A 115,343-nucleotide genomic window follows, 5' to 3' on the forward strand; every position below is an offset into this window, starting at 1 on the left:
TTGGTGGCGTAGCCGAACATGATGCCCTGGTCGCCTGCGCCCTCTTCCTTGACCTCGCCCGGCTGAAGCGCATCGACGCCCTGCGCGATGTCGGCCGACTGCGGATGCAGGAGGATCTCGATATCCGCCGTCTTCCAGTGAAAACCTTCCTGCTCGTAGCCGATGTCCTTGATCGCGCCGCGCACGACGCTCTCGATCTGCTCGTTGGTGACCGATGCGGGACCACGGGTCTCGCCCGCGATCACGACCTTGTTTGTGGTCGCGAGCGTTTCGCAGGCCGCGCGGATCTGCCACGGGTCAATGCCCGCTTTCGGTCCTTCGCGGTAGAACAGATCGACGATCTCATCGGAGATCCGGTCGCAGACCTTGTCCGGATGGCCTTCAGACACGGACTCGCTGGTGAAGAGATAGGACGCTCGCATCAGTAACCCCTTGTCCCGCCCCATTGGGCAGTCGTTTGCGATGTTTACTTTTGGTTGATGTCAATCACGCCGGCGCGAGATGACGTAGGATTCGTCGTAAAACCAGAGCCCGTTGTACTTTCGCAGCACGTCCCTGGCGGCATCCAGAGTGCGGCCGTTTTGAGTCATTTCTCCCGAAAAACGACCTGGTGGCGATCACACAGGCGCGAGCCGCATCCCGCCGCAAGCACAAGAGTGCGGCTCTGAATTTTTGATCGAAGGAAGCTCTATTCATATCGGCGCTCGTGAAACCAAAATTCGGCTCCACTCGTTCATAGTTGCGGTCAGGCGCCGCAAGCCCCTGCCAAGCATTTCAAGATCAATGCGGTAGGAAAGCCGGAAACCTGTTGGGTCGCCGAGGGCCGTGCCCGAGACTGCTGCGACACCAGCGTTCATCAACAACGCCTTGACGACGTCGTCGCCGTTGAATTCTCCGCTATCGCCGGTGGCGCGCCGCTGAAGCCCGCAGAGATCGAGGTAGAAGAACAATCCGCCTTGGGCAGCGGGCAGCGGTATCAATCTCAGCTTTGAAAAGATCGAGAGTCCGAGTGTTCGCGCGTCCGCAATGTGGCGCCGCAATTCCAATTCGAAGGCTGAATCGCCGGACTTGAGATGATACAGCAGCGCATGCTGCGCAATGACATCGGGATTCGATGTTGTATGGGTTTGTAGCGCCTTAACCGCACTGATAAAAGCGTTGGGCGGGGCGCCACCGGTAGGATCGGGTGATGGGCATGTGGGGGATGAGCGAAAGCCCCGTAGCATTCGCCGAAGATTATCCAGAGGTTCCGTTCCCTCGCGAGTTGGGCAATACCAGCAAAGATGTCGCGGTCGTAGACCGTGCCCGTCGGATTGTTTGGTGTGTTGACCACGATCGCCTTGGTCCTTGACGTGATGGCCGCGGCGAGATCTGTCGGCATCGGCACATAACTGTTGTGCCGAGTCTCGACAAAAATCGGTGCGCCGCCAGCAATAATGATCTGTTTGGGGAAATTCGTCCGATAGGGGACTGGGATCAGTACTTCGTCGCCGGGATTTAGAAGAGCCATGGCGGCATTGGAGAGCGCTTGCTTAGCGCCGCTCGTCACAGCGATTTCGTCTGCTGACCATGGCTGAGTCGTCTCGGCGGAAACCTTGCAAGCGCACGCATGGCGCAGCTCCAGCAACCCGATCGCGTCGGTATGGCGGTTGAGGTTGCCATCAATCGGTGCGATCGCGCCCTCGCGCACCGATGGAGCGAGTTCGCTCCAGATCTTTCCTGCGGTCAAATCGATAATCTCATCGCCGCGTGCAATACCCTCTGTCGCAGCAGTCCTCGTCGCAGTGCGACCCCACAACTTTATCAAGGCTGCCCGGTGCGCCAACACGAGCGCTCTCCCTCAAAATAAATGTAAGCGTTGCTGCACTGATCGGAGGTTTGCCGGATATCTTGGAAAGAGATTCCCGTACTAAGCGGACGCAACTCAGAGTCAATGTCGGATCGTTTTCTGACGGCGAAATATACTTGTATCGCTGCTTCTGTACCTATCCGTCGTGCAAAGTGAACTACTCGAGATGGCACAAAATTCGGCAAGCCGATCACAGAGCTTGAGTTGTCTTGCCATTCAGTGAGATCTCCACGAGGACGAGCAGGTGCTATGTTGGAAATTTCAGTGTCGGGCAACGCTAGAAAGGACGGGTGCATGGCGGCAGTCTGTTACGAACGGGTCATTTTGTGCATATGAACTATTACCGTTGGTCGTCCAGTTGGAGATACGGCGCTTGTGCTCGGATGAGTTCGTCGTACCCCAATAGGTAGAAGACTCGTCGAGCGTCGCAAAATTGGACTCAATACTCGCAATGCCTTCCCTAGCCATGATGCGACCGCACACCCGGCGAATGGCCACTACTGCAGCTCGCATAGAGTGATTTGCCCAGATCACCCTAGAGATGCGTGCGCGTCGCAATATGCAGAGACCGGCGTTCCGTGGTAGTTTGTTGGGATGATCACGATGGGCACTCAATTCTGGCATGCACCCGCAAATGCAAGGATCTCGTCCGCGATGCGTTTTCGCGAGTGAATGAGGATCGCGTCGGCCCCTGCGTCGGCGTAAGCGTGAGCGCGCGAAACTGCTTCGTCCTTTTCACGACCAAAGTCCGTCATGGCAGTCATCGTTCGAGCAAATCGTAGGTCGGAGCATATCGGCAGGTGGCGAGTTCACACCTCGATCGGGTTCGGTTGCGCGAACAGATCCATCTTGCAGGCCGAGTATCCTAGGAGGCCTGACCTGCGCTGCTTTGACCAGGCACTGATTGGCACGCCTCCGTGATCTCGATCAATGGCTAGCGTTGGTAGTTGACTGGAGCATAAAGCGTTGGATGTCGACAACAACGAGCAAGCAATTCCGAGCCTTCTGCTGGTCGGGGGCGATTGATCGCGACATCCATCGTCCGACGCAAATCGGTGAAGAAGTTCGACCGCTCGCGATCGTGCAGCCCCAGCTTTGCGTGGTCAGCCTTTGGAACAGCGAGGACCAATTCGTATGCCACGTTTCCTTCACGGATGTCTCGGCTGACCCAAACGGCGCTGTCGCAGTTCCGACGTAAGTGGCTTGCTTCAAAGTCAGTCAAAACCTGGCGATCCCTTCAAGTGCTTGTCTCGACTACGAATTGTCGCGTCGGCCGCGAGTGGTACGACACTTGCTGCTCTCATCTCAGAGCCTTGCAAAGTTCTTGGAGAAGCGCATGCACAGCGTCATCTATATCAAACAGGTTCCCGAGTCCGCTCGAATTCGCGTGCGGCCTCTCACCAATATCAGCGAGCGCCCCAACGGTGACCGTCATCGAGTCCCTCGAATGGCTCTTGTTGGAAGGGGTGCTGGACCTGCGCGAGGAGTTCGACTGCGAAATCACCGTCCTTCCAGTAGATACCGCAAATGGAGCGGATTCCATTCCCAGGGTATTGTCCTTATACGAGCCCGCCGTGCTCTTCGCCGATCCCGTATACGCCGACGCCGGCTCACCGCCGATGAGCTATGCGGCCGGCGGCCGCGATCCTCAAGAATTTGCAGGAGATATAGTCCGGCCGAGCTTATCTTCGTTCGCAAGCAGATCATTAAGGGTGAGTTCAAACAGCCGGAGCCCGGCACCAGACGGACCTGCGCACTGCAGCTCACGCAGCTGCTCAAAATTGGGGCGAAGAGTCTCGCCGCGCGAGCGATCGAGTGACCGGCTGATGCTCGACTGGCGGATCGGGGCACCGTCGAGGCGGGGGAATATCGGCCCAGGCGTGTCACGCGCTCTACTATCAGTCGGACGTCGAGGGAACACGTGGACACGGCGATCTAAACCGGCGGAAACGCGGGAACGTTCCGACTTCGCCTGTATCGGCATCGTGTGCAGATCTTACCCGCGCTGCGAGCCGCTTGCGATCCGCGGCTATCATGGCATTTGCGGGACCGCATTACGAGCGGGAAGAGGTTGCGAGCTAATCTGCGTCTGAAACGAGTTCAGTTGAACGGCGCAATAGCGGCCTTCTGGCGATCACGTGAGGCGCTACATGAATCTCTTTAGCTTCGTCGAATGCGCGATCCAAACGCAATCTCTAAAATCTCTGTTTGATCTGCTTGTGAACTGTGCAAGCGAACAGGGCTACACTGAGGTCGCTTACGGAGCGCTCACGTTCGCGGAGCCGCTTCGTCTACCGGGGTGCCCTCCGCCTCTGGTGGCTATGAAGGCTCCGCCCGACTGGTGTCAACGCTATTTGGAACGCAAGTACTATAACGTCGATCCAGTAGTACGGCGGACACCGATGTTTGCGGGACCATTTCTATGGGACGAACTCGCCAAAGAATATCAGCTGCAGGCATGTGAGCAACGCGTACTAGAGGAGGCCAGAGAGGCAGGCCTGAAGCGCGGCATCAGCGTGCCACTATTTGGGCCATCAGGCCGAATATCTGTGGTGTCATTCGCGTCCCGTTTTGATGATGCCGATCCTCAGGGCAATGTGAGGCATCTCAACGCGCTGGCTTGGCACTTCCATGTTGCATTTGCGGAGATCGCAAGGCCCAGCGACAGTGCCTGCGATAGGAAAGTGACCCTATCGGAGCGCGAAAAGGATTGCCTACGATGGGTGGCGGAGGGAAAATCGTCCTGGGAAATCGGTAAGATACTAAATGTTAGTGAGAATACAGTGAATTTTCATCTTAAGAACGCAATACGAAAGCTCGGCACCGCGAACCGGACTCAAGGCCTTGTAAAGGCGCTTCGTCTTGGTCTTATTGAATTTTCGGCGCCTGCGTTGGCAGCGCCGATGGTCGCCTAGCGGGTGTCGCGTCCACTCTCAGGACTCCCTAGAATGCGGTTAAATGAAATCTGAGAAAGAGCGCGCCTCGCGGCAGTATGTCTCGGTAGGAGGAGGTGGTGGGGTCTGCGTGCCGAGTCCGACTTGCTGCAACTCATCGAGCGCAAGAAGCATCGGCCGGGCCGACTGCTCGTCTGGCTATTTTGATCTTTAGGTGTGCAAAATGCGCCTACGCAACGTGAGAGTTACTGAAATAGCGCCGTTCGATGATGCGTCAAAAATCTTGGCGGCGAGATCGACTTGATTTTCGCGACCGATTATGCGTTGCTAAGATGCTCCTCGCACTGTTCGAAAGCTACCGGCGTATACTGCAGGTCACACATCATCGCCAGTCTGCCGATTACGTCAAAGAGGTGGTTTAGGTCTGCTTCGCAGGCTGATGAGAATGACGTCCACTTTTGCCCTGATTGCCGAATGCAAACCGCCTGGATTGGTGCTACCAAAGCACGAAAAGTAGCAACAAGTGGCATACAAACCCATTTGAGTCGCTCAATTTCCGATGCGGATACTGAAACTAACGTGTTCGGTTCAAAATTACGCTTGAGACGCCTTGCGCGGTCGGTGTCGTTCAGCACTTCCGCACCGAACTATCCCCGGGCCTCGCGGACGTCAAATACATTAAGCTGGCACTCCCCAAGGCACGCAGGTGCCTGCCCCCCAAATGAATAGCTCAAAGAGCCCCGGCCCAAGGGTCGGAGCTCTCGATCGCGATTCCAGGTGAGAAGATCGTTATTTTAGGACTACGGGCCAGCCAAACCTGTAATTGAGCCGCGCGGTCACGAGATCGAAATCCTGGCGGATGCGATCGTTCCCAAGCGTACCAGCTCCAGCGGCTGCGAAGCTCACGTCGCTGGTCGGCATGAACACGTGATCGTACTCGACACCAGCTGACCAGTTCGGCGTCAGGTTGATCTCGAGCCCAGCACCAACGGCGCCCGCCCAACGTGTGGTGTCCGCGCTGCCAAGCTGCGTGCCTGGGGGAACGGAGTTGATCTGATAGTTGCTGCTCACTACGGCGGCGCCCCCTTTGGCATAGAGCAGCACGTTGCTGATGGCATAACCGATCTGGCCAGTAATCAAGCCAAACCCGTCTACCCTCGTGTGATTGCTATTAGCCGGAAAAGCCGTGCTGACGTTGGAGCCGTTGAAATCAGCCCAGTTGCCCTGGCCTTCGACGCCAAGCACTGTCTGGCCGATCTGCCAACGATAACCGATTTGCCCACCGACTGTACCGCCGCTTGCGTCGTGGGAGCCCTCAGGAGTCGTGCCAGCGAAATCCCAGGAGCTGTGGCTCGAACCCCAGCCGCCGTTGATACCAGCATAGAAACCACTCCAGTCGTAGAGCGCGACCGCGACCGGTGCGGGCGGCGGTGGCGCCTTGGTGTAGACGGGCTGTGCAGCGGGATCCGCAGCGAATGCAGGCGCCGCAGCGCTGAGTACGACGATACTCGCAGTCATAAGCAACAAGTTCTTCATTTCGAGCTTCATTTCCTTCAGTGGCCCCCGGCCGCGCCGCGTCATAACAGCACCAACGCGAATTGCTGTAGCTGCGACGCAACATTCACTCTCAAAGAATCAGCTTGATTCTGACACTGCGTAAGGTTGTACGCTTGAACGCCACTAACAACGGACGCGCCGAGCAGAATCCGATGCGTGCAGTAATTTCGACAATGGAATTGGTGGCTGTGTGTCAAAGCTCGTCAACGATGGACGGCCGCTCGTATGCTTTCTCTGATGGACAATTGGTGTGCTTCGCAATGCAGCTAGATGTCTACGGCAACACGCGTACTTTCCTCGAAACTGTCGAGCCCATCTGTGAGAGAATAAGCGGCGAGGATGCTACACTGTATTGGCAGCTGGTCCAAGGAAAGCTGCGCGCTATGTCCTCACTGCCTCCATCGCACGAGGGACGCGCGCGGAAATGATTCCCTATACTGAACCGGACTAGCAGCTCGATAATGCTTTGCTACGTGCGCAGCAGCGAACGTCAGAGGGCTGATGAACGGTGCGTCTTCGACCACTTTCGGACACCGGCGATGCCTGAGATGGATGCTCCGCCGCTCGCGGGTCTCCCATGCGATCGCGAACGTAACCATGCACTTTTCGGGAGCGACTTCCTCTTTCTATCTGATCCCTATTAACCCAGTTTGCGCCACGGGATGAGCATGCCGACCTGTCTTTGGTATCGGCCGTACTCCTCACCGAACAGTTGGAGAAGATCTCGCTCTTCGAAGAAGATCCCGACAAAGATGTAGGTGGTGGTCACGGCCGCAAACAGTAAATGCCCGATCGTCATGACGGGCGCGGTCCAGAACGCGATGATGAAGCCGAGATAGATGGGATGTCGCACGAATTTGTAGTAGAGCGGCGTCCGGAAGCGGTATGCCGCGACCCGTGAGACTGGCTGTGACATGACGTAGTCCGAACAATTCGAAATGGTCGATCAGGAACGTGCTGGCGAACACCATCGTCCAGCCGATGATTGATAGGGTCCCAATCATTACGAACACGTCGGGGTCCTCGACCTGCCAAATAACTGCCGGAAGCGGTCGCCACTGCCAGAATAACAACATGAGGCAAAGACTCGCGATTAGCACGTAAGTACTTCGTTCGATGCAGTTCGGCACATATCGCGTCCACGAATTCTTGAACCACTTGCGCGCCATGCCGGTGTTCTGAACGGCAAATAGAGCCATCAACGATGTTTTATGGAAAGCGCATCGATAGCCGACGTGTCAGGCCCCGTGTCAATAGTCTTCGGTACGCCTATGCCGCTTATGAAGTCGATAGCGTAGACAATCGTGATGACAAAAGCCGCGTAAGCGAGCAAGCCATAGAGAAGAGCGATTAATCGTAGGCTTATGGACTTCACTTTAAGCATGAAGTGACCCTCGCTTTCAGGAAACGGCTTGCCTAGGGCTGCGTGGCGCTGAAGAATCTGAAATCACGCGATCACAGCCTCCCGGTCCTCCACATAGTCCGTGATGCAGCTTGTGCCCCAAATGCCTCGATGAACATCAAAAAAGAGCCGTCGACCGTGTGCAGAGAGCGGATTTGCAACTAGGGGAAAGCCCGCTGCGATTGTCCTCAGAACGAAATGATAACGAGCAGGTCTCATCGTGAACTCCTGGTGCAGTGCGGTGCGAGCAACATTGGTTGCGGGGCCTTCGTCCTCATCCCAGCAAATGGCGTGTCGATCGTGGAAGAGCGGCGCATCTGGCCCCGACGAGAGAACGCGCGCGCCGGTGGCGGCTCAAAAGAATAGTGTTGAGGCCTGTTGGATTTCTGACATCGCCGTTGCCACCGAATACGGGTTGGCAAATGGGCGCCTATGTGACCCAGCCATCCCTCACGCCTCGCCTGAGTGAGTTCTGACGATGATGCGCCCTATGGCGAATCGGTTTCGTAGTGCTCTAATGCGCTTCATCGCTCGATGCGCCGGTGGCTCGAGTTGGCATGTCCCGACTTCCAACACCTTACCTGGTCATTGGGATTGACTCCGCAGCCGGCGAAGCATGCTGCCGATTGTTTCGAATCGCTCATCGCACTTGATGACGACCGCGGCATGGCGGTGCCGCCCGGCTTTGTTGAGCATTGGGAGCGGATCGATGGTCAGTCGCTGCGGCTTTCCGTTTCCACGATGCGAGCCGGTTGATAGCTTTCAGGCTTTCGGCCCCGACCATTTGTTGAGGTCTCAACGTAACAGAATTACTGAGGTGCGGCAGTCGTTCGATCGGCTCGAGAAGAGGACCACCAACTCGCCACCGTGATTGCAGACGCTAGTAGTGGCGAAACACTCCTCGATTAGCGTCGTGGGCCCTCCGGCTAGGTAATCCGTGTTTGTTGGCCACTGTCGACAAGCGGCTGTTCGCCGCGTTCGAGCGCAAGGTGTGCAAAGCACATCCCGCACCCCTAAGAGCCCCCCGACGGTGACTCATTCACATTAAGCGGCGATCTGAACAACCATCATAGCCAGCTATCCTAATTCGCAGAAGATTCCGCGCCTCAGACCGTGCAAAGCCCTGAGCCGCGGACAATCGCAGTGCTATTGGTGGGAAAGAAGAGCTCGAAGTGACTGGCGCGTCACGTTGTAGGCTGGAGTCCATATTACGCGGGCGATGGCGGCGTCAAAAGCCCAGTTGATGCTAACATTGGAGTGACTTGTGTCTGAAGGAAGCTGGCCAAAAGAGCCGTCAGGGCATGGAAAGCCAACGCTCTGCGCTCCGGATGATGATCTCTATCTCTGGCTGGAAGAGATAGAGGGCGCTCGACTTTGTCGAGCAGCAGAATGGCAAGACTCTGCAGGTGTTTGGCGGAGCGACATTCACACGGATCGCGACACGTTGGCTTCGATCTGCGATCGGGCGGACAATATTCCTTATGCCGCCGGCACGGCGACCAGCTCTACAATCTTTGGAAAGATTCCAACAATCCGCGGGGCCTCTGGCGTCGGACCACTTTAGAAGAGTTCCGCAAATCGAAGCCGTCATGGGACGTTTTACTTGATGTGGATCGGCTGGCGGTCGTTGAAGGTGAGGACTGGTTTGTAACCTCGACCACCATGCTGCCTGATAGCTCGCAAGTCCTACTCGCTCTGTCACGGGGCGGCAGCGATGCTGTGACGTTGCGCCAGTTCGGCTTGGCTACAAAGAGCTTTGTGGCTGACGGGTTTGTCCTTGAGGAAGCCAAGGGTAGTGCCACTTGGGTCGACCAGGACACTCTGCTGTTGTCCAGCGCCTATGGCGAGGGCATGGCGACAGTTTCGGGCTATGCCCGGACCGTCCGATTTGTGGCGCCGCGGCGAAGCCATCGACCGAGCGGCCGTGGTGTTCGAGACCGCGCCCGATCACATCGGCGTCAGCTGCAGGATCGATTGAACAGGCGAAGAGAAACGCGTCTGGTTCACCGATCAGCTGGATTTCTTCAATTCCTACACATGGCTCGGAATCGACTCAGGGGCGAACATCAGGTTCGACCTTCCTACCGATATCTGGCTTCAGGCGCACCAGGATCGGCTCGCGGTGAAGCTCCGCGCGGCTGCGACATTCGCCAGAGTGATTTACCCGACAGATACCCTGGTCGGCATATCGTTGACCGACTTTCTCGATGGGAAGCACAATTTCGTGGTGCTTTTTATGGAGAGCACTGCAGGGATTTTACGGGTCGGCCGGTAGGCTTGTCCTCTCCATCCTGGACGAGCTGCGGCCCGTGTTTGAGATCTGCACGCCATTTGCCGCGACTTCGAGCCGCGAGCAGGTGAGCGTGCTTCCCGATATCGGCGTCGTTGACGTCTGACCGCTTGATCGCGATCCATTAGAGAGCAATGGTAACCTGCTTGCGAAGATCCGGGATTCGCTTACGCTTCCGGTACTGATGCTTTTGGAGCAGGGTGTCGCCAGCCCAGCCGTGCTCAAGGAGGCGCCGAAGACCTTTGTTGCTGATGGTCTGGTGATCACTCAGCATGAGGCGATCTCGGTCGACGGCGAGCATTCCGTATGTGCAGACCGGCCCGAAACAGGAGACGTGAGAGGCGCCCGTCTATATGAGTGGTTATGGCGGGTTCGGCATCTCAGTGAAGTCGTACTACAATTCCGCGCTCGGCACGAGCGTGGGGGCACCCCTGTGGAGGCACATTTGCGCGGCGGCGGCGACTTCGGCACGCAATGACATGATGCCGGGGCGGCTGGCCGGCAAGCAGCTCTCCCATGACGATTTCGCAAGCGTTGCGGCCGACCTTGTCCGCGGCGGCGTCACGCAGGCAAAACGGATCGTGGCCGAGGGCGGATCGAACGGCGGAATTCTCATCGCCAATATGCTGACGCGGTACCCTGAGCGTTTCGGCGCGCTGTTCTGCACCATCCCGCTGATCGACATGCGCCGCTACACCAAGCTGCTCGCGGGCGCGAGTTGGATCGCGGAATTTGGCGATCCTGACAGGCCCGAAGAATGGGAATGGCTCAAAACCTATTCGGCCTACCATATTGCCAAGCCCGGGCAAGATTACCCGCCGATCCTGATCGCGACGAGCGGCGGGACGATCGCGTCCATCATGGACACGCTCGCAAGATGGTCGCCAAGCTTCAGGCGATGGGCTACGAGGCTTATCTCTACGAGCCAGAGGCGGGCGGTCACGGCTATGGCAGGGACAACAAGGAACATGCTGGCTTTCAGGTGCTGAGCTTCCAATTCCTGAAAAGCAAGATCGGCTGGCCGGACGCGTAGGCTTAAGCGAGCTTCGTCCCTATCGATCCCGCAAACCAGCCTGAAATTGCTAGCCGGAGTGCTAGGCGACCCGGACAGCGCGAGGTTCGAATCGAGCGCGGGTTTCTCGTGTCTCTTTCCGCAAACGCTCGTTCGACACTGCCGACAAATCAACGCGTAACGCTTAGTGTCTTCTTACCATTGTCATATTCGCATAGCCAACAGCTAGATTTGCTACGATCTAGATAGACCACTCCTGAGCTTGGAAAAAAATTGAAGGGTATCCGGTGGGTTCCGGAGGCCTTGCGCATGCAACCCACGCATGCTTGGCAGTTCTACTTTATCTCTGCTAGATGCGTGCTCAGAAATGCCAAGGGAGTTCTTATGGCCAAGACGCTGAATAAGATTGTACGTCGTGAATACACGAAGACTGACGTGAAGGAACTGCGCGCACATTCGAGGGCGAAAACTCCCGTTACGAAAATCGCAAAGCTTACAAAGCGAACGACCGGATCGCTGCGCCAGAAGGCGCGAAAGTTGGGCATCCCGCTCGGACACCGACGGTAGTCAGCGCGCCGCAAGGGTAGAAGCACCGCGCACAAGCACCTGAAATCGAGTGCATCGGCAGGAAGAAGCTCAGCGTTATCTAAGTTCGGCGTCATGCACTTACCGCCAATATCGACCCGCCGTGCCCATGAGGCCTGCTCGTGCGGAACGCAAGGCGCTGCCGGGCAACCGTATGAACGGCAACAGCTCGGCGGCATTATCGAATGCCGCCGAGATCTCACCGGCCACATCATCGAGCGCGCTTGCGTCGACCGGGAGCTCTTTTGTCGAACCTGAGCCATGTCTTGATTTTCGGCCAGAAGCGCTGCGCTTTTGGCGCAATCAAATGCGAGTTCAGGCACCACTCTTCCATGGACCCTATAGACTGGTCGCACGACGGCGACGGCTATCTCGGCCGCTCCTGTCTCAATCGCTACGAGACCGGCACGGCCAACGTGATTGGCGCTGCGATTGGCCAACAGTCCCGGCCGAATCTTCGCCTAGCTGCGGTTGCTGTTGTGGCCTAATCCTGAACGCATTGCTCGGCCAGTCGTCACCCCAACCGCGCCAATAACCGAAGACCGTTATCGCCGGACGTTGGAAGTTATATCCCTACCGTTCGGGAGGCGTTTTAGTCATGGCAATGCATATCGATTGAGCCACTCTCGAACTCGCAGGCGTATTGGCCCGGCGCGTCAAAAACACGGGGGTATGTCACTGTTCGAATCGGCCGCTTTCCGCGAGCGTTCGTAACGATCTCGTGTACACCTTAGAACGCAGCTTATCCAACCTCGCTAGTCCCTCCTCAATTAAATTCGTCGGAAGATAGCTAAAGCACAGGCGTACATGCTGGCCACTTCGTGGGCCATAATGACGGCCGTGCACGAGGTGCACGTCGTGCTCGCAGCGCGCAACCTCAATGAAAGCTTCAGCCTCAATTCCAGGGGCGAGCCGTACCCAAAACGAAAAACCACCGCTTGGAAGGAGATAGTCTGGCTCGCAAAACCGACTACCCTGCAGCAACGTGTGCAAGCTGTCGCGCTTGGCACGATAATGCTGGCGTAGTCGCACAATGTGCGTATCAAGTGCGTCCGACTGCAGCAACGATAAAACGATATTACTGACAATAGGGCTGACGCCGCCGTCGCATTTGAGGCGTGCCAACCTGGTGATGATATCCGAATCTGCAACGACCCAACCCACTCGCAATCCCGGTCCAGCCAGCTTGGAGATGCTGTGGATATTTATGACGTTGCCGCCTGGCGGTAGCCAATCAGCTATACCGCTGTACGGCAACTCCGAATAGACGAGATCCTGTACCAACACCACCCCATGTTGGGCCAGCATTGCTGCAACCCGGGCCATATGGGCGCGCGATATCTGGCGCCCAGTCGGATTATGAAATGCCGGCGACGTGTAGAAAAGTTTCACGCGGGCATTACGGCGCAAGGCCGACTCGAGTTCGTTCAGATCGACGCCATCGGCTCTCATCCCAAGCTGAATGATAGTGGCTCCCGTAATCGAAAAGATGCGCAGTGCACCGAGGTAAGACGGGTCCTCGGTCAGAACGACGTCGCCCGGGTCGAGCCAGGCGTCGCCGATCAATTGCAGAGCCTGTGAAGCACCAGCGCTAAGGATAACCTCCTCATGCTGCACATTATAACGCTGTGCGAGCCTGCTCCGGAGCTTAGGCAAACCCACCGCATCCGTATATTGAAGCAGATCGGCGGTGGCGACACCGGTATTTTGGCTTAATGCGTCCGGCCAGGCCAGCTCTGAGAACATCGCAGCATCGGGGAGCCCATACCCGAAATTAATGGCGTGCTTCGCAGCTGAGTAGTTGAAGGGCGCAAAGTTCTGAGCGAGGGAGCTGCGCGTCGAGACAGGCGCTTTCATGGTTTTCTCGTTCATATCTCGCTATTTTGCTTAGCTTGGTGCGCGCGAAATCGCTCATTGTACGCTGCGACAAAACGCGTAGGTATTGCGGAGCTGAGGCGTGGGAAGTCTATCTTTGGTGGCAGGCCAGCTTTTGCTGCGAGTTTACCGAAGGACGGCTGCCATGCTGTACCGAAGAAATGCCGTCCGTATCGAATCGAAAGCTCTGGTACCACAGGGTACAGCAGGCTCAGGAACAGCGAGATCTCCATGGTGTTCCACATGCCGCAATTGTCACGCGCAAAATCGGCGACCTCGAAGTACCTATCGACGATATCAAGCGCCTCCCAAAATCGGAGGTCCTCGATTGTATCGGCATAACGCTGAGCGAGGATGCGTAGACGAGATCTGAGACGTCTAGTGTCCAATATGCGTGCGTTGTTGGCATATTTGCGTAACGCATCCTCCCAGACCCGAAGCTGTGATGCCGCCATGATCAACCCGTCAACATTAAACTCGTTCTCGTTTTTGCCGAAGGGCCGCGCAATTCGAGCGAGCGCGTAACGAAGTACATTGGGATCCACTTCGCGCGCTACTTCGTCAGCCCAAAGCGCATGGTCGCGACTGGTCGAAAACTTTTCGCCCTCGAGCTTGTAGAAATCCTGGATCGAATGGTTTGTGGGAATTGGATAGCCACGCGCGAGCAGGGCGCCGGTCACTCCTATCGTGTAGTAGAAGCGGTTGTCCTGGCCCATGAAAAACACAAGCCGGGTGCTAGGGTCGTGCATGGTCGATTTTACGTCCAGAAAATCATTGGCGCATTGCTCACGAATTGCGGTGTCGTAGCACCACAAGCCTTCGAACCATGTAAGCAGGGTTTGGCCGAACAAAGCTTCAGACGTTAGCAGCTCCACACCATGACTGAAGTGGCGCGACATTGGCAAACCATGCTTATCGTTGGCCAGCCAAGCCCGCGCCTTCTCTCGTATGGGCTCGGCCCAGGCGCTTTGTCCAATAGCTGCGTCCAGGGCCTGGGCGAGGCGGGGCGTATCGAACACGGCCTGCTCGATCGACCTTAGTGCAAGAGTGTGGCCGCAGGTGGTGTGCCTGGCATTGCATAATGTGTCGTGGCGAATTGCCAGGCCACAGTTCTCGCACAAGTTACTGTCGGTGGCCGAATTGCATGCCGGACAATTCCCGGTTGCCAGCGAGTCCGCGACAAATTCATCGCAATGCTCGCAATAGAGCTGGACACCGTTGCGGACCTCGACGTAACCGGCCTTCTGCAGCTCACGGAAAATCGAAAGAGCATTCTCCTTGTGTATTTCGCTGGACGTGCGAACGAATACATCGGGGGTGATATGTACCGCACGCAGGCACTGCAGGATCTCGTCAATATGCGTTTGCGCGACCTCGCTGACGGGTTGCCCGAGCTTTCGCGCTTTTACGAGCGTATATGTGCCATGCTCATCTGCGCCTGTGATATAGTGCGCGCGATAACCGGCCATGCGCTGAAAGCGCACGAAAATGTCGGCGAGCAGGTATACGCCGCCGACGTGACCGAGATGCAATTTGCCATTGGGGCAGGGGGGAGCTGGACATACGAAATAGGTGCGCATGTCAATCCCACCAGATAGAGAGGAATTTCAGCGTGCTGTCCTGGCTGAGATTGCGAATAGCGTGCTTCTGGTGCGGGGGCATGTAGAATAAAGTCAGCTCCTTCACCGACCGTGTTTGCCCGCCGGCCTCGAATTCTCCCTCACCAGAAATCAGCACCCATAATTCGTGCTCGTGGTGCGCGTGCAGATCGACCGCGCCACCGGGTTTGACCTCAACGATCGAGGCGCCGAACTCGGGGCTGAGATCATCCGGCAAATGCTCCAGCAGGCGGCAAACCAGAACGCCATATTCGGTTCGCATCAGGGAGCGATCGATCTGCTTCGTGTACACGTCGTCTTTCCTAAGGAGTTGCGATCACTCGCGATAGAATATGCCGTTAGGCGCTTTCAGGTCCTGGAGGTCAGCTATCTTGGCCTCCGGCGGGTTATAGGCACGCTTCATGCGGTTGTATTCGGCGCGATCAGGACCGCCAGTAGATGCCCGCTGGAATACCAAATAGAGCGTGCGGCGAGAGCGATCGCTCTTGTTCGGGAGCGAGTAGTGCGGCGCGTAGTCGTCGAAAATAAACACGTCACCTGCCTTCCACGGCACCGGTTCCCATTCAAAGCTCTCGGCCACCTCCGGGTTGATGACGCCGCCGGCATCCATGGGAAATACTCCCTCCTTATGCCGCCCCGGAGTGAAGAATAGACCTCCATTGTCAGGAGCCGAATCGTCGATCGCGATGGCTGCTATGGCATGTACCATTCGCTCCGGGAGCTTGTGGGGGATGTGATATATGTCCTGATGTGGGCGGTACCCGCCGCTATCGGGATACTTGAAGATTAGCAGCTCCTTAAGCATCCGGGTGTCTTCATCCAGTAGCTTCTCGATCGCGGTACAAATGCGACCGTCGGCCAGTACCGTCTGGCGTAGAGCATCATGGTAGTCCAAGAAGTTCTCGACCTTTGAGATAATCTTACGATCATCGGCGGTCTTCTCGAACCACATCATCCATTTATCGGTGCTTAGTTCCCAGCGTGAGACGTCCTCCACGAAATCGGAGATCCTGTCGCGCGTTGGTGCATCAAAGAAACCTTCAAGCCGAAGATATCCATCCTGATGCCATTTCGCCGTTTGTGCGTCGGTCAGCATTTCACGAGCTCCTTTCTCATGTTACAGAGATCCAATTCTCGCCTTTGGGCGGAGTGCGGTTGCGAGCACTCCATTAAAGGCGGTCGCACCCAATAGCGTCAGCAACATCGCATCGGGGCCAAATTCGCGGATCAGCTGCCCTCCAAGGAACGGAAAGCCGAACAACCCGAGAAAATAGGCTAAGGTGAAGATCTGTGAGGTAACCGGTACGGAGAGCCCACGCTCGCCAGCGAGATTGACGGCCATTCCATTAAGGGTGGAATAGCTGAGTCCGTAGCCTGTGGCGAAAATTGCGGCGGCCAGGATATAGAGCAGAGGGTCGCCAGAATTGACAAAGAACAATGCCAATGAAGCGCCGGTCGCGATAAAGAGCGTGAGCGCAAGCCGGTGTACGGGCACTCGGTCCAGCAGATGGGCGACAGAAAAGCGGAGCGCCACGCTGGCAATGGTGAATACCAGGAAGAAGAGGTCGGGATTGAGCTGCCGTGACGCGGCATAGGCGCTCTGATATGTCGACAGCCCTGAGAAAACGCAGGCGGCAATGGCGATCATGAGGATCGGTGCAGCCGTTGCGTGTCGAAGCAGGGCGAACGTCGTGGCCAGGGTGACCTCGATGTGGGGCATGGGCACAGAGGGGATGCTCGACATGGCACGTCCTGCCACGCCTATGCAGATGGCCGCGATTGCGCAGGCCATCGCGAACAGTGCGTACATGATCGCCATTGAGCCCGTGTATTCTGTCAGAAAGTGACCGAGCGGAGCCGCAAGGCCAAGCCCGGCCATCTGTGCGCCAGACAAGATCGTCAGATATTGGATACGGGCTGCGGGGCGTAGATGGCGGATAATCTGCAGCGGCGACAGGATGAACAACCCAGACCATCCCACACCGACGAGCATGCCGCCTGCACAGGCTATTCGCGGGTCGAACACTGAGGCGGCAAAGGCTGCCATGGCTAGCGCCATCACGACCGAGGCTGCAGCCATCGTCGGTATAATGCCAATACGTTGAGCCAGGCGGCCTGCCAGGCAGCAACACAGGATTGTTGTACCCATGCCACTGGAGATAATGGCGCCCGCGACGTCACGCTCCATACCGAGAATCTTCATATACTCCGGCAATATGAAGCTCGTGCCATAGGCTGCAGCAATGACACCAGATGCGAGCAAAAATGGTCCGAAGGCGCGGTAGGACAGTCTGCAAGGGAGGCGGTCTGCAGCTCCAGGGGGCACATCGACGATACGCAGGATAGAGGATCGCGCCGCGCTCATGTGATTGAGCTCATGTTGTTCGCCGATTTCATTGCATCCGATACAGCGTTCAGCTCTGCATCGTCTGGACTGTCGTAACCGTCGAGGAGTTGCCGAGATTGATCGAGATAAAACTGCTGCCCAAGGAGGCTGTTGATAATGAGGCTGTTGCGGTACGCCACCAGCGACAGATTTGCGCTCTGCAATCCGTGCTGCAGACGGCTTTGATTTTGCAAATAGACCGGTCCTGGCATTTGCTGCATGAAGCTGACCGCGTAGTCAGGGTCGAGCACGGGCAGGTCGTCCTCCATGTGCGCGCTGCCTAGGAGCGACTGCAGAAAGCGGGGAGTGCGCGGCTGAAAGCCCGTGGCGAGCACTATGCGATCAACGACGATGCTGTGATGGTGCTGCCTGAAGAGACTGGTCAGATCGACTCGCCAGCGCCTGTCGAGAGGCGTGATGTGCTCCACGACGACACTGGATAGTAAATGGAAGTTCTCAAGAAGCGCACCCTCCACGTCTCGTTCATACAAAATGTCGTAGAGTCGATTGCACAATTCGGCAGAGATGCCATCGCTTGTCAGCTTTTCACGCTCGATAATGGTACGGCGGTGCTGAACCGGCAGAGCGTGGAAGCGCCGGCTATGCCCGGGCATATACGCCTCGTTGACGAAACTGGTATCGTCCATCGCAAACAGGTTCGAACGCGAAGTGACCCAGGTAATTCGAGGTGAAGCGGGGCGATTGAGCATGTGCTCGACAATCTCCGCGCCGCTTTGACCTCCTCCTACCACGAGCACATGCTCGTCTGTGCGTGGCGAGTCCCGGTCAAGATAGGCACTCGCAGGGTAAACAGTGTCGCAAATCAGAGACTTAGCGCACCGGGGTATCTTTGGCTCGACCCCAACTGCTATCACCACCGCGCGCGCAAGGTATGTGGTTGTGCTCGTACTGACGCGATAGTCGTCCCTGAAGGGGGCGATGTCGATCACTTCTTCGTTGAAGCGAAGCGTGCCTAGCTGACGTGCGACCCAACGGTAATAGTCGGTGAATTCCTGCCGCGAGGTCGAGGCGTTGCGTTTGTTGATGAAACTGTAGAGCCGCCCGTTTTGTGCGAGGTAGTTCAGGAAAGAATAGGGGCTGGTTGGGTTTACCAAGGTCACGCAATCTTTGAATGGCGACACTTGCAGGCGGCTGTTCGGCAGCGCTAGTCCCGGATGCCAGCAAAATGCCTCGCGCTTCTCCAGGAATAGTGCGCGCAGTCGGGTAGGTTCAATCAGCGCCGCCAGGCTAAGATTGAACGGACCGATCCCGACGCCAATGACATCCAGCGTATCCAAGAAGCTCTCTCTCGCGCTTGTGTAAGGTCGTCGCCGCTTGAGGAAGGCGGTCAGTTGCTGCGTATGGAAGCCTACAATCTGACCCCGCGTGAGATACAAGTTGTTTTATGTCCCACGAACCGGAGGCTTTTGAGTACGGCGCATCTCCTCGCCGAGCGCAAAACGCGCTTATCCGGCGGAGCAGTCTCGGGGACAGCGAAATGATCGAAGGTCGTCTAAAGCGCTGCGGGATATGGATTGCGGTGATGACCGATCGTGTTCTCAGCGCCGCCTCGGTAGCTGAAAGCGCGCTCCATGGCTGCTGGCTAAAGAGATGGCTGAGAATGCGATACGACTTGAAATGTTGCGGATGCCGCCGCCTGATCGCGGCGGGTGCGTACGATATGAAAGCCCACCGTCACGCGTGGAAATTCTCTGCGAGTCGCAAAAAGTTTCTAAGCAGAGCGTCGCCTTGTTGGGTCAGTATCGACTCGGGATGGAACTGCACACCAAAGGTCGGTTGATCGCGATGTGCAAGGGCCATGATCTCGCCCTCTTCCGAACGCGCCGTTACCATCAGATGCGACGCGTGTACCTGATCGACCTCCACAACAAGAGAATGGTAGCGCCCCACGCAAAGAGGCGAAGGGAGTCCTTCGAATAGCCCTCTACCGTCATGCGTAACATACGAGGACCGACCGTGCATGGGGCGACGTGCACGTGCCACCGTTCCGCCGAAAACACTCCCGATGCACTGGTGGCCAAGGCAGATGCCCAAAATAGGGAGACGACCTGAAAGCTCGCGAACGACTGAGGTCGATACTCCAGCCTGCGTTGGGGTGCAGGGGCCGGGGGAGATGACCACGGCGTGCGGCTTGAGACGAACAATATCCTCGAGGCCGACGGCATCATTTCGGACCACTTCCGTTGCTTCACCGAGCCGGCGGAAATAGCGGGCAATGTTGAAGACGAAGGAATCGTAGTTGTCGATGATGATAATCAAAGTTCACCGATAGAATTGGTGCCAAATGCGTCAAAGATTAGCTGTGCCTTGGCGAGAGTCTCACTGTATTCGGCCGCTGGATCCGACATCGCCGTTATCCCGCCCCCTGCGTGAAAGACGGCCAGGCCGTCGTCGATCGTGACGGTGCGGATCGCAATATTAGTATCCATGTGCCCGTTGAAGCCGATGAAACCGATCGCCCCGCAATAGACGTCCCGCGCGACTTGCTCGAGTTCGGCAATGATTTCCATCGCTCGCACCTTCGGCGCCCCGGTGATGGAGCCGCCCGGAAAACAGGCGCGAAGAAGGGCAACGGTGTCTTGGTCCCCTGCAAGCTCACCCGTGACGACCGACACGAGGTGGTGCACCGAGGCATAGGTTTCGAGACTGCACAGCGCTGGAACCTCGACTGAATGCGGAGTGCAAACACGTGACAAATCGCTTCGTAGAAGATCGACGATCATGATGTTCTCGGCACGGTCTTTATCCGACGCGGCCAGGAGGTGCGCGCGACGCTGATCTTCCCCAGAATCCGTTGAGCGCGCGATCGTGCCTTTGATGGGGCGCGTTTCGACCCGTCGTCCGTCGAGCTTCAGGAATCGCTCCGGCGAGCTCGATGCAATGGTGAGATTGTCGTAACGCAGAAGCGCTGCAAACGGTGCGGGGTTCAATGATCGCAGTTGGCAGTAGAAGGCAACAGGATCAAATGCGGTCGGGAGCATGGCGCTAAAACGCTGCGCAATGTTGGCCTGAAAGACATCGCCAGCCAGAATCAGGTCGATGACGCGCTGGACCGCCGCAATGTAGGAGGCGCGGCTGAAGTTCGACTGCCATGGTCCGACGGCGCCATGGGCATCATCCCGCGGCAAGTCTGGGCCGGCAAGGAGAGCTGCAAACTTATCGGCTCTTTGGCGTGCACGCGCGGCCCTGCGTGCGGGAACCTGCTCCGGCCATCCCGTAGACACGATCCAGCATCTGTCGTAGCGATGATCATAGCTGACGACGACGTCATAGAAATGGAGAATGGATTGAGGCAAGCAGTGTCCGGAACCTGCCGGCACGGGCAATCGCTCCAGTGTCCTGTTCAGATCGTAGCATAAGAACCCGGCCGCTCCGCCCTGAAATGGCGGCAGATCCGAACGATGCTCTTGCGGATACTTGGCGAGAAGGGTGCGAAGGACTTCCCAGGGGTCACCGTCAATGCGATGGCCGTTCAAACTCGCCTGCCCGTCCGTGATCATATAGGTGCCGAACGGGTTGCAAGTCAGATATGAGTAGCGCCCAAGGAGCTCGTGGCTTGCTGCGCTATCGAGGAACGTAAGATGAGAGCTGCCGGCGAGGCGCCGCATGGCTGTGACAGGGGCAATCCATCGCAGTTCGCGGACGTACATCGGGCTATCACTCTACCGGTGGTGGCGTCCGCGCGCTTCCGATGATAGCCCGCCAAACGAGCGCAACGTTCGATCGGAACTTGCAAGATCGTGAGACCGACGGTCAGCTTAGCCTCCGCCGGCCGATACCGCGCGTCGAGTGAGGAGCCGCACATCCGACGACATACAATAGTCTGCCGCGAACCGCAGCTCGCGCAGTGGCCGTACCCGCCTGATTGATTCCTGGTAGAGATCGTGCGCCCTGTAGGCGTCGAGTTCCGCCTCGTTCTCGAACTCGCCATAGACAACGACGTCGATGTCGTTGCCGAGCTGGTCGCTCTTACGGTTGCGAGCGACCTCGAGCCGGCGTGCATGCGGGATTTTCGTGAGAACCGACAGGCCTTCGATGATACGATCGATGTTGGCCGCATCTTTTGCGCTGAACAAGACAATGTGACGAATCATGGATGGCCTTAGAGAGTGCTATCAGAGATGGGGCGCATAACTAGCTTGGGATCGAGATCTCTGCAACGCTTCGCTGCTGCATCGCCGATCGATGATCGAGTTTTTTGACACTGTTACGCCTCGCAGTCTGAACTAAGCTCACAAAGGCGTCTTCCTGATCAAGAGGTGGAAAGTGCCAGGCGCTCAATGCTCTGAATGTGACGTGTGAGCAGATTGCAGGCTAGGTCGAGGTTGCGCGATCGCAGGGCCTGCAGAATCAGCCGGTGATCCTGGTTGGACCGTGGACGCCAGCCGGCGTTCCGTGCCATCGCGAATACCAGCCGAGAATTTGCAAGCTGGAGTTCGTCAAGGCTGGCGAGCAGGCGAGGCATCGCGCAGGGCGCAACCAGGGCGTAATGAAAGGCCCGGTTGGCCATCTCAAAATCCTCAATTGTCTGAGCGCTGTCGCCTTCAATCAGCGCAAGTTCAATGCGTGCCAGGTGAACCGATGAGAGCTTTGGAGCTGCATTGCGCAGCGCGACCACTTCGAGCGCTGCACGCATCTCGGCGATCTCCTTCACCGAATTCGTGTCGAGCGGAGCAACCCGCACGCCGCGGCGAGGTGCACTTACGACAAGATGTTGGGCCTCCAATTGTCGAAAAGCCTCCCGCACCGGGACGTGACTGGAATTGAATTCCCGTGCGACATGATCCTGCCGGAGCGGCGAATCCGGCTGCAGTGCGCCATTGATAATGCGCTCACCAATCGACTCCGCGATGCGTACAGCAGTCGTCCTGTTCTCACTCATCATAGATTATCTATCGGAAAAATGGGTGCGCACCGATAGCACATCGACTAGCATCGATCCAATGTCGATGACGATAGATAATTTACGTGATTATCTATGATTATGGGTTCGAGGAATGGATGTTGCTGTTGGACTTGACCGGAACGGAAGCTGTGAGCTCGAGCGGGTCGGCGAAAAATGGAAACGTAGCGAGGCTGAAGCGCTCTATGGTCTGCCGTTCCCTGAGCTGATGTTTCGTGCGCAAAGCATTCACCGCGATAACTTCGATCCAAACCACGTCGAAACAGCAAGTTTGCTCAGTATCAAGACGGGTGGCTGCCCGGAAGACTGCGGCTACTGCGCGCAGAGCGCGCACTACGAGACGGGGGTGAAAGCGGCCCGCCTGATGGATCGTGCCGATGTGGTCGCCACCGCGCAGCGTGCCAAGGAGGCTGGCGCAACCCGCTTCTGCATGGCTGCGGCCTGGCGCACTCCGAAAGACCGTGATCTCGATCGGGTCTGCGAGATGGTCAGCGCCGTCAAAAACCTTGGCATGGAAACCTGCGTCACACTCGGCATGCTAACGCCGAAACAGGCGGCACAGCTTTCCGCGGCGGGGCTCGACTTTTACAATCACAACATCGACACATCGCCTGAGTTCTACGGCAGGATCATCACGACCCGCACGCTGCAGGACCGAATCGACACGCTTGAGCATGTGCGCGAGGCGGGCATCAAGATTTGCTGTGGCGGCATTATCGGCATGGGCGAGCGCGCTGAGGACCGTCTCGACATGCTCGTCCTGCTCGCCAATCTCCGAAAGCCCCCGGAAAGCGTGCCGATCAATCTTTGGAACGAGGTCGAGGGGGTTCCAGTCAATGACATCGCGGATGGTCTCGATCCGATCGCGCTAGTGCGTCTGGTCGCAACTGCCCGAATCATGATGCCGAAGAGCGTCGTGCGGTTGTCCGCCGGACGGCATGACATGACCGACGAGTTGCAAGCGCTGTGCTTTTTGGCCGGTGCAAACTCAATTTTTATCGGGGACGTGCTGTTGACGACGAAAAATCCGAAGGCCGAGCGTGACGCAAACCTACTGAGCAGGCTCGGCATCACGTCCGGGCTTGCCTGAACCAAACGGGGCAGGGAGTTGTGTCGCAGGCTACTTAAGCTTAGGTGAGAAATGCGAATTACCTTGATGAAGGGCAAAATTCACCGTGCCTCGGTTACCGAAGCCGATCTGCACTATGAAGGCTCGATTTCGATTGATCGTACCCTGCTGGACGCGGCAGAATTCCTCGTCAACGAGCGCGTCGAAATCTACAACATCGAAACCGGAGCGCGCTTCGCCACCTATGTGATCGAGGCCCCGCAGGGTTCGGGCATCATAGGCCTGAATGGTGCGGCGGCGCGGCTAGCGATCCCCGGAGACAAAATTATCGTCGTTGCATATGCCTCCTTTGACGAGGCGGAGGCAAAAACATTCAGACCGCGTGTTGTGTTGGTTGATCGAGAAAATCAAATTTTGCCGGTTTGATCACCAAGCGGCCAAGGCGAAGCCGTTTTACTGCGCGCCGGTCAGAATTTTGCGCAATTTCAATGCCCTCAGAGTGCAGAATGAATTCAATCCACGCGGGAAGAGCTACCCGATATACCTCGGCGTTGAACCTCCTGAAAGAAGATCATCGGTTGCGCAGCCTCAATCCGCGTGCAGGAATCGATTTCACGTCGAACGACTATTTGGCGCTCGCGTGCGCGCCGCGCATGAAGAAGGCTGTGTTGGCAGCGATCGAGGCCGGCACACCGATCGGAGCCGGCGGGTCGCGGCTCCTGCGCGGCAATTGCGAGGAGCACGAAAGTCTAGAAGCGGAAGCTGCCAGGTTCTTTGGGGCCGAGACAGCGCTCTTCTTTGGCGGCGGCTATGTCGCAAATTTTGCAGTTCTGACAACGGTGCCGCAGAGAGGCGATCTGCTCGTTTTGGATTCTCTGGTGCACGCGAGCATTCATGAAGGCGCGCGGGCTGGCCGCGCTGAATTTCGGATAAGCGCGCATAACGACCCGGAGTCGGTCGAAAACACGATTCGTGACTGGCGGGCAAATGGCGGAGTGGGTCGAATCTGGATCGTTGCCGAAAGTCTCTACAGCATGGACGGGGATTTTGCGCCGCTCTATGAACTGGTTGCGCTCGCTGACCGGCATGATGCGTTCCTGATGGTGGATGAAGCCCACGCCACAGGTGTTTACGGCGAGAAGGGGCGGGGGCTCACTGCGCCTTACGAGGGGCGAGAGAATCTCCTGGTCGTTCATACTTGCGGCAAGGCGCTGGGCGCTGCGGGGGCGCTCGTCACGGCGTCCGGCGTTCTGCGAGACTTCATGGTCAATCGGTGCCGTCCATTCATCTTCGCCACCGCCCCCTCGCCTTTGACGGCAGTCGCCGTGCGAGAGGCGATTCTGATCCTGCAGCAGGAACCCGAGCGTCAGCAGCGTCTCATCGAGTTGGTCGCGTTCACACACCAGCAGATGAAACACCGCGGGTGGGAAAGTCCTTCGGACTCGCAGATCATACCATACATCGTAGGCGACAACGCGCGTGCGATGCGCCTTGCCTCAGCGCTGCAGGCTCGCGGCTTCGACATACGCGGAATCCGCCCCCCAACCGTGCCCGCGGGCACGGCCCGTTTGCGAATCTCGCTGACACTCAACGTCACCGGAGATGATGTGCGCGCAATGCTCGATGCCTTGGCCGAGGAGAAAGAGGGTGTACTTCGATGAGTCCAAGGATCGTGGTGACCGGCACAGATACCGGAATCGGAAAGACGGTGTTTTCCGCAGGACTCGCGAACCTTCTCGGTGCGAATTATTGGAAGCCGATTCAGGCCGGCCTCGATGGAGAGACCGACACCGAGACTGTCGCACGGCTCGGCGGCTTGTCGGCCGACCGCATCTTGCCAGAGCGCTACCGCCTTCGAACACCGGCCTCGCCCCACTATTCCGCCGAGGTTGATGGAGTTCGCGTCGAGGCGGATTCGCTGGATGTGCCAGACCCCGGTGGGGCGCCATTGGTTATCGAGGGCGCGGGCGGGCTGATGGTGCCGCTGACTGGCGACACACTTTACATTGATGTGTTCGAGCGATGGCGCCTTCCGGTCGTGCTTTGCGCGAGCACAGCGCTGGGCACCATCAATCACTCGCTACTCTCGATAGAGGCTCTCCGAAAGCGTGAGATCCCCATTCTCGGCATGGCCTTCATTGGCGAAAGAAATGCCGAGACTCAGACCGTCATCCGCGAGATGGGCCGGGTGCGTTGGCTGGGACGATTGCCATGGCTCTCGCCCCTTACCGCGGACACGCTGCAGGCCACATTCAAAACCTCATTCCGGGCAGATAGTTTCAAGTTGTATGCCAAAGAATAAATCTCCGATCTGGCATCCGTTCACGCAACACGCTCTTCAAGACGAGATGACGAGGGTTGTTCGGGGGAATGGTGCCTATCTTCACACCGCCGACGGTCGCCGTATCATCGATGCAATCTCATCCTGGTGGGTGGTGACGCATGGTCATTGTCATCCCTATATCGTGCGCGCGATTCAGGAACAGGCAACCAAGCTCAATCAGGTCATCTTTGCCGGGCATACCCACGATCCTGCTGAGGAAGTTGCGGCACAACTCCTCAAATGCGCGCCCCCCGGGCTTGAGCATGTCTTCTTTTCCGACAGCGGCTCAGCCAGCGTGGAAGTGGCCCTCAAAATGGCACTCGGCTATTGGCATAATATCGGAGAGCAGCGAATACGCATTGTCGTGATGCAACATTCCTATCACGGCGACACGGTGGGCGGGATGTCGGTTGGCGCTCGGGGCGTGTTCAACGAGGCGTACGGGCCTTTGTTGTTTGACGTGACCTCAGTCCCGTTTCCCACAACAGGTCGAGAGCAGGATACGCTCGACGCCCTTGAGTCTGCATGTCGAAACGAAATTCCGGCAGCTTTTATTGTGGAGCCTCTGATTTTGGGGGCCGGCGGAATGCTGATGTATCCAGCCTGGGTGCTCAGAGAGATGAAGCGGATCTGCGAGGCATCGGACGTCCTGTTCATCGCCGATGAGGTCATGACGGGCTGGGGCCGTACTGGAACGCTCTTCGCGTGCGAGCAGGCCAATGTCACACCCGATATCGTCTGTTATTCCAAAGGAATTACGGGCGGAGCGCTTCCCCTCGCGGTGACGCTCTGCCGCGCCGATATTTTTGATGCCCACTATTCGAAAGATCGGACGCGCACGTTCTTTCATTCGAGCTCCTATACCGCAAATCCGGTGGCCTGTGCGGCCGCAAGAGCCAATCTGGACCTCTGGCAAGATCCCGAAACTCGCCAACGCGTGGCGGCGATCGCCGCGATGCAAGAACAAGCAATTGAGCCATTCCGCGCCGATGCGCGTTTCGGAAACGTTCGTCAAACCGGTACGATTACAGCGCTCGATCTGAAGACGAGCGATGCGGGCTATCTGGCGGACATGGGTCCGAAGCTTCACGCCTTCTTTAGAAAGCGAAATCTGCTGCTGCGGCCGCTCGGCAATACGATCTACGTGATGCCGCCGTATTGTACGACAGCAGCAGATCTTGATGAAATCTATGCTGGCGTCAAAGATGCCGCCGATGCGCTGGTTCAAAGGGACGCTTTGCGTGCATAGATGCCGGGAGCCGAACCTCAGCCTTAGATTAAGCTTCGGCAAAGACCTGAGGCAGTTCCGCCATCGCCATGCATCCGAACCCCATCCTGTATACCTTCGCTTGCGACAATAAAGCGTGGCGGCGACTGCGAAACTGTTTGACCGCCTTGGGTTCGTGCTTGATAGGACACCTATCTCCATGATGGGCGCTTGTCGCCTGCCCAAGCGAGTCTGGCGAGATGCAACGTCCCTGGGCGACCTGGCGAGATAGTGATGTCGATCGTGCCGGTATGTATCCTGCGTAATTGCGCCAAAGATCGCTCAATTTGTGCGCCCGCGGCCGCCTCTGGCGCGAGTCTGCAGCTAGAAGAGATGATATGCCGACGTCGTAACCGTCATTTGGACTCTCGACAATCGGCCAGCAGGCGGCCCTACCGCACAGAGAGCCGGCGAGGGGCAAAGAACGCAAAGTAAACCGCCCCGCCGCTCCCGCCACGGGACCCCGATTGATCTCGGTCTCTTCGTCAACCTTGTCTAACAAACCCGAATGAGGGCTAGCGAATGATCGGCATCTCCCCGAGCTTGCGTCTTGAGCGTGCCGATCAGCAATGCGCCAAAAATGATCGCGGATTGATTGGCAGTTTGATGCGCGCCTCAATGACTGCAAAATGGCTCGTGTTGCCAATTCTTCGTCGACTTCGGCCAAGCTTGCGAACCAAGATTGCCATGCTTGGAATGGTGGGCGTGCTCGTCACAGGGGCGACTTGCATCGTGGGGCTCAACTATGTTGCGCAGGCGCAGCGCGAGGCAGACCAGAGCATCCATCTTCGCGCTCACCTGGCGGCGCTTTCAGAAGCCTTCCTTGAATCGCAACAGCTTGCGCTTGAGTTTCTGCGTAAGCACGATGAAGCGTTGATCACGCGGCACGCCCAAGGCATTAGGAAGGCGCTTGGCGACCTCGATCAGATCGAGGAGTATGTTGCCTCCTTGCCTGAGGGGGATCCTCTGAAGGACGTATCATTCCTGCGTGCCGGCATTGGCCTTTACGCAACGCGATTCAACAACATCGTTTCAGCGCAGCGCGTGCTCGGGTTCGCCCAGAATGATGGCCTCCAGGGCAAGCTGCGCGATGCCGTGCATCAGGCCGAATCACGAATTGCTCAGCTCAATCAACCGCAGCTAAGCGTGTTGATGCTGATGATGCTGCGGCATGAAAAAGATTTCATGCTGCGGCGTGACGAGAAGTACGGCGTTGAACTGGACACGCGGGTCGCCGACTTCGGAACCGCACTGGCGTCTTCCGAGTTGGCGCAAGCCACCAAAGTGGAACTGAAGACGCTCATTGACTCTTACCGAGCTAGGTTCGTGGCTTTCATGGTTGCCCAACAGGCATTGGATGACCAGGTTGACGATCTCGGGCAGATCTACGGTCGCAATCATCCTCTCCTGTTGAAAGCGATTGCTGCAGCTGATGCCAGCTCTGCCGCGGCGAAAGAGCGTGCCTCGCGAATCCGCCAGGCGTTGGGCTGGGGAATTGGGCTTGCCACACTTGCCATCGGCTTCATTGCGATTTTTGTCGGCCAGGGCATGGCTCGGCTGATCACTCGCATGACAAAGGCGATGCGCCAGCTGGCGGCTGGGCAATTCGAGGTGACTCTGCCCGGACTTGGCCGATCGGACGAGATTGGTGAGATGGCGAGAGCTATGGAATCGTTCAAGCTTAAATTGAGAGAAAAGGCGCAAGACGAGTTTGTAGCGAATCGGGAACAGGATCGCTTGGCGGAAATGCGACGGAAGGCGGAGCTTGAGAAGCTCGCCATGACCTTTGAAAATGCAGTAAGCGGCGTCATCGACACACTGTCGTCCGCCTCGACCGAGCTGGAGGCGTCCGCTAGTAGTCTGACGGACACGGCGCATAATACGCAGGAGGTCTCTGACAAGGTCGCTTCCGCTTCGGAGGAAGCTTCAGGCAATGTTCAGATTGTATCTGCACGTACTGCCGAGATGATCACCTCTGCTACGGAGGTCAGGCGCCAGGTCGAGCAATCTGCAGAAATCGCAAGAAACGCCGTGCGTCAGGCCGAAGAAACCGACCTAAGGATAAAGCACCTGTCGGCGGCTGCGATAAAGGTTGGAGGCGTGGTTAATCTCATCGCCGCAATTGCCAGGCAAACAGACCTTTTGGCTCTTAACGCAACGATCGAGGCTGCACGCACTGGCAGGGCCGGTCGCGGCTTTGCCGTCGTGGCGCACGAGGTAAAATCGCTGGCAACACAGACAGCCAAGGCGACCTCGGAAATTGGAGAGCAAATCGCAGATATCCAGGCAGCCACGGAGGAGTCGGTCCGCGCCATCACGGAGATCGGCAGCAGCATCGGCAGAATCTCGCAAATCGCATCGACGATTGCTGCTGCGATCGAAGCGCAGGGTACCGCAACCAAGGATATTGCGCAGAATATCCAACATGCAGCAGAAATGTCGACGCAGGTTGCCAGCAACATTCGGCGGGTTGCATTGAGCGCTTCGAGCACAGGCGCGTCATCCTCGCAGGTGCTGACCTCTGCAAATTCATTGGCTCAAAGCAGTCATCGTCTCAAACTCGAAGTCGATGGCTTTCTCGCCGGGGTCAGGTCGTGATCATTTGAAATTCCTGTAGAACTGTCTGACGGTACGATTATTTTTCTCACAGGGGATTTCAAGAGAATGCCCGCCTATCTTGCGTCATATGATTTGAAGGAGACCAATCCGGATCCGCATCTCACTTTCTTGAAGCAAGCAGCTGCGCAGGGCTGGAAATTGTGGATCCTAGGCGTGAACAACGTGTGGTATCGACTGCCGAACACAACGTTGGTGGGCACATTTGATGCTTTGGCCGTTGCCGAGGCCAGGCTCGAAGCAGCCCGGTTGGCAACCGAGAACGAAATGGGCGGCACCATCACGACGAGCAAGTGGATCGTTGCGGAATACGGACCCACTCGGCTCTATTCTGACGAACGGCAGAGCGCGTAAACTAGGGCCGCCGGAGCTTTGCTGGCGGCCTAAAGCTCGTCATAAGCCCTGCTCACTTAGTCGGCTTCTTCGGCCTGGAGCTCGCGCGAGGGGCTAATCGAAACCTGCTTTTTGCGCCAATGATCGATCAGGCCGCCAATAGGCTCTTTGGCAGACGGCGAGCTTCGATCGGATGAGAAAAGAGTTCGCGACTCCGGGCCAGCGGTCGACCGAAGCCGCCTCACCAATAGTTCCTCACCCGTGGCCAATGATCTGTTCCTCAATCCCAAGCGTGAGCTCAGAACCATTGTTAGCGGCGTTCTGAGGCGGGACTTCTCTTCCAGATCGTTGCGCGACATAGGAGACAATCGTTTCGCATCCCGACGATCTTGCCCCAATCGTCGAGGGCTCATGCGAGCGCTTTTTGTTTTGTGGCCGTTTAGTCGAAAACCGTCAAAAATGATCGGCTGACGCAGGATTTAAGCGTCAGTTAGCAAGGCATCGCACTAAACAAGATCGCGAGGGCGCTACTGTTTGCAGTTACACCGTCGAAACGGGGTTGACCCAGCAGAAATCCGATCGGCGACAGACGGACCGAACCATGACCGACCACGCGCCCGCTGTCCTCGAAGGGCTTGCTAGATCCAAAGAGGCACAGCGCAAACGATTTCAGATCCAGCATCCGACCTTGGGTGTTAATCTATCCCTCCCTATCAAGAATGCGATTCTGACCAGAATTTCCGTTGAAGATCTCGCGGCAATGCGAACGTGTCTTGAGCCGGTAGCCTTACGGGAACGGATGATTTTGCAAGGGCCGAAGACGAACGTTGATCACGTCTATTTTGTCGAGTCTGGGCTCGTCTCATTGAGGGTTGTCGCCGCGAAAACCGTTTTTGAAACGGCAGTGATAGGACATCGGGGAGCGGTCGGCGCTTCAGTCTTGCTTGGGGCCCATCTTTCGACGCATCAATCCGTTGTGCTCTTTCCCGGCAACGCGTACAGGATCCGAGTTAAAGATCTGCGTCAGCTGATGAAGGAGCATCCCGAGATCGATAACCACCTGTCCTGGTACATTCAAGCGCTAAGTTTGCAATGCGCTCAGGCAGGATTGTGCGGCGTTCGGCATGATCGAAAAAAACGTCTCGCGACTTGGCTTTGTTTGGCGAGTGACGCATTTGACGCCGGTGTACTTCCCGTCACCCACGACTATCTATCGTATGTCTTGGCCTTGCGGCGCGCCGGGGTAACCGAGACTTTAAGCCGATTCGAAGAACAAGGGCTAATTCGCAAGACACGAGGCGTTGTGCAGATCGAGCAACGCAAGAGGCTCGAGGAAAGGGCATGTAGCTGCTATAAGCTCATTTCGAGCGCTTATACCTCAGCTGAGCCCTCGATCGGTGCCTCATCCCCCTAAAAAAGTCGGAGACGGTTACCCCGAAGCGTCTTGGAGGTTTCCGCTGGGGCGCCACAAGCGCAATGTGCTGTTTTGGCTGCGCGAACACGATCTTCTTGGGCGATGAGCTGTTGATCGGAAAGAGTCCTCGGCATGGTCGCAACGCTATTGGACCACCGACGAATGAGATCGGGAGCTTCCTTAGCGGAAAGCAGGCGAGCAAGCTCGGTCTTCCTATAGCCTGCGTGCGCAGATGCAATCGACCATAAGCACTCCGGTTGCCGGCCTAGTGAAGTCGCTCGTACTTACGATCGCGGCTTGGTAGGTAGCTCGACGTACCAAATGTTGTTTGCTCTCGGTGCGAACAGGAGCTTTATGACGCAATTGCAACACTTGCCCAAGCTTCGCGGAGTTTGTCCGTTTCGTACAGAGTTTGCACTACGATAACTAACGCAATCTGTCACCGTAATGATGCGAGAGCGGGATGGTCCGCACCGCGACGTTTGCTGATTTGTCAGTCGGCGTTTGAGGTAGGCCCTTGTAGGTCGAGAATGATTGGGGGCGAACGTGGCTAGTCTCTTTAAGGATTGAGCGGCCACTTTTGGAGGGGACTATTATGAAGGTGGCGAAGAGCCTTTTGGTCAGTTCGGCCGCGGGTCTGATTGCCGTTGGCGGAGCACGGGCTGCTGATCTGCCCGTCAAGGCGAAGGCAATCGAATACGTGAAGGTATGCTCACTATATGGCGCGGGCTTCTACTACGTTCCGGGTACTGATACCTGCATGAAGCTCAGCGGCTATGCGCGTGCCGACACGACCTTCAACACTAACAGTGCTTACAATCCCCCAGACAACGGGGTGGGAGCCGCACGGAACCGTCTCAGCAACTACTATACGAGTCGCGTCCGCACAATCTTGGGCGTCGACACGCGTACCGCGACCGAGTATGGACTGCTTCGCACTTACACCGAGGTGTGGTTCACTTTGACATCTGGCGGTTATAACGGTACCGGTACTGGTACTGGTCTCACTGGTGGCGGTACGACTTATAACTCGAGTGGTGCTTCGCTCGGCCTCTATTTCGCCTTCATCCAGTTCGCGGGTTTCACCTTTGGTCGGACGATATCGCAGTTCTCTACGCCCTGGGGCGAGTATCCCGGAAACTACACCGAACTGCCCGGCAGTAGCGGGTGGGATCCCGTGAACCAAGTGTCCTATACCGCTGACTTCGGTCAAGGCATCACGGCTTCATTTTCTGCGCAAGATCAAACTATACATGACACAACCAACATCTGGAACGTGAGCGCAGCCACGGCTGCAGGTCTCGCCACCGGCGTGTACGGCGCCAACGACATTGGCGGTACGCGAGCTCCAGACCTTATCGCGTCGCTTCGTGTTGACCAGTCTTGGGGCCTCTTCCAGGCGTCGCTCGCGGCCCACGATAACCACCCTGCCTACTATGGTGCCACAGAGGTTACCGGATATCCCAGCGATAAATGGGGCTGGGCGGGTCAGCTGGCATTGTCGATCAAGAACCTGCCAACCGGGCCGGGAGACTCGGTCAACGTGACAGGCGTCTACGCGAACGGTGCAAGCCGTTACGTCTTCAACGACTATATGTCGACGAACTTCGCGAGGTACGGTGGTACGAATTTGACGGGCGCCTACCAGAGCATAGGAATTGCTGGTATCGCTGACTCTGTGTTCGTTGCAGGTGCAGGCCAGGAGTTGTCCACGACATATGGCTTCAACGGTGCCTTCAATCACAATTGGAATCAATACTGGCATACCAGCATCTTCGGTGGTTGGGGCGCGGTGCGCTATAACAGTACAGCCCAACGCTACATTTGCGGCGCGTTCGTCACAGGCCTCGCGCTCTCGAGCGGCCCTGCCGGTTGTAACCCTGACTTCAACTTTGCGGTGGCCGGTACATACATCAGTTGGACCCCGGTCAAGAATCTGACCTTCGGCGCCGAACTCGCGTACAATATCGTGGATCAGAAATACGCGAGCGGAAGCACCGTGACGCTGCCGGCGCAGCCGGGTATTGCAAAGCCCGCGGCTGTGTACGAGCTGAAGGACCGAGGCGCCCTCACGCTGCTGCTCCGCGCTCAGCGCAATTGGTAAACCTTTCTATCAGAACAAGATAGCGAAGAAGCGGCTCTTTACCTGAGTGTGACCTCCAAAGAAGGCTCCCGGCATGCCCGTCGGGAGCCTTTTACAAATGAGAGGTCGCCGAGGATGCTTTGTGATCACTCGTGGGCGTAGTTCTGCCGCTTACTGAGTTGACCTTCAGCCGCGAAGCGCGGGACCTTTCGTCCCAGCGACGTCGAAATAGCTAGCTCGGATTCTGCATCAAGTTCGCGTGGTGGGTAGATTGTTGGTTCCAAATGTAGGGAAGTTGCCACGCTACCGTCAGATAACGCGTAAAAATCGGCATGCAGCTTGCTTTGTTTACAGCGTCATTCCGATCGCTTGTTAAAGCGGGACCGGTCGATCGGCAACGTTGAGCAAAGGCACGGAGATAAGCCATGTCGCAAACTGACACAGCGCTATGATGAAAGCAAACCTCTTCAGGGGTGAGATGATGCCATCAGGCCAAGATGCGGCTTTGCCGCGGTCGTTCTAATTGTTGTTGTTATCTCGGTCGCGGATCGGCGCCGTCGGTCACGCACCCGATTATCGCTTTCGAGCTGAGGAAGGTTGCAGCGTCGGTTGCTGGTTCTGTGGCCTCTCGACGGGGCGCTTCAAAGGCGAAAGCTTTTTAGGACGCCCGACGAGTTTCGGAAGGGACTGCAGAGTGATCGACCAACATATGCTCGATAGAACAGCCCCCGACCTGCCCATCGGCTTCCGCAGGAACCAGCAAAACAAACCAGGCAACCGGCACTTCCATCTTCGCTCACGTAACGAGCACCGGTGCCCGACGACGTTGCTCCGATTTCCATTGGCCAGCTAATCGCGTGCGGCAACTGCACAGCCTCGGAGCTGGTTATGCAGGTCACAACAGACTGAACGAGCGTACTTGCAGTCGCCGACCTGCTCGATCAGTTATATGCGGCCGGGGTCATCGAAGAAGACCTCGATGACGCTTCACCCGACAGGCCAGCGACGGGGTGCAAAGTCAAATGGAAGGGCCATGCATCACTTCGATCTCACTGAGGTGCTTGCACGACCCCTGAACGAACTGCAGCATCTTGCAGTTCTGGCAATGTGGAACGTGGTGATCAACCGCGCAAGTCGGTCAAGCGCAAAGCCAACGTGCTACGCAGCCATGCGCCGACTAAGTAGCCGAGGTACAGTTCGCTTTGGTGGTGGCCGTGCGCTCGGCGTGTGGCCTGGGCTGGTATTCATGTCCAGGCCTTTTACGCACGCTTAGAGAGGCGCCTATTTGGAGGTTTCCGGCTGGAGGCTGTCTCGACGGGGGCTAGGCGCGCTGGACAGGGACATTCTAAGGGAAGCAGCGGCTGAGAATTAGGACGGGTCGACGATTGGTGTCAGTAAGCGCGGCGCGCCGGGTTGTCTGCGAGCGAATTGTTCACGCCGGCACCAGTTGACACGTGAAGGCCACTGAGGGATCCCATGCCGACGCATGTTCCTATGTAAATCCCTCCACGCCGGCCCTGGCAACGTCCCGTACGCAAAAGCCGTCGTCTACGCCTCCTGCGCACGAAGGCCAGAAGCATCGACCTCGAGCCTGGGATTCGTATGATGAGGCGAGATGCCTCGGCTCCGAGCTAACGCCTTGGCGAAATCCCGCCGTAACAATGAGGACGCAACCGGCTTCCTTTCTGTCCGGCGACGCGCACCGCCACAGAACGGGCGCTGTTTCCCTTGCGGTCAGGAATCTTCCTTTGATGGTCGCGCAATCATTGGATGTTTCAGCGCATCTGTTCTTGACTTTTGAGGTGCACGTTTGTTGTTTCAGGCAGACATTGACAGTTTGTGCCTTCCCTACCAAACCACGACTCTGGCTATGTGGGTCGGCTAACGGATCGAACTTAAGATGAGCCACATTTCGGACCCGCCTGTTGAACGCGTCACGATTCCAGTGCTGCAGCGGTGGAAGGGCGAAGGGCGGCGTGTCGCAATGACCACCGCTTACGACGCGGTCGCGGCGCGGATCGCTGACCCTATTGTCGACATTATCCTTGTCGGGGATAGCGTTGGCAATGTCTGCCTCGGATTCGATAATACGCTGCCGGTCAGCGTGGCGATGCTGAACCATCATCTCGAAGCCGTGTCGCGGACAAGACCTCGAGCCTTGCTTGTAGCCGACATGCCCTTCCTTAGCTTTCACCTCAGCCCCGAGGAGACGATCCGGAACGCCGGAGGCTTCCTGCAACGTGGGGCCGACGCAGTGAAACTCGAGGGTGGGGCCAAGCGTACCGAAACGGTACGCGCCTTGGTCGAGTGCGAGATTCCAGTGATGGGCCATCTCGGCCTGACCCCGCAGAGCGTCAATGTTATGGGTGGTTTCAAGGTGCAAGGTCGGAACGCCGATGATGCCTTGCGGTTGCTCGACGGCGCCCACCTTCTGCAGGAGGCCGGATGTTTTGCTATCGTCCTGGAAGGTATCCCAGCAGAACTGGCAGCCCGGGCAACCGAGACCCTGGCCATCCCGACGATTGGAATTGGCGCTGGCCCCAGTTGTTCGGGCCAGGTACTTGTGTTCCACGACGTGCTTGGCCTGACTGAAAGCCATCGGCCAAAATTCGTTCGCACTTATGTCGAGGGTTTTCAGCTATTGCAGGAGGCGCTGTCACGCTGGGCCGCAGATGTCCGCAATGGTGCATTCCCGACTCAACAAGAGTGTTATCGGCTTCCCGAAGGCTTGAGCGACGCTATCGCAAGCTGGGTGCCTTCCAATCCAAACCTGAGATAAAGCTCCAACATGCAAACAGTTACGACGGTCGCCGAGCTACGTGCCGCTCTCGCAAAAGCTCGCAGTTCACACAAGCGTGTCGGCTTCGTTCCGACAATGGGATACCTGCACGACGGTCATCTGGCATTGGTCGAGGCGAGTCGTGCGCAATGCGACGTGACGGTTGTAAGCATCTTCGTCAATCCCACTCAGTTCGGGCCGAAGGAAGATCTCAGCACCTATCCGCGTTCCTTTCTGCGGGATGAGAGCCTGTGTCGCGATGCCGGCGTGACCATTGTTTTTGCTCCGGATGCAGGGGAGATCTATCCGGCTCAGTTCGAGACCTTCATCGAACCCGGCAAACTCGCAAAACCCTTGTGCGGGGCTTTCAGACCTGGACACTTTCGCGGTGTCGCAACCGTCGTCTGTAAGCTGTTCAGCATGGTGCAGCCGAATGTCGCGTTCTTCGGACAAAAGGATTTCCAGCAATGCGCGGTCGTACGCCGCATGGCAATTGATCTTAATCTTCCCATCGAGATCGTCACCGTGCCAACCGTTCGGGAGCCGGACAGGCTCGCCATGAGCAGCCGCAATCGCTATCTCAATAAAGAAGAGCGCCGGCGGGCTCTTGCGATCAGTCGCGGTCTGTTCGCAGCGGAGGCCGAATTTCACGCAGGCGAACGCGAATGCGAGAAGCTTATCGCAATCGCCAGGCAGCATTTGGATGAAGTCGACCGGCTGCAGTATCTTGAGCTCGTCGATGCCGACACGCTTGAGCCTGCCTCGAATCCTTTGAGCAATCCTGCTGCCCTGTGCGCCGCGGCCTATGTCGGCTCGACCCGGCTGATCGATAACGTCATCCTTAAGCCGCAGGCGAGCCCCTAGTACGAGCGAACAGGCTCGACTGGTGTCATCGGAGCCCGACAGCTCGGGATAAAAGTGGGCGATCAAGGTGCTGCGATGCTCACCGGCGAGCTTAAGTTCGAGCGTCACAACATCAAGCATATTATGAAGCAGGCGGCCAATTGAGGGGCGGTCATACTGTTTTCTGCTCGCCAATGTGCAGGCCAACTGTTGCAAGCAATCTATGAACGGCTGAAGGTACTCTGCCTCGCAAGCCCCCAATTCGGCCGGTCTTGTCGCTTTTTATGGCGGTGATTTCTCTCCCGCCCGCAATCTCGCTCTTTCTGCATCATGTTTTACGGAAATGCCGCAAAGGCATCCCGCGGACCAAAGTTGATCCGCCGTATCGTCCACTTTTCTCAGGAAAGCGAAACGCCTCGCCTTAGCCAAGCCTGCTACAAAGGCACTATCTCGTTCGGCCTGCAGTGATCATGCTGATCGAACAGTTCGAGACGAATGGTTTGCCGCCCTTTGGCGGGCGAAGGCAGCGCTAGTTCGAAGTCAATGCTGTGAGATGCATGTTCTCGGTCGATCTCGTTAAAAATCGTCGAGTATCGGCGATTGGACGCAGGATTTAGGCTCCTTCTCGCTATTGATTGCACTAATCAAGATTGAATGACGCTTATATTCAGCGATCGGCGAAGCCCTCCCAATGGAGCGGTTGCTTCGTCAAAATCGGTGCACATCAAGCGATTGCGCACGGTATCCGTACAAGCCGGAAAGCTTGGCGATCGGGCCAAGTCGCGCGTGGCGTACGCAGCATAGTGCTGCGCGCAAAGCGAGGACCATCCAGGCAACGCCGACAGGAGGCGAGAATGCGAAACAGCTCGCATAATTCAGAGCGTGGTTCAGAAAGAAGCTGTGCGATCTGCGGTGGAAGGTTCGGTCTAATCCGCTACTACTGCTGGCGAACGGCTCTTTGTTCCAAGAAATGCGTCGACCGCTTCAAGGTTCGGCGGGAGGCCGATCACAAATGGCTTAGCTGGTTGCGAGCGGCCTAGCACCTGAGAGGGAGTGTCACAGGGAGACCGCGTTCTTCTTTTACAGGTGTCCCAGTAGCGATGGCGGATCATAGACATTCGTTGCTGCAAAACGACCTTAAATATCCATCCAGACCGGCTCTGAATCCAGATCGGCGCTATTTCGAACGCTGGGATCGCTGACAATATCTCTGGCCGGATGGAAGACCGCTAACGGGCGCAGACTATGAAATTCATCCTCGTGAATCACAGGACCCCGCACGGCGATAGAACCTGCAGCGGATGTTCTCGGTCCTTAGGTCCCGGTTACGTGCGAGATGTGCGAACGGAGGGGCGATATTGCGACTACGATTGCTATCGACGCCGTCACCTAACAGGCATCGCGTTCCCTTACCTTGTGCCGCAAGCCGTCTTTAGGCGCGATACGCAAAATCTCGTTCCTGTTGGACTCGAGGCCTTGCTGACTGCCGCTTCATGTTGGCTTGAGGTCGGGGTCGCCACAATGTCATGGATCAATACGGTGGGCGTCCTATCGAACCCTCTAGGTCCAAGAGACCTCCTTTGACTTGAGCTCGGAGGAGTCGCGGGACCGCGCCCGACCGGTGGTGAGTGCAGAGTTAACTGGTTTGGAGCTTGAGTGAGCGCGCGGGAGGCAAGACCTCGACCGCAATTCGGTCCGAGCTTGTTTTGAGCTCGGTCCAAGCGACGTCTTGCGCGGCAAGCACCATCTGCGGGACGGATGGTGCGTCCTTCCATTGAGGCCTATGCCAGCGCCTCTGAAAAAGACGCAAATGGTATAGTGGCGTGTTTCTGTTATATGGCAGCCGCTCTGGCATTGTTCGCTCATGGTGGGTGGGGCCGCCGCTTCTGGAGGCGGCGGCCCCTTGCCACGAAGACGCCGGTTACGCGAGACATCGGCACCTTCGCGACCACCGCCAGGATGGGCGCGGTTAATGTAAGGCTGCAAGGAGCATTGCTCATTAGTCTTACCGATCAAGGTTTTTGCTATTGGGATGCTGCATGCAGCTGGGCGAGCAATTATATTGGCCAATTCAGGTCAATTGTTTATTTGAGAGATAGATGTCGCATTCAGTTGAGTTGATCGTCAACGGCTATGTCAGACTAAATGATCGTGGCGCGCTGGAGGGACTTCTTGCGCATCGGCGGGAGTTGCTGAGGCAACTAACCAGCGTCACAGGCATCGATCCAGCACGAGCCGTCGCGCAAGTAAGCCAAGAAATCGCAGTCATAGAGGCTGGACTTGCGACGATCGCACCGGAGTGACGCGCCGGGCCGTCCGTTCAGTGGAGGCGAGCAACTTGGCGTCGGCTATCTCGGTTCACAGCCTACGCGCCCGTGCGGGCTAAGCCAGCGACGATTAGCGCGAGCGAGGTGATCCAGAGGCGGGCATACAAAGTTGGGACAGCAGCTTACGCTACGATGACGCTTTCCGATCAAACGAAGCGCCGCGCCGAGTATATTGGCGCGACGACTTCGCCTTGGGTGGACCCGGACGGGGCAATGTTCGGTGCGAGGAGCCTAACGCCCTGCAGTACTATCGCAAGCAAACCCTTGCATTAAGCTTGATGTCGCCGCTGGAAGTTAATTCTGGAACTGCTAGTTGCAGTCGATGGCTGAACGCGATGCCAGTGAGAGCGAACAACGTATCGCCCGTTAGCAGAAACGATTCTAACGCTGAGGCACGGCGGACACCATCCAGAGTTAAAGCCTGCCAGAGTTAGAGCTTGCTTGAGAACCAAAACGTTCCCCTTTCAAGGTCGCGCCGGGCGTTGGTCTCGCGTTCTCACTCACTCGGCTGCTTAGGCCGATCGAGAAGATCGAGCGCGGTGTTGATTTGCTCAAGTTGATGCTCGATCTTCTCGCGCTGCTTAGCGCCTATAGTCGAATCGAGTTGCTCAATCAGCTGCTGCTTTCGGGCGAGCAGATTTTTAATGACCGTCGTCATCTGACCTCCGTGACGGCTCACGGTCGATGGCGGGATGCTGCATGTTCTTCACCATGATCCAGTGCGTCCGCCGGCCGGGATAGGGACGGCCCGCGATTCTTAGAGACAGCGACTTTGATGACCTGGACGGCATTCGGACTCGCGGCCGCCGTAAACGCAGCAGCGGCGCCGCAAGTAGACCGTAGAGAGGGATGACCTGAAATCGTAGTCCATTTGCTGTGTGCGCCTCCCCGTTTGGAGAAGAATGATGCTATCTGCCTACGGACGGTGGCGGCGTCTCCTTTGTGCGGGTTGGCAGTATCGGATATTCGATCTTGGGTAGGCGCCCGTTCAGTGAATTAAGAAACGCAACAATATCGTTGTTCTCCTTCTCGCTGAGCTCGGCGCCCAGCTGTACTTCGCTCATGATTCCTACGGCTTCCTTGAGAGTCCAAACTTGACCCGAATGGAAGTAGGGAGCTCGCAAGGCAACGTTGCGCAAAGGGGCGACACGAAACACGTATTCGTCGCTGGGGGCATTGGTGGCTGCGACCCGTCCCTTGTCGGCCGTAGGAAGCAGTTTGATATCTGGCTTTTGGATCACACCAAACGGGAAAAAATCCTGGCCGCCAATGTTGATTCCCTTATGGCAAGAGGCGCATCCTTTGTCCATGAACAGCTTTAGTCCCGCCTTTTGCTGATCATCAAGAGCGCTGGCATCGCCATTCAGGTATCGGTCGAACGGAGCCGCCGGTGTCGTGAGAGTGGCCTCAAAAGCCTCGATCGCTTTGGCGAAATTGTCGAAGGTGACCGGCGATGTATCCTTCGGGAAAGCTTGCTTAAACTTAGCGACATAACCGTCCATCGAGTTCAACGTGCTCGTCACGCGGTCCGGGGTCGCATTCATTTCGACGCTCGCCTGAACGGGTCCCTTTGCTTGCGCCTTGAGATCCGGCGCGCGTCCGTCCCAGAATTGCGCGACATTGAATACCGAATTGCAGACGGTTGGCGCTCGACGCGCCCCCTTTTGCCAGCCGTGACCAACCGAGGTCGGCCCAACGTCGACGCCGCCAGTGCCGAGGTTATGGCACGTGTTGCAGCTAATGATCCCGCTTGCCGAGAGGCGAGGGTCGAAAAATAGCATTTTGCCGAGCTCGGCTTTCTCCATAGTGACGGGATTGTCCTTGATCGCGGGGATAGCAGAGGGGATCGGCTTGAAGATCTGTCTGGCCGCCCTCATCAAGTCGTCATTCGCAATGGCATGGGATGAGACGAGCACTAGAACGGTAGCAATAGATACCTTTCGCATCACGTGAGACTTCCGCTTCTTTCGGCGACGCTACCGGAGAATAGTTTTTCAGGAGCGCGCCCACGACATGGTCGCTCGTAAGCATGCAGAAAATGAGCCAGTCCTTGCGAGTAAGCAGGTGTCGTGTTTGCCTGCTCAATGTCGCCTTCGCGACACGTTGGCAGCGGCGCAACACGAATTATACGGTTTCGCCGCGCTTCGAGGAGGAGCAAAGCGGCACGTCAATTGCAGGAATACCCGTGACAGTCACCTGTCTCGCGAGTTCAGGTTCAACCTTGCCCAATTGGATCCAGTCGATGTCACAGACGCCGCATCATTGATCAGGTCCCGCGGATTGAAGCCTTGCCGGGTTCTTCGCGCGCGCCGCTATCGCGTCAGCAGGTGAGTGGCTTTGGTCCTATCATGTCTGTCAGGTGTCGGCGAGATGAAGCCGGGGATCTCGCACCTCGAAAAGATTAGCTTCCTGAAGGCCCGGACGGTTGGTGGCGCGCGTCTTGGAAGCGCCAGCTGCTTGTGGCTGCTACATTCACGGCGCTCTTCACGCGCGAGCTGAATCCTGATGAAGGCTGAACAAGACCGGATGAAAAGGTTTCTAATGTCGAAGGCGAAGTTGCTTGAAATAATCATCCCGCCACCGCCGTACAGCTCCATTGGCCAGCAGACGCGTCGTCCCCGAAAAATCCTTGCGGTACGAGAGAGTTGGGTGCCGCTCGCCAGACTCCCCTCGCAATCGCAACGTGCGCGCCGAAGGCGCAGCAGGGATGGCGAGCGCCACCTAGCACCCCTCTGTCCCGCAACCACCTGCGGGGCTGGGTCGTCTGACGGCAGACATCTGCCTCGGCTTGGCGGACTTTCTTCAAATGCCCATCCGACAGCTATGAGGTAAACGATGAGATGCGCATTTCACCGCTGGTCCAGTGCGCTCTTTGGCGGGGCGGCATTGCCGCTCGTTGTTGCGAGCGTGCACGCGCAAGGTCGGCTTACTGAGCCAGCCTCACGCGTCGTTCTCTGTGCCGAGCACAGGAATAAAGACTGTCCAATTGATCTGTGGAGGGCAAACGCGATGGAGGGCGGCAAGTTCTTCCCTGCCACTAAGGGCGGTCTGCTAGATCCGATCGCGCCGACTGATGTGCAGAACGCGGCGCCGCCAGAGGACGAGCACATTGCCGGCAGCAGCGTGCGCGGCGATGTGCCTTTGCTTGATGAGCAGACGCCGACGCGCTGGGAGAAGATTAGGTTACACTCCGGCGCGAAGCAGAAGTTCAAGTGGGAGTACGGTGCACCTCACCTGACACGGCGTTGGAACTATTTCATCACACGGGCGGACTGGAATTCGTCCTCTCGGCTCACGCGCGCGCAGTTCGAAGTGAAGCCATTTTGCACAGTCCAGAATAGCGGCCAGCCGTTTTGGGATCCAAATGCCAACCTGATGCCAAAGGCGCCCACTGTGCACATATGCGAGCTACCAAAGCGCACCGGCTACCAAGTGATTTTGGCTGTGTGGGAACTCGCCAATAGCCCGATGGCATTCTATCAGGTCGTCGACGCTACGTTCGAGGAACGAAAATCGTCGAGCACCAGTGGCTCCGATTGAAGGGGCATAGGCGGATCTCGCCCGCCAAATGCGGCGGGCGCTTGGCCAACCGGCAGAGATCCTCCACAGACAGTAGCCGGTTTAGCAAAGGAAACGCCGAATGAGGCTGATTGTTTTCGACTTCGACGGCGCGCGCTGGTTATAGTCAGGCCTTGATCTTGGAATGTCTTACGCCTCGTCTTTGTTCAATTTCGTGCGCCTCTTCCTCCACATCAGGGCTAGTTCGCGCCACTCGCAAGCAGAATCGTACTTATCCGAGCACATCTAGCGAAACGTTTGCTACGCGACGAAGAGGCTTGTCGCACGCATGGTGAGTAGCGCGCTTCGAGAATGGCGATTCCCCCAGAAGATGGGCAGGCGGGAAGCACGATCGGCGCTCAGAAACCCACTGCTGGCGGCCTAGCCTTCGACTGAGAAGGGCATGTAAAATGCGTCCCAGTTCAAAGTTGACTTCTGAGGCTAGGTGCGGCGGCGGCTGATGCCCTGATTGACCATTGGAATGCAGGCGGGCCAAGGTCAGGAAATGTGTACCGATCAGTTCTATTTACTTCCTTCGTGGCGCCGGCTAAACCACTGCACGGGCAGGGCATTTCTGTCCCAGGAGGCCCTTTCGAGAAGTTAAGGTGGATGAATGAAAACGGGACAGAAGAGCAAGGCTCCGCAGAAGGCTGTCCGCGTTGGTCGCCCTCCGAAGGAGTTGGCCGCCGAAGTGGACGAGCGAATCCTCAGCGCAGCGCGTGAGTTGTTTCTCGCACGGGGGCTCGCCGGGGTCAGCGTCGGGGAAATTGCGCGCCTTGCCCGTGCAAGCAAGGCAACGATATATACCCGTTTTTCCACCAAAGAGGCTTTGTTCGCTGCGATCGCGATGCGTAACGCGCAGAAGGTGCAGGAAGGATACGAAAGCGCGGTGTCCACGGGCGATACGATCGAGGAGCGTTTGACGGTCCTTGGGAGCGAGATACTCAAGCACGTGCTGACCGCCGATAGTGTCGATTTCATTCGTCTGGCGGCTACTGAGGCGCGCCGGTTCCCTGATCTAGCCAAGGTGGAGCGAATGATGCGCGAACGCGGCACTCATCACGCGGCTAGCGTCTTGAGAGACGTGACCGGCTCGAGGCAGGGTAGGGCGTATGCCGCCTTCGCTCCGGAGCGGCTGACCAGAACGGCGCAGTTCTTCCTGGATCTCGTCGTCGCGCCGCTGGTGATGCGGGCGGTGTTCGGCGAAGATCCCAAGCGGCTTAGGGCAAACATCCGTGGCCATGTGACGGAGAGCGTTTCGTTCTTTCTCGCGGCCTGCCGCACCGGCGAGCCCGGTCGATAGCGATCCACGCAGTCACCCCATCTCTGGCGGGTACTCACTACCGTCCGGTCGTGCGCGGTTCTCCTGACCGTCACACTGGAAAGGTCTTGCGAAGTCATTGATGCCCCGACGCAAGCCACGCAGCAAAGGGGTGGCCCGACAATGTTGCGTCCGCAAATCGACGACTTTGCAGCCAAATATTGCATTTGATTTCCAGACTTTATGGGTTTTCGGCTTTCGGGGCTGACTCACCAGGAAGATAAGCCCTTTAATATGACCACTGCCGGATCAGATCCGGCAGTTGCGCCCCGTGCGGAATGATGCTGCTCCAAAAATAGAACCGCACGGTACGGTTAGTTGACAGAGATCTCTGCGCGCAATATCGGTACTGAACCGTACGGTTCTATATTCTGGCGTCGGGAGAGAATGTCGGCTTTGGCTAATTACGAATATTTTGTGGCAGCACGGCGCAGCGAAAAGCGCAGGATTGCACGTTGTCCCGTCATGTCGCGGCTCGGACGCGTTCGCCATTTGGCGGGCGTCGTCGCGCCTGCTTTTTTGCTCGCCTCTTGCGCGGTCGGACCGAACTTCGTTGCGCCCAATGCCCCGGCGGTTGACCGCTACACACGAGAGCCTCACCTTGCCTCGACCGACAGCACCAAAACGCCTGGGGGCAATTCGCAAGTGTTCTCGCCGGGAGGCGACATCTCAGGCGACTGGTGGGGGCACTTTCATTCGCGCAAGCTCACAGCATTCGTTGAAGAAGCCGTTCGCAACCATCCCGATATTCAGTCTGCCGAATTCGCCCTGCGCGTCGCCCGAGAGACCGCACTCGCCGAGCAGGGCGCCTTGTTTCCGCAAGTGACCGGGACGGGCTCGGCCGCGCGCGAGCAGGGCCCGCTCTACAAGCTCTTCAATACCTCCGTCAGCGTCTCCTACGCGCTCGATCTCTGGGGCGGCACGCGCCGGCAAGTCGAGGCGCTCGAGGCCCAAGTCGACTACCAGGCGTTCAAACTGGAGGCGACTTATCTTTCGCTGACCGCTAACGTGATTACGGCGGCGATCACTGAGGCCTCGCTGCGCGACCAGATCTCAGCGACCGAGGAGATTGTCAAGGCAGAGACAGATCAGCTGGCGCGCATCCAGCGCCAGTTCGAGATCGGGGCGGTCTCCAAGTCCGATGTGCTGTCGCAGGAATCGACGCTTGCGCAAGCCAAGGCGACGCTGCCGCCGCTACAGAAGCAGCTCGCCCAGCAGCGCAATCAGTTGATGGCCTATCTCGGTCGGCTGCCCAGCGAAGATCGCGGCGAGCATGTGACGCTCGCCGAACTGCGTTTGCCTGGAAGGCTTCCGGTATCGTTGCCGTCGGAGCTCGTTCGTCAGCGTCCGGACATCCGCCAGGCCGAGGCGACGCTGCATCAGGCGACCGCGACCGTCGGTGTCGGTATTGCGAATCTTTTGCCGCAGATCACGCTGTCCGGCAGCTATGGTGCGAGCGGAACGGGCAGGCTGTTTTCCCCCGGAACGATCGCCTGGGACGCGACCTCCACCATCACGCAGAAGCTGATCGACGGCGGCACGCTCTATCACACCAAGGAAGCCGACGTCGCGCTCTTCGAGCAGGATATGGCGGCCTACAAGAGCACCGTGATCACGGCGTTCCAGAATGTCGCGGACTCGCTGCGCGCGATTCAGTACGACGCGGCGACGCTGAAGGCGCAGGCCGAAGCGGAGAAAGCAGCATCCGACAGCCTTTCGATGTCAATCGAGCAGTTCAAGACCGGCGCGGTCCCTTACGCCAACGTCATCACGGCTCAGCAATCCTATCTCAACGCGCGGATATTGCGCATCAAGGCGCAGGCGGCGCGCTTTGCCGACACCGCCGCGCTGTTCCAGTCGCTCGGCGGCGGATGGTGGAACAGAGCCGACCTGACGGTCGATGCTCTGCCTCGCGCCAATCCCGGTTATTTCGCGGGTCCCAACCGCTCAACGCAGGAAGCAATGCGATGATCAAGCGCATGACGATCATGCTCGTCGTGATGGCGGTCCTGTTCGCCGGCCTCTACGGCTTTCAGACCTTCAAGGACATGATGATCAGAAAGGCGATCGGCGCCACGACGAATCCGCTGCAGACCGTGTCAGCCGTGGTCGCGGTAACAGCGCCATGGCGATCGACCCTGTCCTCCGTCGGCTCGCTGCGCGCGGTGAACGGCGCCGATCTCGCGCTGCAGGCTTCCGGGATTGTACAGACTATCCAGTTCTCTTCCGGCGACGAGGTGACTGAAGGCCAGCCCTTGCTCCAGCTCGTCGCAACCGACGACGTCGCCAAGCTGCAGTCGCTGCAGGCTACCGCCGAGAACTACGCGATTATAGTTAAACGCGACGAGGAGCAGATCAAGTTCAACGCTGTCAGTCAGGCCACGCTCGACAGCGACAAAGCCAATCTGAAGAATGCCAGAGCCCTGGTCGAGCAGCAGAGGGCCATCGTCGAGCAAAAGACGCTCAAGGCGCCGTTCGCCGGGCGGCTTGGGATTCGCGCCGTCGATATCGGCCAATTCTTGAGCGCGGGCACGGCCATCGTCACATTGCAGAGTCTCGATCCGATCTACGTCGATTTCTTTCTGCCGCAGCAGGCGCTGGCTTCGATCGTCATTGGTCAGGACGTCACCGCGACTGTGGATGCTTTCCCCGGCGAACGCTTCTGGGGCCGGATCTCGGCGATCAACGCCAAGGTCGATAGCGCAAGCCGCAATATCCAGGTCCGGGCGACGATCCGAAACAATCCGGCCCGTCTCCTCCCGGGCATGTTCGCCAAGGTCGAGATAGATATCGGTAAGCCGGAAGAGATCGTCACTGTTCCGCTCACGTCGATCGTCAGCAACGCCTATGGCGACCTGGTCTATCTCGTGGACGGTCTCCACGACGGGCAGGGCGCCGCGCGGCAGATGTTCGTCAAGACCAAGCCGGCCAAGGGCGACCGCATCGCCGTGACTGACGGCATCAAGCCCGGGGAGACCGTCGTGATCGCGGGCCAGATCAAGCTTCGCAACGGCAGTCCCGTAAAAATCGACAATTCTCACGTTCCGATCGCTGAAGTGGCGCCGACAGTCGTCGACCAGTGAACGCCGGGATAAGCAGCAAGAGCCGATAATATGCGCTTCACGGACATCTTCATCCGTCGTCCGGTGCTGGCCTTGGTGGTCAGCGCGCTGATCCTGGTCCTCGGGCTGCGGTCGATGACCTCGTTGTCGATCCTGCAATATCCGCGTACCCAGAACGCGATCGTCACCGTGACGACAGCCTATGCCGGTGCCGATTCCGACATCATCACCGGCTTTATCACCACGCCGCTGGAGAACGTGATCGCTCAGGCGAACGGCATCGACTACATGAATTCCAGCAGCACCACCGGCACCAGCACTATCACTGTAAACCTGCGACTGAACTACGATTCCGGCAAGGCGATGACGGAGATCAATGCCAAGGTCAACTCCGTCCTCAATCAGCTTCCGACCGGTACCCAGCAGCCGACTTTGACGCTGAAGGTGGGCCAGACTATCGATGCGATGTACATCGGGTTTGCGAGCGCGGTGCTCGCTCCCAACCAGATCACCGACTACCTGACCCGCGTGGTGCAGCCCAAGCTGCAGACCGTGCCGGGCGTTCAGACCGCCGAGTTGATCGGCGGCAAAAAGTTCGCCCTGCGTGCCTGGCTCGACGCCGATAAGCTCGGAGCTTATGGGCTGACGGCGAGCGACGTCTCCACCGCGATGTCCGGCAACGACTATATCGCCGGTCTCGGTTCGACGCGGGGACACCTCGTCCAGGTCGATCTGTCCGCCACGACCAACCTTCATTCGCTCGAGCAGTACCGCAACCTCGTCATCAAACACGTGAACGGGGCGATTATCCGCCTGAAGGACGTGGCGAATGTGACGCTTGGCAACGACGACTATGACAGCTCGGCCAAGTTCAACGGCAGGACGGCCGTCTATCTCGGCATCCAGGTGGCGCCGACCGCGAACCTGCTGGATGTCATTAAGGGGGTGAAAAGGGTCCTTCCCGACATCAATGCGAATCTGCCGAACGGCATCACCAGCGAGATCCTCTACGACTCGACGGATTTCGTGAGCAGTTCGATCGATGAGGTCGTCCATTCGCTGGTCGAGGCGGTTGCCATCGTGACCATCGTGGTCTTCCTTTTCCTCGGCTCGTGGCGGTCGGTGCTGATCCCGGTGATCGCGATCCCTTTGTCCCTAATCGGCACCTTCGGATTGATGCTTCTGATGGGATTCTCGATCAATCTCCTGACGCTGCTGGCCCTGGTGCTCGCGATCGGGCTCGTCGTCGACGATGCCATCATCATCGTCGAAAGCGTCCACCGCCTGATTGATCAGGGTACCCCGCCCGTAGAGGCGGCGATCCAATCGGCCCGCGCGCTCGGCAGCCCCATCATCGCTATGACGGTGGTCCTGATCGCGGTGTACGTTCCGGTCGGCTTCCAGGGTGGTCTGACGGGCGCTCTATTCACGGAATTCGCCTTCACGCTGGCGGGAGCGGTTGCCGTGTCGGCGGTCATCGCCTTGACCCTGTCCCCCATGAACTGTGCCTGGTTGCTGCGCCGAACCGAGCGGGATGCTGCGACTTGGCAGGCGCGTCTGGTACGCAGGATCGATCATGGGCTGGAGCGGCTGACCGCCGCCTATCGCCGCCGCCTTGAATCTCTTTTTGCCACCAAGTCTGTCGTGGTGGTGTTCGCGCTGCTGCTGCTCGCCGGCATTCCCTGGCTCTATGCGAGCTCGAAAAGCGAACTCGCGCCGGATGAGGATCAAGGCGTGATCCTTACGATGACCAATTCGGCGCCCTCGGCCACGCCCGAGCAGCGCCAGTTCTACGCGCAACAGGTCTACGACCTCGTCGCAAAGCGCCCTGAAACCGGGCTCGTCTTCCAGATCGACACGCCCTCGCAGGCAATCGCCGGCTGGGTGCTCAAGCCGTGGGACAAGCGTAACGTGACCACCGGCACGCTTCAGTTTGAATTCCAGGACCTACTCAACGGCATCGCAGGCACGCGTTCGGTGGCATTTCAACCGCCGGCGCTGCCGGGCAGCAACGGCCTGCCGATCCAGTTCGTCATCGGCACGACGGGCTCGTTCAGCGAGCTCGACGAGGTCGCCCGGAACTTCATGGCGGAGGCGCTCAAAACTGGACAGTTCATGTTCCTCGACGACGACCTCAAGATCGACAAGCCGAAAAGCACCGTCGTGTTCGACCGCGACAAGGCCGGTGATCTCGGGTTGAAGATGAGCGATCTCGGTGGCGCCCTGGCGACCATGCTGGGGGGCAATTACGTCGAGTATTTCAACCTGGACGGCCGCTCCTACAAGGTGATCGCCCAGGTCCGGCAAAACGACCGCCTCACCACCGAGCAACTGCTGAGCTACCAGATCCGCACCAGCAACAACACGATGGTGCCGCTGGCGACGGTTGCCCATCTCGACAACAAGGCCGCTCCGCAGGCGCTCAACCATTTTCAGCAGATCAACTCCGCGACCATTTCCGGCGTGGCGATGCCGGGCGTCGCGATGGGCAATGCACTCGCGACCCTGAAGACCCTCGCCAAGTCCCTTCCGGCGGGCTACTCGACCGACTTCGCCGGCGCCTCCCGCCAACTCGAGCAGGAGACGGGCGGCTTCGTTACCATGTTCCTGTTCGCGTTGATCATCATCTATCTTTCGCTTGCCGCGCTGTTCAACAGCTTCCTGGATCCGGTCATTATTTTGATATCGGTACCGATGTCGCTCGCCGGCGCGCTGGTCTTCATCAGCATCGGTATCGGCGGCGCCAGCATCAACATCTACACCCAGGTCGGGCTCGTGACCCTGATGGGTCTCGTCAGCAAGCACGGGATCTTGATGGTGGAGGTGGCGAATGAGTTGCGCGCCGCCGGGAGAAGCCGCACCGAGGCCATCATCGAAGCGGCGACGATCAGGCTGCGGCCTATTCTCATGACGACGGCGGCCATGGTGCTGGGCGTTCTGCCGCTGGTCACAGCGAGCGGCGCCGGCGCCGTGTCCCGCTACAATATGGGCCTTGTGATCGCCACAGGCGTTTCGATCGGAACCCTCTTCACCCTGTTCGTGGTGCCGGTCGCCTATGCCCTCATCGCCCATCGTGGGCCGAAGGTCGCAGCAGAGGCTTCGAATTGAAGCACACCGGTCAGTGCGGGCGTCGGCAGAGCTGCTGAGGACGACTAAGGGGGCCAGCTTTGCGGTTTCGGCCAATTCATCTTTAGGGGCTGCGGCGCGTGCCGCCGCATTGCTTGAGATTGGTGGTATCGTCGGACCGCCGGCCGCCACGTGGTGCGAGACATGTAGCTTTACGCGAATGCGCGCGAAAAAACCGAGATCTACGCGGAGAGAATCGATTCCCATCCATCTTCAGGGCGAATGTACGGGCGATCGTGGTGGTCTGGCATTTGCATGCTTTATCAGGGTGCGGTCCGACCCCGAAAGAGTTGCGAATAGGGCATCGGGTTTCTCACCCCAATGGCGCGACTTCGGTGTCGCGCTCGTCGCCAAATCAAATAACCGCCGCCGGCCCTGATTCGATCGGTAGGTGCCGCCCCTTCTGGATGAATGCTGCGATTGCCCCTTCTTTCGGCCTCAAGCCAATTGCGAAAGTCGCTCAGGTTGCTTGATGCGACAAACAAGGTCGCCGTTAAAAGCGAACGTTTTTCAGGTAGCCCTTTCGGGTAGAGTGGGGCGAAACGCTCCGGTCTCCAAGCAGCTATACGATGTCTTGAGGTCTCACGCCATGCGGGCCGCCTCCTGTAACATGATCTCTCTCATCCAGACGCTTGCCTGATCATTATTGTGAAGAGCCGGCCATTGTACGGCTTCCGTAAAGGCCGGTAGCGGTATTGGAAGATCAACGATCCGTAGCCGCATCGTCGTTGCGAAATGTCGCGCCAGCCGTGAATGCATCGTCGCGATCCGCTCGGTACCCAGCAGCAGGGGCGGGATCAAGCTGAAGCTCGGCACTGCAACCTCGATACGCCGCTTGTGACCATGCTCGAGCAAGAGCCATGCCTCGATCGAAGGCTTGCCCGTTCGTCCGAACTGCGCCGCAATATGGCCCATCGACATGTACCGCTCGAAGGAGAGCTTGCGTGAAAGCTCTTTGTTCTTGTGACAGCCCACGCACACCAGCGTCTCGTCGAACAGCTTTGCCTTGGGGTGCGCGTTTGACATGTACATTTCCGGAAAGATCAGGAAGTCGACCTCACCGCGCCGCAGCGGCTCGTCCGGTTGGTCGTCAAACGGAAGCAGTTCGAACGTGATGCCGGGGGCCTCGCGCGCGACACGCGCGATAACTGTCCCGAAGAACACCAGCGCCATAAAATCAGACAGCACGACCCGGAAGCGGCGGTCCGACTTGGCCGGGTCGAACGTATCACGTGCGGCAATCGACAGATGGATGTGCAGCAGGGCTTCGCGCGCCGGACCGGCCAACGCTTCGGCACGCGGCGTCGGAACCAGTTCGCGACCGTGCATCGTGAAGAGATCGTCGCGGAAATAGTCACGCAATCTGGCGACCGCCGCGCTCATTGCCGGCTGGCTTAAATGGATGGTGCGCGCCGCCGCGGTGAGGCTGCGCTCGGTCATCAGCGCGTCGAGCGCGACAAGCAGATTCAAATCGAGACCTTTGAAGCGCATGATGAGGCATCCACGCCATGAATACGGCCCATAAAAACAATCGATTGTACCCATGCCTCTCAGTATCTCAAGCTGCAAAAAAGAAGCCGGGAGGAAATTCGTGGCTGAGACTGATTTCGATGTTGCCGTCATCGGCTATGGGCCGACGGGCCTGACGGCGGCATCGCTCTTGGGACAGCTCGGCCACCGCGTCCTAGTCGTCGAACGATGGCCGTCCCTCTATGGTCTTCCGCGGCTGACGCATATCGACGGAGAGACCGCGAGGCTTCTCAGCTTCACATGCGACATCGAGGAGGCGCTCAGGGATTCATCGCCAATCGAGTCCTACATCTTCTACAATGCGAAGGGAAAGCGGCTGGTCGATGTCGCCGGCATTCCCAGCCTGCCGATGGGATTTCCAGCGCATATCTCGATACACCAGCCCGACATCGAGGCGGCGATCGACCGTAGAGTGCGCACCTTGCCGAACGTGACCGTGCGCCAGGGGACGGAGCTCACCGGCCTGAAGATAACAGCCGGAAAGGTCGAACTCGCGCTAAGGGCAGGCGAGGCCGCGGAAACCGCGCACGCGCGCTACGTCTTTGCGGCTGATGGCGCCAAGAGCTTCGTCAGGTCCGCGCTTGGGATCAAGCGCGACGATTCCGGCTTCAACGAGCGCTGGCTCAATATCGATGGGGAGCGCAAGCGGCCACTTCCCGCAAGCTTCGAGGAAACCAAGCAGTATTGCGACCCGGCTCGAGGCCACATGTTCCTGCCGATCGGCGCAAATCGGCAGCGGTTTGAATTTGCGCTGCTGCCGGGCGAGGACACCGACGAGATGGAGCGGGCGGAGAGCGCGTGGAGAATCTTGAAGCATTATCACGATGTCGGCCCGGACGATCTGCGGATCATCAGGCAGATCGTCTACACCTTCGAATGCCGTATGGCGCGGAGCTGGCGCATCGGGCCGGTGTTCCTGGGAGGTGACGCCGCGCATACCATGCCGCCCTATCTCGGGCAGGGTGCTTGCTCCGGTATCAGGGACGCAGCGAATTTCGCATGGAAGCTCGACCTCGTACTCCGGAACGTCGCATCATCGGAAATCCTTGAGAGCTACGAGCCCGAGCGCCGTCCGCATGTCACCCACATCATGCGTACCACCGTGATGTTGGGGAAGCTCGCCAATACGCATAGCCGCACGGTCGCATTCTTCCGTGACCTGGCTTTCCGTTTCAACCTGGTCCCGCCGCCCCCGCCATTTCCTCCCCTTTCCGCCGGCATCATCCAGGACGACCGTCGTGCCCGCTGGGGAAAGGTCGTGGGCTCGGTGCCGCCACAGGGTCGAGTCAAGATCGGTGATCGAGTTGCAAGGCTCGACGATCACGTCGGTTACACTTTCGCCCTGATTGCTGAACGTAATCCAGCGGCTGTCCTTGGTTCATCGCGGATGGGCTTTCTTCGAAGCCTCGGCTGTCGCGCATTGACGCTTGCTGACGATGCCGGCGCCGGCGTCGAACGCATGCTCGATCTCGATGGAATCTATTTGTCCTATCTCACCGAAAAGAACGCTGTCGCGATGGTGACCCGTCCGGACACCAATCTGTTTGGCTTTGCTGCTGGGCTGAAGGATGTCGCCGGCCTTGTGGACGATCTCCAGCAGAAACTGTCGTGGCGCACGGCAGCGTTGGCAGCGTGAACATGACCTTATCCGAAGAACACGCCAAAGAAATTGAAGCTATGTGCCGCGCGATGCCGATCACGCGGATGATCGACTATGGCATGACCTTCGAGAAGGCACAGCTCGCGCATCGGCGGGTGCGCGAGGGGAGGCCCTGGGACCTCGTGCTTGAGGAGATGGCAGACGAGCAGGAACGACTTGCCGAGGCGGCCAATGACGCAGCGCTTGCCAGCGAACGCTGGCACGCCGCCGCTGTGAGCCTGCTTTTTGCTCAAATGGCGTTCAATAGGGATGGCGACCGAAAGCGAGAGCTCTACCGCCGCATGACCGGTTGCTTCGGTCGTTTCGCCGCGCTGTCGAAATATCCGGCGACGAAGGTGAAAGTGTCATACCGGCAGGGGACACTGTTCGGATGGCACTTTCTGCCGATCGAGGAGCGGACCCGTGCAAGCGTGATCGTGTTCGGGGGCATGAGCGGCTGGTCCACGGCCTATCGGTCGATGGCGGAAGCGCTCTGTCTCCGAGGAATCGCATGTTTCCTGGTAGATGGTCCAGGGCAGGGCGAGAGCAGGCTCGAGGGAGGCATCCACGCCGATGATGACGTCGCAAGCGGCTTGAGCCGCTTCGTCGATCTTGCCCTGATGCGCTCGCCTGGTGAGAGAATCGGGCTGTGGGGCAACAGCTATGGCGGGCTCCTCGCAGCACTAACCGCTATCCGCGACAACCGTGTTCACGCCTGCTGTGTCAATGGGGCCCCACCACGCACGGAGGTGCCGCCGTTCCGGACGGCGCAAGAGCAGCTCGCCGCGATGTTCGGTTGCCACGATCCGGATTTGCTGGCCGAGCGCGTTTCCGGGCTTGTCTTCGACGGCCGCCACGTCCCTATCACGTGCGCGACGCTGGTGCTGGAGGGCGGCGCCGACGCCTTGGTCAAGTCGGGATCTCAGAGTTCGTTTCTCGAAGGCAACACCGATTCCCGATCGCGAGTCAGGTCCTGGCCAGACGGCGAGCACACGATCTACAACCATCCAGATGAGCGAAACACGCTGGTAGCGGACTGGTTCAGCGCGGTGCTGAGATCGTAGCCGGAGGCCGCTGGATCGGGATACGCGCCGGGCCAAGCCAGTTCGAGCGTCAGGGTCCACGATTGGCTTGCCAACGATGTGACGTCCTGGTCCAGCTCGACGATCCCGACGCCGGCTATTTTGCCGACGTTGGACCAAAGCGTCACGTACCCGCATGCAGTCAGGGGAGAGCGGTCTGACCCATGCGTCTCGGGAAAAGGCGGCAGTCTTCCAAGCTGAATACGAGGGTTCGATTCCCTTCACCCGCTCCATCCCTTCCCAAGCTTTCCCATAAATTACGCAAACAACCGAAATACATAGACTTTTCTGGCTGTGTTTGATACGTATGCTCTCAAGAAACGTCCAACATTTCGTCCAACACGTTTCAAGAATGCCCCGACTTTCTCACTCGCCGTCATGGCACTTGGCAGTTCGTTCGTCGCGTACCGATTGAGTTTGCAAAGCTCGATCCGCGTGACGGGCCGTCGAGCGGTTCGTAAAGGTTGCTGAAGATAAGCCCGTCAATGAAATCACCGAAGAAGACGGCATCAAATACTGCGAATGGTGGCGCAGCCGTATCATTGCTGGAGAGGCGGAGCCCAAGACGGCAACAAGGATATCGGCCAGCTTAACCAGATGCTGAAGGAGGTCAGTATTCGACGGCGGCTCAACCTGCCTGATATTTTCAAGGGGCTACGGTTGAAAGGCGAGATCGAACGGCCGCGAGTGCCCTATGAAACCGAATTCGTTCAGAAGCGCCTGCTTGCGAAGGGCGCTTTGGATGGCTTGAACGAGGATGCTCGACTGGTCTTGTACGTAGTGGCCGATACAGGACTGCGGCCTTCGGAAAGTCGTCAATCTGCAAGAGGACGCGATCGTCCTGAAGGGGCCAATACCTTACGTGAAGATTCTGCCGGAGGGGCGCCGCCTCAAGACGGCCGATTCGCAGCGTGACATTCCGCTGGTCGGCGCGGCGCTGGCGGCTATGAAGAAACGACCGGAAGGTTTTCCGCGCTACCGCGACAAGTCTTCGAATCTATCCGCCGTGTTGAACAAATTTCTGCTGACGAATGGCCTCCGCCCGACCAAGGATCACACGGTCTATTCACTGCGGCACAGCTTTAAAGATCGGCTGATCGCCGCTGAGGCTCCCGATAGTCTCATCGATAGCCTCATGGGTCACAAGACCTACAAGCCGAAATACGGCAAGGGTCCGTCGCTCGAACTGAAGCTTAAGTATCTTCAGCGGATCGCCTTTAAGGCTCCTGCTTCGCTGTAGGCCATCAGCCGGCGGCGAGCGCGCGCTCTGGTGCCTTCTTTGTCCTTAAGCTCTTGGAGCTCCGCCTCGAATTTTTCGTACATCGGAAGATGGACGTCCCCATCGAGTTCGATGAAATAGGCGAGCAGCACCAGAGCGCGTTCTATGCGCTCGATTCATCGTTAGCTGGGAAGAGGCCTCTCCTGACATGGCGGCGTGCTCGGCTGTGCACGACCATCACAGCACCGGACGCTGTCAAAATCCGCCGCAATCCTTGGGAATTGCCCTTGATTGACAGGCTTTCCCATTCTGCTCAACTCATCCCAATCGGCGATCAAGCCAAGTGGTTTTGCCTATCGCTGGCACTACCAAGTGCTTGAGTGAGTACGGTTGTAAATTCGGATAAAGCCCCACTGATCGTCACTGGCTACCGTTCAGAATTCAGGACGAGATGATCCGCACGCGGGAAGGGCCGTACTGTCGTTCCATTGCTTGCTTGTCGGGTGAGAGGCTGCCCCAGCTCATGTGTTGCCCCTTCAGATGGGTAGACCACTCGCGCACTTCGATCTCAGAAACTTGGTTGCTGCTGGGATCGTAAGAACAGATTCCTCTTATGGTGAGCTTCGCCTCGTCTGATCTCTCGCTCTGAGCGTCAACGTAGTTCAGGTCAAATGCGACTTCGAAGGAGATGGCGACGAGCGAGGGTTTGGGGGTCGCGTACCCCCTAAGTATTGGCTTGTGTGACGCCCCGAGTTCAAACTTCCCTGTCTCGCTTGCGATTTCGCGTGCTCTTTCATCGACAGCCCCCAGGATGGAGGCGCCGATCGCTTCCTGCTCAATAGCGGCTGCGCTATCGCCAATGGCGCTCAGGAAATCCTTGAGGGCAGGGTAAATCCGGATGTCCCTTTTTCCGCTTCGGATTTCATCCACAAGTGTGGAGGCGAGACCGCTATTTTTGTTACGGCCATCATAGAAGGCGGCGTCTGCCGTTATCAGGTGGACTGTGTGATCCGTCGCCGCCGACAGGGCCGCTTCCCAGATACAGCAATCCCTAAATTGCTCATTGTTCTCGCCGCTCGGAGCGCTTTTTTGAACGACTCGACTGAGCGCTGATTTTGCCTGAGCGTGTGTGAACGGGACTCGGATTAAGATGCCTTCTAATTGCTTCCATCGGTGCCTAATCCCATCTTCGATTGCGACCGGCGAAGGTCCAGTGAACAGAAGATTGTGACCCGAGAGTTGGCGCAATAAGGAACCCTCGCGGCTGATGAGGGCCACGGCTTTCTCCGCCATCGCCGGTAGTATGCGATTGACTTCAAGCTCGACCACTTCGGGCAGGAGTATCGATGCCTTGGCGCCGGTCATGGCATACAAGAGGGCGCTGCCAATTGCTGACTGAAGCAACCGTTCGGCTATCCAAATGTTTGCATCCAAAAGAACATGATACGGCTTTTCGTCGGACATCGCAGTTAGGCTTTCCGGGAAGTGTAGTGCTCGAATATGCTCTAAGTCTGCCTCATTCGATTGTTTGACCGCAATCAGAACATAACGTCATACTGCGGCGCGTAGGGTTGGTTGGTCGAGGTGATGTTTCTCAGCTCGTCGGAAAAGAAGCACTTGATGCCGGGGCCACTTGTTCGACCTCCAGTGCGATCGTATGCCCAAAAATACTCGAACCCGCGGTTATCCTTTTTGCGGATCTTGTATTCGAGCTTGTAGGGCTCCATCAGCCGTCTGACGCCGTGATACTCCGCTTCGATCATTGTGCGTGACCGGCCGGCTTCGATGATGATTTGGCGAGCTACTGGGATAAAGCTGCCGCCGTAGGAGAATGATCTGGCCAGCGGACGCCGGAGGCCGCCCGTGGGACGGATTGCCACCGGCTCAAGCAGGCCGAAGAGCTCCTCGATCAGAGCGCCAAAGCGTCCCTGTATCATGTCGAAGCTGATGCGGCTGGCCTTGGGTGTTACCAGATCGTCCCAGAGGCCGCGGAATAATTGGAGCGGTACAGCAAGTAATTGCATTCGTGCCTGCTGCGCCTCGGCGTCATAGATCGATTTCTTGAGAAAGGTGCGCACCACCTCGGCGCGGCTCACAGGAAAATCTTTGCTAAAAACGATTGAGTAGAACAGATCGAAGAGATCCTGGGCCTTGCGCCGGAAGAGAAGAGTGGTGAGTTTTGACGCAAGGAGCTCTTCGAGTTTCTGGCAGCGGATCAGCCCCGAGCATGCCGATTGATCGGAATAGGGATGCAGCAGCGGCCGCGTCTGGATGGGCAGGTAAGGCTTCTCGAATTCGTTGATGTCCATATGGGAGCGCAGCGTGACGCTCTCCTCCGCGTAAAATCCCTTGAAATAAACCCGAATTTCCAGTGCTTGGACTCCGGGGATTTTTAATTGTTTTTCGGCGATGCGCGTCCGGTCCATCACGAACTGAACACCGCTGCCAGTGTTCGCTGCTGCAAGAATGTCAGTCAAATCAGCGTGGAGCTGGTTCTCGTCGAGCGCAGTCTCACATGAAAAATCCAGGTCTTTGGAATATCGAGTGCCGGGAAGGTATCCTTTGCGAATGCCATTACCGCCTTTCAATACCAAAAGATTTGAAAGTCGCTGGTGCGCAAAGATTTCGCGTAACAGCCAGCCGTGGACATAGTCCCGCTCAACGTTCTGCGGCGAAATATCCAGCTCAGCGGCCTTCTGCTCGATTTCAGCATCGGTAATCATTGAGCCTCGTTATCGTCCTGATCGGAACCCTGAGCCGAGCCGTAGCCAGTGTTTGGATGTCCGTCCGGCCGGCCGGCGCGGCCCACGCGGGCGTGAGGTAAGGATATCAGCTTAGGTAGCTTTGTTCCTCATTTGTTCGCGGCAGGCCCATGGTTTCCACCGAAATTTATGCTAGTTTAAGCTATGCAGATTTTATCAAGTATAGGTTGATATACGAGGATTTCTTCAAACTAGCTATTGGTTTGGATGTATGCTATATTATCAAGTATGACTGGATCAAAAGGACATCTTCTAAACCAGCTCGCTAAGCTCCTTCCCGAGGGACTGCTGGTGGATTCCGTCTGGCTTAAGCGAAGCGGCTACTCGACCCAGCTCCAAAATCTGTACGTGAAGTCTGGTTGGCTCGAACAGCCCACTCGCGGTGTCTTCCGGCGGCCGCGCGGCACCTTAAGCTGGCAACAGGTGATCATATCCCTTCAGACGATCCTGAACTATTCGCCGCTCGTCGTTGGCGGGCGGACAGCGCTCGAACTGCAAGGCTATGCGCACTACCTTCCGCAATCGACGACGCGCGTTCATTTCTACGGACCAAAGGCGCCGCCGCACTGGGTTCAAAAATTGCCGCTGCCCGTCGAGTTCGTCTACCACAACGACCGGCGGCTCTTCAAAAACGAACCCGTCGCAAAAGGCATAAGCAGCGTCCGCTGGAATGTCGAAACTGGGAAGATGCTCGACGTCACGGCCTTTCGGGGAGGCGACGTCGCTCAACTGAACTGGGGGCAATGGGACTGGCCTCTAACGCTCTCGACGCCGGAGCGCGCCGTCTTCGAACTGCTCGACGAATTGCCGAACAATGAAAGTTTCGAACAAGTCGATGCTCTGCTTGGCGGCCTCGCCAATCTTCGGCCGGATCGCCTGCAAAAGCTCTTGCAGGATTGTGCGAGCGTGAAGGTCAAACGCCTTTTCTTTTACTTTGCCGACCGCCACCAGCATGCCTGGCTCAAGCGCCTCAGCAAAGAAGGCGTCGATCTGGGCCACGGCAAACGCATGCTCGTGAGAGGTGGCGTCCTCGATCCCACCTATCAGATAACCGTCCCCGGAGACCTCGATGGCGTTCGCTGACGTTTACAAGAAACAGGTCGCGCTCCTGCTGCGCGTTCTTCCGTTCGTCACGGACGAAGAGTGCTTCGCCCTGAAAGGTGGTACCGCGATGAATCTGTTCGTTCGCGATATGCCACGCCTCTCGGTCGATATCGATCTCACCTATGTTCCCGTTGCGCCGCGCGCTGAATCCCTTGCCGACATTGACGCGGCGATGAAGCGCATCGTCGGCAAGATCAAAGAGAAAATCCCCGGCGCGCAGGTCCACGAGACCCAAAAGGAGGGAACCATCGTCAAACTTGTCGTTCGTTCCCAGAACGTCCAGATCAAGATTGAAGTCACGCCCGTACTTCGCGGATGCGTCTTCGAGCCCGTTCTAACCTCGGTGCGCCCCGCCGTTGAGGAAGAGTTTGGGTTTGCAGAGGCTCGCACGGTCTCCTTCGCCGACCTCTATGCCGGAAAAATCGTCGCGGCTTTGGATCGGCAGCATCCACGCGATCTATTCGATGTTCGCGATCTGCTGGCTAATGAAGGCATCACGGATGAGATCCGTAAGGCGTTCATCGTCTACCTACTAAGTCACGATCGTCCGATGTTCGAGGTGCTTGCATCCCCACAGAAGGATATCAGCGACGAATTCCTTCACGGGTTTGAAGGTATGACCGACAAGCCCGTCTCAAAGGACGAACTGATTGCCGCGCGCAAGAAACTCGTTGATGAGATCGTCGGCAAGATGCCGGACGATTATCGAAAATTCCTCGTGTCGTTCGAGCGCGGTCAGCCCGATTGGGATCTTCTTGACGTGCCGGACGCCGCCGATTTGCCGGCCGTCAGGTGGCGCCAGCAGAACCTCGATAAGTTATCGAAGGAAAAACGGGATCAGCTTGTGGATGGTCTCAAAAAGGTACTCGTCGCTTAGCGTTAGACGCTAGGCTTGTTGCCCGGTTGTTGATTCTATCACCTAGCCTTTCGTTCCCATATCCGGATTTCCCGGGCTCAGTTTTTCCGGCCATCACTCCGAGCTGGGCGCAAGATTGACGAGGTCCCGAATGGCCCGGAGCAGAACCGTGGGGTCGTCCAAGCCGCCGCATTTTCAATGGGGGCGAGTCAACAGCAATCTAATTCTCGGCAAATTCGCCGAGATCAGAATAGTCCAGGATCAGAAGTGTTCTTTCAATGCAGGTGATTATCACTTTTGGCTTCCAGTCCTGAACACGGCCGTAAGGGCGACAACGCCCGAGACGGCACGCCTGAAAGAGAGCTGTATCGCTTCATCGCTGTCGGATCCTGCAATCACGCTCAAGGATCCAGAAGCATTCTTGGCCCGTTGCAATCAGCAATTTGAAGCTCTTTCGAAGAGAACGGAGTCAAAATTCGTTCTCTACACTACCATCACATATTCCGGGCCAAGGCTGGTCGATTGGGTAGCGGAGGGGAGTACCCGGGTCTATTGGGGACCCGGTTCGCGCGGGGCCGCTCTGCGTAACATCCGAAAGGCACAGGGCAGCTTGAACATCAGAGGGCGTTCCTGAAGTTGCCGTCAGATGACGATCTCACGCCCATGCTGGTTCACGTCTCGGCTTACGATCCATTTGACGCGTTTGAAAAGGCGAACGACGCGATTGATCGCTTTCGCGGGTTACTAAATCTTCTCATTAATTCGTCCAAGTCCATCAATATTTTCGCGCAACTGTCAGAGCCGCATGCCATGAACCGATTTCGGCGCGGGCCGCTCCATACTATTCACAAGCACGACGGCTCGCTGGCGACCCAAACGTTCTGGTACGAGCATCGGTGGCTTCACAATGCGCCCACCATAAAGTTTAGCGATCCGCCGGATTATCGTCGATCTGTTCAACGATGGTGGGAGAAGCTCCAGAAGAATCCCATGCGGGAATTCATTTCTGACGTGCTCCTACGGTACTGCCGAGCGCTCGACCTCCACGAGGCAGATGCGTCATTTCTTGGTATGTGGCAGGTCCTTGAGAAACTGACGGGTACGGACAAGTATGACCAACTCATTGAACGGATCGCGCGGCTGTTCAAAGATCCTGATGACGCCCGTGAAATCGCAAAGCATCTCAGAATACGAAGAAATCAAGCCGTCCATTCGACGAGCACTGTTAGCAAGGAAGCTGATGTTATTCTCATGCAAACCGAGACTCTCGCGAGTCAGGCGATATTCTTTCTGATTGGGCACGCCGCAAGGTTCAGGACGATTGAGGAGTTCTACGGGTTTCTGGATCTCCCGCTAGACGAGAAAAAACTAAGACGCGAGCAGCGTATCGCGGCCTTTTTTATCGAATACAAAAACCGGCCATAGAAACCCCAAGCCAGAGAGGGGGCCGCATCTCGGTCTGCTTTTGCGGGGAGGTGCTCGCTATGTAGATACTCTCCCGTTTTGATATCTTGTTTGATCTCACCCGCAACAGAATGAGTCGTTCAGAATATTCAAAATGAAATTTCTCGCGAACAGCGCTGATATTCCGCACGATCTCATTCGCTCCGTGAGCGATGGCGACGTCATCTTTCTCTGTGGAGCGGGCGTCTCCTTTGGTGTCGGCTTACCAACCTTTAAGAAGCTGACCGACGACGTCTATACGACCATCGGTGAGAGTCGGACACACGAGCCCGCGGAAACAATAGCTTATGAAAAGGAGGAGTATGACCGGGTGCTTCGCTCCCTTGAGAAGCGCACCCTGCTGCACGGGACTGAGTCGCGCGTTCGTGTCGCGGTTATTCTTAGCGAGCCCTCGCGCGCCAGACCAATGCGTTGTGCGATCTCAATAGCATTGTCTGCAAGCGCTTCCGGCTCCATATCCACCTCATTGCCGAGACAAAGGCATTCAAACCAATCGTTCTTATAAGTCCTGAACTGATTGAACACTCTGAATAGCAGGCGAAGGTCTGGCCTCGCACTATCGTCACGATCTGCTCGCGTCTCGAGGAATGCGCAATAATCCAGTGCACCCTTGAGAGTGTCGAAAATACCCTCCAAGAGGTCGTCGGCCGAATAGTCGTTGCCGTCGGCTGTCCGGAAGGCGCGAAGGTTCATCAAGTCCGATTCGGGGATCGTGTCGGAATCCGATGGTGGAATGAATGGTTTGGCGAATATGTGGAAGCCGTCTAGTAGCGACAATAGAACCGCAGACCGGCGTATCGGCTCCGAGTGTTGTGCGGACAGGCGATAGGACGCGAGTGCGCTTCGCAAATCATCGAAGATTGCGATGAAGGTGTCGTATGTCCGGCAGAAGTCGGGGGCGCTGGCGCGAAATCGCTCAATGAGCGCGTTCGCTTGCCCCTTCTCAAATTTGAAATGATCTGGCTGAAGCCGCGTATCGTTGATGATTAGGGATCGCATCTCGCGGCGGTCGAGGAACGTATCCAGCGTGAAATTGTAAGTAGTCATCGACCTTCCCGCCGAAATGCTCGCGACGTCTCGTACATCGAGTTGATTTTGAATCACAAGCGCGAAACCCTTGCACATGCGGGCAAAATCGGAACTCGTTACGTGCTTTGTGCGAGTTCACCCCGAACGCATGCGGCTCGCGGGTGTCGATCGTTCAATACGGTTGTAGCTAATCCAATGAGGTTCGCGGCCGCTAAGCCGGCTCAGCCGCTGGGACGCGCTGGATTAACGTCTCGGCATTTTCCGCAGCCAATCCAGGATCGCTCTCACCGCTTGTTCCGCGGTCGCTTTGGCGTCTCGGGCCTCATCGGGACGCAAGTCAGGTGGGCCGCCAGGAAAATCTGACAACATTCGCCCGGCGTGAATGCGCTGCCGTGTGCGGATCAGCAGTTCGACTCGGGCCTTCGTTGGCAGGTCGAGCACCGCAGAAGGGCCACCGGAGGCCGCGCTGGCCACCAGCTTCTCGATCTTCCAAGCTTGAGGATCCCTATCGTATTCGGGCGACTGGAATTGGCCCTTGCTGCGGCCATGCCGGACGACAAAAGTCAGAGCGGCCTCGACAAGAGCGGCCGCAAGCACTGATATTTCGACAGGCGAAAGATTTGGGTCCAGAATTCGAAGCTCCGCGACGGTCTGGGTCCACCACAGCCGAAACGGCCCATAGCCGAGTGTCTCGAGCTCGTCTGCAAAAGCCTCCAGCGGTTCAGCGAAATTTGGGCGCCCGTCAGTTCTTCTCGCTATGACGTCTTTCACAAGGCCATACGCTCGGTCCCGTTGCGGTCTCCGGTGTCGCTGTGGATGAAGCTTCAATTGCTCGCTTGGAAGCTGACGAACGCCGCTTTGGCTCTCGAACCGGACGGCTCCGTCCTTTTCATGAAGCTGACCTGCCATGAGCTGCCAGGTCAGAGCCGCCTGAACATCATGTCGAGGAATTCCCTGAGCCGCCGCTCGCTCCACGAGTACGGAGCGCTCGATGGCAGCTCTGGCGGCCCCTTCCGATCGGACGAGGGCGTTCAGCTGCGACACGATGAAGTCGAAGGCCACGAAATTTCTATAGTCAGGCTCCTCTTGGAAGTAGAACCGCCAGAACTGAAGGTCATGATGGGTAGGAAGCAGGCGTTGAACGCCGAAATAGGCAGTTCCAACATGAGGGAGCGCGTCATTGATTTCGCCATCCTGGTAGCCGGCGCGTCGACTGATCTCCCCCAATTCCTGCACAGACAAGCCCGGCTCGAGAGGAGCAAGCAGAACGCTGCATTCGAGCGCTGCTTTGAGCAAAGCAATGATATCTTGATTCATGAGGATTTGGGTTCCGATGCGATTGGGGGCGGCGAAGCGACCCCTGTAAGTGTATCCATGCCCGCGACGGCTATATCTTGTGAATTAGACGTATGCCGCCGCTGCACCGAGGGAGCCAGCGCCCATGTGCTCAGCTTGACAACGACATCACATCTCTAGATTGTAGGCTGTCTAGGCCTGAATAATCAAAAAGTTTTCTATTACTTCTTTAGGTGCATGATATTGCGGGGTAACCCGGTCGCCGGTCGTCCTGGTCTTGCGAAATGGTTTTTGAATTGAGGAATTCGCATGGTTTCGCCTCTTGAACTCTTGCGCGAGGCAAATCGAGAGTATCCCGCCACCCGGATTGTATGGCCTGCGATTGCCATCGTCGCGGTGCTGGCAATCATCGAGTCATTCCGTATCAGTTGGAATGTCGCCGCCCTTGGCGCAATCGTCATTCTCGTATTGCTCATCCTGTTCTTCATCGTTTCTGCCATCGCGCGGATTCTCGGTCGCGAGCGTCAGGGTTTCGTCATCTTGCGCGTGCCGGTGTTCGTAATCGTATGGGCCTTCACGCTCAGCATTTGCGTGGTGTTGGGGCTTTGCATTAGTTGCTTCTTTTTCCGATGGCCAGGTTCATTTGCAGAACTTGTCACGTTCGGTCAATCGGTCGCTGTCTCCAAATCCGAGAAGCCGACCCAATCGCCTCCGGTCGTCCAGCCGGTACCACGCTCGGACACGCCTCCTGCTTCGCCTTCCGGACAGGGGCCGCAAGTCGATGTGGCGCGTGTCAACGCCTGCCTGAATGCGATCGACAAGGAAAAATTGTCCGTGGCAGAGGTGACGGTTCAATCACGCCAGTGCCTGCAGGCCGGCAAGTGAAGGGAGCACTCAATATGCCGAGGTCACTGCGTCATCGAAGCGCGACAGTTGCAGGCTTGTTGCTCGTCATGGCGCATTCCACGCGCGTTGCCTGGTCAGACGAGATCGATCAATGCATGGCGGATCAGCAAGCAGCGTACGAAAGCCCCCAACAGTTCACCCAGGAAGGGGAAATCACTTGCCCGGCCGGGGATGTCGTAGGTTTTCCGCCCCGTATTCGTCGTGATGACAGGAGTGGTGCGGTGACTTACACCGCGCCAGCGGGAATGATCATTCAAAACCGCTCGCTCGATGCAATCACTGTCGAGAATATAAGCCAGAGTAACGGCAGGTATGGTCAACCGACAATATCGGCGGACAATCGGACGGTTACCGTGCCGATTGCATGTGACGGCAAAGGACCGGGAGAGGGGCGGGCGTGGCAAAACATCCGCATCCGGGGAGTGATCATTCGCCAACCCACAGCCGAGAACTTGAAGACCTGGGCGATCCAATGCGTCAGATGCGTAGCCGAGAAGAACTGCCCCAAACATTGATGCCCCCGAACCAAGGGACCGTGGAGGGCTTAGCTCGCGATCAGAGCAGGTCGAGCGTCGCACTTAGCCGTGCATGGTGGAAAGCAAGCGTTCGCCACGATCGTTAAGTGTCGGAGCGCCCTCGAAGGCAAGAAGGGGAACCGGTCGCGAAACGACCGCGTCATATCGTTGCTTCACCAAGCCCAGTGTTTCAGGGTGTGAGTAGATATAGAAGGTGCCGTTCCGTATCGCCTTAAAAGTGATCTCACTGATCTGCTCGGGGGGGGCGTGCGTGCGGAAGGAATCGTGTTCTGCGTCATCGACCGCGCTGCGATCTGCGATCTTGTCGGGAGCGAATTGGTCATGCCGCAGGCGGCTTGAAGGTGCTTATGGCCTTCTGCAGACTGATGGTCTGGCGGATCAGCTCGTCGAGTAGCCTTTCGTCGACTTCGGTGCGACCTTCATACTCAGCCAGATTGCGCTCGCTATGGCTCTTGCTAAAAATGCGCCGGCCATGGGGTCCAAGCCTGCGACCGTATGGGTAAGTGCTTGGAAAACGATATAGCGATTTTCCGAACGGTAACCGTGCAGCCGCAGAGCGGCAAGAGCGAGACCATGCGCAGCGCCGTAGGCAAGTCGAACCGGCTTTCAGCGGAAAGGGTTTCATTCTGCGCGTCGGCTGGCTCAGTTGCGAAAGGCAGCGATACGGGCGCGCAGTGACATCGATATCATGATCATCGGCGACGATCTAACATACGCCGACTTGTATGCATAGACGAATGCAACTTTGATCCTATCTCCGTGGGGCCTGAGTGATTGCTTCAACGGCTCAATCAGCCCGACAGTCTTTAAGACGTGCCGTGCAATTCTTCAAAGATGGGCGATGCACGATTGGCTCGGTAATGCTTTTGATTGCCGATCCGCTCGGCGGAGATCAGCCCCGTTTGTTCAAGGTGCGCCAATTCGCGTTCGACTGCGCCTCTGCCAGAACGGACGCTCCGAAAGATTTCCGATGTATAGAAGCTGCGCTGAGGATTGCTAAAGATGAGCCCCAGCACGCGCTGCTGCACGTTGGAAAATAGCGCACTCGCCGGACTCAGATTTTACGTCATATTATCCCCGTTTTGGGTACTATACACCCCAAATTGGGTACAATCCATTACGATTTAAAAACGAACGCCTTCTCAGATAGATAGCTGAACTAGCGTCGGTCTGACACATTGCGTTTGTCCTCACTATGTTCATATGGGCTGGTTCGCCAAACCGGCGCAACTCGGGGAGGCTACAACCTTCTATCGTTCGCCGCCTTGCGGCGTCTTGAGTAGTCACGCAATTTCTAAGGGCGGCATACGTGCAGCTCGTGCGGTGATTGCCAACAATAGGCATCGCCTCGCTGTTTCTCCTACCGTCCTGGTTTGTGGACAGATGTCGTAGGCAGGCGCCAGCATTAAGATCTTTCCCGTTCCAGAACGCCGCGTGGTCGCGGCATAATCGTCCGTGTTGGCGCAAGGATGTAGAACACCATCGGGCCGTACAACTCGAGTAGCGTCTCCCTGGGCGAGGCGAACCGGTGGCGGACATCGTTCGTCCGCTCTCCTCGATGATTGTTTCCGATGGATGATCAAACATGAAAATGCGCTCCGTGGAGCGATGACGTGTCAAGGTGCACGTCGCGCCGCGTTTGATGTCATCATCGGACATGGCGTCAGGTGGCCAGCACGGCGGGACAACGGCATCTGTTTTGTTTGCGACAGCTAGTCATACTATTTGAGCCCTCCTCGTGACTTCAGTGTTGAGTTGCAGCATGCCGACCTCAGTAGCCAGTTAAACGGCCTGCTCCAGCATACAGGCGAAATCGCCGGGACCAGTGATCGTAGTTCGGAAATGCACTGCCTCGAGAGGCCGCATGGCGGGGATTTTAGAAAAGTTCATGGGACGATTAGAAGGGCTGATCCTGACTGTTAGGTAAAGAGCGGAGGTCCTATCGGCGAATAGGAGGGACGTTGGCTGACGATCGTGAGCTTTGCGACAAGCTCGTAGGCATTCAGCCAGTGCGAGTTCTCATTCGCGCAATAAACGTCGCGTCTGATGAAGAATTACAAAATCGGATTATCTCAACCGTCGGAAAAATAGTTCGTCTTCGACTCGCGCAGTCGAGGCTTCTCTGAGACGATAGTCGTGCAATGATGGCAACCGGGACGCTCATGATGTGCAACAACTTCGTCGACCAGTTGAGTGATTTGACCAAGCCCACAGCTGGTCGATGCTGTTGCGCGTACCTGTGTTGAAGCGACAGAAATGCGCGCGCTCACGGATCGTATCTGAGACGGCTGTAGCGCTTCTCAATCAATAGCTTAAACGACGACTTTGACTAGCACGTGAGCCGTGCCCGTCTCGATGGGCGTGATGGCACAACGCTGCCTGATTCAGGTCGTCGCTCTTATCCACGTAAACTCGATTCTCGAGGGACAAACAGCATGACTGCGAGCAACAATCCGATCAAATTCGCTTACTGGGTGCCGAACGTATCTGGCGGCCTCGTGATTTCTTCGATCGAGCAGCGCACCAGCTGGCACATTGATTACAATCGCAAACTTGCTCAGATCGCCGAGAAGGCTGGTTTCGACTATGCGCTGAGTCAGATCCGATTCACCGCAGGTTATGGCGCCGACAAGCAGCACGAGTCCGTCAGCTTCTCTCACGCGCTCCTTGCCGCGACGGAAAAGCTCAAGGTTATCGCCGCTCTCCTTCCCGGGCCTTGGAACCCGGCGCTGGCCGCAAAGCAGATCGCGACTATCAGCCAGCTCACCAATGCGCGTGTCGCGGTCAACGTCGTCTCGGGCTGGTTCCGCGGCGAATTCCATGCGATCGGCGAGCCCTGGCTGGACCATGACGAGCGCTACCGCCGCTCGGAGGAGTTCATCACTGCGCTGCGTGGGATCTGGACCGAGGAAACTTTCACTCTGAAAGGCGACTTCTATCGGTTCAACGACTATTCGCTCAAGCCAAAGCCGCTCGATCCGTTGCCGGAGATCTTTCAGGGGGGCTCTTCGCGGGCCGCCCGCGACATGGCTGCCCGTGTGTCCGACTGGTATTTCACCAATGGCAATACGCCGGACGGCCTGAAGGCCCAGGTTGACGACATCAGGACCAAGGAAAAGGCCTTCGGCAAAAGCTGGCGCACCAAGATTGGAATCAATGCCTTCGGTGTCGTCCGGCAAACAGAAGACGAAGCCAAGGAGGTCTTGCAGGAGATTATCGATAAGGCAATCCCAGATGCGGTTCGCGGATTCCACCACGAGGTCCAGAATGCCGGCAATGCCAGCCCCGAGCGCGAGGGCAATTGGGCTAAATCCACCTTCCAGGACCTCGTTCAATACAATGATGGCTTCCGCTCGAACCTGATCGGAACCCCAGAACAGGTCGCCGAACGCATTATCGAGCTCAAGGGCGCTGGTGCCGATCTGATCCTGCTCGGATTCCTTCATTTCCAGGAAGAGGTCGAATATTTCGGCAAACATGTGATCCCGCTCGTTCGCCAGCTCGAGGCGAGCGCGCCCGTGCAGGCGCAAGCGGCCGAATAGTCGAGTCCGTTAAGGGAGGGGGCCAAGTGGCGGGGATTGCGAGGGGAGCGGCTGCGCTTTGTCTGGAGGAAGATTCTGCCGGCGAACATGTCCGTCACTCGAGGCCAGAGCGCGGCGCAGTGATTGTGAGTCGGGCGGAACCTTCTACGCTCGCACGTCCGGTCCTCGGACTTTCGAACATCTCGCTGAGCTTTGGCGGTGTCGCTGCACTGCGCGATATTGATTTGCAGGTCGCGCGGGGCGAAATCCTGGCGGTCATTGGGCCGAACGGTGCCGGCAAGAGTTCGCTGCTCAACGTCGTCAGCGGACTCTACCGGCCCGATGAAGGCGAGGTGCGGTTCGGCGAGCATTCCTTCCGTGAGGTGCCGACGTCCAAGCTCGCCGCCTATGGTGTGGCGCGGACGTTTCAGAATCTCGCTTTGTTCAAGGGACTTTCGGCCTTCGACAATGTGCTCATGGGGCTTACGCACCGTGTGAGGTCGGGCTTTCTGCGGCAGATCCTCGGCTCGCCGCTTTCGCGGCGGATCGAGGCGAAGAACCGTTCGGCGGCGAAGGAGATCATCGACTTCCTCCATCTTGATCGCGTTCAGGACAGTCTAGCCGGAACGCTGCCTTATGGCGTGCAGAAGCGTGTCGAGCTTGCGCGGGCGCTGGTGGGCCGGCCAAGGCTCCTGCTGCTGGACGAGCCATTCGCGGGTGTGACCCAGGCCGAAAAGCACGAGCTATCGCAGCATGTGGGCAACGCCCGCGACAGCTTTGGCGCGGCGGTTGTCCTGATCGAGCACGATATTGGCGTCGTCATGGGGCTGTCCGACCGTGTCGCCGTGCTCGACCACGGACGAAAGATCGCCGACGGCACGCCTGAGGAAGTCCGAGCCGATTCGGCCGTGATCGATGCCTATCTCGGCGTCGACCACGAGAATCATGCGGAGCTTGCGGTTTGATGTTCGACTATCAGTTCTTCGTTGAGGTGCTGATCGCTGGCCTGCTGTCGGGGGTGATGTACTCCCTCGTCGCGATCGGCTTTGTGCTGATCTACAAAACCTCCGGCGTACTCAACTTCGCCCAAGGCGCGATGCTGCTATTTGCGGCGCTGACTTTCGTCAGCCTGGTTGAGCGCGGCGCGTCGTTTGCCGTTGGCCTCGCGGCAACATTGGCGATCATGATCGCGCTGGGCATCACGATCGAGCGTGCGGTGCTGCGGCCGCTGGTCAACCAGCCGCCGATCACGCTGTTCATGGCGACGCTAGGGGTCTCCTACGTGATCGAAGGCGCCGCACAGCTCCTCTGGGGCACCCAAGTGCATGGGCTCGACATCGGAATAAGTGACACCCCGTTCGAAGTCGCCGGCGTGCTGGTCAGCCGGTTCGATCTGTTCGCGGCAGCGCTCGCCGGAAGTCTGGTCGCCCTGTTTGCGCTTTTCTTTCGCTACACCCGCACCGGACTGTCGTTCCGGGCCGTCGCTGACGATCAGTTTGCAGCGCTTGCAGTCGGCCTGCAGTTGCCGCGCGTTTGGGCCGCAGTTTGGGCGGTGGCCGGGATCGTGGCCCTGGTCGGTGGGCTATTGTGGGGCGCACGGCTCGGCGTGCAGTTCTCTCTGTCGCTGGTCGTGTTGAAGGCGCTGCCGGTGCTCGTGCTCGGCGGCTTCGATTCCATCCTGGGGGCGATCGTCGGCGGGCTTCTGGTTGGAGCAATCGAGAAATTGGCCGAGGTCTATGTCGGGCCCTCCTTGGGAGGCGGCATCGAGACCTGGGCAGCCTATGTCGTGGCACTTTCGCTGCTCTTGATCCGGCCGTCAGGCCTGTTCGGGCGGAAATTGGTGGCGAGGGTACTAGGTCATGGCGATTTCCCTCCCCAGCCAATCGCGCTGGCCGTCGGCCGAGGCTGTCTGGGGCGCGATTGTCTTGGTGGTCGCTTATGGTGTGGTTCCGTTAGTTGGATCGGACTATCTGCTCGATGCAGTGCTCACGCCATTCCTCGTGCTGGCTCTGGCCGCTGTAGGACTGAACGTTCTCACCGGATATGCCGGACAGGTCTCGCTCGGCTCGGCCGCCTTCCTCGCGGTTGGCGCCTACGCCGCCTACAACCTTCACCTCCGTATCCCGAGCTTGCCCCTGCTGATCGATCTGGTGCTGGCGGGCGCCATCGCTGCTGCCGTTGGGACACTGTTCGGGTTGCCCAGTCTGCGCCTCCGAGGCTTCTATCTGGCTGTCTCGACCCTCGCTGCGCAGTTCTTCGTACAGTGGGCGCTCACCAAGTTCGGCTGGTACTCTAACGACAATCCGTCCGGCGTGATCGATGCGCCCGTACTGAGGATCGCGGGCCTCTCTTTTACAAGCGCGGCGGAGCGGTATGTCTTCTCGCTGACGATCGTGGTCATCTTGACCTTGCTGACACTGCGATTGCTGCGATCCCAGTCGGGCCGCAACTTCATCGCGGTGCGCGACCATGAGATCGCAGCCAAGGTGATCGGCGTGCCGCTGCTGCGAACCAAGCTGCTGGCCTTCGGCATCTCCTCGTTCCTCATTGGCGTTGCCGGCGTGCTCTGGGCCTTTGCGTATCTGCGTACAGTCGAGCCGGCCGGCCTCAATCTCGACCGCTCATTCCAGATCTTGTTCATCATCATTATTGGCGGGCTGGCCTCGCTGCGCGGCTCATTCATCGGTGCGGCCTTTATCGTCGTATTCCCCCTTCTCTTGTCCCGTATCGGTGCAGCATTGCTGGGCAACGTGTTTGATTCGGGCGTGTTGGAGATGAGCCAGCGTATCGTCATCGGGGCGCTCATCATTGCTATTCTGATCACAGAGCCGCGCGGGCTGGTCGCTCTATGGGATCGCGCCTGGCTCGCAGTTCGGCCCGCCGGACGCCCGGAAATCCCGACTTGATGTCTGATCAACCAAGGGGACCTTGCAATGAAGATATTCGGACGATTGAAGCTAACGATGGCGGCGGCACTGGCTGCCGGCCTCGCCAGTACGTTCGCGGCGCACGCCGACGAACAGTTCTTTCCATTGCAAAGCTACCGGGTTGGTCCTTATGCGGCCGGCGGCACCGGCTTCTTCGGTGGTTTCATCGACTACCTCAATCTGGTCAACATCCGCGACGGTGGAGTTGGCGGCGTAAAATTGACCTGGGATGAGGGCGAGACCCAATACGAGGTCGAGCGTGGCGTAGAGGTCTATGCGCGGCTGAAGAACCGTCCCGGCATCGCTGCCTGGAATCCACTGTCGGTCGGCATCGCCTATGCCATGATCGACCGTATCAGCAAGGACAGGGTGCCGCTGATTACGATCAATCATGGACGCACCGACTCGACCGATGGCCGGGTGTTTCCTTACGTTTTTCCGCTGCTGCTCAATCCCTACAGCGAGACCTCGGGAATCGTGAACTACATCGCGTCGAGAGAGGGCGGCCCGGACAAGTTGAACGGCAAGAAGATCGTCGTGCTCTATCATGGCTCACCCTATGGCAAGGAGACGATCCCGATCTATAAGCTGCTCGCGGACAAGTACGGCTTTGGCCTGGAGCAGATCGAGGTCCCGCATCCCGGCAACGAGCAGCAATCGCAGTGGTTGTCGATCCGACGGTCAAAGCCGGACTATGTGGTCCTGCGCGGCTGGGGCGTGATGAATCCCGTGGCCTTGAAGACCGCACAAAAGGTCGGCTTCCCAGCCGACCACATTATCGGCAATGTCTGGTCCAATTCCGAGGAAGACGTCATTCCTGCTGGTGATGCAGCCAAGGGCTATATCGCGACTACGACCCAGGCGTCTGGCGCCGAATATCCCGTGCTGCAGGAGGTGATCAAAACCGTCTACGGCGCGAACAAGGGCAATCTCGACGACAAGAAGCGGATCGGTAGCGTCTATCACAATCTCGGGATTGTAAATGGCATCCTCAATGTCGAAGCTGTCCGGATCGCACAGGCCAAGTTCGGCAAGCGCACCCTGACGGGCGACGAGGTTCGCTGGGGCTTTGAGCACCTCCAGCTGGATCCGGCGCGGGTGGAAGCACTTGGCGCGAAAGGACTGTTTCATTCGATCAACGTCACCTGGGACAATCATGAGGGCGACGGCCGTGTCACGTTTCAACAATGGGACGGCGGCAAGTGGAAGGTGGTCTCGGATTGGATCGCACCAGACTGGGCGTTCCTCCGGCCGATCATCGAGAAGTCATCGGCGACCTATGCCAAAGAGCATGGCATCAAGATCCGTACCTCCGGTGATGATCCGGTGAGCCAGTAGTGAAGGGATAGGCGGTACCTTTCGAAGGCGTCAGCTCACGAACGGTACCGCCTTGGGATGGATGGACCCGGCATGAGTGACATTCTGCTTTCAGTCGAGGGGCTTGAGGCGACCTACAATCACGCCATCCGTGCCGTGAACGAGGTATCGTTCGCGGTTCGGCGCGGCGAGATCGTCGCTCTCCTCGGCGCCAACGGTGCGGGCAAATCGACAACGCTTCAGGCGATCTCGGGCCTTCTACCGGCGCGGCGCGGTCAGGTGGCTGCCGGGCGGATCGCTTTTGAAGGCCGCGACATCTTATCTGCCTCGCCCGCCAAATTGGTCCGATTGGGAATCGTTCCCGTGCTCGAGGGGCGGCATTGCTTCCTATCGCTGACCGTCGAAGAGAACCTTATTACGGGTGCTATTGGCCGAGACGCCAAGTCCCGCGTGATCCGCAACGCTCTGGAGGAGATCTACGAGCTCTTCCCGCGACTGAAGCATCATCGCAGGTCTGTCTCTGGGCTGACTTCGGGCGGGGAGCAGCAGATGACGGCGATCGGCCGCGCTCTGATGTCGCGGCCGCGGCTGTTGCTGCTCGATGAACCGTCGATGGGACTTGCCCCGCTTGTCGCTGAGGACATTTTCCGAGCCCTGAAGCAGCTCAACAGAGAGCAGGGCCTCTCGATTCTGGTAGCTGAACAAAATTTGACGGTAGCGCTACGCGTTTCCGACCACGCGGTCGTCCTCGAGAACGGCCATAGCGTCCTGTCCGGCGCATCAGTCACGTTGCGCAACCGCGACAATATCAGGGCGTTTTACCTCGGTGGTTCACCGCAAACTGACTTCAGAAAAAACGTGCTGACGCACGCGGTTGCTTGAATTCGCAAGTAAAGGAGAGACTGAGAATGGCTTCAGCCAAGCCGGCGCACAATTTCAGCCAACAGCCTTATTCTCGGCTGGATGCCGCCATCGATGCGACCGTAAGGGTCAATGCCGATCGTAATGACCTGGAAAGCCGCTTTCCCAAAGAGAATCTGGAGGCGTTGGCGGAAGCGGGCTGGACCGGCATCCTGAATGAAACTCGGTTTGGCGGCCTTGGTCTCGGTCATGTTGATTTTGGCGAGGCTGCCTATCGTATTGGCCAGGTTGATGCATCGACAGGCCTCGTCTACGTCATGCACGTCGGCGCGGCTCAGACCATCAATCTATTTGGCAACGACGACCAGAAGGAGCGCTGGCTCAAGGCGAAGAACGGTTCCCTGCTGGGTACATATTCGACCAGTGAACGCGCGACGGGGGGACACTGGTGGTATAATCTGTCGGAGGCATCTCGCGACGGTGACGACTATCTGCTCGATGCCAAGAAATCATTCACAACGAGCTCCGGTCAGGCCGACTTCTATGTCGTGCAGACACGCACGCCCGGCGCCAAGGATCAGGCCGACATTGTCTTCTTTATCGTGGACGGCAAGTCTCCCGGGATCGAATCGAAGCCTTGGAATGCTCTCGGCGTACGTGCCAATCACTCGGGGCCCATCCAGTACACCAGCGTGCGGGTACCCCAACGGGACCGGCTCGGCGCAGAAGGACAGGGGAAGGAAATCATCTACAACGGTGTCTCGCCCGTCTATCTGATCGGGCTCGGCGCAGTCTGGGAAGGTTTGGCGAGGGGCGTGTTGAATGCGGCTGTCAAGCACACCTCAAGTTTCGTCCATAAGGACCGAAACAAGAGAGTTGCGGACTATCAGGCCATCCGACAGGAGCTCGGTGCGGCCAAGGTGCTCGTCGAATCGTTGCGGCCGTGGCGCATCGAACTGGCAGCAAGGCTGGATGAACTCTGGCGCGCCGGCAAGCCGCAGAGCGAAATCCTGATCCCGCTGACCGAGTTCAAGGTGCACGCCGCCGAGGTCGCGAACAAGGTTGCCGCCGCTGCACTGACGGTGACGGGAGGTTACGGCTATCACCGAGGGCCGATCGAGCGCTCCTTCCGCGACGCACGTGCTGCCATCGCAATGGGGCCGTCCAACATCATCGCTCGGGACTGGATTGGCAAATCGCTGGTCGGCCTGCCGCTCGAGCTGTTCTACGAAGGGGGAGAATAGTCCGATCTTCGCAAGGGCAGATCGAAACCCCGTTCATGCCCTGGGGAATGAGGCGATCACGCTCAAGGTAGTGAACGGCACGTCACGGCTCCGGCCGGCCAGGCGACGAACAGACGTTGGGAGTTCTTCATGAACGCACGAGTTGAACGGGCTGGCCGATCCGGGCCGGGATCGGAATTCAGCGTTGTACCGAAAGCGCAGATCATCAGGTCAGATGCCGAAGCCATCGACATCGCGCACAAAGTGGCCGCCGAACTTGCAGTCGAAGCTCCAGCGCGCGATCGCGAGCGGCGTCAGCCGGTAGCCGAGCTTGATCGCTTTTCGTCAAGCGGTCTTTGGGGCATCACCGTACCGAAATCTTATGGCGGGGCAGGCGTCTCCTTCGTGAACGTTGGAGAAGTGGTCAAGATCATCTCGGCCGCCGATCCCTCACTTGGTCAAATTCCACAAAGTCATCTGCGAGTCCTGGACCTACTGCGACTGACCGGCTCAGAAGAGCAGAAAAACTTCTGGTTCAGTAAAGCCTTGCAAGGTTACCGCTTCGGTAACGCGGTCTCGGAACTCAAAAGCAAGCATGCCGGAAGTTTCGAGACAACGATGACCCCTGATGGCGACGACGGATATCGTATCAACGGTCAGAAGTTCTATGCGACCGGAGCCCTCTTTGCCCATTATATTGCGATTGCTGCAACTGGGGACAACGGAAAAGCGCATATTGCGATCACGCCTCGGGATGCGGAAGGACTTAGCGTCATTGATGATTGGTCCAGCTTTGGCCAGAGGACGACTGCAAGCGGCAGCGTCGTCATACGCAACCTTCGTGTACCCTTATTGGCAATATTACCCTCGTACGCCGCATATGACGTCCCGACTGCGAACGGACCGCTTGCCCAATTCGTCCACGCCGCGATCGATGCGGGCATCGCCAAGGGCGCGCTTAATGACACCGTTGCCTTTGTACGCCAGTATGCACGACCATGGATCGATAGCGGTCAAAACTATGGTCACGACGACCACTTCACTATCGCACAAATTGGAGATCTCAGCATCAAGCTGCATGCGGCCGAAGCCCTGCTTGAGCGAGCGGGCCATGCCTTAGATGTTGCTGTCGCGGAGCCCAAGGATAGAACGGTCGACGAGGCATCCATTGCCGTTTCAATTGCCAAGGTGGCGACGACGGAGATCGCGATTTCGGCAGCAAACAAACTACACGAGCTTGGTGGTGCGCGATCGACGCTTGCGCAATATAACCTTGATCGTCACTGGCGCAATGCGCGCACCCATACGCTGCATGACCCGGTGCGCTGGAAATACTTTCATGTCGGAAATTACGTGCTGAATGGCGTAAGTCCACCGCGCCATCCCTGGAATTGAGAATGTCCTTTGTGGTCGCGTGCAACGGACACAAACGGTCAAGGTAGCTCAGCTCTTATGTGCCCGAGATCCGCTCGAATCCGACAGGCCCACGAGCTCGCCCGTCCGTCGACGTGCAGATATGTGCAAACATCGCGAGCAACCTGCCGATTTGATACCTTAAGCGCCAGGCGGATCACAGCATAAGAACTGCCCGGCGCGATGGTCGCACTAACTCTCATCTCGCGAGCACGCCCGCTAGCGACGTCGCGAGCGGCTTCGACGCTCAGCCTGTCGGCGTCTGATCGGGGGAAGTGCGGTAGTCAACATGCAGGAGTCATAGTTCGGCTTAACCTCTGTCAGGAACCTTTCATGCGCGATGACAAAGCGGTTGGTTTTGCCAGAAGCAGAAGTCGACAAGTGTCCGGCGGAATCCGTCGAAAACGAGCGACTACTCGCCGAATTTGTGCGTCGACGCGCGATTCATTGCATCAATCGACGTCAATAAAGCATTACTTTGCAGGCTAGGCAGGGCGATATTGGGTCGGCGAGTAAAGCGACGCAGGTGCCGAGCTCGGGTTGGCGCAGCGGCATAGGAGAAGAACATGGCGAGCCATTTCTACCGTCTCCGTATGAGCACGTATGCCGAGACGTTGTTTCGGTGCAGCCAGCGCGACCTGCAGCGAAGGCTTTGGCTGCAATACAACCTGATGCGGCTCGGGAACGAATTGACGGCACAGGTTCGGCGCGGCGGACCAGCAAGTCCGGGATGCAAGCGATGCGGCCGAGGCGGTCACCAGCTGAATTGACTTCATCAGAAGCGGCACGGAAATCTTTCTTGCTGCGGCACGCCCGTGGAATTTCCTTCGCTCATCGGGCAATCAGCCCCGTCGCATGCGGTCGCGGAGTGCGCGCGGTCCTCGATAAAGTCTGCTAGAAGAGAAGCAGGGAACCGAGGTCCGCACGCACGTTACCTCATCGATCGTGGAGGCCTCCACCGGTCGCCAGGCCACCGCCCAAGGTGCGCTACGCGCTTTCTGAGGCAGCAGACTATTCTCGCGACGGACCGATAACGTTGTCGCTTGACGCTCCTACTCTATCGAGTTGAGGTTCGGGGTCGAGCGAGCGGCCAGATGGCCAAGCTAGCTTTGCTGCCACAGAGCAGCGTTTTGCGCTGTTCTACTCCAGTGAGCCAGAGTGTCACCACTATCAAAAACGCTTGGCGATACAGGCGCCGGCTATGGATCGCGCGGCCTAGCAACATGGACGTCGCACACTGCGGATGGTCTTGATGCTCAGTGGGAACTCTGGCTAAATCGCGCGCGTTCAACTTGGAGTTACTGTGGTGGCAATAGGTACTGTGAAATGGTTCAGCGCAACTAAGGGGTACGGCTTTATCAAGCCAGATGATGGCGGCCCTGATGTCTTCGTGCACATTCGTGCCGTTGAAAGGGCCGGCTATAGCGAACTGGCGGAGGGCGCAAAGATTAGCTACGAGATAACGACTGGCCGTTCTGGCAAAGCGTCCGCCGAAAATCTCCGACTTGGATAGTCCTTCCTCGCGCAAACAAAAATCAGCCAACCATCGTTCTGGCTCCGCCTCCGGCTTGTCCGCGAGGCGTAGGTTCGGCCTCAGCATATCCCCCCGGAGCCGCTGAGGCCGTTCTCTTGTCTGGCACGGTAGTTTCCTCGAGCCACGAATAGCGCGGCTAGTCGTGGGGGCGTTGGATGATACCTTGAAGAAGTCTGAGCGCTGCTTTGGCTTAAATGTCAGCTCGCTGCTTGGAACTCCCATCCAGAATGGCTTTTCCTGCTCTATTGCCAGCTCACGAACCAAGTCCGCTTTCACCGTGGCGCTGGCGCCCGGTCGCCGACAATTCATAGACTGCGAGCAGCAGACACCTGATGCTATTCGGATGAAAAGCTGCGTGGTTCCGGCGATAGCGAACAGAATTTCGGCGGTATATCCCCCTAAACCATGAAGTTTCGTCTGAGTTGCCGGCTAGTGTTTGTGCATATGGGTCCAAGCTGGCGCTGAAGAATCGGCTTCCCTAAAATGGGGGCTGGATCAATTGCTGTTCTCGATTGTTTTGATGCATCATGTTGCCTGAGTTCATTTTCCATCACACAAGAGGGTTACGTATTTTTCGGCCGAAATGAACGGCAACCGTGATTGGCGACACCGAGAACTGCCGAAAACAACAAGATGCCAGATGCAAATGAATGAAAAAATCGATCGATCCGTTAGTGACTTCATCTGGAATATCGTCGAGGTGCATTCCATTCTCGAGGAAATCCACAAGAGTTGGGCTCAGCTATTAGGCATAACCGAGCCGCAGTGGTTGATCTTGATGGCCATCGACGAACTCGACGAAGGTGGAGGGATCTCGGGAATTGCGGTTGCCAACAAGCTTCGTATCCATCCCGCCTTCGTCAGCCATCAAACAAAGCGACTCGAACAACTGGAGCTCCTTGCCCGCGTGACCTCACCTGATGATGCGAGATGCCTGCGGATATCGCTGACTGAAAAGGCGCAGGCGGAAATCAGGAAGCTGTCGATCAAAAGGCAAGCCCTTAACGCTGCAATGCTTGACGGGCTCGATGAGGAATCTCTTCACTACGTCAACAAACGGCTAACCTTGCTTGCCAAGAACAGCCGCTTGGCATCTCAAAAACTAAGTATCGGAATATTGTAGGTCTAAATGACGCAATCTTAAGCATCAGATCCTGCTTGCTGGCACCGTACGGGCTCTCCTTGGCGTCATCTTCTGGAGGCCGCCATGGTCTCGGATAGGGAGGCCGTCGGCTCCGCCGCGCCAATCGGGCACTTAAGACCTCCGAGTCTTGTCATCCGCGCCATTGACCGCAGAATTGTGCACAACGGCGACAGCGGCGTTCGCAAAACTGCCCGCGCAACGCTGATGTTCTAAGGGATCGACCATCTGCTTCAACGCGTTGGCTCGACTGATGCGCCTCTGCAGAAACGACGAACGTCAGACTTTTCGGGCTGAAAGGCCTCAACGAGAACTGGTACGGCGCTCGCAGGATCGCTGTTGCCACATACGAAAACATCAGCGGCTGCGTAGGACCTTTCAGGCCAGGTATGTAAGGTGATGTGCGATTCAGCTAACAAAGCTATTGCGGAGACGCCGTGACCCGGAGAAAACTCATGAACATGAAGGTGGAGTAGTGTCGCACTCGCCGCGCGGACGGCTTTCCGGATTGCGTCTTCCGCAATGATCGGGTCGTCAAGGTTCTTCGCTCCCCATAGATCGATGAGCATATGCGTCCCACCGGAGGACAGAGCCGGTGAGGTTTCCTTCTCTCTATCTGTAGTCATTGAAGAATCTCCATTGAATTATCGGCCCATCGGGCTGAGCTATTCGGGATTTAGATGACGAGGTGATCAGGCGCGCTCGGCACTTGGACGATTTCAATGCCGTCATTGAACCCGCCGAGTGCAACCTCCGGCGCCTGTTTGTGCTTTAAGCCGCCGCCAGGTCCCGTATGCCGGGATCACCAGCTCGAGCACCATCGGCCCGACGGTGGTTGGCAAGGAGCCCTTTGTCCGCATGCGCCTGTATTGCCCGGTGGCGAACACGCTCTCGATGGAATTGGTGGAGAGCGAGAGATCCCTGTTCGGGGTGCGTCACGATCCAATCGTTGTCGCTCCCCAAGAACGAACTCCAGATCGCATCAAACACTCCGCGGCCCTATCCCTATCCACAACCGAGCGCCTTCGAGCCAGCATCGGTGATGGCGCCGCTCAAGCAAGCAACGTGCCGCTTGGAAATTGCGGGGGCACCAGTTGCTTCCTACTGGGTGCATGCGTCAGCTTATGGACAATGGTCTCAAAGCGCACAATCGGTCTGTAGCGAAGCGTACGACGGTAGGCTGCGCTGATCGCATTCCGCGCCGCGGGCGACCTGCAGGCCGGCTGGGGCCAAGCCTTCTTTCATGACGACAAAACCAAACCATAGCCCGCGCGCCTACAAATGCAGCAAATCATAAGCCGGAACCGACTCTCTGGACGCGTTGATTGTCAGGTTCATGCCGACTAGCGCGTGTCTACTACAAGATCCGGTAGATGCCACCGCCAAGTTGAGGCCCTAGCGTTCGGAATGTCTCTGCCGATCATCGAGCAAATAGTGACTGCAACGAACGAGAAGCTAGCAAGAAGGCAAAACGGTACACGATGACTGGCAGAACCAGCGTGGCTAAGCTCCGCACACCCCATTCACGACCCTCGATGTTCTGGTTGAAGGGGCGCAGAGGGTGACGAATGGCGGCCGGCGTAAGCCTACGGACAATCGCTCGAGTAAAAATCGGCTTGTGGAAGGTCAACCGATTGACACGATCACGGTGATCGATCGACTTGCAAGCTCGGATCCGGAGAGGATTGCGCTCAGGTACGGCGCAGACGCACTGACCTACAAGGCGCTCCGATCAAGATCGGATGCCCTCGCGAGGACGTTACGAGCGAAGGCGGCTCATGGCGCGGTGGTCGGCTATTTGGGTGAGCGAGACCTCGACTGGGCGACGGCGGTGGTCGCAGTTTTGAAGGCTGGATCAACCTACCTGCCGCTCGATCCATCGTTACCGGTTTCCCGTACATCATTCATGATTGAGCAGAGTAGCTGCGCTCTGATTGTTGGCCCCGACCAGCCGGAGTCGTTCAACCTATTTCAGGCGAGCAGCAAGGCCCCCACGCAATTCGTGACGATAGAGGCGGCGTTGCGCGAGGGCCAGCCTTCGTCGCTTGTGCCATCATCGAGCGAGGATGGACTTGCCTACATTCTGTTTACGTCTGGTTCGACGGGCAAGCCCAAGGGCGCAATGATTGAGCGCGCGGCCCTAAACAATCATTTGGTGGCAAAGATTGACGCTTTAACTCTCACTCGGACTGACTGCGTCGCGCAGACAGCGTCGCACTGCTTTGACATCTCGCTGTGGCAGCTTCTCGCGGGACTCTGCGTCGGAAGCTGTATCGCGATCATCGATGATACGACACTGAAGTCGCCGGTATCTCTTCTCCAAGCCCTTCAACAATACGGCGTGACGGTTGTTCAATTCGTGCCGTCGATGCTTTCGGTATTTGTTGAATATCTGCAGTCGCTTGCCGCCGCTGAGCGAGCTCTGGAAAGTTTGCGGCGCATTTCGACGGTCGGAGAACCGCTAACACCTGGCCTAGCCCGCGCGTGGCTTGCCTTATATCCCGCGGTTCCCATTCTCAATCACTACGGGCCGACGGAGTGCGCGGATGGCGTTACGCATCATCTGGTTTCCGTCCCGCCCGCGCTGGCTGACGCTTATGTCCCAATCGGTAAAGCGATTTCTAAACTTGAAGTTTATGTCGCGGACGGACCACGCCTGTGCAACACCGGAGAGGTCGGCGAAATCTGTGTTAGCGGCGTTGGTGTCGCTGCCGGTTACGTCAACGATGATGACCGCACCAAGGATGCCTTTGGGTCGAACCCATTCTCGAACGATCCTTCCTTCCAGCGCCTATACCGGACAGGTGATCTCGGGCGAGTTCGTTCCGACGGCCTCTTGGAATGTCTCGGTCGGCGGGACCGCCAGGTCAAAATTCGCGGGCACAGAATTGAGCTGGGAGAAATCGAGGCCCGCCTTTCCGCTCATCGATTGGTGCGTGGCGTCGTTGTGGTCGCCTCGGCCTGCGCAGGCGTAAAGCTGACGGCGAGAGACATATCCAGGGGCGAGAGGGAAACTGGATCGAGTCGACTCATCGCGTATGTGTCAGCCCCGCCAGAAGCAGGGGAGGACGAGCTTCGGACCTTCCTCGCCGAAGCACTTCCCACTTACATGCTCCCAGAAAGAATCATCCGCGTCGAGGGTATTCCACTTAACAGAAACGGAAAGGTCGATTTTGCGGCCTTGCCGGACCCGACCGCCGTTCGCCCTCTCTTGCCGACTCCATACGAGGAGCCGCAAACAGAGCTCGAAGCTCAGCTGTGTCAAATTTGGTCCGGCATTCTGCGTATTGAGCACATTGGCGTGAATGACGAGTTCATAAGCCTAGGCGGAGACTCGCTTCGGGCAATGCTCATATTGGGCCAGTTGCAGACCCTGCTCGGAGTAAGAACGGATTTCAGGTCGGTTCTGAATGGAACAGTCCGATCTCTTGCGGCGTCGATCTCGATCCGAGGCGATTCGAAACCGTGCACAGTCCCGACGTACGGTAAGCTGATGCGAGCGCCGCTGACACGAGTTCAGGAGCACCTATGGTTTCTCTGGCAGCTCGATCCGTCTGCCAAAAACTACATTATTCAGGGCGGTCTGCGAGTAAGGGGCATTATCGATCTGGCCGCCTTCAATCGCGCTTGGACCGATGTCGTTCGCTCCCATCAGGCACTTTCGGCGCGCTTCATCGACGAGAACGGTCCGGTTCAGCTTTTTGATGGTCCGCAATGCGCAAGCCTTGATTTGATTGATGCATCTCATCTCACGGCGCAGGAAGCTGAGGAACTGATCTCAAAGTTACGCCGAACAGAGCTGAACGGCAGCTTCGATCTCGGCGAAGGCCGCCTGTTTCGCGCGCGCATGATCCGTTGTGGCCCTGACAACCATCTCATACTGATCACCGCTCACGAAATCATCATGGATGCTTGGTCGATCTCCGTCCTGCTCAGGGACCTGCGACAAAGGTACGCAGGTGATGCGGTCCCAGAGAACCGCGCCTCACTCTCGACCTACGCGATCTGGGAAACACAACATTTGACTCCAGAGGCCCTGGCCGGCCAACGTTGTTATTGGCGTCGTCAGATCGGTGATGATCCGCCGGTGCTTTCGCTTGGAACGGGACGAGCGCGGCCGCAGATAAATTCCTACCGCGGCGCCTCGCATGCGGTGCTGCTTGGCAGCGAGCTCTCCAATCAGGTCCGGGAGTTTGCGCGCCGACATAGGTGCACCACGTCGACAACACTCCTCGCATGCTTCAAGCTGCTCCTGCGGATGTATAGCGGCCAAGACGATATTATTGTTGGCATACCGCACGTCGTACGGGATCAACCTTGCAGCACAGAAATCGTCGGCTTTTTCCTGAATATGCTGCCAATCCGTACCGCGATCGATGTCGACCAGTCCTTTGTGGTTCGTGCCTTGCACATCCAGGGCCTCGTCAGCAGTGCCATTGCAAATTCGGCATATCCCTTCGGCTGGATGGTAAGGGATGCCAGTGTCTATCGCGAAGCGGGACGCTCACCGATCTTCAACGTCATGTTCAACATGTACTCCGAGGCCGCCGAACCACCTGGCCAACATGAGCTGGATCTGACATTCCGCGAATATGAGACCGGCTATGTAAAATTCGATCTGACATTGTACGCCCAAGATCAGGGCGATGAAATTGCTCTCCAGCTAGCGTATGCGGAAGACATATTTTCGAGCGATCTGATTGTCCGCATGGCCGACAATCTGTGCTCTCTGATTGCAGGCTGCATCGAGAATCCGCTTGCGCCCACTAGAGATCTGAGCTGCCTCGGCGCGTTAGACCTTGCTATGCTGGACTCGCTGGATGGCTCGGCGCAGCCATATGAGACTGAATGCTCGCTAGTCGAGGCGTTCGAGCAAATCAGCGTCTCTCATCGGAGCCAGGTGGCCTATTTTGGCGATTTCGGCGAGGTCACCTTCGGCCAGCTGCGCGAGCGCGTAGCAGCTATTACGTCGCTACTGCGGGCTTCGGACGTGAGGGCTGGCGATATGATCGCCTTGCTGGTCGACCGCTCGCCTGACGTCGCGGCTGTCATTCTTGCGACACGAGCCTTGCAGTGTGTTGTTGTCCCAATATCGCCGGATTGTCCGCGTGATCGGATCGAACATATCCTCAGAGACAGTCAGGCAAAGCTCTTGGTTCACGCAAATACTGCTGAAGCTGGTTTTGACGTGCCGTCGGTCTGCCTCCTGACGCTGGACGCGTCCAGCGAGCTCGCGCATGATTTTGGGCGCAGCAGCAAACGGTCTGATCAGGAAATTATGAGCCTTATCTATACCTCGTCCTCAACCGGTAAGCCGAAAGGGGTTCTCATACCGGAATCGGCAACCCTCAATCGGCTGAACTGGATGTGGCGCTGCTTTCCCTTCGAGAGTACCGATGTCATGGTAGTGCAGAAGTCAGCATCACTTGTTGCGTCCTCTTGGGAGTACTTTGGGGGGCTTCTGAAGGGTGTGCCCACGCTGGTCCTGACGCAGGGGCAGTTGCTGGATCCAGATCTTCTGTTATGCGCGTTGGCGAAACGTCGCGTGACACATTTATTTGCCTCGCCACCACTCCTGTCCGGCATCATTGCTTCGCAAGAACGGCACCCGCGACCGACAGCCTTGCGGCTGGTCACAAGCAGCGCCGAACCGATGCCTTCCTCGCTCCCCGGTCGCTGGCGTGCGTATTTCCCGGACGTGCCCTTGTGGAACTTCTACGGTGCTACGGAATGTGCGTCCAATGCAGCAGTCTATGAAACATCGGATGCCTCCGACGGTTCGTCGCTCGTCCCCGTTGGGCGCCCAATCGACAACGTCAAACTCTACGTTCTCGACGGCCATTTAAAGAGAGTCCCTGTCGGAGCCCCCGGCGAACTCTGCATCGCCGGACGCTGCGTGAGCGCTGGGTATTGGCGGGATCAGGATCGGACCAACCGCTGTTTCGTCCCCAATCCATATGATGACGGTCAATACAGCGTTCTCTATCGCAGTGGTGATATCGCACGCATCTCAACCAGCGGCCTGCTCGAGATTTGCGGCCGATCGGACAACCAGATCAAAGTACGGGGCTTTCGCGTCGAGCTGGAGGAGATCGAAACGGCCCTTCAGTCTCATCCGGCAATCGCAAAGGCCGCGGTGGTCGCAGAAGGCATGGATAATCATCCTCGCTTGATCGCTAGCGTGGTTCCGGCCCGCGACAGTCTTAGCTCTGCAGATATCGTCACTCACCTGAGCCACACATTACCGTCCTACATGATTCCTGCCGCCTTCCGTCTGGTCGACAGCATCCCCTTCACGGCAAGTGGGAAGATCGATCGTTCTCGCCTGTCGTCCGTTCCTTACACGCAGGTCGGGCCGGTTCCATGTGCTGAGCCCCGCACGAAAAAGGAGCGCATTCTTGCTGCAATCTGGCGGGATCTATTAGGCGCCAAGTCCGTCGGACTGGATCATAGCTTCTTTGATATCGGCGGAAATTCTCTTCTCAGCGTGCGCTGTGTCACGCTGGCGCGCAAAGCCGGGCTGAATCTCACCGTCGAGCGGATCCATCGAACACCGACCATCAGGGAATTGGCGGCAGACAAAGCGGTTACACGCCATGACGTCCGTTCTCCAGACGGTCTGGTGGGAGCTACTCCCGCAATCTCATCTTGGAACCGTCTTGCCGGCTTCGATGAGCATTTCAATATCGGCGATCTGTTCTTCTTGCCCGCCGGCATCCTGAACGTCCGAACGCTAGAGAGTGCCCTTGCCCATGTCATGGATAGGCATGAAGGCCTGAGACTCCATATCGCTCGAACTGTTGATGAACTACGTCTGACAATCGGACCATCCGTGGCCGAACGCCTCGTGGAAGAGGTCGATCTTGTCGGAATGAACGTCCTCCAGCAGCGCAAGATAATCGAGAGTATCTCGGCAAGACGTCAGCAAATGTTTCGGTTTGACGGCCGGACGCCTCTTGTTAGCGTCACGGCGTTTCGCACAGCGGAAAGCGGCGAATACTATCTGCTGGTCCTGATGCATCATTTTGTGGTGGACGGGATAGGCTATCGACTGTTCCTGGAAGCATTGGATGCGGCGTACAACGCCCTTGCCTCGGGTCATGTCGAGAGTGGTTCCGACAACATACAAAAGCTCTCTCCATGGTGGAAGCGCCTTGACGACTACGCGAACAGCGAAGCGCCGGCTGAACTCAAATACTGGGAGGGCATCGACTACCGTCAGTTCAATTGTCAGGTCAGCGACACATCATCAGGCGGTGCGAGTTTTTCGAAAGTGACCGCGAGAGAGCTTCACTATGCGCGAGTTGAACGTCGAATGGACGAAGCGAACTGCCGACGTCTTTGGGAGGATCAGGCCAAGTATTATCTTGAGATCGATAAAGAGGCGACAGCTGATCTCTTCAATATTGTAACCAGATGGGCGCATTGTCAGGACGTCGATGTGTTTCTTGCCGCCATATCTGGCGCCTTCGGACGCGTTTGCGGCAACTACTCGCTCTGGATCGATAACCTTACCTCAATACGAGGTCGAGTATTTGACGATTTCGATCCATCTCAAATCATCGGCAACATCAGCGAGCTTGTTCCCCTTCCCTTGAGACTAACTGGAACGGAGCACCGCCCCGATCGAGCGCGTTCCATATACCGGCAGCGCAATGCCCTACCGCATAGGGGAATGGGGTTTCGGGCCATAAAATTCCTAAACCGAGATCCAGCCGTTCGGAGCCGGGTGGATCGCTTGCCCTTACCAAGAATTGGACTGAATTATCGAGCGGGTGTGCAGCGCCACTTTCCACGCCGGCTCCTAGCCGCCGAACCCTCTCCACTCTGGATCGGCGAAGACATGGATGAAGCGTCCGTGGGTCATCTCTTCTGGTTCGACGTCGGATATCAAGCCGGCCAGCTACAGATCGAAGCGAGGTACGATTCGAGCCAAGTCGGTTATGAGCCGACCCGTAATCTCTGCACGACGTTGCTACAGGAGCTGTTGGAGACGATTGGCGAATTCGGAACAGATCGCGGCACGGTCACGCATGAATGATCTCGATGGAGAATTCGCCATCGAGAACGATCGCGATATGATGACAAAGAAGATCCCGCGCATTGATCTATCGGACGCCAATCTCTCGGGTCTCATTCTGCGGCTCGCCATTCCATCTGTTGTTGGCTTGTCGATCAACGCGTTACAGCAGGGGGTCAACGCAATCTTTGTTGGCGCACTTGGCGCTCAGGCGATTGCAGCTGTCAGCATGGCCATGCCAATCGTGCTCCTGCTCGCGGCAGCTGGGCAGGGGATCGGTGTTGGAACAGCGTCGGTTATATCCCGTCATCTTGGCGCTGGTGAGTACCTGGAGGCGAGCCGAGACGCGAGCACCGCACTTGCGCTCGCCGCTCCGATCGGTATCACTGTTACGTTCGCTCTGCTTCTAAGCCTGCGCGGGATCTTCTTAACGCTCGGCGCAACTCCAACCATCATGCCGATGGCGCTCGACTACGCTGCGACACTTTTGTTCGGGTACACGTTGATGTTGCTAAATATCGTCAACGGGTTCGTGGTCCGAGCCGAAGGCAATACACGATTCAGCATGTGGACGATGGTTACCGCGTTTATACTGAACGCTGTGCTTGACCCCGTCTTCATATTCGTACTGCACCTCGGTGTGCGAGGCGCCGCCCTCGCAACGCTGGTATCTCAAATTGCTGCTATCAGCCTCTATATCACCTATTTTTCGACGCTCCGCGGGATAGTCCTCGTCAGGATATCGCACATCTCGTTGCGAGCCGATCGCATCAACCAGCTCGCGTCGATAGGTGTGCCGGCCTCCATGACCAGTATTTTATCTGCTATTGCCGTTATGCTCTTGTACGGAGCTGCCGCGCCGTTCGGGGACGAGTCCATCGCGGCGGTGGGAATAGCTGTGCGGATATTGACGATCGGCGCACTGCCTATCACTGGCTTCTGTATGGGCTCTCAAGCTGTCCTCGGTTTCGGTTGGGGCGCACGGGACTTTGCTCGCGTACTGAAGGCCGCGAAGCTCATACTCTCTATAACTATCGCGTTTTCTGTTGCCTATTCCGCGGCCGTTGTGATTTTTGCTCGGCCTTTGGTCAGCCTGTTCAGCGAAAGCGATAAGGTCAGGGAAATTGGCGTCTCGACCTGCATCGCCTTTCATCTGTTTTTTGGGCTTTTTGGTATTGAGAGTTTCGTGACGACGATGCTTCATTCGTTCGGGAAAGCGCGCCTCAGTGCGATTGTGTCCTTCGCGAGGCAAGGCTATCTTTTCATACCAGCCGTCCTGTTATTTCCAGTCATATCGGGCTTCAACGGAGTGTTGGCCAGTCAAGCCATCGCTGAGCTGGGCGCCGGAATGATCGCATTGTTTGTCATGTTCCACCAGTTCGCGGAGCTTAGACGCGCGCTCCGGTACCCTGCTTCAGGACCAATCGAGTTTGTGGGTTGACCTGACAAAACGGATATCACCGCAGACCAGAGCATTAGGCCTGGCCGCTCGCTGGCAGATCTTCCCAGGCGACGTCGATGTCGCGCTCGACTGGCGGCCGGAAGCCGACCTGACATCGATGCCCGTCGATGACGAGTTGCCTTCCCACATGGGTGCTGTCCGTATTTAACCACAATGTCCTAAGCTGACGCGGCCACCACTAAAGCGGCCAAGATCTGTTCATGCCTCAGGCGGACAAGGCAGTCGTGAGTATACCTTGGAACCTGCGAACACTTAGAGATCAGCCAAGCACAACCGTACAATCGTATGAATCGCTTTTAGGTCGTTTTTGAAGAGGCCTCCTCAGTTGGCGATCTCTTTCATTTTATCAGCCTTCCAGAGCCAAGCCTTCCAATACTCCCATTAGATCGATTAGCTCTTGTGTTGGGAGAGGCCCGCTGCAATGCCACCTATTTTCAGAGTGAGGTTCTCCAGCCTTGCGCTCAATCCAAAAATCAGAAACTAGGCTGTTATTGACGATGGTGTGTGGGTCACCTCGCCATTGAAGGCGATACACATCAACGTTCTTGTCAAATCCATATCGACCTTGAACGCTACCATTCAACAGCGCTTGTATTTTCCCCCATGATTTGAAGATATTCTCAAAGCCTGGGGAGAATTCAACTGTAATATGGCTGATAAGGATGACTTTCGGTGGTCGGATAAAGTCCCTGAAACCTAGATCGATCTTAGCCCATCTGAATAGTTCGTCCATAACCAGCTTGGCGTAATCGGTGGTTGTGCAGTCGACACCCAATCCGTCAGTGTAGCTCTCTAGCTTATGGATTGCGATCACCGTTCCGTCGACTACGGCCGATCCATCCGTAAACCTCGCGCTAGCATCCGGCGCAAGCGGGAACGTTGGCCTACCTTGAAACCCAAAGCGCTCGACGAGGGCCGCCCCTAGCATTGTAGGACTGATACCTTGCGCAGGGCGAACCTCTTCCCAAGAAAAGAGGTTAAGACAACGGCCAACGACTGACGAAATAAACTTCACGCGTAGATTCCTTCAGCAGCACTTCCGCTCATTAACCGCCCCTGCGGCGTTCGTCCTGTATTTGGTGACTCAGCGCGTGCCGCAGCAGACGATTTAGACTGTCCGCCGAGCCCTGAGCTTTGTAGGGAGTTTCGAGAGCCCGAATAATCATCAACCGACGCGGCTGCTGATCGATCTGCGCGGCGATTAATTTCAACCAGCCGATCTGCGTCAAAACTTCTTTTCCGCAATGCGCTGGGCGACATATTTGACATACGCGTCAGCCAATCGTCCCATTCCACGAATTGGACGAGAGGCGGAAGGTCATAGGCAACTGCAATGTCAAGGCATGATTGCAAGCTGAGTTTGCCATAATCAGGGTCCTCTAAGCGAGAAATCACGCTTTGAGTTTTGCCAGCAGCCTTTGCTAGATCGCCCTGACTCCAACGTCGTTGCTCCCTCAAGGCGCGTATCTGAAAGGCAATGTACGAACGCACTTTGTCCATCATGTACTCATGACGGAATTCCTCATCCGCCAGTTCGCGGACAAGTTCATTACTGAAGTGGGAGCCAGAATGGACAACACTTGGAAGCATCGCTTTCGATTTCCTTTTTTCTGCCTTCAGCTATTTCAATCGCTCGTCGTGGATCAAATTTGCCGCCCCTTTCTTCAGCACAAATGACAATCGTGAAAATCATTCCGGGGTTGAAAAACCCGAGCGGCCTGTGTTGAACGCCGTCAACGTTGAACCGGATTTCGCAAATTGGCGATATTGTGAACGGGTCGATAAAGGCCACCTAACCTTTTCAGATTAAACGAGTTTTTGAAGCGGCGGGGTGACAGGTCGCCGGAGAGCCCTTAGGAAGTTCGCGTGATCTGTTCGATTCCGACTACTCCACGCGAAAAGCGGGACCGCCGTGTTTGGGGCCGCAGCAGCCCCTGACCAACCACCCGGGATTGAGCCACGAGGCTCTTGACTACTTGCGATATACGCTTTGCTGAGCGTGTTTGCCAGAGGTCGCCAAGGCCTAATCCCCTAACGAGGATTTTGCCCTCATGAATGTCTTCTCCCTCGACTTGCGGATTCGAATCATTGCCCACCTGACCGCAGCCAGGGCGTCCGCGCCACTGAGCGCATTACTGGAATTCACGGCGATAACCAACATGCGCATCGGCCGCGGCTGTGCCCAGCATGCACGACCCGTATTTATCGGGGGGGCAAAGAATGAATTCGGGGCGCATATGCGCGCGTGTCCTAATTAGGAGAGCACCCACATGTTGGTCAGCGACAGCGGACCGGTGAACGTCATGCGCGAGGGCGAACACTGGCTGGCGTCCGAAGTGAAGTCGATACTCGAGAAAGGCGATGCCAGCCGATCATCCGGTGACGCCCGACGGCCGCTATTTCGTCGTACGCGGTCGTCTATGGCGCATGACAAACCCTTCGCTACCGATCAGAAGAATCGAATCATTCCCCATTTTCCCCAGCGACAGCGCAAGATAGAGGGCCGCGCTTCAACCAAATATTTTTGCGTGGATTTTCTGCGTAGAAACTGGGCCTTACGAGTCAAGTGGGACTATCGTGATCGTCTGATTCGAACAGATTATCCACAGGTGCCACCATGGTTTCCGAGGACGGATCTATCGGCGCGGCGCAGCGGCTGCGGGAAATGTGGGAGCACAAGACGGGTGAACGGCTCCCTCAGGTATGGGATGCCGCGCTTTCGGATTGGATTCAGAGATACACGCTTCCTCTGGTGATCGATGCCATCCAGTCGGTCGGCGTCGCTGGCTATTCCGAGAATGGCGAGCGGCGGGCGCCCGATATCCGCGACGTTCCCAAATATGCCGCGGTGGAGCAGGCTGAGGCGAACGAGCCGGGCATGCGCCACTGTTACTTCGTGCGTGGAAGGATGAGAAAGAGGTACTTTTGCGACGACAGTGACGAAGAGGTGCTCGAACTCCTTCGTAGGGTGATGCGGGACCGCGCAACACGGAGCGACATGGACCGCTCCGTGGATGACTGCGAGACCCTCGAGGACTGCTTTGCTGCACTCGGAATGGATAGAGGCGAATTTCGTGTGGCTATGGGCCATCCGGTTGTCGATCTTCCCCTAAGGGATCGCGTCTTTATCAAGGAAGATGATCCGGAATGGCCGATTTGGAATGCCTATCTGCGCAAGACGACGGGTAAGGGCGCCCCTATGAACAAACATTTTGGCTGGTTCTTCCCAAGTCGTCTGCCGCCGCTCAACAAGTTTGATCGTGCATCGAAGTAGTGAGCTCCGGTTCCTGACTTAATGACGCGGGGCCTTTCCAGTCAGATACAATTTCTCAAGTAATTTTAATATGTTAGTCTATCATTTTGCGCTGCCGCGCTTCTCATCGATTTCCCCGATTCCGAGTTCTGCCGAAGGCGCCATATGTCGGCGCTGCGCGCCACAGGAAAAGCCGATCTAGAAATCGGCTCGGGAATTGTCAGCTTAGGATTTAAGGAGCGCCTTGGAAAATCACGACATACGCCGAAGGAGCTTCGGCTAGAGGAGCCGGAAGATCACGTACGACTTCGCGGATCTACATCACCTTCGCATCAAGCGCGTTAGGCAGACCTTGAGCGGGCGGTTTGCCACCATTGTTAACGCGGCGATTTGCGATGGGAAGCCCAGCCGCTGCAATGCGACGGACCACTACGCGGCGTTCAAAAGGCCCCGTTTCGTGCTCCTCAGAGAAAGGGCTTGTCACATCTATGAAAACGCTCGCAACGTTAGGAGCTGCCATCAGTACAGCTTTGGCGCAAGATATCAGCTTTTCGGGCGGACCAATATATGATCCCGCTCCCACTCTGCTTTCTCCTGAAGCGAAAATGCTAGGAAACGTATCCCTGCGTCGTCAGCGTGAATTCGCTTGGGGGCGGCATCACGCTCGTGAAGCATTGCGTCGCCTCGGCTTCACTCCTAGTGCGATTTTGTCCAGAGGTGATCGAGTTCCTCTTTGGCCTCTAGGAGTCGTCGGGAGCATTTCCCACTCTTCTTCTGACTGCGGCGCCGTCGCGGGACGCTCAAGGAACGTCCTCGCTCTGGGACTAGACATCGAAGATGAAGAGCCGCTTGGAGCCGATCTTCTTCCAATCATTTGCACCCCCGCGGAACTGCAGCGTCGGGAATGGTCCAGCAATCGCTTTGGTCCGAAACTAATCTTCGTCATCAAGGAAGCTGTATACAAGTCCTATTCGCCACAAACCGGTGAATTCCTGGATTTTCAAGATGTCAGTATCCGGACACGTGACGGGAGTGGGATGTTCGAGGCGGAGATCATCAATCCGGAAAAACCTATGTGTTTCGGCAGCCGCACTATCAATGGAATTTATCTCCCGTTTCTAGGAGGTATTCTTGCATTGGCTGTGCGATTTCGAGGCTCGTAGTGTAGCGCTACGAAACTTGTCGATGTTGCCGGGGCCTTCGCATGGAAATGATTTGATCCGGTAGGCATTGGTGCCCGCTACACAGTCGATGCGACAGTTGGCCGCTGCCGACGATGATGGTCTCCTGCGTTCGCGTCAGACGTCGAAGAGGAGGAGGGGGCAGCAGGCTGTCTCGTGGCTGAACATTGTAAGCAGCTCAATGTGTTCAGCGGGCAGAGCGGGCGGCATCAGGGATTCTGTCGTCGTCGTTTTCGTCCCGAAGAATCGCCAATCGCTTTGCTGTGCCCGCCACAATTTCTGATCCGGCCATGCGGACACGCATGAAAGTGAGGCTACGCTGCCTCATCAGCATTTAGCGTCCACAAACATGCCCGCGGCTTGGTGTTTGGTAGCCTTTACCGAGCGACTTTGTCGGCCGGGTGTTCGGCTGGTCACGTAGGCGGGTGGCACCATGCGGACCAAGTGTCGCAGCGAGGTAATCTCTTGCCCAGCGTTGGTCCTTGTGAGAGCCATGAAGAACGTCTGAGAGAATAATGATCCTCAAGCGAACGAATCCTATCCCTGAACCATTCTATCGCGGCCCTGGTGTTGGGCTTTCACTAGCAATGCACTCTTTGGGGGGCGAATGCTCATATGTGTTCTAATCGGAGTCGTCGCCTTGCAACAGAGGATCGGCTAGCCGAATGATCAAAGCTTGGCTGGACTTTCCGATATTTGAATTGTTCGCGGTCCTCATCACTCTTTACGCAACGACTGGCGCTGTCATTGTGATCGCCAGTTTCAGCCCTGCGACGGTTGTGTCGATGCGCCGCGTAGAAGGCGTGGTCGCTCCGTTTTTCGGCACCGTCGGAGTGTTGTTTGCGTTCCTGACCGGATTTCTGGCCAATGATATCACCGATCGCAATCGTCAAGCGGCCCGCGCGGTGCAGTCAGAGGCGGCGGAGCTGCGCAACATCTATGCCGTCAGTTACGCGTCCGTCTCGGACATGGCGAGCCTCCGCTCAGTGGTTGCGAAATACGTCGCCGCCCTCGTGGACGACGAGTGGCCGGCGATGGCGCAGGACCGGAAGGCCCGTTCGCCCGGTCCCGCCTATGACTCCTTGCTGCGAGAAGTGAATGATCCTCAGATCGCTCAAACAGCGGGTGGGGCTGTGCAGACGGCCCTGCTGAATGCCGCAGTCGGAGCGGGCAGTGCGCGTTCCGAACGGCTCGCCTTGGCCTCCGACCGCACCATTGATGCCAAGTGGATCCTCGTCTTAATCCTAGGCGTGGTCACACAAATATCGATCGGATTGGTGCACCTGAAGAAGCTCGGTGCGCAAATTACGGCACTAACCGTGTTCTCAATCGCCGTCGTGATAGCGCTGGGACTCATTGGTCTGCAAGAGCGTCCGTTTTCCGGTGATATCCGAGTAGAACCGGGACCGCTGGCAGAGCTCACCAAAATCGCGGCGGAATGAGGGCGCATCAGCTTTCTGCAGTTGATGCAAACCGCTTCCGCGTTGACGACGCCGGGAGATTTGTCGTTCCGCCCTGTTTGGCGAGCTCAACGGCCTTACCGCTCTTGGTATCGATGCCAGTGTCCTCGACGCCTTCGCTTTCCCATTCGAAGCTGACCTCGGCAAATGCGAACGCGACCATCTGGCGTAATCGCGGCTCGCCAGTCCCGGCCTGCAGGATGATGTCCTTGTCTTCGACATGATCTCGTGCATGCCTCGGTCGCGGTTGCGTCGAGCTGATCGAGATAGCGAACCTTAGGCCGGCCTCAATGCGGCCGACCGGCGCAGGTTATCGGACGGGCGACAAGGTCTCGCCTGGGCTTTTGAGCCGGGCAATCCTTTCAGCCTTTGCCTGATGTCAGAAAGGCCCGGTAAGCCTGCTGGATACCATCATTTAGGGAGGTTTTCGCGCGCCAACCCAGCTTTGCGAGTCGGTTGACGTCGAGCAACTTACGCGGTGTACCGTCGGGACGCGAGGTGTCGAAAGTGATTTCACCTCGATAGCCGACGATGTCGGCGACGACGCGGGCGAACTCGCCGATAGTGATGTCCTCACCGGTGCCGATGTTGACGAGATCGGCCCCCGAATAAGTCTTCATCAAGTGCACGCAGGCATCCGCCATGTCGTCGACATAGAGGAATTCACGGCGTGGCGCGCCCGTGCCCCATACAACGACGCTTTTTTTATCAGCCACTGTGGCTTCGTGAAAGCGGCGGATCAGGGCTGCCACGACGTGGCTATATTCCGGGTGGTAGTTGTCGCCGGGTCCGTACAGGTTGCTCGGCATCACGCTGATGAAATCGCTTCCATACTGACTGCGATAGGCTTCCACCATCTTGATGCCAGCGATCTTGGCGATTGCATAGGGCTCATTGGTCGGCTCGAGCGGACCGGTCAGCACCATATCCTCGCGCAGTGGCTGCGGTGCAAGTTTTGGATAGATGCACGAGGAGCCCAAGAACATCAGCTTCTCGACGTCATTGAGATGAGCGGCGTGGATCAGATTCGCGGCGATCGCGATGTTGTCGTAAATAAATTCGGCGCGCAGTGTATCATTTGCGACGATACCGCCGACCTTGGCGGCAGCCAAGAACACGACCTGTGGCCGTGCCTTGGCGAACCAGCCGAACACCTGAGCCTGGTCGCGCAGATCGAGCTCGCTTCGCTCTAAGATGACGAGGCGCGCATCTTCCTGCACAAGACGCCGCATGAGCGCGGCCCCGACCATACCCCGATGGCCGGCGACATAGACGGACTTCCCCTTCAGCTCAAACGGTGTGGCGGCCACCGGCGGCCTCCCGCTTCGCCTCGTCAAGATCGCTTGCCACCATTTCCTGCACGAGCTGCGCAAAGCTTCGCTTCGGCTTCCAGCCGAGCTGCTCGCGCGCTTTACTGGCATCTCCAATGAGAAGATCAACCTCTGTCGGACGGAAATAGGTCGGATCGATTCGGACTACGGTCTTACCGCTCTTCGCGTCGACACCAGTCTCATCGACGCCCTTGCCGCGCCACTCGATGCGGCGGCCGACCTCGGCAAATGCAAGCTCGACCATCTCGCGCACCGACCGCGTCTCGCCCGTCGCGAGCACGAAATCATCGGGCTTGTCCGCCTGCAAAATCATGTGCATGCCCTCGATATAGTCGCGCGCATGTCCCCAGTCGCGCTTGGCTTCGAGGTTGCCCAGATAAAGCGAATCCTCAAGACCGACTTCAATGCGGGCGACAGCACGGGTGATCTTGCGGGTGACAAATGTCTCGCCGCGGACCGGGCTCTCGTGATTGAACAGGATGCCGTTGCTTGCGAATATGCCATAGGCTTCGCGATAGTTCACCGTGATCCAGTAGCCGTACAGTTTGGCCACACCATAGGGCGAGCGCGGATAAAACGGCGTGGTCTCTTTCTGGGGGACTTCCTGAACCAGACCGTAAAGCTCGGATGTAGAAGCCTGGTAGAAGCGTGTCTCTTTCTCCAGGCCAAGGATCCTGATCGCCTCGAGCAGGCGCAGCACGCCGATTGCGTCAGCGTTTGCAGTATATTCTGGGCTTTCAAAGCTCACCCCGACGTGGCTCTGGGCGGCAAGGTTGTAGATCTCGGTCGGTCGGATCTGCTGGATCAAGCGGATCAGATTGGTCGAGTCAGTCATGTCGCCGTAGTGCATAAGAAACGGCACATTCCCGGCATGGCGGTCCTGATACAGATGATCGACGCGCGCGGTGTTGAAGGAAGAGGACCGCCGCTTGATGCCATGCACGACATAGCCGAGCGACAGTAGATATTCGGAGAGATAGGCGCCGTCCTGCCCGGTCACGCCGGTGATCAGAGCGACCCGCGGTTGAGAGTGTTGACTAGTCAAATTCTACCCTGATGCAAACAAACCGAATGGTTCCGTGCCCCTCAGCACCCTCCGGCCGTACGTACCCGGCAGACGCTCTGTTTAAGCCCTCAAAACCGTCCACGGTGATAAAGAAATGAGTGCCAAAGGACAATAGACGTTTACGGCAGTGATTTTACGGAGTTTTCGCCTGGTCGTCGGTTTTCAGACCCCTTGATGACGTCCAGATCACCTGCGCCAAAGGCGTCCCGAGGCGAGGCTAAAGGCCTTAAACACAGCTTCAACCCCTTACCTGCAATCGCAGGCTCGTCATCCTGTTATTCGGGTGGCGCCATCTCATAGGCACCAAAATCGAGAGGAGCGCCGTGAGCAAAACAAGTGAAATCCGTCGAAAATTGCAACCAGGCGGGGTATTTGTGCGCCGAAGCACGAACTCATTGCACGCATCAAAGTGGAAGGCGCGCTACCATGCATCGCAAGCTCAACCCTTTTTACGCGCCGATTGTTTGGGAAACGCTGAAGAATGGTGAGGTAAAGCACATTTTCAATTCGACAGGCGACAGCATGACTGGCCATCTCTACCGCCGCGCGAATACCAGAGCAGGAATTGTGCTTGGACTCCGAGCGAAGATGGGCCTGCGCGTAGGACTGCGTTGGACTTCGACAGGGCGCAGCCCGGTCTGCAGTATCGGATAGCAATGACCGCAAGGTAAGGGTGCTCGACCGCGCCGTAGCAGAACGCCGAAATTCAAGTGAGAGTAGACGCGACGACAAGCGCGATCGATGCCGAGCCGCCGCAAATCGAACAACGAGCTGGGCAATCGCCCGGTAGGTGTTGTGACAAGGGCGCAGGAAGCACTGTTTGAAGCCAATTTATTCATCCCACTTGAATTTCAGAACGCGCGATCCGTATTATCTTCCTCATGAAGAGCACGCGGGAGATCTCCAAATGGTGGATACGGCTACCGCCGAGCTTCTGCGCGCGGTCCTGGAGGAGGTCTGCACGCGCATTTCGCGCTGTGAGACAGGCGTCCGCGCACATGTTGCCGCTAAGCTTCTGGAAGCCACCACTAGAGGTGAAACGAAACCCGACCGCCTCAAACAGATTGGCCTCGAAGCGCTTCGCGATGCACCGACCATGTGGCGGTAAGCGCGGACAATACGATCTCCCACGCAGGTGAATTTCCAGGTTACCGTTCTTAAGATCCTTGTGAGCTACCCGGACGGATTCGCGTCGATGGCGGAGCTCAAACGCGACATGGCCATTCTAGCAACGAGTGGTCGAGACTGGGCCGAGCGCACCAAGAGAATGGCCGCCCGTGCCCCAAACCTCAACATTTTTTCGCAGCATCTCGTTGAGCGGCTAAATGGCGGCTGGCGCATCACCGAAAAGGGTCGCGCCCTCCTCGATCTGATGGAGGCGCGCCAGGTCGGCTCGGAGGCGCCGTCAAACACGATCGCATCTCGTTCCGGGCAACGCGAAGCGGACGATTGATCGATTGATCCCTGCCGGTTATGTCACGCCGCGCCGCGCCGCAGTGCGGCGTTTCGTCGCCCAGGTCCTCGGCGCGATCGGAATTTCAGGTGAGATCTTGCGACGGTCGCGAAAGATCCTCGAAGCGCGTATGGTGCGTGTCGGCGCCGATCGACTAGCAACTCAGCTACGTCAGCGCGTCGGGTGAAAGCGATGGTGAAATGTTCATCATCCCTCGAAGACGGGACATAGCAACCCCTGAAATGCAGACATACACGTTGAGCGTTCGTTTCTGTATTCTGGGTTCGCGCGCTTTGCCCGCGCCGTCCGGATGAACAACTGACAGGAGACGAGATATGCCCCGGCACGTGAACTATGTTCCGCACGGCGTGATCCCGGCGGTCCTGCTACCGTTTGACAATAGTCGGGCCATTGACGAGGCGAGCTTCCGCAAGCACCTTCGAGATGTGAGCTCCGTCGAAGGTCTTTCGGCCATCACCCTCAACGCTCACTCGAGCGAGGTCGCGTCCTGCGGTTTCGACGAGCTGCGCCGTGTGCTTGACATCGCGCAGGATGAAATCGGGGCCAAGTTGCCGCTGATCAACGGCATCTGGGCGGATGGCAGCTTTGAGGCGGCGCGCATGGCCCGGATGGCAGCGCTAGGCGGCGCCTCCGCGCTCCTGGTGTTCCCGCCAGCGGCGTTCAGCCTCGGCCAGACGCCGCAAATGGCTCTCACTCATTTCAAGTGCATCGCTGATGCGACCGACCTGCCGCTGATCGTGTTCCAGTATCCGCTCGCAACTGGTCAAACCTATCCGAAGGACACACTGCTGAAGCTGTGCGAGGAGGTGCCGACCGTTCGCGCCGTCAAGGACTGGGTCGGCAATGTTTCGCATCATGAGTGGCACGTGCGAACGCTGCAAAATCTACCGCGACCTGTAAACGTACTTACGACCCACAGCGCCTGGCTGTTCTCTTCGCTGGTGCTGGGCTGCAATGGATTGCTATCAGGCTCCGGAAGCGTGATCGCCGAATTGCAAGTGCGCCTATTCCGCGCCGTGCAGGCCAATGACCTCACCGAGGCCAAACGGCTCAATGACCGTATCGAGCCGTTGACGCGAGTATTCTACGCCGATCCGTTCGTCGATATGCACAATCGCATGAAAGAAGCTCTGGTACTGCTCGGCAGATTGCCGCGCGCAGTGGTGCGGCCGCCCTTGGTGAAGCTCGATCCCTCGGAGATCATAGTTATTCGCCAGGCGCTGATCGAGACCGGGTTGCTCGACAAGAAAGCGCCCAATGCGGCGTAGCCATTCGTAGCAAGAAAGATCAACGGCGGTGGCCATCCCACTTCCGGGCGATGCATCCATCAATGTTCTTGGCGAGTTCTTGCGTCGACCTCACAATCAGTCGTCAAGGCACCAACCTCGCGGCATGAGATTTCACTCTCGTCAAGGTCTAGAGACGACGACCCTCGCCAGCTTGGCGCACTCCGCGCGAATGCGGGTACATAACTCCTGCCGCGCGAAGGGCTGGCGGCTAGCGGCAGCGTAGTGCCTGGACTTATACGGCCTAATTCGACTTCCCCATCAGATCTAGCCCCGCCCATCTTATAGCCAATAATGCAGAGCAGCGCGATTGCGGCAGCCCACAGCGCCAGATGCTCCCACCAGCAAAACTCGCGCTCAGTCGTGTCGCGTGCAATGACAGCAGCCAGTCCTCCCAAGGTCATCCCTGCCATGACCAAGACAAACAAATCAAGACCTTCCATAGACGCTCCGTTCAACGGAGCCTGCAAATCGCGCCATGATATTTCCTGTTGGTTTAGAGGATCACGCGAGCGCTCACCCGACAGGGCTATCGGAGGTCCAACTATGCAAGCAACAAAGTCCTGTTGGGCACGCCAACATCCATTCGACCCTGCTCACTATCGTTGATGCTTGAGCGTCTGAGAAAGTGCGCCGCTAACGTAGTCGCAGGATCTCTTATTCAAGAGGAAGCGACTCGGTTGAACTATCCCTACAACCTGACGCTAGGTACGGTTCAACCCCCGTGTGCAAGGACTTTTGAGGCTTTGATGGCATCGGCTTCTCTCAAGTCGGCCGCTATCCTCGGCTGCGAGTTGCGCGACTGAACTTGCCGGCACGGAGTTCTTGAGCGACATCAATGCGCTTGGCGAGCGTCTCCATCTACGTTGTATTTGTAGCCGAACAACCGACTTGCCGGATTGCTGAGGCTATGGGCTCGGATTGCCGGGCAATCCGGGCCCGCCACTTACGGAACAGGTTCGAAGCGTAAGTCGTTAGCTCGCACGAGCTCTCTTCGGTGGCCGAGAACCGCAGCTAGGTCCAAAACGAAAAACGCCTCTGATGAAAAGTAACAGCAGAGGATGACTATCATTGCAGACGCTTGCCAGCCCCCCGTGAGGAGCAACGAAGCGACCAAATTGTTGCGTTGCTGACATTCAAGTGACGTTCGCCAGCCGTTCCCTGGAAGATACTCGTGCGAATTGCTTGTGAAAGCACCCTTATCAATTGCGGCACGCTGCTTGCTTTGTTCAACGTAGCATCGCCACCCAGCCTGGTGATGTAGGGGCGGGCCCGGTGCGCCCCTGCTCGTGTGTCAGGCCCGCCTCGTTCTAAGCCAGGAACACCCATAAACCTGGCGGCAATTCGCAATGAAAGCGCCAAAGCTCAAAGGCGCCCGGAGGAATACGCGTATGGAATGTCTTCACGAATCGCAACCGCAGCATCGCATTGTCGTATGGGGTCTGAACTTTCGAAAGACCGATCTGCAATGCACCGTCGGAACTGTGATCTTACGACACCGACCGTCGCCCTCGGTGAGTCCGATACGTCCCTTACATCAACGGCTAATCTTGGAAGCCCTTCCACGGGTATGACACTAGCTGTTTCAATTCAATTTCTGCAGCTTTTGGAGAGATAGCCGATGCACAACGTTGTCTGTATCAAGCAGGTTCCGGACTCCGCGCAGATTCGCGTGCACCCCGTGACCAACACCATCATGCGCCAGGGCGTGCCGACAATCGTCAATCCTTACGACTTGTTCGCACTAGAGGCCGCCCTGGAGCTACGCGACAAGATTGGCGGCGAGGTCACCATTCTGACCATGGGACCCCCGTCCGCCGAAGACTCGCTGCGAAAGGCACTGACGTTCGGAGCAGATCGTGCGGTGTTGCTTACCGACCGTGCTTTTGCCGGAGCCGACACGCTTGCGACTACTTACGCGCTGGCAACGGCCATTCGTAAGATCGGAGAGGAGTATGGCCCACCCGACCTCATCTTTGCGGGCAAGCAGACGATCGATGGTGACACCGCGCAGGTTGGGCCCGGTATTGCTAAACGGCTCGGAGTGGTGCAGCTCACTTATGTGGCCGAGATCACGAGCCTCGATCTAGCGGCTCGCGCGATCGAGGTTCAGCGACGCTCGGAAGGCGGCGTGCAGGTGCTGCGCACAAAGCTGCCATGTCTCATTACCATGCTAGAGGCGACAAATGAGATTCGGCGAGGCAGCATGATGGATGCGTTGCGTGCGGCGCGCACCGATATCATTAAATGGAATGCGCAGGACGCAGGCATCGCAGATATCTCGAAATGTGGCCTTAAGGGCTCGCCGACTATCGTCAAGCGTGTCTTCGCCCCGTTGAAGCGCGCCGAGAGAGCAATGCTGGTTGAGGGCGCTGAGCAGCCTGTACCAGCACTGATCGACGCGATCTTCAAGCACCGGCCAAAGCTTGAAACTGAACTTGCAGCCTTGGCGCGCGCTTCTGATCTGAAGCCGTAGCGAGCCGTTGATCTCCCGCTATTGTCGCGCCGTGGTGCTGCCATGAAGCCTTGGTACAAGATACTGTACGCCCAGGTCCTGATCGCCATTGTCATGGGCACCGTTGTCGGCTGGCTGTGGCCCTCGCTTGCCACCAACGACTGGATCAAGGCGATGGGCGACGGCTTCATCAAGCTGATTAAGATGGTGATCGCCCCAATCATTTTCTGCACCGTGGTCTCGGGCATCGCGCACATCCAGGACGCCAAGAAGGTCGGCCGCATCGGCGTCAAGGCGCTGGTCTATTTCGAAATCGTCTCGACCTTTGCGCTCGTGATCGGGCTGATCGTCGGCAATCTGGTTCGCCCGGGTGCGGGCTTCGGTAGCGCAGCGGCGAACGCAAAGGCGGTGGCCAACTACGCTAAACAGGCCGAGGGACAGAAGAGCGTCGACTTCATCCTGCACATCATCCCTGACACCGTGGTCGGCGCCTTCGCGCAAGGCGAGATCCTCCAGGTGCTGTTGTTTTCGGTGCTGTTCGGTTTCGCCATCATGGGGCTCGGCGAGCGCGGCCATGCAATCCGTAACTTCATCGACGACGCCGCCCATGCCGTGTTCGGCGTCATCTCGATCGTGATGCATGCGGCACCCATCGGCGCATTCGGCGCGATGGCCTATACCATCGGCAAGTTCGGCACCAGTGCGATCCTCAACCTGATGGGGTTGATCGCGACCTTCTACGTCACCGCTGCCCTTTTCGTGTTCATCGTGCTCGGAACCATCGCGCGCGTTGCCGGCTTCTCGATCTTCCAGTTCCTCGCCTACATCAAGGACGAGCTGTTGATCGTACTCGGCACCTCGTCGTCGGAAAGTGCGCTGCCATCTCTGATGGAGAAGCTGGAGCGGCTCGGCTGCTCGAAATCGGTGGTCGGCCTCGTGGTGCCCACGGGCTACTCATTCAACCTCGACGGCACCAACATCTACATGACCTTAGCGAGCCTGTTCATCGCGCAGGCGCTCGGCTTTGATCTCACCTTGGGCCAGCAGCTCACCATCCTGGTGGTGGCTATGCTGACTTCCAAAGGCGCCTCCGGCATCACCGGTGCAGGCTTCATCACGCTCGCCGCAACACTGGCGGTGGTTGATCCGCGGCTCGTACCGGGCATGGCAATCGTCCTCGGTATCGATAAGTTCATGAGCGAATGCCGTGCGCTGACCAATCTCTGCGGCAACGGCGTCGCCTGCGTGGTGGTCGCCTGGTGGGAAGGCGAACTCGATCGCAAGGAGCTCAGCGGGCGGGTCTGCCGTTGAATCGGTTCGACAAGCATCAGGAACTACCACAAACTATGTAGGCTTTCCGCCTCCGGATGTACTGCGAATCGCCACTACCTCGTGCTGGGTCGGCAGTGACGCTAATCTCTGCGCCGCTGATGGTAAGAGTAACAGCAGCAAGACGTCGAGACCCGTCGTTGGATTTGCACATTAGTGCAATTATTCTAACGAGGTACGCCCGGAGGGGGCGCCGCTCCCAGTTAGTCCGCCAGAACGAGATGCCAGGGGGGACTTCACGGCCAAACCATGGGCCGATTTTGGTCGGTGCTGACGAGCATCGGACGCGAGCTGCGAAGAGGCCGAAGGGCATGTGGAGGCGGCGGCATCTAATTACAGAATAGGCCTTTGCGGCAGAATTGCTTTGAGCCGTAACGGGCCAAACTATCTCCGGAGCAGTTCTGTCAACGCGTCAATCGCGCTCGCCGAGCAACGAATGTCGTCAATTTCATGAGATAGCGTGAGTGCTCTTGCCCTGATAGCCGCTACATTCGACAGATCTAGAGCTGGACATCTAAGTTCATTCAGGCGTTGGTTCAGTTCGTCTAGCTGAGCCTGAAGTCGTTGGATGTCTGCATCTCGATGTGGAAGGGATTTTTTGATGGTCCAGGCTCGCCGCGCTTGCATGTTTAGTCCCCTACTTTAACTCGTGCCAAAATCTTAGCAAGGTTCTTGGCCGGAGTTGGGAATCCCTCTCCGAGCCGCGGGCGGTTTAACGTCGCACCGAAGCTGCTCTTCTACCTGCATGTTTTATCAATCGCTACCATCTTGTTGAGCAGCAAGTGACGCCGATGACCGAGTGCGTTGCCGGCTGATCGAAAAAATGAGGCTTGGCTGCGCTGTTGGAATGACTTGAATCTAACGTAGGGTCAGGTTGTAGGACTTGAGACAATCGTGAGCAACCGTACGGCGACACGTCGGTCGATGTAAACGGCTCGCGAGGAGAGTTGGATGTTTGCGAAGTCGACGCCGTGCAGGGTATTCCAATGAATGCGCGGTGAAGGAAGACAAGCGAGGTCAAGATTGCTAGTGGTCCCAATGCGTGTTTCGAAGCGCTCGCTCATGGCCGGCAATCAGGAGAGGGCAGCCTTGAGGCGGTCGGCGTATCCAGTTCGGCGGTCCCCCACGCTTGGCGACTCGGAGATTGGCAGAATGAGGTCTGTCTTGGAAAAGATCGATAGCGCCGTCGGGCCAGACAACGGCAGGACTGTCTCTCGCCGGTCGACTGCGCAACCTTCTTCCCAAACTGCCGCGAGACGACCTTGGTGTGGTCGGATCACGGCGGCGGTGAACAGATGGTCCTATCGAAGCCAAATGCTGCGAAATGCCGCCGCTCGCTTCAAATGACGAGGAGCTGGGGGCTTGTATCGTACGAGCATGGCGAGCTCGGTCGGTGGCCAGTGATGACATGCGCGCCTAAAAGGCTCGAATCGGGGCCGTGTTCTTCAACTCGACCAAGCGATCGAGCCGCATGGAGCACCGTGCGCGTTGCGTTCAAGGGAGCTGGCTTTGGGGCGCTCCCATCTTCAGCGCCATCGGTCCTCGCGTCACGTTGAGACGAGCCCACCGACAGCCGAGCAATCCGCGAGCAAACCGGCGCTTCTAATCGATTCAGAAAGTGAACGGATCGGGAAGTAGTCATCCCATCAATCAGGGGGCGGTGCCACTTCATCGAGTGCGGCGACTTGGCGACACGCGCCCATATGACAGTAGAGGGGGCGTACCCGCATTGCGAAGCAGTCCCGGTCTTGAACGAAGACGGTCCGAGCAGAATTTGATCTCAGTCAGATCCGATGAATCCGCGCGGCAAAGGAGGTAGCATGAGAGCGCAGATTGTGGACCAGCTCGAAGCTGGTCGCGTACGATATGGACAATTCGCCAGCGCACCAGGGTCAGGTCCTTGCGGTTTCTTCTTTGTGCAGGGACCCTGCGGGTGCAAATTGAAAGTCATTGGATTGCTCCGTCCGCGTTGGGAGCATGTCTCCGTCTCGACACCGCGGCGTTGTCCGAATTGGCAGGAGATGTGCTTCGTCAAGGATCTCTTTTGGGACGAGGAAGAGTGTGCGATGCAGCTTCATCCGCCCCATTCAGAATACGTCAATAACAGCCGTTATTGTCTGCATCTCTGGAGGCCGACTCATCAGGAAATTCCGATGCCGCCCTCTGGGTTCGTCGGTATAGTCGGGATTGGCCCATCTGAAGCGGCCGCGCTGGCTGCACAAATACGGGTCAAGTGACTCTGAACGATTGGACCCGCCTCAGCGGAAGCTCGCACCATCAAGGATAAAGACTCATCCTCTCGTAAGGGACAACGGGCTGCACACCGATTCGCCGGCAGAATGCAATTGACCGGACACCGGTCCATTTTGAGCGCCTCAGAAATTCTGCGCACGGACCCATAACCAGTGGCGCGGGGCGGCTCTCTCCTCCTGGTTGTTCGCCTGCGTTGCCCCGATACAAACAGACCCATCCACTGTTCGGATACGTTCTATCGATACAATCGATTTTACGAGCTGCCGAGAACGACGGATAACGAGGTCCGGTCCGGAGAGACGTCAGGGCGTATCAGGATGATTAGACGCGAGAAGAATTCTCAAGTCTGCGTCGAACATCGAGGGCGGAAGCCATTCTCGGTAACGTGTTTTCGCGGACTCGTACAAGGTTTTGCCGGAGCCCCGCGGTTGGCGGCATCAGCAAACCTTCGTATAGGTCTTCCAACCTCTTCGATGTGGGCTATCTACCACCGTACACTTGAGGCACGCCTCGATCTCACCTTAGCTCCTCGACGAAGGCGAGAGCTGTCGAGTGTGGGTGTCTGATGCTTCTTCAAGAGGGTCGTGTGCGGTGCGGTCAGGTTGCGAGTCAAGTCGCGCCGAAGGTACAGAAGAGGTCGCTGTTAGATCTGGTCCGGATCGCCCACACGCTCGATATCATCTCCGTTGTGTGTGATGATCTGGCGGTGTGCGAACCATTATTGAGCGTGGTGATTTCAGCTGGCTACGTCCCATATCTGTTCCAGAGTGCGGATGAATTCCTGAATTCGAAGCGTTGCATCAGCACGTCTTGTTTGATTGCGGACATGCAGCTGCCGAGCACGAGTGGGCTAGACTTGCATGAGCTGCTCGTCGCGTCCGGGAACGAAATCCCAACCATACTTCTTCTGGCTGAACTCGACGACGACAGCCGAGCTCGCGCGTTGAAAGCCGGCGTATCGCATTTCCTGCGTAAGCCATTCAGCAGTGGCGAGCTGCTCGCGTGCATTAAAGCGGCGCTCAAAGACGAGCGGCGCTTCGGAGGCGCCCTTTAATATGATCGTGCCCGGCTTGGCGACCTCTTGGTGCGCAACATGGGAGTCGGCTCCTGGCCACAAATCGGAGACGAATTCAAATCACGCCGAAGTTTAAGTGTTTCAAGCCAACAATGCCGCCTTCGAAGGCATCGTAAGATGATCAACTCAAACCACAGACTTCGATTGATGTCATCGCATGGCGGGAGCCGCATGTGCATTAAGGAGTTCAGACGCTCAAACCGAAATACTGCCGTAGTTCAAAGAAAGTCGACCCAAGCCCAAATGCGATCCGTGCGAGAGGCCTAAAGCGCATGCTAGACCCTAACCCTTTGGAAGTTCACCACCAGATCGTTTCTCTTCTGGATAGTCAAAGCCCGGTTATATTGGACATCGGCTCTTATGATGGAACCGATGCGAAACGCTTTCTCCAGCTGCGCCCCGAAGCGCAATTTTACTGCTTTGAACCTGACCCTCGAGCGTTGGTTCGCTTTAAAAGGAACATGCAGGACGTCAAGAATGTGAGGCTATTTGAGTTCGCGATCAGCGATCGAAATGGAAGTATCGAATTCCATCCAAGTAATGGAGATGGAGAGGCGGAGGGCTGGGACCTCTCGGGCTCAATACGCCGGCCAAAGAATCATCTTGCCGAGTATGAGTGGGTTCGATTCGATCATCCTATCTCCGTTCAAACTCGAAGGCTCGATGACTGGAACAGCGAAGCCAACGTGGACAAGATCGATTTAATCTGGATGGATGTTCAGGGAGCGGAGTCCGATGTCATCGCTGGCGGCAGCCGGACCCTGAGCAATACCCGCTTCATCTACACGGAATATAGCGACCGCGAGCTTTACGAAGGGCAACTGTCCTTGCGAGCCATCCTTGATCTCTTACCATCATTCGAAGTGGTAACGGTCTATCCCCGCGAAGTAGAGGGTGACGTATTGCTTAGGAATACGAGCTGTTAGCTCGGCCTCTGCTTTTCTTTGCAGCCTTAGGTGGTTCGGCAATCGAACGCGAACAGATGCGCTAGAAGTCGATAGGCTTGTTCGTCATCAGAGGTCTGTGGCGCGGTACCCGTGGCCGTTAGTTGAAGGGCATGGTAATTCCATGCCCCTCGACGCTGCCGCTCGCGGTTGCTCTTTCCGAGTTGCACTATCGGTAGCCGGGAAGTGGCCGAGCTGCGAGTGAGCCAAGACTCCCGGCGAGGCCGGGATATTGAGCTTTTGCCACATGGGCAGGGAGAAAACCGCAGCCGTTCAGAGTTAATTAGGCGCACAGCCGGGTAGACCGAAGCAAGCACCGCTAACCGGCTTGCGAAGCCTTGTGGCGACGCTTACGAGCAGATCGGTCGATCAGGAAATCATCCAACTTCCGGCCGGCACGAAGTTGCGGGCTGAGCCATCGGGGTGGTTTCCCGCGCCCCGACCATGTCTGCTCCGGATTCTTCGGGTTTCTATACTTTGGCCGCACAGGCGGGTAGGGCCGACGCTCACGCCCTGGCCGGGCGAGCTTATCGACCGCTCCGATGGTTCGCAGCCGCTCCTCCAATCTGACCTTTTCCGCCGTAATCCGTCGAGTTAGAGCGGCGGAGACCTTCTCGTGGAGACTCCACAACTCGTCGACACTCATTGACTTCAGGTCATTCATCTTCATTGCGATCTGCCATGCTGGAATTTCGTCGCGTTAAATAATCGCGCGCGAAGTAATAGACAAGGCGCGATTTTTGACTGGCGAAGCGAATGACCGTGCTAATCCGGCAGAAGAGCCTGGGAGCCGCGCTACAGCGTTGTTGGAGAACGACGAGGACAATCGATGGCTCAGAGTATCAGCCGCGGTGAGTTGCCTCTGAGAAGCGAGCGACGTTGAGCTATTTCTGGGCGATCTATTGGATCGCCAGGACAGGTCCACATCTCGGACCGAGCAACCGCACTCCACGAGCAATATAGCTACCGCGCGGCGGCTCAACATAGTCGGCCCCGTCAATCCAAAAGGACATATCCTCGATCGCGAGGCGTGGATTATAAGTCCATCCAGTCTGGAGAGCTTTCACAACCGCGAAAGCCTCGCGCGGCGAAGACGAGTCCGGAATGATGACTTCAGCATCCTGCTCACATCCTGACAGAAGCTCGATAAGCTCTTTGACCTTCATTTCGTAGCCTTCGGATTGCAGTCGAGAGGAGCCTCCATCTAGGAGTTCTGAAGAATCGGTCAAGGCTGCAGCCAAGCTTCACGCGACCGGCCGCAACAAGCGGTGCGACCTCGATATTTTCAGCGTGGTGTGCGGAGATGGTGCGGTTCATCGGCGCCAAATGAGGGCGGTGGCAATAGAGAAACGAGTGCCATCTCAATCGCCTATCGCATCGGCCAGAAACGAATCCAGCCGTGGCGAATGGCTCGCGGCCTCCAGGCTCTGTCGTGAGCATACGGGCGTTGAGTGGGGCTGCGTCGGCGACGCCTTCTGCAGCGGAATATTGTTCCGGGCGAGGCCTTACAAGGCTTGAAACGGACCTTACGTCAGCTTGTATGATCGCAGAGTGGCTTAATCACAAACAAGGAACAAGAAGGACCGTCATGATGTCCTCGTTGCTCATTCGAGAAAACGCAACCGCTCTGCACACTGAGACACGTCAATGATGCTATTTATGGTACTGCTTCCGATTTTGTTTGTTGGCTTTGGAGCAGGGTACAGCGTTCGCGCATGGCGCTCTCACAAACGGCGTGAGCGCTATCGTTTGCACGCGGTTTACCTTCGGCCTATCTCTCGCGTTACGGAACGTCCCATAGAATTGCCTAAGCGCAGAGCATTCTGATGCGTTATCGCGGCGGAACTCAAAACCACAGACGGCCAAACCAGATGACTGTAGATGTGCAGGCTAGGCGGTTTAGTGGATGCCGCAGATGGGACGGTTTCACGTTATCGGCACAAATCTCCCGACGATAAGCGATTATGGACGCCAAGAGCCGGTACGGACAATGAAGTCCAGCTTGCCGATAGCGAGGGCGTTCGCTGAGTGCGGGTCCTTGATGCGACACCTCGTTCGCGAGCCTCGCGTCATCCACCTGCAGAACCCCCGCCGAGTGCACCGGCGGGGGTGTCTTTAAAGCCCGGGGCGTTAGACCCGCGCAGAACGAGATCGAAGCAGTTCGGCGAAGTGGCCACGGTTGTTGAGACCACGGTTGTTGAGAAAGGACGTAGTGAGAAAGGGGATGTCGTCAGAGTCAAAAAAGATCGCTTTTCCTCGTTTTCCTTTCACGGTCGTTGCGTCCTCTGGCTTGGGCGTCAAAACCACCCGACGAATGATTTAAGGGCCAGGGCAGTTCTGCTCCGAGCGCATTTTGTCTCGAGAATTGGCATCCTCGGCGATTGCCGTCGCCCGCCCTGGGCCAACTTGGCCAAACTATCCCTTTGTGTTTGAGCATGCAGCTTCGCTGTGTTTGGTTGCGCGTGTTGCTCCTCAACCGTCTTGCGACAGAGTTATTGAGCCAGGCGCCATGTAAGGGGCACTGTGGTGGTAGGCGCAGATAGCGACTGGCTGCACAACTTCAAAAGGTCAAGCGACATCCGGGCATTCCAGTCGATGTGGCAACGAATCACAGCGCATCCGAAGCGTCGAGCTTCTGGTGAACGGACGTGAGCAGTTCGGGCCCAATCGACTCCGCTTTGGCGCGAATCCACGTTTGCGAGTGTGTCGCTCGTTCGCCGAAATGGCTTGAAGCTGTCGCAGCGTCAAGTTGTAGGCTTCAAGACGCAATCGTAAGAAAAGCGAGGTGCTCCAATGGAGCAGGCTGCGCTGGTCAGTGCGCGCGAATGCCAAGGTGATGGTGGCGGGTGTGGTTGAAACGAGATCTGAAGCATCTTGCCGACTTCGTGCGCTGCGTTGGACGGCACCAACGATATTTGCGGCGGGCATGGCGGCCAACACAAACGGCATCGGACCGGCAGCAGGCCGGAATGGCACCGAAACTCTGATCGTCTTGATCCCCGAATTCGGACCGCCTCAGCTGAGGTCCCGAACGGACATAAAACAAGGCAGGCATCCAACGCGCCTTGAGCGAACAACCGTCGGCGTTGTCTCTCAACAGGGCGGCCGGTCGCATTTGGAAGTCGCCGCGTCGATCGATGGGGCCGCTCGTGCTCGGACCGAACGCGATAACAACAATTCCGTGCGGCTTGACAGTGCATGATGGATCTAAAGCAAATCATGGGCAAAGTCGCTAGCGGCGCCCCGTTGGACCACCAGGAAATGGCCGTTGCGTTCGACAGTATGCTGTCGGGCAAGGCGACGCCCGCTCAGATGGGCGGGTTGTTGCTGGCGCTGAGAGTGCGCGGCGAGACAGTGGAAGAAATTGCCGGCGCGGTTTCCGCGATGCGAGGCAGAATGCGATCGGTCAATGTCCCGCCCGGTTCCGTCGACATTGCGGGCACCGGCGGTGACGGTTCCGGTTCCGTCAACGTCTCGACATGCGCTTCTTTCATTGTCGCTGGCGCTGGCATTCCTGTCGCCAAGCACGGAAATCGCGCGCTCTCCTCACGCTCAGGCTCCGCCGATGTACTGGCATCGCTGGGAGTGAAGATCGACCTGGAGCCAGAAGATGTCGCCCGCTGTGTCCGGGATGCCGGGATCGGGTTCATGTTTGCGCCGACTCATCATCCGGCGATGAAAAATGTGAGCGCTACCCGGGTCGAGCTCGCGACCCGCACGATCTTTAACCTCGTCGGGCCGCTCTGCAATCCTGCGGGCGTCAAGCGGCAAGTGATCGGGGTGTTTTCGCGCCGATGGGTGCGGCCTCTAGCGGAGGTCTCTAAGAGCCTCGGTGCGGAATCGGTGTGGGTGGTGCACGGCTGCGATGGACTTGATGAGATCACGCTCACCGGCCCCACCTTTGTCGCCGCGCTGGAGAAGGGCGAGATTCGCAGCTTCGAGATGACGCCGGAAGAAGCCGGGCTCCCTCTTTGCGGAAAGGGAGAACTCAAGGGCGGGGATCCCGATGCAAACGCGATTGCACTGCAGAGCGTGCTCGAGGGCATGCGAGGCCCATATCGTGATGTTGCTCTCCTGAACGCGGCAGGGGCCATGATAGTGGCCGGTCGGGCCACAACGTTGAAGCAGGGCGTAGCCATCGCGCAGGCATCACTGGACAGTGGCGCCGCCGCCGCGCGCTTGAAGCATCTTGTTGCAATTTCCAACGCCAAATAGACGACATGACCGATTCCGACATTCTGACGAAGATCGAAACCTACAAGCGCGAAGAGATCGAAGCTGCCAGACGCGCGCTTCCGCGTGCTGAGCTCGAGGCGCGCGCACGGCGCGCGCCTTCTCCGCGCGGCTTTCTCAGCGCAATTAACAAGAAGCGCGCGTCAGGTAGCTATGCTCTCATCGCCGAGCTCAAGAGAGCGTCGCCATCGAGGGGGCTCATTCGCTCTGACTTCGATCCGCCGTCACTTGCCAGATCGTATGAAGCAGGAGGCGCCGCTTGCCTGTCGGTTTTGACGGACAAGCCATCTTTCATGGGTGACCTTGATTCCATGGAGAGGGCGCGCGCGGCCACAAACCTGCCGGTCTTGCGCAAGGACTTCATTTTCGACACTTATCAGGTGATCGAGGCTCGCGCCCATGGTGCCGACTGCATTCTGCTGATTATGGCCGCGCTGGACGACAGGGCGGCCAACGACCTCGAGGCTGCGGCCTTAGCGTATGGTATGGACGTCTTGATTGAGGTCCATGACCGGGCAGAGCTCGATCGCGCTCTCAAGCTTCGCTCGCAGATGATTGGCATCAATAACCGCAACCTGCGCACGTTTGTGACAAACCTTAAGACAAGCGAAACCCTGGCGCCACTCATCCCGAAGGATCGTCTGATCGTCAGTGAAAGCGGCATCTGCGCGTCCACTGATCTGGCGCGGCTCTCGCGAGCCGGTATCTCGACCTTCCTTGTGGGCGAAAATCTGATGCGTCAGTCTGACTTAACAGCGGCAACTCGCGCACTTCTTTCACCAAACCAGGCGGCAGCGACCCGGGCGAATCAATGACACGCAAAGTCTCCATCCAGCTGATGCGCCATACTCATATCGGATCTGAAAGCGGCAGCCTTCGCGTGATCGGTGGATCGGGAAAACGCGTCAGTGTGCTAGCCGCCGCAGCGAAAAATCCCGGACCGACAATTGCGATATCGGACTTAGGATCATGGTGGGATCCGCGAGTGTCGCCTGCGCAGCTGCATATCACTGATTATTCAGAAATAGCAGCGGGGCACCAAAAGTCCCGTTTGCGCACTTTTGTGACTATTCCAGCGGCGCGTCGGCGCCTAGGCCCTGAAGTCGGCCAGGCGAGTGTCAAGCACTATCAGGCCCGCAGTACTCTTGCGGACAAAACCTCCAGGCGTGTTCAAGGCCATGAGCGGGCTAGTCACAGGCCCGACCGGGGCGCTTGTTACCAATCATCTCTCCGACTCAGAAGCCTGCTCGATGGGCTCAACGGAGTCGAAAGGGCGCATATTGATCGAAGGCAGGGTCAGCCCGGACCGCCTGAAGATGAAAACGACGAAGAAGATGCGCGTCGGCGCGGTCACCGAGAACGTAGATCGCATGCCAGCCAGGACCGACGTCACGGTATCGATGAAGCTTGGCCATTCCAGGCGAGGCCAGAAGTCTCATCCAAACGGTCTACGGCCAAAATAGCTTATCAGAGCGATAAAGCACCAATTGCTCGGCTGGCCTGGGGAACAGAGAGCCGAGAGCGTGGCAACGTTTGCCTAGCGGGAACGCTCGAACTTGAACGTGGTCCCGCACGCTGGGCGCTGATCCTAGGTTGTCTGGCCAGATGAGCCATATTCAATCAATCGAGGCGATCGAATTTCGCCAGGCCATGCGAAATCTCGCCAGTGGCGTTGCGATCGTGGCGACAGGAAGGGCACTTGAACGACGTGGTTTAACGGTCAGTTCTATCACTTCGATTTGCATAGAGCCGCCCTGTTTGCTGGTCGGCATCAACAACAGTTCCGGGACTCACGATGCGATACTTGCGAACGGCAGTTTTGGCGTGAGCCTTCTTGCAATTGATCATCAGGACATCGCTCTGCGGTTCGCCGGCCGAGATGGCTCCAAAGGTCTCCAACGGTTCGATACGGCTCCTTGGGATCAAGGGATTCTCGACGTGCCTCTATTGCAAGGCGCAATCTGCGCTCTCGAGTGCGTTTTGCACCACTATCAAGTCATTGGCACGCACGGAATATTTATCGGCCGAACCGTTGCGGTGCGCCCAGGCGAGGGCAATCCCCTTATCAACTGTCGCGGCGAACTTCGAACACTACCACAGGATTGAATGCACGTTTTATTGGCGGCGTTTGAACTGGCAGTTAGACTAATGGTCGGGATGAGATGTGATGGAGCCGAGCTATGATCGTAGAATACTCGCCCGAGAGTGGTGTCCGTCTAATGGAGCCGCTCGACTTTTGCGGGTTCAAGCTCGTTCTAAGAGGTACGATCAGCACCCCATCGAGGCTGGGAGGAATCACGGTCGTTGACCAGGACAATGCACTGGTTCCTATCGATCTAGTGCCTAACCTGCCTGGTCGCCCGCAGGACGATCGGGGTTGGGACGTGGCTTACAGCCAGATGATCGCTGGCGCCCGCGAACGCGGCTGGATCGATCCCAAAACAAACGCGATCCGCGCACACATCGAAAGACGGGGCTGAATAGAAAACCGTCGCTTTCCGCTTGCCGATCTGCACGAGAGCGAGCGGCTGCGCCAGATCAATGAAGGAGCTGCAGCGTCATGGTTTTGGCCGGAGCGCGATCGGTAGTTGACAGTTCGTGGCCTTGTTGCAGCTATCGATCGGGCTTCATGGCGTCGTCATCTCCT

At 57.5% G+C, this 115,343-nt stretch carries 82 protein-coding genes and 5 pseudogenes; 55 read left to right on the top strand and 32 right to left on the bottom strand.

The window, feature by feature from the left end; genetic code table 11:
* From Q3C01_RS13840 to Q3C01_RS13855, 4 genes and pseudogenes are all read right to left on the bottom strand, one after another.
* On the bottom strand, positions 1–422 hold a 422-nt coding region (locus tag Q3C01_RS13840), incomplete at its 3' end, for an S-adenosylmethionine synthetase N-terminal domain-containing protein (protein ID WP_458145878.1).
* Positions 423–692: 270 nt separating this feature from the next.
* On the bottom strand, positions 693–950 hold the full coding sequence (locus tag Q3C01_RS13845) for a hypothetical protein (RefSeq protein WP_458145879.1): 258 nt from the start codon (positions 948–950) through the stop codon (positions 693–695).
* A 32-nt stretch (positions 951–982) separates the two neighbouring features.
* Positions 983–1,729 carry a pyridoxal phosphate-dependent aminotransferase gene (locus tag Q3C01_RS13850; RefSeq protein WP_458145880.1) on the bottom strand — a complete coding sequence of 249 codons (747 nt, stop codon included), beginning with the start codon at positions 1,727–1,729 and terminating at the stop codon, positions 983–985.
* Positions 1,730–2,189: 460 nt separating this feature from the next.
* Positions 2,190–2,592 (bottom strand): annotated as a pseudogene (locus tag Q3C01_RS13855) (isocitrate lyase/phosphoenolpyruvate mutase family protein); the annotation flags it as partial.
* Positions 2,593–3,999: 1,407 nt separating this feature from the next.
* On the opposite strand from Q3C01_RS13855, the gene Q3C01_RS13860 reads away from it, so the two are divergent.
* Positions 4,000–4,764, top strand: coding sequence for an autoinducer binding domain-containing protein (locus Q3C01_RS13860; RefSeq protein ID WP_458145881.1), 765 nt, complete (start codon positions 4,000–4,002; stop codon positions 4,762–4,764).
* Positions 4,765–5,532: 768 nt separating this feature from the next.
* On the opposite strand, the gene Q3C01_RS13865 is transcribed toward Q3C01_RS13860, so the two are convergent.
* Both Q3C01_RS13865 and mddA read right to left on the bottom strand, forming a co-directional pair.
* The gene (locus tag Q3C01_RS13865; protein ID WP_458145983.1) at positions 5,533–6,279 is read right to left on the bottom strand and encodes an outer membrane protein; all 747 of its coding nucleotides are present in this window, start codon (positions 6,277–6,279) and stop codon (positions 5,533–5,535) included.
* Between the two features lie 661 nt (positions 6,280–6,940).
* Positions 6,941–7,684: pseudogene (mddA, locus tag Q3C01_RS13870) on the bottom strand (methanethiol S-methyltransferase).
* Between the two features lie 612 nt (positions 7,685–8,296).
* Here mddA and Q3C01_RS13875 point away from each other — a divergent pair.
* The 3 genes and pseudogenes from Q3C01_RS13875 (at position 8,297) to Q3C01_RS13885 (ending at position 12,077) form a co-directional block, all read left to right on the top strand.
* A complete protein-coding gene (locus Q3C01_RS13875; RefSeq protein ID WP_458145882.1) occupies positions 8,297–8,458 on the top strand; it encodes a hypothetical protein in 162 nt (53 codons plus the stop codon).
* A 508-nt stretch (positions 8,459–8,966) separates the two neighbouring features.
* Positions 8,967–11,025 (top strand): annotated as a pseudogene (locus Q3C01_RS13880) (prolyl oligopeptidase family serine peptidase).
* Positions 11,026–11,834: 809 nt separating this feature from the next.
* Positions 11,835–12,077: a hypothetical protein gene (locus tag Q3C01_RS13885; RefSeq protein WP_458145883.1), complete on the top strand. Its 243-nt coding sequence runs from the start codon at positions 11,835–11,837 to the stop codon at positions 12,075–12,077.
* A 187-nt stretch (positions 12,078–12,264) separates the two neighbouring features.
* On the opposite strand, the gene Q3C01_RS13890 is transcribed toward Q3C01_RS13885, so the two are convergent.
* From Q3C01_RS13890 to Q3C01_RS13935, 10 genes are all read right to left on the bottom strand, one after another.
* Entirely contained in the window at positions 12,265–13,446 is a 1,182-nt protein-coding gene (locus tag Q3C01_RS13890) for an aminotransferase-like domain-containing protein (RefSeq protein ID WP_458145884.1), read from the bottom strand.
* Positions 13,447–13,457: 11 nt separating this feature from the next.
* The gene (locus Q3C01_RS13895) at positions 13,458–15,044 is read right to left on the bottom strand and encodes a class I tRNA ligase family protein (protein WP_458145885.1); all 1,587 of its coding nucleotides are present in this window, start codon (positions 15,042–15,044) and stop codon (positions 13,458–13,460) included.
* A 1-nt stretch (position 15,045) separates the two neighbouring features.
* On the bottom strand, positions 15,046–15,375 hold the full coding sequence (locus tag Q3C01_RS13900; RefSeq protein WP_458145886.1) for a cupin domain-containing protein: 330 nt from the start codon (positions 15,373–15,375) through the stop codon (positions 15,046–15,048).
* Between the two features lie 24 nt (positions 15,376–15,399).
* Positions 15,400–16,179: a phytanoyl-CoA dioxygenase family protein gene (locus Q3C01_RS13905; protein ID WP_458145887.1), complete on the bottom strand. Its 780-nt coding sequence runs from the start codon at positions 16,177–16,179 to the stop codon at positions 15,400–15,402.
* A 21-nt stretch (positions 16,180–16,200) separates the two neighbouring features.
* Positions 16,201–17,448, bottom strand: coding sequence for an MFS transporter (locus Q3C01_RS13910; RefSeq protein ID WP_458145888.1), 1,248 nt, complete (start codon positions 17,446–17,448; stop codon positions 16,201–16,203).
* A complete protein-coding gene (locus Q3C01_RS13915; protein ID WP_458145889.1) occupies positions 17,445–18,767 on the bottom strand; it encodes a lysine N(6)-hydroxylase/L-ornithine N(5)-oxygenase family protein in 1,323 nt (440 codons plus the stop codon). The genes Q3C01_RS13910 and Q3C01_RS13915 overlap by 4 nt, the downstream gene beginning before the upstream one ends.
* 397 nt (positions 18,768–19,164) lie before the next feature.
* On the bottom strand, positions 19,165–19,749 hold the full coding sequence (locus Q3C01_RS13920; RefSeq protein WP_458145890.1) for an anthranilate synthase component II: 585 nt from the start codon (positions 19,747–19,749) through the stop codon (positions 19,165–19,167).
* Complete coding sequence (pabB, locus tag Q3C01_RS13925; protein ID WP_458145891.1) at positions 19,746–21,140, bottom strand: aminodeoxychorismate synthase component I; 1,395 nt, start codon at positions 21,138–21,140, stop codon at positions 19,746–19,748. The genes Q3C01_RS13920 and pabB overlap by 4 nt, the downstream gene beginning before the upstream one ends.
* Before the next feature lie 108 nt (positions 21,141–21,248).
* Positions 21,249–21,584, bottom strand: a complete 336-nt coding sequence (locus tag Q3C01_RS13930; protein WP_458145892.1) for a Dabb family protein — start codon at positions 21,582–21,584, stop codon at positions 21,249–21,251.
* Positions 21,585–21,742: 158 nt separating this feature from the next.
* A complete protein-coding gene (locus Q3C01_RS13935) occupies positions 21,743–22,375 on the bottom strand; it encodes a GntR family transcriptional regulator (RefSeq protein ID WP_458145893.1) in 633 nt (210 codons plus the stop codon).
* Between the two features lie 112 nt (positions 22,376–22,487).
* Between Q3C01_RS13935 and bioB the strand changes: the two genes are divergently transcribed.
* From bioB to Q3C01_RS13995, 12 genes are all read left to right on the top strand, one after another.
* On the top strand, positions 22,488–23,483 hold the full coding sequence (gene bioB / locus Q3C01_RS13940; protein ID WP_458145894.1) for a biotin synthase BioB: 996 nt from the start codon (positions 22,488–22,490) through the stop codon (positions 23,481–23,483).
* Between the two features lie 51 nt (positions 23,484–23,534).
* Complete coding sequence (panD, locus tag Q3C01_RS13945) at positions 23,535–23,888, top strand: aspartate 1-decarboxylase (protein ID WP_458145895.1); 354 nt, start codon at positions 23,535–23,537, stop codon at positions 23,886–23,888.
* Positions 23,889–23,968: 80 nt separating this feature from the next.
* Entirely contained in the window at positions 23,969–25,123 is a 1,155-nt protein-coding gene (locus tag Q3C01_RS13950; protein WP_458145896.1) for an 8-amino-7-oxononanoate synthase, read from the top strand.
* Complete coding sequence (bioD, locus tag Q3C01_RS13955; protein WP_458145897.1) at positions 25,120–25,764, top strand: dethiobiotin synthase; 645 nt, start codon at positions 25,120–25,122, stop codon at positions 25,762–25,764. The genes Q3C01_RS13950 and bioD overlap by 4 nt, the downstream gene beginning before the upstream one ends.
* Positions 25,751–27,034 (top strand): adenosylmethionine--8-amino-7-oxononanoate transaminase, encoded by a 1,284-nt coding sequence (locus Q3C01_RS13960; RefSeq protein WP_458145898.1) that lies wholly within the window; start codon positions 25,751–25,753, stop codon positions 27,032–27,034. Before bioD ends, Q3C01_RS13960 begins: the two co-directional genes overlap by 14 nt.
* Before the next feature lie 540 nt (positions 27,035–27,574).
* Positions 27,575–29,650, top strand: coding sequence for a methyl-accepting chemotaxis protein (locus Q3C01_RS13965; protein ID WP_458145899.1), 2,076 nt, complete (start codon positions 27,575–27,577; stop codon positions 29,648–29,650).
* 66 nt (positions 29,651–29,716) lie between these two features.
* Positions 29,717–30,022: a hypothetical protein gene (locus tag Q3C01_RS13970; protein WP_458145900.1), complete on the top strand. Its 306-nt coding sequence runs from the start codon at positions 29,717–29,719 to the stop codon at positions 30,020–30,022.
* A 580-nt stretch (positions 30,023–30,602) separates the two neighbouring features.
* On the top strand, positions 30,603–31,415 hold the full coding sequence (locus Q3C01_RS13975) for a Crp/Fnr family transcriptional regulator (protein ID WP_458145901.1): 813 nt from the start codon (positions 30,603–30,605) through the stop codon (positions 31,413–31,415).
* A gap of 595 nt (positions 31,416–32,010) precedes the next feature.
* Positions 32,011–33,519, top strand: a complete 1,509-nt coding sequence (locus tag Q3C01_RS13980; protein WP_458145902.1) for a porin — start codon at positions 32,011–32,013, stop codon at positions 33,517–33,519.
* A gap of 1,879 nt (positions 33,520–35,398) precedes the next feature.
* Positions 35,399–36,277: a 3-methyl-2-oxobutanoate hydroxymethyltransferase gene (panB, locus tag Q3C01_RS13985; RefSeq protein WP_458145903.1), complete on the top strand. Its 879-nt coding sequence runs from the start codon at positions 35,399–35,401 to the stop codon at positions 36,275–36,277.
* A gap of 9 nt (positions 36,278–36,286) precedes the next feature.
* Positions 36,287–37,141: a pantoate--beta-alanine ligase gene (gene panC, locus Q3C01_RS13990; RefSeq protein ID WP_458145904.1), complete on the top strand. Its 855-nt coding sequence runs from the start codon at positions 36,287–36,289 to the stop codon at positions 37,139–37,141.
* Between the two features lie 2,078 nt (positions 37,142–39,219).
* Positions 39,220–39,423 carry a hypothetical protein gene (locus tag Q3C01_RS13995; RefSeq protein ID WP_458145905.1) on the top strand — a complete coding sequence of 68 codons (204 nt, stop codon included), beginning with the start codon at positions 39,220–39,222 and terminating at the stop codon, positions 39,421–39,423.
* Positions 39,424–39,943: 520 nt separating this feature from the next.
* Here Q3C01_RS13995 and Q3C01_RS14000 read toward each other — a convergent pair.
* Positions 39,944–40,105: a hypothetical protein gene (locus Q3C01_RS14000; protein WP_458145906.1), complete on the bottom strand. Its 162-nt coding sequence runs from the start codon at positions 40,103–40,105 to the stop codon at positions 39,944–39,946.
* Positions 40,106–40,355: 250 nt separating this feature from the next.
* Positions 40,356–41,393 (bottom strand): cytochrome-c peroxidase, encoded by a 1,038-nt coding sequence (locus Q3C01_RS14005; protein WP_458145984.1) that lies wholly within the window; start codon positions 41,391–41,393, stop codon positions 40,356–40,358.
* Between the two features lie 889 nt (positions 41,394–42,282).
* Here Q3C01_RS14005 and Q3C01_RS14010 point away from each other — a divergent pair.
* From Q3C01_RS14010 to Q3C01_RS14030, 5 genes are all read left to right on the top strand, one after another.
* Complete coding sequence (locus Q3C01_RS14010; protein ID WP_458145907.1) at positions 42,283–42,987, top strand: lytic polysaccharide monooxygenase; 705 nt, start codon at positions 42,283–42,285, stop codon at positions 42,985–42,987.
* A gap of 631 nt (positions 42,988–43,618) precedes the next feature.
* Positions 43,619–44,308 (top strand): TetR/AcrR family transcriptional regulator, encoded by a 690-nt coding sequence (locus Q3C01_RS14015; protein WP_458145908.1) that lies wholly within the window; start codon positions 43,619–43,621, stop codon positions 44,306–44,308.
* 483 nt (positions 44,309–44,791) lie between these two features.
* Complete coding sequence (locus Q3C01_RS14020) at positions 44,792–46,297, top strand: efflux transporter outer membrane subunit (protein ID WP_458145909.1); 1,506 nt, start codon at positions 44,792–44,794, stop codon at positions 46,295–46,297.
* The gene (locus Q3C01_RS14025; RefSeq protein WP_458145910.1) at positions 46,294–47,409 is read left to right on the top strand and encodes an efflux RND transporter periplasmic adaptor subunit; all 1,116 of its coding nucleotides are present in this window, start codon (positions 46,294–46,296) and stop codon (positions 47,407–47,409) included. Before Q3C01_RS14020 ends, Q3C01_RS14025 begins: the two co-directional genes overlap by 4 nt.
* Before the next feature lie 30 nt (positions 47,410–47,439).
* On the top strand, positions 47,440–50,496 hold the full coding sequence (locus tag Q3C01_RS14030; protein WP_458145911.1) for an efflux RND transporter permease subunit: 3,057 nt from the start codon (positions 47,440–47,442) through the stop codon (positions 50,494–50,496).
* 600 nt (positions 50,497–51,096) lie between these two features.
* Here Q3C01_RS14030 and Q3C01_RS14035 read toward each other — a convergent pair.
* Complete coding sequence (locus tag Q3C01_RS14035) at positions 51,097–52,005, bottom strand: LysR family transcriptional regulator (protein ID WP_458145912.1); 909 nt, start codon at positions 52,003–52,005, stop codon at positions 51,097–51,099.
* 100 nt (positions 52,006–52,105) lie between these two features.
* On the opposite strand from Q3C01_RS14035, the gene mhpA reads away from it, so the two are divergent.
* From mhpA to Q3C01_RS14050, 3 genes are all read left to right on the top strand, one after another.
* A complete protein-coding gene (gene mhpA, locus Q3C01_RS14040) occupies positions 52,106–53,680 on the top strand; it encodes a bifunctional 3-(3-hydroxy-phenyl)propionate/3-hydroxycinnamic acid hydroxylase MhpA (RefSeq protein WP_458145913.1) in 1,575 nt (524 codons plus the stop codon).
* A 2-nt stretch (positions 53,681–53,682) separates the two neighbouring features.
* Entirely contained in the window at positions 53,683–54,747 is a 1,065-nt protein-coding gene (locus Q3C01_RS14045; protein WP_458145914.1) for an alpha/beta hydrolase, read from the top strand.
* 880 nt (positions 54,748–55,627) lie between these two features.
* Positions 55,628–56,005 carry a site-specific integrase gene (locus Q3C01_RS14050; protein ID WP_458145915.1) on the top strand — a complete coding sequence of 126 codons (378 nt, stop codon included), beginning with the start codon at positions 55,628–55,630 and terminating at the stop codon, positions 56,003–56,005.
* Here Q3C01_RS14050 and Q3C01_RS14055 read toward each other — a convergent pair.
* The 3 genes from Q3C01_RS14055 to Q3C01_RS14065 form a co-directional block, all read right to left on the bottom strand.
* Positions 55,969–56,136, bottom strand: a complete 168-nt coding sequence (locus Q3C01_RS14055) for a hypothetical protein (protein WP_458145916.1) — start codon at positions 56,134–56,136, stop codon at positions 55,969–55,971. The genes Q3C01_RS14050 and Q3C01_RS14055 overlap by 37 nt on opposite strands.
* Before the next feature lie 289 nt (positions 56,137–56,425).
* The gene (locus tag Q3C01_RS14060; protein WP_458145917.1) at positions 56,426–57,448 is read right to left on the bottom strand and encodes a PIN domain-containing protein; all 1,023 of its coding nucleotides are present in this window, start codon (positions 57,446–57,448) and stop codon (positions 56,426–56,428) included.
* Positions 57,449–57,522: 74 nt separating this feature from the next.
* A complete protein-coding gene (locus tag Q3C01_RS14065) occupies positions 57,523–58,707 on the bottom strand; it encodes a nucleotidyl transferase AbiEii/AbiGii toxin family protein (RefSeq protein ID WP_458145918.1) in 1,185 nt (394 codons plus the stop codon).
* A gap of 267 nt (positions 58,708–58,974) precedes the next feature.
* Between Q3C01_RS14065 and Q3C01_RS14070 the strand changes: the two genes are divergently transcribed.
* The 3 genes from Q3C01_RS14070 to Q3C01_RS14080 all read left to right on the top strand — a co-directional run bounded on the left by Q3C01_RS14070 (position 58,975) and on the right by Q3C01_RS14080 (position 62,131).
* The gene (locus Q3C01_RS14070) at positions 58,975–59,829 is read left to right on the top strand and encodes a type IV toxin-antitoxin system AbiEi family antitoxin domain-containing protein (RefSeq protein WP_458145919.1); all 855 of its coding nucleotides are present in this window, start codon (positions 58,975–58,977) and stop codon (positions 59,827–59,829) included.
* A complete protein-coding gene (locus Q3C01_RS14075) occupies positions 59,816–60,727 on the top strand; it encodes a nucleotidyl transferase AbiEii/AbiGii toxin family protein (RefSeq protein ID WP_458145920.1) in 912 nt (303 codons plus the stop codon). Before Q3C01_RS14070 ends, Q3C01_RS14075 begins: the two co-directional genes overlap by 14 nt.
* A gap of 642 nt (positions 60,728–61,369) precedes the next feature.
* Positions 61,370–62,131, top strand: coding sequence for a hypothetical protein (locus tag Q3C01_RS14080; protein WP_458145921.1), 762 nt, complete (start codon positions 61,370–61,372; stop codon positions 62,129–62,131).
* Positions 62,132–62,455: 324 nt separating this feature from the next.
* Here Q3C01_RS14080 and Q3C01_RS14085 read toward each other — a convergent pair whose 3' ends face one another.
* Positions 62,456–63,217, bottom strand: coding sequence for a hypothetical protein (locus Q3C01_RS14085; RefSeq protein ID WP_458145922.1), 762 nt, complete (start codon positions 63,215–63,217; stop codon positions 62,456–62,458).
* A 225-nt stretch (positions 63,218–63,442) separates the two neighbouring features.
* Entirely contained in the window at positions 63,443–64,516 is a 1,074-nt protein-coding gene (locus Q3C01_RS14090) for a hypothetical protein (RefSeq protein WP_458145923.1), read from the bottom strand.
* 288 nt (positions 64,517–64,804) lie between these two features.
* On the opposite strand from Q3C01_RS14090, the gene Q3C01_RS14095 reads away from it, so the two are divergent.
* On the top strand, positions 64,805–65,380 hold the full coding sequence (locus Q3C01_RS14095) for a hypothetical protein (RefSeq protein WP_458145924.1): 576 nt from the start codon (positions 64,805–64,807) through the stop codon (positions 65,378–65,380).
* A 95-nt stretch (positions 65,381–65,475) separates the two neighbouring features.
* Here Q3C01_RS14095 and Q3C01_RS14100 read toward each other — a convergent pair whose 3' ends face one another.
* Entirely contained in the window at positions 65,476–65,721 is a 246-nt protein-coding gene (locus tag Q3C01_RS14100) for a hypothetical protein (protein ID WP_458145925.1), read from the bottom strand.
* A 1,034-nt stretch (positions 65,722–66,755) separates the two neighbouring features.
* Between Q3C01_RS14100 and Q3C01_RS14105 the strand changes: the two genes are divergently transcribed.
* The 11 genes and pseudogenes from Q3C01_RS14105 (at position 66,756) to Q3C01_RS14155 (ending at position 79,856) form a co-directional block, all read left to right on the top strand.
* Positions 66,756–66,977, top strand: a complete 222-nt coding sequence (locus tag Q3C01_RS14105) for a hypothetical protein (protein ID WP_458145926.1) — start codon at positions 66,756–66,758, stop codon at positions 66,975–66,977.
* 1,395 nt (positions 66,978–68,372) lie between these two features.
* Complete coding sequence (gene sfnG / locus Q3C01_RS14110; RefSeq protein WP_458145927.1) at positions 68,373–69,479, top strand: dimethylsulfone monooxygenase SfnG; 1,107 nt, start codon at positions 68,373–68,375, stop codon at positions 69,477–69,479.
* A 119-nt stretch (positions 69,480–69,598) separates the two neighbouring features.
* Positions 69,599–70,423, top strand: coding sequence for an ABC transporter ATP-binding protein (locus Q3C01_RS14115; RefSeq protein WP_458145928.1), 825 nt, complete (start codon positions 69,599–69,601; stop codon positions 70,421–70,423).
* A pseudogene (locus Q3C01_RS14120) lies at positions 70,423–71,310 on the top strand (branched-chain amino acid ABC transporter permease); the annotation flags it as partial. The gene Q3C01_RS14115 and the pseudogene Q3C01_RS14120, both read left to right, overlap by 1 nt.
* A 7-nt stretch (positions 71,311–71,317) precedes the next feature.
* On the top strand, positions 71,318–72,364 hold the full coding sequence (locus Q3C01_RS14125; protein ID WP_458145929.1) for a branched-chain amino acid ABC transporter permease: 1,047 nt from the start codon (positions 71,318–71,320) through the stop codon (positions 72,362–72,364).
* A 57-nt stretch (positions 72,365–72,421) separates the two neighbouring features.
* Entirely contained in the window at positions 72,422–73,723 is a 1,302-nt protein-coding gene (locus Q3C01_RS14130; RefSeq protein WP_458145985.1) for an ABC transporter substrate-binding protein, read from the top strand.
* 72 nt (positions 73,724–73,795) lie between these two features.
* The gene (locus Q3C01_RS14135; RefSeq protein WP_458145930.1) at positions 73,796–74,584 is read left to right on the top strand and encodes an ABC transporter ATP-binding protein; all 789 of its coding nucleotides are present in this window, start codon (positions 73,796–73,798) and stop codon (positions 74,582–74,584) included.
* Positions 74,585–74,610: 26 nt separating this feature from the next.
* Positions 74,611–75,807 (top strand): acyl-CoA dehydrogenase family protein, encoded by a 1,197-nt coding sequence (locus Q3C01_RS14140; protein ID WP_458145931.1) that lies wholly within the window; start codon positions 74,611–74,613, stop codon positions 75,805–75,807.
* Positions 75,808–75,936: 129 nt separating this feature from the next.
* Complete coding sequence (locus tag Q3C01_RS14145; RefSeq protein ID WP_458145932.1) at positions 75,937–77,181, top strand: SfnB family sulfur acquisition oxidoreductase; 1,245 nt, start codon at positions 75,937–75,939, stop codon at positions 77,179–77,181.
* A gap of 1,324 nt (positions 77,182–78,505) precedes the next feature.
* Complete coding sequence (locus tag Q3C01_RS14150; protein ID WP_458145933.1) at positions 78,506–78,712, top strand: cold-shock protein; 207 nt, start codon at positions 78,506–78,508, stop codon at positions 78,710–78,712.
* A 667-nt stretch (positions 78,713–79,379) separates the two neighbouring features.
* Positions 79,380–79,856 carry a MarR family winged helix-turn-helix transcriptional regulator gene (locus Q3C01_RS14155; protein ID WP_458145934.1) on the top strand — a complete coding sequence of 159 codons (477 nt, stop codon included), beginning with the start codon at positions 79,380–79,382 and terminating at the stop codon, positions 79,854–79,856.
* Between the two features lie 251 nt (positions 79,857–80,107).
* Here Q3C01_RS14155 and speD read toward each other — a convergent pair whose 3' ends face one another.
* A complete protein-coding gene (gene speD, locus Q3C01_RS14160; protein ID WP_458145935.1) occupies positions 80,108–80,500 on the bottom strand; it encodes an adenosylmethionine decarboxylase in 393 nt (130 codons plus the stop codon).
* A gap of 935 nt (positions 80,501–81,435) precedes the next feature.
* On the opposite strand from speD, the gene Q3C01_RS14165 reads away from it, so the two are divergent.
* Together Q3C01_RS14165 and Q3C01_RS14170 are read left to right on the top strand one after the other, a co-directional pair.
* The gene (locus Q3C01_RS14165; protein ID WP_458145936.1) at positions 81,436–87,915 is read left to right on the top strand and encodes an amino acid adenylation domain-containing protein; all 6,480 of its coding nucleotides are present in this window, start codon (positions 81,436–81,438) and stop codon (positions 87,913–87,915) included.
* Entirely contained in the window at positions 87,908–89,335 is a 1,428-nt protein-coding gene (locus tag Q3C01_RS14170) for an MATE family efflux transporter (protein WP_458145937.1), read from the top strand. Before Q3C01_RS14165 ends, Q3C01_RS14170 begins: the two co-directional genes overlap by 8 nt.
* 367 nt (positions 89,336–89,702) lie before the next feature.
* Here the strand turns inward: Q3C01_RS14170 and Q3C01_RS14175 are convergent, their stop codons facing one another.
* Together Q3C01_RS14175 and Q3C01_RS14180 are read right to left on the bottom strand one after the other, a co-directional pair.
* Positions 89,703–90,371, bottom strand: a complete 669-nt coding sequence (locus tag Q3C01_RS14175) for a hypothetical protein (RefSeq protein WP_458145938.1) — start codon at positions 90,369–90,371, stop codon at positions 89,703–89,705.
* A complete protein-coding gene (locus tag Q3C01_RS14180; protein WP_458145939.1) occupies positions 90,368–90,946 on the bottom strand; it encodes a helix-turn-helix domain-containing protein in 579 nt (192 codons plus the stop codon). Before Q3C01_RS14180 ends, Q3C01_RS14175 begins: the two co-directional genes overlap by 4 nt.
* 1,027 nt (positions 90,947–91,973) lie before the next feature.
* On the opposite strand from Q3C01_RS14180, the gene Q3C01_RS14185 reads away from it, so the two are divergent.
* The 3 genes from Q3C01_RS14185 (at position 91,974) to Q3C01_RS14195 (ending at position 95,232) form a co-directional block, all read left to right on the top strand.
* Positions 91,974–92,630 (top strand): hypothetical protein, encoded by a 657-nt coding sequence (locus Q3C01_RS14185; RefSeq protein WP_458145940.1) that lies wholly within the window; start codon positions 91,974–91,976, stop codon positions 92,628–92,630.
* 467 nt (positions 92,631–93,097) lie between these two features.
* Positions 93,098–93,772: a 4'-phosphopantetheinyl transferase family protein gene (locus tag Q3C01_RS14190; protein ID WP_458145941.1), complete on the top strand. Its 675-nt coding sequence runs from the start codon at positions 93,098–93,100 to the stop codon at positions 93,770–93,772.
* Between the two features lie 683 nt (positions 93,773–94,455).
* A complete protein-coding gene (locus tag Q3C01_RS14195; protein WP_458145942.1) occupies positions 94,456–95,232 on the top strand; it encodes a bestrophin-like domain in 777 nt (258 codons plus the stop codon).
* A gap of 380 nt (positions 95,233–95,612) precedes the next feature.
* Here the strand turns inward: Q3C01_RS14195 and fcl are convergent, their stop codons facing one another.
* Both fcl and gmd read right to left on the bottom strand, forming a co-directional pair.
* Positions 95,613–96,560, bottom strand: a complete 948-nt coding sequence (gene fcl / locus Q3C01_RS14200; RefSeq protein ID WP_458145943.1) for a GDP-L-fucose synthase — start codon at positions 96,558–96,560, stop codon at positions 95,613–95,615.
* Positions 96,541–97,626: a GDP-mannose 4,6-dehydratase gene (gene gmd, locus Q3C01_RS14205; RefSeq protein ID WP_458145944.1), complete on the bottom strand. Its 1,086-nt coding sequence runs from the start codon at positions 97,624–97,626 to the stop codon at positions 96,541–96,543. The genes fcl and gmd overlap by 20 nt, the downstream gene beginning before the upstream one ends.
* A gap of 841 nt (positions 97,627–98,467) precedes the next feature.
* On the opposite strand from gmd, the gene Q3C01_RS14210 reads away from it, so the two are divergent.
* From Q3C01_RS14210 to Q3C01_RS14245, 8 genes and pseudogenes are all read left to right on the top strand, one after another.
* Positions 98,468–98,755, top strand: coding sequence for a hypothetical protein (locus Q3C01_RS14210; RefSeq protein ID WP_458145945.1), 288 nt, complete (start codon positions 98,468–98,470; stop codon positions 98,753–98,755).
* A gap of 27 nt (positions 98,756–98,782) precedes the next feature.
* Positions 98,783–99,031 (top strand): annotated as a pseudogene (locus tag Q3C01_RS14215) (hypothetical protein); the annotation flags it as partial.
* 404 nt (positions 99,032–99,435) lie between these two features.
* Complete coding sequence (locus Q3C01_RS14220; RefSeq protein WP_458145946.1) at positions 99,436–100,389, top strand: dihydrodipicolinate synthase family protein; 954 nt, start codon at positions 99,436–99,438, stop codon at positions 100,387–100,389.
* A 1,639-nt stretch (positions 100,390–102,028) separates the two neighbouring features.
* Positions 102,029–102,883 carry an electron transfer flavoprotein subunit beta/FixA family protein gene (locus Q3C01_RS14225; RefSeq protein WP_458145947.1) on the top strand — a complete coding sequence of 285 codons (855 nt, stop codon included), beginning with the start codon at positions 102,029–102,031 and terminating at the stop codon, positions 102,881–102,883.
* A gap of 42 nt (positions 102,884–102,925) precedes the next feature.
* Entirely contained in the window at positions 102,926–104,173 is a 1,248-nt protein-coding gene (locus tag Q3C01_RS14230) for a dicarboxylate/amino acid:cation symporter (RefSeq protein ID WP_458145948.1), read from the top strand.
* Positions 104,174–106,011: 1,838 nt separating this feature from the next.
* The gene (locus Q3C01_RS14235) at positions 106,012–106,428 is read left to right on the top strand and encodes a DUF7694 domain-containing protein (RefSeq protein ID WP_458145949.1); all 417 of its coding nucleotides are present in this window, start codon (positions 106,012–106,014) and stop codon (positions 106,426–106,428) included.
* A 581-nt stretch (positions 106,429–107,009) separates the two neighbouring features.
* The gene (locus Q3C01_RS14240; protein ID WP_458145950.1) at positions 107,010–107,498 is read left to right on the top strand and encodes a response regulator transcription factor; all 489 of its coding nucleotides are present in this window, start codon (positions 107,010–107,012) and stop codon (positions 107,496–107,498) included.
* Between the two features lie 293 nt (positions 107,499–107,791).
* The gene (locus tag Q3C01_RS14245) at positions 107,792–108,445 is read left to right on the top strand and encodes an FkbM family methyltransferase (protein WP_458145951.1); all 654 of its coding nucleotides are present in this window, start codon (positions 107,792–107,794) and stop codon (positions 108,443–108,445) included.
* Positions 108,446–108,782: 337 nt separating this feature from the next.
* Here the strand turns inward: Q3C01_RS14245 and Q3C01_RS14250 are convergent, their stop codons facing one another.
* Positions 108,783–109,133, bottom strand: coding sequence for an H-NS histone family protein (locus Q3C01_RS14250; RefSeq protein ID WP_458145952.1), 351 nt, complete (start codon positions 109,131–109,133; stop codon positions 108,783–108,785).
* A gap of 229 nt (positions 109,134–109,362) precedes the next feature.
* Positions 109,363–109,629 carry a hypothetical protein gene (locus tag Q3C01_RS14255; RefSeq protein WP_458145953.1) on the bottom strand — a complete coding sequence of 89 codons (267 nt, stop codon included), beginning with the start codon at positions 109,627–109,629 and terminating at the stop codon, positions 109,363–109,365.
* A 2,032-nt stretch (positions 109,630–111,661) separates the two neighbouring features.
* Here Q3C01_RS14255 and trpD point away from each other — a divergent pair.
* The 3 genes from trpD to Q3C01_RS14270 all read left to right on the top strand — a co-directional run bounded on the left by trpD (position 111,662) and on the right by Q3C01_RS14270 (position 114,802).
* A complete protein-coding gene (trpD, locus tag Q3C01_RS14260; RefSeq protein ID WP_458145954.1) occupies positions 111,662–112,678 on the top strand; it encodes an anthranilate phosphoribosyltransferase in 1,017 nt (338 codons plus the stop codon).
* A 5-nt stretch (positions 112,679–112,683) separates the two neighbouring features.
* Positions 112,684–113,511: an indole-3-glycerol phosphate synthase TrpC gene (gene trpC / locus Q3C01_RS14265; protein ID WP_458145955.1), complete on the top strand. Its 828-nt coding sequence runs from the start codon at positions 112,684–112,686 to the stop codon at positions 113,509–113,511.
* 790 nt (positions 113,512–114,301) lie between these two features.
* Entirely contained in the window at positions 114,302–114,802 is a 501-nt protein-coding gene (locus tag Q3C01_RS14270; RefSeq protein ID WP_458145956.1) for a flavin reductase family protein, read from the top strand.
* Positions 114,803–115,343: the final 541 nt, after the last annotated feature.

The organism is Bradyrhizobium sp. UFLA05-109 (assembly GCF_054185165.1).

Coding starts and splice junctions, on each gene's coding strand:
- Q3C01_RS13860 (WP_458145881.1), top strand. CDS start 4,000: ATGAATCTCTTTAGCTTCGTCGAATGCGCGATCCAAACGCAATCTCTA.
- Q3C01_RS13865 (WP_458145983.1), bottom strand. CDS start 6,279: ATGAAGAACTTGTTGCTTATGACTGCGAGTATCGTCGTACTCAGCGCT.
- Q3C01_RS13890 (WP_458145884.1), bottom strand. CDS start 13,446: ATGAAAGCGCCTGTCTCGACGCGCAGCTCCCTCGCTCAGAACTTTGCG.
- Q3C01_RS13895 (WP_458145885.1), bottom strand. CDS start 15,044: ATGCGCACCTATTTCGTATGTCCAGCTCCCCCCTGCCCCAATGGCAAA.
- Q3C01_RS13905 (WP_458145887.1), bottom strand. CDS start 16,179: ATGCTGACCGACGCACAAACGGCGAAATGGCATCAGGATGGATATCTT.
- Q3C01_RS13910 (WP_458145888.1), bottom strand. CDS start 17,448: ATGAGCGCGGCGCGATCCTCTATCCTGCGTATCGTCGATGTGCCCCCT.
- pabB (WP_458145891.1), bottom strand. CDS start 21,140: ATGTACGTCCGCGAACTGCGATGGATTGCCCCTGTCACAGCCATGCGG.
- Q3C01_RS13930 (WP_458145892.1), bottom strand. CDS start 21,584: ATGATTCGTCACATTGTCTTGTTCAGCGCAAAAGATGCGGCCAACATC.
- Q3C01_RS13935 (WP_458145893.1), bottom strand. CDS start 22,375: ATGATGAGTGAGAACAGGACGACTGCTGTACGCATCGCGGAGTCGATT.
- bioB (WP_458145894.1), top strand. CDS start 22,488: ATGGATGTTGCTGTTGGACTTGACCGGAACGGAAGCTGTGAGCTCGAG.
- panD (WP_458145895.1), top strand. CDS start 23,535: ATGCGAATTACCTTGATGAAGGGCAAAATTCACCGTGCCTCGGTTACC.
- Q3C01_RS13950 (WP_458145896.1), top strand. CDS start 23,969: ATGAATTCAATCCACGCGGGAAGAGCTACCCGATATACCTCGGCGTTG.
- bioD (WP_458145897.1), top strand. CDS start 25,120: ATGAGTCCAAGGATCGTGGTGACCGGCACAGATACCGGAATCGGAAAG.
- Q3C01_RS13960 (WP_458145898.1), top strand. CDS start 25,751: ATGCCAAAGAATAAATCTCCGATCTGGCATCCGTTCACGCAACACGCT.
- Q3C01_RS13965 (WP_458145899.1), top strand. CDS start 27,575: ATGATCGGCATCTCCCCGAGCTTGCGTCTTGAGCGTGCCGATCAGCAA.
- Q3C01_RS13970 (WP_458145900.1), top strand. CDS start 29,717: ATGCCCGCCTATCTTGCGTCATATGATTTGAAGGAGACCAATCCGGAT.
- Q3C01_RS13975 (WP_458145901.1), top strand. CDS start 30,603: ATGACCGACCACGCGCCCGCTGTCCTCGAAGGGCTTGCTAGATCCAAA.
- Q3C01_RS13980 (WP_458145902.1), top strand. CDS start 32,011: ATGAAGGTGGCGAAGAGCCTTTTGGTCAGTTCGGCCGCGGGTCTGATT.
- panB (WP_458145903.1), top strand. CDS start 35,399: ATGAGCCACATTTCGGACCCGCCTGTTGAACGCGTCACGATTCCAGTG.
- panC (WP_458145904.1), top strand. CDS start 36,287: ATGCAAACAGTTACGACGGTCGCCGAGCTACGTGCCGCTCTCGCAAAA.
- Q3C01_RS13995 (WP_458145905.1), top strand. CDS start 39,220: ATGTCGCATTCAGTTGAGTTGATCGTCAACGGCTATGTCAGACTAAAT.
- Q3C01_RS14000 (WP_458145906.1), bottom strand. CDS start 40,105: ATGACGACGGTCATTAAAAATCTGCTCGCCCGAAAGCAGCAGCTGATT.
- Q3C01_RS14005 (WP_458145984.1), bottom strand. CDS start 41,393: ATGCGAAAGGTATCTATTGCTACCGTTCTAGTGCTCGTCTCATCCCAT.
- Q3C01_RS14010 (WP_458145907.1), top strand. CDS start 42,283: ATGAGATGCGCATTTCACCGCTGGTCCAGTGCGCTCTTTGGCGGGGCG.
- Q3C01_RS14015 (WP_458145908.1), top strand. CDS start 43,619: ATGAAAACGGGACAGAAGAGCAAGGCTCCGCAGAAGGCTGTCCGCGTT.
- Q3C01_RS14020 (WP_458145909.1), top strand. CDS start 44,792: ATGTCGCGGCTCGGACGCGTTCGCCATTTGGCGGGCGTCGTCGCGCCT.
- Q3C01_RS14025 (WP_458145910.1), top strand. CDS start 46,294: ATGATCAAGCGCATGACGATCATGCTCGTCGTGATGGCGGTCCTGTTC.
- Q3C01_RS14030 (WP_458145911.1), top strand. CDS start 47,440: ATGCGCTTCACGGACATCTTCATCCGTCGTCCGGTGCTGGCCTTGGTG.
- Q3C01_RS14035 (WP_458145912.1), bottom strand. CDS start 52,005: ATGCGCTTCAAAGGTCTCGATTTGAATCTGCTTGTCGCGCTCGACGCG.
- Q3C01_RS14045 (WP_458145914.1), top strand. CDS start 53,683: ATGACCTTATCCGAAGAACACGCCAAAGAAATTGAAGCTATGTGCCGC.
- Q3C01_RS14060 (WP_458145917.1), bottom strand. CDS start 57,448: ATGTCCGACGAAAAGCCGTATCATGTTCTTTTGGATGCAAACATTTGG.
- Q3C01_RS14065 (WP_458145918.1), bottom strand. CDS start 58,707: ATGATTACCGATGCTGAAATCGAGCAGAAGGCCGCTGAGCTGGATATT.
- Q3C01_RS14070 (WP_458145919.1), top strand. CDS start 58,975: ATGACTGGATCAAAAGGACATCTTCTAAACCAGCTCGCTAAGCTCCTT.
- Q3C01_RS14075 (WP_458145920.1), top strand. CDS start 59,816: ATGGCGTTCGCTGACGTTTACAAGAAACAGGTCGCGCTCCTGCTGCGC.
- Q3C01_RS14080 (WP_458145921.1), top strand. CDS start 61,370: ATGCTGGTTCACGTCTCGGCTTACGATCCATTTGACGCGTTTGAAAAG.
- Q3C01_RS14085 (WP_458145922.1), bottom strand. CDS start 63,217: ATGACTACTTACAATTTCACGCTGGATACGTTCCTCGACCGCCGCGAG.
- Q3C01_RS14090 (WP_458145923.1), bottom strand. CDS start 64,516: ATGAATCAAGATATCATTGCTTTGCTCAAAGCAGCGCTCGAATGCAGC.
- Q3C01_RS14095 (WP_458145924.1), top strand. CDS start 64,805: ATGGTTTCGCCTCTTGAACTCTTGCGCGAGGCAAATCGAGAGTATCCC.
- sfnG (WP_458145927.1), top strand. CDS start 68,373: ATGACTGCGAGCAACAATCCGATCAAATTCGCTTACTGGGTGCCGAAC.
- Q3C01_RS14125 (WP_458145929.1), top strand. CDS start 71,318: ATGGCGATTTCCCTCCCCAGCCAATCGCGCTGGCCGTCGGCCGAGGCT.
- Q3C01_RS14130 (WP_458145985.1), top strand. CDS start 72,422: ATGGCGGCGGCACTGGCTGCCGGCCTCGCCAGTACGTTCGCGGCGCAC.
- Q3C01_RS14135 (WP_458145930.1), top strand. CDS start 73,796: ATGAGTGACATTCTGCTTTCAGTCGAGGGGCTTGAGGCGACCTACAAT.
- Q3C01_RS14140 (WP_458145931.1), top strand. CDS start 74,611: ATGGCTTCAGCCAAGCCGGCGCACAATTTCAGCCAACAGCCTTATTCT.
- Q3C01_RS14145 (WP_458145932.1), top strand. CDS start 75,937: ATGAACGCACGAGTTGAACGGGCTGGCCGATCCGGGCCGGGATCGGAA.
- Q3C01_RS14155 (WP_458145934.1), top strand. CDS start 79,380: ATGAATGAAAAAATCGATCGATCCGTTAGTGACTTCATCTGGAATATC.
- speD (WP_458145935.1), bottom strand. CDS start 80,500: ATGACTACAGATAGAGAGAAGGAAACCTCACCGGCTCTGTCCTCCGGT.
- Q3C01_RS14170 (WP_458145937.1), top strand. CDS start 87,908: ATGAATGATCTCGATGGAGAATTCGCCATCGAGAACGATCGCGATATG.
- Q3C01_RS14180 (WP_458145939.1), bottom strand. CDS start 90,946: ATGCTTCCAAGTGTTGTCCATTCTGGCTCCCACTTCAGTAATGAACTT.
- Q3C01_RS14185 (WP_458145940.1), top strand. CDS start 91,974: ATGGTTTCCGAGGACGGATCTATCGGCGCGGCGCAGCGGCTGCGGGAA.
- Q3C01_RS14190 (WP_458145941.1), top strand. CDS start 93,098: ATGAAAACGCTCGCAACGTTAGGAGCTGCCATCAGTACAGCTTTGGCG.
- Q3C01_RS14195 (WP_458145942.1), top strand. CDS start 94,456: ATGATCAAAGCTTGGCTGGACTTTCCGATATTTGAATTGTTCGCGGTC.
- Q3C01_RS14220 (WP_458145946.1), top strand. CDS start 99,436: ATGCCCCGGCACGTGAACTATGTTCCGCACGGCGTGATCCCGGCGGTC.
- Q3C01_RS14225 (WP_458145947.1), top strand. CDS start 102,029: ATGCACAACGTTGTCTGTATCAAGCAGGTTCCGGACTCCGCGCAGATT.
- Q3C01_RS14230 (WP_458145948.1), top strand. CDS start 102,926: ATGAAGCCTTGGTACAAGATACTGTACGCCCAGGTCCTGATCGCCATT.
- Q3C01_RS14235 (WP_458145949.1), top strand. CDS start 106,012: ATGAGAGCGCAGATTGTGGACCAGCTCGAAGCTGGTCGCGTACGATAT.
- Q3C01_RS14240 (WP_458145950.1), top strand. CDS start 107,010: ATGCTTCTTCAAGAGGGTCGTGTGCGGTGCGGTCAGGTTGCGAGTCAA.
- Q3C01_RS14245 (WP_458145951.1), top strand. CDS start 107,792: ATGCTAGACCCTAACCCTTTGGAAGTTCACCACCAGATCGTTTCTCTT.
- Q3C01_RS14250 (WP_458145952.1), bottom strand. CDS start 109,133: ATGAAGATGAATGACCTGAAGTCAATGAGTGTCGACGAGTTGTGGAGT.
- Q3C01_RS14255 (WP_458145953.1), bottom strand. CDS start 109,629: ATGAAGGTCAAAGAGCTTATCGAGCTTCTGTCAGGATGTGAGCAGGAT.
- trpD (WP_458145954.1), top strand. CDS start 111,662: ATGATGGATCTAAAGCAAATCATGGGCAAAGTCGCTAGCGGCGCCCCG.
- trpC (WP_458145955.1), top strand. CDS start 112,684: ATGACCGATTCCGACATTCTGACGAAGATCGAAACCTACAAGCGCGAA.
- Q3C01_RS14270 (WP_458145956.1), top strand. CDS start 114,302: ATGAGCCATATTCAATCAATCGAGGCGATCGAATTTCGCCAGGCCATG.